Source organism: Pseudomonas sp. S3_B11, from assembly GCF_054667715.1.
The window spans coordinates 915,437-1,029,051 of record NZ_CP162749.1 but is presented as its reverse complement, the minus strand read 5'-3'; the positions used below and the strand labels follow the sequence as shown (position 1 = coordinate 1,029,051).

The following is a 113,615-nucleotide window of genomic DNA, read 5'->3' as shown; positions in this document are numbered from 1 at the left end:
TCACCGCGCAGCATCGCCAGGAACTCTGCCACTTCCCGTACGTATTGCGGAAGGTTCGGCTTGCCACGATAGGGAATGGGCGCCAGGTAAGGCGAGTCGGTCTCCACCAACAGCCGATCAGCCGGCACTTTGCTGGCAACGTCGCGCAATGCATCGGCATTGCGGAACGTGACAATCCCGGACAAGGAAATGTAATAGCCCATGTCCAGGGCGGCCTTGGCCATGTCCCAGTCTTCGGTGAAGCAATGCAGCACCCCGGCCTGGGGCAGCGCGGCGTCACGCAGCAAGGCCAGGGTGTCGGCCCGGGCGCCACGGGTGTGGATGATCACCGGCTTGCCGGTTTGTCGGGCGGCCTCCAGGTGCAGCCGGAATGACGCCTGCTGCACGTCAGCGGCTTCCGGTTCGTAGTGATAGTCCAGGCCGGTTTCGCCGATGGCGACCGCCCGTGGATGGTCCAGCTCACGCAACAGCCAATCGAGCGCCGGCGCAGCGTCGGGCTGGACATCCAGCGGATGAACACCGACCGAACAATCGACATCGGCATAACGTTCGGCCAGGGCCTTGACGTCGGCGGCGTTGTCGGCGCTGACACCGATGCACAGGAAATGACCGACACCCCGTTCACGGGCCGCGTCCAGCGCAGCATCCAGGGAGCCGCCATGGGCAGCGAGGTCGAGACGGTCAAGGTGACAATGGGAATCTACAAGCATAAAAGGCCGGGCTACATCGTATGGGTGGGACGGTCGGACTTCAGGGAGCCGGCCAAGTGGGTTTCGATCTGATTGCGGGCGGAATTGTCGCCGTCGCTGAATTGCACACCGACGCCGGCGGCCCGATTGCCCTGGGCGCCTTTGGGCGTCATCCAGATCACCTTGCCGGCGACCGGGATCTTTTCCGCTTCATCCATCAGGCTCAAGAGCATGAACACTTCATCGCCCAAGCGATAATTCTTGTTGGTCGGAATGAACAGGCCGCCGTTCTTGATGAAGGGCATGTAGGCGGCGTAGAGCACCGACTTGTCCTTGATGGTCAGGGACAGGATACCGTTGCGTGGCCCGGGACTGACAGGTTCGTTCATGCTGATCTCCGCTGCGATTGAGCTGAGTTTAGTGTCCTGTATCACAGGACACTAGGCCGTGTCTGTCAGTTTCGACCAGGCAAACTCGCCCACTGCACCAACAGCGCCTCGAGCAACAGCACCCGATTGAGGTTCGCTTTGCCCAGCACCTTCTGACGTTGGGCAAGAATCCAGTCCTGAATGTTCAAGATTTTATCCTGGCTGCTTTTTTGCGCCAGGTACTGGATCACCTTGCGCATGTCCGCCAACCCCAGGCCAGCCTCATCCTCGGTCAATTGGTAACGCAGGATCAGGCTCGACCAGTCGCAGAACCAGTCAAACAGCAAGAGCAACGGGATCGCGCTCCAACCCTCGGCCAGTTGCGTGGGGGATTGCTGCTGCTTGAGCAGTTTCTTGACCCCGTCCACCACCAAGGCCCGCTGCTCCCGCACGCCCTGGGCCTGAAGGCTGACAGCCGCCAGGGGCGAGCCGGCCGCCAGGGTCAGCAACTCGACACGCTCTTCGTCGCTGCTGTCGGGCAAGGCCTGGGCCAGCCACTGCAAGCTCATCGCCTCGCTCGGCAGCGGGCAGGCCTGTTGCACGCAGCGACTCTTGATGGTCGGCAGCAAGCGACTCGGCTGGTGGCTGACCAGCAACAGCACGGTGTCGCCGGAAGGCTCTTCAAGACTTTTGAGCAAGGCGTTGGCGGCGTTGATGTTCATCGACTCGACCGGCTCGATCAGCACCACCTTGCGCCCGCCCATCTGCGAGGTCTGGACCACGAAGCTGACCAGGTCCCGAACCTGGTCGACCTTGATCGCCTTGTCCGCCTCTTCCGGTTCCAGCACGTAATTATCGGGATGGCTGCCCGCCTTGAGCAGCAGGCAGGACTTGCACTCGCCGCAGGCATTCGAGACACCCGGGCGCTGGCACAGCAGGCTGGCCATCAGGCGCTCGGCCAGTGCCCGCTTGCCGATGCCGCCCGGGCCGTGCAACAGATAGGCATGGGCATGCTGGGCACGACCGGCCAGTTGCTGCCAGAGGCCGTCTTGCCAGGGATAGGCTTCAGCCACGGACACGCTCCAGCAAACGCGGCAGCAAGCCGTCCAGGGACTGTTGGACCTGGGTCAGCGGTTGCGCGGCATCGATCAGCAGGTAACGCGCCGGATCGGCCTTGGCGCGACTCAGGAAGGCATTGCGCACGGCATTGAAGAAAGCCTGGCCCTCAAGCTCGAAACGATCCAGGCGGCCACGGGCACTGGCGCGGGCCAGGCCGATTTCCACCGGCAGGTCGAACACCAGGGTCAGGTCTGGCCGCAGGTCACCCTGGACGAAGGCTTCCAACGCGGCGATGCGCTCCACGGACAAGCCCCGGCCGCCGCCCTGGTAGGCATAGGTCGAATCGGTAAAACGATCGCAGAGCACCACCGCGCCACGGGCCAGCGCCGGGCGAATCACCTCGGCCAGATGCTGTGCCCTGGCGGCGAACACCAGCAACAGCTCGGTGTCGGGGTTCATGACCTCTTCAATGGGCGCCAGCAGCACCTCGCGAATTCGCTCGGCCAGCGGCGTACCGCCCGGCTCACGGGTCAACACCACCTCGATGCCAGCGGCCCGCAGGCGTTCGGCCAGGTATTCGCGATTAGTGCTCTTGCCGGCGCCTTCCGGGCCTTCCAGCGTTATAAACAAGCCAGTCACAGGCGATCCTTAATCAAAGTCATTGCGGGCTCGGCGGCTCGCTGGCATCCGGTTCGGGAGCAGGTACTTGAGGCGGCACCTGGGGTACAGCGTCGGGCGCCGTGTCGGGTGATGCCGCGGGAATCGGTGCCTGCTCGTCCGATGTTGCCGGAGCCGGGCTGGAGCGGTAATCGGCACGGCGCTTGAGTTGGAATTCGCGCACCGCGTTGTTGTGCGACTCCAGGTCATCGGAAAACACGTGGCTGCCGTCACCACGCGCGACGAAGTAAAGGCTATTGCCCGACGCCGGGTTCAATGCCGCATGAATCGCTTCGCGCCCCACCATCGCAATCGGCGTCGGCGGCAAGCCCGGGATCAGGTAGGTGTTATAGGGGTTTTCTTCTTTCAGATGGGCGCGGGTGAGTTTGCCGGTGTAGCGCTCGCCCAGACCATAGATCACCGTGGGGTCGGTCTGCAGCAGCATGCCCAGGCGCATGCGCCGCACAAAGACGCCGGCAATCTGCCCGCGCTCCTGGGGCACACCGGTTTCCTTCTCCACCAGGGACGCCATGATCAGCGCTTGATACGGCTGAGTGTAAGGCACATCGGCGGCACGCTGTGCCCACTCCTTGGCGAGCACGTCTTCCAGGCGGTCGTAGGCTTTTTTCAGCAGGTCGACATCCGAGGTGCCACGCACGAAGCGATAGGTATCCGGGAAGAACCGGCCTTCGGGAAATATCCCGGAGTGACCAAGACGGTCCATGACCTGGGCGTCGCTCAGGCCGCTGAGAGTCTGCTGGAGTTTTTCATCCTTGGTCAGCGCCGCGCGCACCTGACGGAAATTCCAGCCCTCAACCAGCGTCACGCTGTACTGCACCACTTCGCCGCGCTTCCAGACACCGATCAGGCCTTCCATGGTCATGCCCGGCACCATCCGATATTCACCGGAATGCAGTGGCTGGTCGGCGAGATTGAAGCGCCAATAGATCCGCAGCCAGAAGGCGTCCTTGATCAGACCATCGGCTTCGAGGCGCTTGAGGGTTCCGGTCGGGGTGGTCCCGTTGGGCACGTCCAGCAATTCTTCCTGGGTGATGTTCAGCGGCTGTTGCAGCGCCGAATGAATCTTCCAGGCCGAAGCGCCCAACAACAGCCCTGCCAGAACCAGTCCGGTCTCCAGCAGCAGCAAGAATTTACGTCTCACGAATCAAACATCCAATAGCGCACGGGCAAGGGTTTGCAGTTTACGGGTGAGCGGGCCAACCGACCAGCGCGCCGAACCGCATCCGCGTACCGGCCACACGCCATAAACGCTGTTGCAGACGAAGACTTCATCAGCCTGGTGCAACTGTTCGAGACTGATATCCGTGATTTGCGTGGCGATGCCTTGGGACTTGGCTTGAAACAATAATTCTGCGCGCATCACGCCGGCCACGCCGCAACGGCTCAGGTCGGCCGAGAACAACACGCCATCGCGCACCAGGAACAGGTTGCTGAACACACCTTCGATCACCCGCCCGGACGTATCCAGCATCAAGCCCTCGGCATACTGCCCGTCGCTCCATTCGGCACGAGCCAGCACTTGTTCCAGGCGATTGAGGTGCTTGAGACCAGCGAGCAAGGGCTGCTCGGACAACCGCACGCTGCAGGGAAACAGAAGAACGCCTTGTTCGGCATGGGCGGCAGGATAAGCGGCTGGCGGGTTCCCTTGCAGGATGCGTCGGGCCGGGGCCAAGGGATCTGCGGCATAACCGCGCAGACTGTCGCCACGGGTCACGATCAACTTCAGCACGCCGTTGCCCAGGCACCGGGCATAGGCATTCAGCTCGGTGCTCAACGCGCTCATGTCAACGTTGAGCGCCAACCGCCGGCAACCGGCTTCCAGGCGTTGCAGGTGACGGTCCAGCAACACTGGCCCGCCAGCGTGCACGGCGAGGGTTTCGAACAACCCATCGCCGTAAGCCAGGCCACGATCTTTCAGCGACAGGACGTCGGCCGGCTGACCGTCGACCCAGCTTTCCATCAACCAGCGAACCGGCGGAACACCAGCGAACCGTTGGTCCCGCCAAAGCCGAAGGAGTTGGACAGCACCACATCGATGTCCATGCCGCGGGCAGTGTGCGGCACGAAGTCCAGGTCGCAACCTTCGTCCGGCTCATCGAGGTTGATGGTCGGCGGCGCTGTCTGGCTGTTGATCGCCAGGACGCTGAAGATCGCTTCCACCGCCCCTGCCGCACCCAGCAGGTGACCGGTCATGGACTTGGTCGAGCTGACCGCCAGCTTGTAGGCGTGCTCGCCGAACACGGTCTTGATCGCCTGGGCTTCGGCCAGGTCGCCGGCCGGGGTCGAAGTGCCGTGGGCGTTGATGTACTGCACCTGCTCGCCGTTGAGCTTCGCATCACGCAAGGCGTTGGCGATGCACCGGGCAGCACCGGCGCCATCGGCCGGTGGCGACGTCATGTGGTACGCATCGCCACTGGTGCCAAAGCCGATCAGTTCGGCGTAGATGGTCGCGCCGCGCGCCTTGGCGTGTTCCAGTTCTTCGAGCACCAGCGCACCGGCACCGTCGGACAGCACGAAGCCATCGCGGCCCTTGTCCCACGGCCGGCTCGCACGGGCGGGCTCGTCGTTGCGGGTCGACAGCGCACGGGAAGCGCCAAAGCCACCCATGCCCAGGCCGCAAGCCGCCATCTCGGCGCCGCCGGCGATCATTACGTCGGCTTCGTCGTACATGATGTTGCGCGCGGCCATGCCGATGCAGTGGGTACCGGTGGTGCACGCCGTGGCAATGGCGTAGTTGGGTCCCTGGGCACCCAGGTGGATGGACAGGAAACCGGAAATCATGTTGATGATCGAGCCCGGCACGAAGAACGGAGAAATCCGTCGCGGCCCCGATTCGTGCAGCGTGCGGCTGGTTTCTTCGATATTGGTCAAGCCGCCAATACCCGAACCCATGGCCACGCCGATGCGTTCACGGTTGGCGTCGGTGACTTCCAGCCCGGCGTTGCGCACTGCCTGGAAACCGGCTGCCAAGCCGTATTGAATGAACAGGTCAAGCTTGCGAGCTTCCTTGACCGACAGGTATTCCTCGACATTGAAGCCCTTTACCGAGCCGCCAAAACGGGTGGAATAGGCAGAAAGGTCGGTGTGTTCGATCAGACCAATGCCACTGCGGCCAGCCAGAATGCCCTGCCAACTGCTCGGCACATCCGTGCCCAGTGGCGACAACATACCCATACCGGTGACTACGACGCGTCTACGCGACACAGCACTCTCCTTTTTCTAATGACGACTTTGCATCAGGCCTAAAGAAAAAACCGCACGCCGTGATGGCAGTGCGGTTTTTCCATGACAGCTAGCGACGACTAAAAACGATTACGCCTGGTGGCTGGTAACGTAGTCGATAGCAGCTTGTACAGTAGTGATCTTCTCAGCTTCTTCGTCAGGAATCTCGGTCTCGAATTCCTCTTCCAGAGCCATCACCAGCTCAACAGTGTCAAGGGAGTCGGCACCCAGGTCTTCAACGAAGGAAGCGGTGTTCACAACTTCTTCTTCTTTAACGCCCAGTTGCTCGGCAACGATTTTCTTGACGCGCTCTTCGATGGTGCTCATACCTTGTTTTCACTCCTAATGGACAAATTCAGGCAGCTGGCCGGTGGGTAAGTGTATAGAAGAACTTTTCGGTTTTTCAACCGAAAGCTTCACTCCTCAAACCCTGCGGCCCGCCGTCTATAAATTGATTGCAGCTTTATAACGGATTTTAGACAGCTCGTATGACATTTTTTTGAAGCAATCCGTCACATTTAACTCATGTACATCCCGCCGTTTACCGGGATTGTAGCCCCGGTCACGTATGCCGCACCGTCCGACGCAAGAAAAGCGACCACGGACGCGATTTCTTGAGCTTGCCCCAGACGACCCAGCGGAATCTGCGCCAACAAGGCTTCACGCTGTGCTTCTGGCAGTTCACGGGTCATGTCGGTGTCGATGAAACCCGGTGCAACCGAGTTTACCGTAATCGAGCGCGAACCCACTTCACGCGCCAGCGCACGGCTGAAACCTTCCAGACCGGCCTTCGCCGCAGCATAGTTTACTTGGCCTGCGTTGCCCATGGCACCCACAACCGAACCGATACTGATAATTCGACCCCAGCGAGCCTTGGTCATGCCACGCAAAACGCCCTTGGACAGCCGGTACAGACTGTTCAGGTTGGTGTCGATCACGTCGAACCATTCGTCATCTTTCATGCGCATCATCAGGTTATCGCGGGTGATACCGGCATTATTGACCAGGATCGCCGGCGCACCGAACTGCTCCTGAATGCTTGCCAACACCGCCGCAACGGATTCGTCGCTGGTGACGTTCAGCTCCAGGCCGGTGCCTTGGATGCCGTTTTCCTTCAGGGTCGCAGCGATACGCTCGGCGCCCGAAGCGGAAGTCGCAGTGCCGATAACGATGGCGCCTTGACGACCCAGTTCCAGGGCGATGGCCTGGCCGATGCCACGGCTTGCACCGGTCACCAGTGCAACTTTACCTTGCAGACTCATGCAAGCTTCTCCTGTTCAGGCCTGCGCTGCACGGGCGGCAGCGAAGGCGTCTGGGGTGTTGAGGTTGGAAGTCGACACGCCTTCGGCGCAGCGTTTGTTCAGGCCTGCCAGCACTTTGCCAGGGCCGCATTCGACCAGCTCGGTCGCGCCCTTGGCCGCCAGGGTCTGCACCGATTCGACCCAGCGAACCGGCTTGTAGAGTTGCTCCAGCAGATCACGCTTGAGGGTCTCGAGATCCGGCGCCACGTTGGCGCTGACGTTCTGCACCACGGGAATCTGCGGGGCCTGCCAGTCGATGGCGGCGATGGATTCGGCAAAGCGCTCGGCAGCCGGACGCATCAGTTCGCAGTGCGACGGCACGCTGACCGGCAGTGGCATGGCGCGCTTGGCACCACGGGCCTTGCAACCCTCGATGGCGCGCTCGACAGCGGCCTTGGCACCGGCGATAACCACTTGGCCCGGGGAGTTGAAGTTCACCGCACTGACTACATCGCCTTGCGCCGCTTCGGCACAGGCGGCCAGCACATCGGCGTCTTCCAGGCCGAGGATCGCGGCCATGCCGCCCTGCCCGGCCGGAACCGCTTCCTGCATCAACTGGCCACGACGCTCCACCAGCTTCACCGCGTCGCCCAGGCTCAGGCTGCCAGCGGCTACGAGGGCGCTGTATTCGCCCAGGCTGTGACCGGCGACGAATGCCGGACGCGCGCCGCCTTCAGCCAGCCACAGGCGCCACAACGCGATCGAGGCAGTCAGGATGGCTGGTTGGGTTTTATCGGTTTGATTGAGGCGCTCTTCCGGCCCTTGCTGGGTCAGTGCCCAGAGGTCATAGCCGAGCGCATCGGAAGCTTCTTTGAATGTTTCGAGGATCAGCGGGTATTGCGCGCCCAGCTCGGCCAGCATGCCGAGGGACTGCGAGCCCTGTCCTGGAAAGACGAATGCGAGGGAAGCAGACATGAAAACAAAGCCCCTAATGATCTTGTCGTCAAAAATTGACGCCCCTGGGGGCGCTAGGAAACTGAGAGTTGGATGGCGGCTTGAACCGACCGGTCACATTTAAGCATTGTCGGACGAAAACGCCTAAGTTAACAAATCCTCGAGGCGACCATGCAGGCGCTCCGGCAGGTTTTCCTGGATCTCGATCACTGCCCGGTTGATCGCGCTCTGGAAACCCTGCACGCCCGCCGAACCATGGCTCTTGATCACGATCCCCTGCAACCCGAGGAAACTCGCACCGTTGTGCCGCGCCGGCGCCAGGTCAGCCTGCAACCGACGCATCAACGGCAGCGCCAGGGCGCCGACTACCCGCGAGGCCAGACTTTGCTTGAACAAGGTCTCGATGCGCTGGCCGATCATGGTGGCCAGGCCTTCGCTGGACTTGAGCAGGATATTGCCGACGAAGCCATCGCACACCACCACATCGGCCTCGCCACGGTACAAGCCATCGCCTTCGACGAAGCCGATGTAGTTGATGCCGCGCGCGCCCTGTAGCAGCGTGGCCGCCAGTTTGACCTGCTGGTTACCCTTGATGTCTTCAGTGCCGATGTTCAGCAACGCCACACGCGGGCGCACGATGCCCAGGGTTTCCGCCGCGACCGAGCCCATCACCGCAAATTGCAGCAAATGCTCGGCACTGCAATCGACGTTGGCCCCCAGGTCGAGCAACTGACAGAACCCACGCTGGGTCGGGATCGCCGCCACCATCGCAGGCCGGTCGATACCCGGCAAGGTCTTGAGCACGTAGCGAGACAGCGCCATCAGCGCACCGGTATTGCCAGCGCTGACGCATGCCTGGACCTTGCCATCGCGCAGCAGCTCAAGGGCCACCCTCATCGAGGCGTCGGGCTTGCCGCGCAGGGCCTGGGCCGGCTTTTCGTCCATAGTGATGATTTCGGACGCTGGGGCAATAGTCAGGCGCGCGCGATCGACAGCCGATTGGCCGCTGAGCATTTCTTCCAGGAGGGAGGGTTGACCGACGAGGGTCAGGTGCAGCGAGGGTGTAGCATTCAGACAAGCGAGGCTGGCCTGAACAATGCTGCGGGGACCGAAGTCCCCGCCCATTGCGTCAATCGCGATGACTTGAGCGGACAAGTGATTACTCGTCAGCGCCCTTGTCGATCACTTTACGACCACGGTATACGCCTTCTGGCGATACGTGGTGACGCAGGTGAACTTCACCAGTGGTTTTTTCTACGGACAGGGTGCTAGCCTCGAGAGCGTCGTGCGAACGGCGCATGTCACGGGCAGAGCGGGATTTTTTGTTCTGCTGAACAGCCATAATTGATTAACTCCTAAACGTTTGGGTCACGCTTTAACTGCGCCAATACACTGAACGGGTTGGACCGCGTTACCTCGTCCTCGCTCGGTTCGGGCTCATCTGCTCCCGCCGGCTGCTGGCATTCTTCCGGATGATGAGCAGGCACAATGGGCAAGGCGAGCAGAAGCTCCTCCTCGATCAGTGACTGCAGATCCAATGGATCTTCGCCCAGTTCCAGCACGTCATAACCTTTCGGCAACGACTGGGTATTCGCACCCTCCTTCACCACGGCGTAACTGCACTCGCTGTGGATCGGCAGGGTGACCAGCTCAAGACAACGCTGGCAAACCATTTTGACTTCAGTGTCGATAAAGCTGTGGATAACCACAGATTTACGTTCATCTCGTTCAAAAACGAATTTGGCCTGGACCGTACCGACATCGTCGGAAAGCGGGTCGCAGAGTCTCTTCAAATCGGCCAGCAGCAGTTCACCTTGAAGGGTGGTGCCACGGTCAGCCAATTTGCGCGGGTCAACGTGAGGTGGAATCGGGTCATTCAACATAGGCGCAGCATTATAGGGATGCCCCCGGCCATGTCAAAGGAAATTCAGCCCTGTCCGTCACTTGCGCGCCTCGCTAGAATTCAGCCCTGCCTTTTGGAGCCGCCCATGCTGCCTTTATTACTTGCCTCAAGCTCGGTCTATCGCCGGGAATTGCTTGCCCGCCTGGGACTGCCGTTCGTCTGCTGCTCACCCGACATCGATGAAAGCCATCGCCCCGGCGAGCCCGCCCTTGAACTGGTCAAGCGCCTGGCCCGGGAAAAAGCCCTGGCACTGGCCGACAGCCACCCGGCGCACCTGATCATCGGTTCAGACCAGGTCGCCGTGCTCGGCGAACGCATCCTGGGCAAGCCTCACACCTTCGAGAACGCTCGCGAGCAACTGCTGGCTGCCAGCGGCACCAAGGTCACGTTCCTGACCGGCCTGGCACTGCTCAACAGCCAGACCGGCACCTGCCAGGTCGACTGCATTCCGTTTACCGTCACCATGCGCACCCTGGACCCAGAGCGCGTCGAACGCTACCTGCGGGCCGAGCAGCCTTACGACTGCGCCGGCAGCTTCAAGGCCGAAGGACTTGGCGTGAGCCTGTTCCAGAGCACCGAAGGGCCAGACGCCACCAGCCTGATCGGCCTGCCACTGATTCGTCTTGTGGATATGTTGCTGGCCGAGGGCGTGCAGGTTCCCTGACTTGGGAATCATCCGTGGCGAGGGAGCTTGCTCCCTCGCCACAAGGGCCAGCACCAGCAACCCGCTGCACTGAAGCTCCCAGGACAATCAGCGCAACGTCGGCCCCTGGAAGCCCATCCACATCGCCAGATGCTCGGCGATGCTTGCCCCCAGCTTTTTCGAGAAGCGATCGAACGGTGACTCTTCGATCGTGAAGTCCACCAGGTCCTTCTGACCGATCACATCCCGCGCCACCGAACTGGCACTGCCCAAGCCGTCGATCAGGCCCAGCGGCAATGCCTGCTCCCCCGACCAGACCAGCCCGGAGAACAGCTCCGGATGCTCCTTGTCCTTCAGGCGCTCGCCTCGGCCCTTCTTGACGCTGGCAATGAATTGCTTGTGAGTGGTGTCGAGCACGCTCTGCCAAAAAGCGGTTTCTTCAGGCTTTTGCGGCTGGAACGGATCAAGGAAGGATTTATGCTCGCCGGAGGTATACACACGACGCTCCACGCCCAGTTTCTCCATGGTCCCGACAAAGCCATAGCCGGCCGCTGTCACACCAATGGAGCCCACCAGGCTGGCCTTGTCGGCATAGATCTGGTCCGCCGCACTGGCAATGTAATAGGCACCGGAAGCACCGAGATCGGAAATGACCGCATACACCTTGATCTCCGGGTGCAATGCGCGCAACCGCACGATCTCGTCGTAGACGTATCCCGATTGCACCGGACTACCGCCGGGACTGTTGATGCGCAGCACCACGCCCTTGACCTTCGAGTCCTCGAAGGCGGCCCGCAGGCTACCGACGATGTTGTCGGCGCTGGCAGGCTCTTTGTCGGCGATCATGCCCTCGATATTGATCAAAGCGGTATACGCCGGGCCGGCGACAGCGCTTTTCTCCATGTCCATCAGCGGCGTGAACAGCGCCAATGCAACAAAGAGATAAGTAAAGGTCAGCAATTTGAAGAAAATACCCCAGCGACGGGAGCGACGCTGTTCCTGCACGCTGGCGAGCAAGGTTGTTTCCAACAGCTTCCAGCTTTTGTCATCCCCGCTCTCGGCGCTCGCCTTGACAGGTGCTTTCCATTCATCGGTCATGCGTGAATCCCCAGCAAAACTTAAAGAGCCCGCTGGCTCAGCCAGGCGTGCAACTCAGGAAAATGATCAATGGCCAGTCGCGGCTCGAATGCCCGCAGTGCCTCGATCGTTTGAGCGCCGTAGCTGACCGCCACCGAGCCCATGCCGGCGTTGCGCGCCATCTGCAGGTCGAATGACGAATCCCCCACCATCAGCGCCTCATCCGGCCGCACGTTGCAATGCGCCAGGATCTGCTCGAGCATCAGCGGATGCGGCTTGCTGGCGGTTTCATCCGCGGCACGGGTGATATCGAAATAATCCTCCCAGCCATGGGACTTGAGCACTCGATCCAGCCCGCGACGAGCCTTGCCGGTCGCGACAGCCAGGTGATAGCCCTCGGTACGCAGAGCCTCCAGCGTACCCGCCACGCCATCGAACAATGGTGAAGGCTCGGCGTCCAGCGCGATATAGTGATCGGCGTAATGCTGGCGAAAAACCACCAGCTCATTGTCGTCAATTTCCGGATACAGGCTGCGAATGGCTTCTGGCAACCCGAGACCGATGATGCCTTTCACCGCCAAGTCGTCGCATCGGGCAAACGCCATACGGTCCGAGGCGACATGCATCGCCTCCACGATCCGACCAATGGAGTTGGCCAGAGTGCCGTCCCAATCGAAGATCAGCAGTTTGTAGTCAGGATGCACTCAACCGCTCCACGGTCTTGGCCCACATGTCATCCACCGGGGCCTGCAATTTCAGCTCGCCACCATCGGGCAGCGGCACGGTCAGCATGTAAGCATGGAGAAACAGGCGCTTGCCGCCCAGATCGCGAATTTCCTTGGTGAAATCGTCATCGCCGTATTTGCTGTCGCCAGCAATGCAATGCCCGGCATGCAAGGTGTGGACACGGATCTGGTGAGTACGCCCGGTCACGGGCTTGGCCTCGATCAGGGTGGCAAAGTCGTCGAAGCGGCGCAGCACCTTGAACACCGTCAGCGCCTCCTTGCCCTCCTCATTGACTTCGACCATGCGCTCGCCGGAACGCAGGTTGCTCTTGAGCAACGGCGCACGGACCTGCTTGATGGAGGTTTCCCAGCGGCCACGCACCAGCGCCATGTAGCGCTTGTCGACGCCGTCGCCGCGCAACTGCTCGTGCAGGTGGCGCAACATGCTGCGTTTCTTGGCGATCATCAGCAAGCCGGAGGTGTCGCGGTCGAGGCGATGGACCAGTTCCAGCTCCTTGGCGTCCGGACGCAACTGACGAAAGGCTTCGATCACACCGAAATTCAGGCCGCTGCCGCCGTGAACCGCAATGCCCGCGGGCTTGTTGATCACGATCAGGGCTTTGTCTTCAAAGATAATCGAGGCTTCAAGGCGCTGCAGCAGCCCCTGGGCCAGGGGCACCGGCTCATCGCGCTCGGGCACGCGAACCGGCGGCACGCGCACGATGTCACCAGCCTGGAGCTTGTACTCGGGCTTGATCCGACCTTTGTTCACCCGCACTTCGCCTTTGCGCAATATGCGGTAGATCAAGGTCTTGGGCACGCCTTTGAGCCGGGCCAGCAGGAAGTTATCGATTCGTTGGCCGGCATATTCCGGCGAGACCTCGAGCAGTTGAACGCCAGGGGTCGAAGGGGCAGTAGTTGTCATGGCGGCGATCATAACAATTTTTTATGGAATTGAAGCACTTAATCATTGCTGCTATAGTCGCGAACGCCGCCAAAAGTGGCTGGACAGTGGACTAACGGTCAAAAACCGGCCCTGACCAACGCAATTCACGAGGACGAGAGGCCGTCCTACGGGGCTTTCGCTACGTAACGGTAGAGTTTTCAGGTGTAACGAGCGCAGGTGACATGAGGCCTGAAATACGCCGCAAAGCAGAGTTTTGACTCGCCTTGCGCGCCACATTCACGGCCAGTTCACAAAGTGCAGTCAGCTGCGGACGACCCCGAGCGAATGCTTCGGAAACAACGCCTAAATTAGCCATGATGCGTGACCTCCCCTTCCGGAGCTCACGGTAAATGCCAACCCGCTGCGGATTCTGCGCGCGGCCGCACCCGAATTATCAGGGATACGTGTAGGGTGGAGATGTACAACCGTCGGACTGTGTAGCACTAGGCTTATATTTAGACGCTTCATCTCGTCCACAGGCGCCGGTTGATTCCTCCTCCTGACTGAGTGCTTGAGTACCAGCAAGCAGGACGCGTCCGTCGCGACTTCGCCATCATTGGGTCGAACTCGCTGGACACTGGAGTGGCCTTGCCATCTCCAGGACGCACCTGACACCGACCGTGAGAAGTCGTGTGTGCCGAACGCCGTTTCCGGCAGCCCGGAAACCGACGGTACTACATGAAAAGAATGCTGATTAACGCAACTCAACCCGAAGAGTTGCGTGTTGCACTGGTAGACGGCCAGCGCCTCTACGACCTGGATATCGAATCCGGTGCACGCGAGCAGAAGAAGGCCAACATCTATAAAGGCCGGATTACTCGCATCGAACCAAGCCTTGAGGCTGCCTTTGTCGATTTCGGCTCCGAGCGCCACGGCTTCCTGCCCCTCAAAGAAATCTCCCGCGAATACTTCAAGAAGGCCCCTGAAGGCCGCGTCAACATCAAGGACGTCCTGAGCGAAGGCCAGGAAGTCATCGTCCAGGTCGAAAAAGAAGAACGTGGCAACAAGGGCGCCGCCCTGACCACCTTCATCAGCCTGGCCGGCCGTTACCTGGTCCTGATGCCGAACAACCCTCGCGCCGGTGGCATCTCCCGCCGCATCGAAGGCGAAGAGCGCAACGAACTGCGTGAAGCCCTGAACGGCCTGGTTGCCCCGGCGGACATGGGCCTGATCGTGCGCACTGCCGGCCTGGGCCGCAGCAGCGAAGAAATGCAGTGGGACCTCGACTACCTGCTGCAACTGTGGACCGCCATCAAAGAAGCCTCGCTGGATCGCTCCGCGCCGTTCCTGATCTACCAGGAAAGCAACGTGATCATCCGCGCCATCCGCGATTACCTGCGCCAGGACATCGGCGAAGTGCTGATCGACAGCGTCGAAGCCCAGGACGAAGCCCTGACCTTCATTCGCCAGGTGATGCCGCAGTACGCCAGCAAGATCAAGCTCTACGAAGACAGCGTTCCGCTGTTCAACCGTTTCCAGATCGAAAGCCAGATCGAGACCGCCTTCCAGCGCGTCGTCGAACTGCCGTCCGGCGGCTCCATCGTCATCGACCCGACCGAAGCCCTGGTGTCCATCGACATCAACTCGGCCCGCGCCACCAAAGGCAGCGACATCGAAGAAACCGCCCTGCAGACCAACCTTGAAGCGGCCGAGGAAATCGCCCGTCAGTTGCGCCTGCGCGACATCGGCGGCCTGATCGTCATCGACTTCATCGACATGACCCCGGCCAAGAACCAGCGCGCCGTGGAAGAAAAGGTCCGTGAATGCCTGGAAGCCGACCGCGCCCGCGTACAGGTCGGTCGCATCTCGCGCTTCGGCCTGCTGGAAATGTCCCGTCAGCGCCTGCGTCCGTCCCTGGGCGAAAGCAGCGGCATCGTTTGCCCGCGTTGCAACGGCACTGGCATCATCCGTGACGTCGAGTCGCTGTCCCTGGCGATCCTGCGCCTGATCGAAGAAGAAGCCCTGAAAGACCGCACCGCCGAAGTTCGCGCCCAGGTGCCGATCCCGGTGGCCGCGTTCCTGCTCAACGAAAAACGCAACTCGATCACCAAGATCGAACTGCGTACCCGCGCCCGTATCGTCATCCTGCCGAACGATCACCTCGAGACGCCGCACTTCGAAGTGCAGCGCCTGCGCGATGACAGCCCGGAAGCCCACACCAACCAGTCCAGCTACGAAATCGCTGCTGCCGCTGCCGAAGTGGAAGAAGTCCAGCCGGCCGCCGCCACTCGCACCCTGGTTCGCCAGGAAGCCGCGGTCAAGACCGCTCCGGCCCGCGCCAACGCTCCGGTTCCGACCGAAGTGGCCGCTCCGGTTGCCGCCCCGGCCGCTGCACCAGAGCCAAGCCTGTTCAAAGGCCTGGTGAAGTCGCTGGTCAGCCTGTTCGCCACCAAGGAAGAACCTGCTGCCCCGGCCGTCGTCGCCAAGCCTGCCACGACCGAGCGTCCTGCCCGCAACGAAGAACGCCGTAACGGTCGCCAGCAGACCCGCAACCGCAACGGTCGTCGTGACGAAGAACGCAAGCCTCGCGAAGAGCGTGCACCGCGTGAAGAACGCGCGCCACGTGAGCCGCGTGAAGAGCGTCAGCCGCGCGAAGCCCGTGAGGAGGCGCCAGCCGTAGCCCGCGAAGAGCGTGCACCGCGTCCGCCGCGTGAAGAACGCCAGCCGCGCGCACCGCGTGAAGATCGCAAGCCACGTGGCGAGCGTGAAGAACGTGTTCGCGAATTGCGCGAGCCACTGGATGCCACCCCGGTCGCTGCCGCCGCCACCGCTGAAGAGCGTCCGGCCCGCCAGCCTCGTGAAGAACGTGCACCGCGTCCGCCACGTGAAGAGCGCCAGCCACGCGCCGAGCAGGCAGCCGCCGCTGCCAGCGAAGAAGAAGTACTGAACACCGAAGAGCAGTTGCAGGAAGACGGCCAGGACACCGCCGAAGGCGATCGTCCACGCCGCCGCTCCCGTGGCCAGCGTCGTCGCAGCAACCGTCGTGAACGTCAGCGTGACGCCAACGGCAACGTGATCGAAGGTTCGGAAGAGTCCGAGGCTACCGAGAACGCTGAAGCGCCAAGCGCTGCCGACCTGGCCGCCGGCCTGGCCGTGACTGCCGCCGTTGCCAGCAGCGCAATCAGCGCCCCGGCCGAAGCCGAGGCTAACGAACAAGCCGAACGCGCTACCGCTGCCGTGGAAAGCGCGCCAGTTGCTGAAGCTCCGGCAGTCGAAGCCACGACTCCGGTAGAAGCCACTGCTTCGCCAGAAGTGGAAGTCGCCCCGGCCCATGAAGCCCAGGTTGCTGAAACTGAAGTGGTCGCCGAGCCTGCACCGGTTGTCGAGCAGCCAGTGGTAGCCGCGGAGCCGGCCTTCGAAGCACCGGCCGAGGAAAAGGCCCCAGAGCCTGCCCGCGAGGAGCAGACTGCGTTCAACTGGACCGCCGAGCCAGCTGCACCGGCACCTGTTGTCGAGCCAGAACCGACACCAGAGCCCGTGAAAGCGGTCGAGCCGGAAGTGGTCGAGCCTGCTCCAGTGGTCGAAGCACCCGTGGTTGTCGAAGCACCGGCCCCGGTTGAAGAGCCAGCACCCGCCAGCGCCCTGACCGCAAATGGCCGCGCGCCGAACGATCCGCGTGAAGTGCGTCGTCGCAAGCGTGAAGCCGAGCGTCTGCAGAAGGAAGCCGAACAAGCTGCCGCTGCTGCCGCTCAAGCGCCTGCTGTCGAACCAGCTCCAGTCGTGGAAGAAGTCGCCGAGGCAGCCCCTGCCCCGGTCGCCGAGACCCCGGCTGAATCGGCTCCAACGTTCGACGAACCTCAGCACACTGCTGAAGAAGTCGTGCCGCGTCACACTGAAGCCCTGGAAAAAGAGCACGAGCCTAAACCTCACGCCTGATTCCACCGCCCAGTAAAAAGCCCCGCCTGGTCATGCCAGGCGGGGCTTTTTTATGCCTTCATACTTATCCACAGTGGGTCTGGGACCAGGCACAAGATTTATGCCCCCTGAAGATCCAATGTGGGAGCCGAGCCTGCTCGCGATGGCGCCGGGTCAGCTTGCATCAATGCTGAATGCCAGACCGCTTTCGCGAGCAAGCTCGCTCCCACAGGGGGTCAGGGGGCGGGCACAAGACTTATGCCCACTGAAGATCCAATGTGGGAGCCGAGCTTGCTCGCGATGGCGCCGGGTCAGCTTGCATCAATGCTGAATGCCAGACCGCTTTCGCGAGCAAGCTCGCACAAGGATCTGGGGGTCGGGCACAAGATTTATGCCCCCTGAAGATCCAATGTGGGAGCCGAGCCTGCTCGCGATGGCGCCGGGTCAGCTTGCATCAATGCTGAATGCCAGACCGCTTTCGCGAGCAAGCTCGCTCCCACAGGGATCTGGGGGCGGGCACAAGATTTATGCCCGTTGAAGATCCAATGTGGGAGCCGAGCTTGCTCGCGATGGCGCCGGGTCAGCTTGCATCAATACTGAATGTCAGCTCGCTTCCACAGGCTTCTGCGTCGTCTGTTATTTGAAGGCCAGTGCCTCTGGCACATCTACATCCCACGTTACGCCCGGGTCATCCACCGGCACTTCGACCACTTGCGCCCCGGCAAACAATACCTTGGCCCCCCGATCACCGGTCAATGCCATCAGTTTCGGCCCAAACCCACGACCGAATCCCACCGGATGCCCGTACTCACCTGCAAGAACCGGCACGCTGATGCCGTCCGCACGGATCCCTGCCACCACCTGTTCGATGCTCGACGGCAGGATGAAGGGCATGTCGCCCAGCACTATCAGCCAGCCATCAAGGTCCGGGCAGGCCTGGACGCCTGCGGCAATGCTGTCGCCCAGGCCGGGCGAGTCCAGCTCCACGAAATCGCAGCCATAGGCCTGGGCCATGCGAACGGCTTGCGGCCGATCCCTGCTCGTCACCAGCAGGCGCTTTTCCAGGGCGGCTGGCAGATTCACCAGCACCTGTTCGATCACCGACCGCACGGAGCCGTCACGCCCGGCGCAATCAGCCAGCAATTTATCCTTGTCCGGGCCGGCAATACGGCGGAAACGGCTGCCCGATCCGGCCGCCAGAATGATCACGCCAATCGACTCGCTCATACGCCCTCCTTGCCCACGGCTTACAGCGGCTTTTTCTGCCGCAGTTCAACGCCATTCTTGATGGCCACGATTTCGGCCAGCAGCGACAAGGCGATTTCCGCCGGGGTGTGGCTACCGATGTGCAAGCCGATGGGTCCATGCAAGCGTTCAATGGCCTCTGCTGACAAGCCTAGCTGAGCGAGGTTATCCCGGCGCTTCTGGCTGTTGACTCGCGAGCCCAGGGCGCCGACATAAAAAGCCTTGGAGTCCAGGGCCGTAAGCAGCGCCATGTCGTCCAGGCGTGGGTCATGGGTCAAGGCCACAATGGCGGTGCGTTCGTCGGTCTGGATGCTCAACACCGCTTCGTCGGGCATCCCCGAGACGAAGCGGCCATGCTGCTCTTCCCAACCATAGACAAACTCCTTGCGCGGATCGCAAATCAGCACTTCGAAGTCCAGCAGCCGGGCCATTTCCGCCACATAACGCGACAGTTGCCCGGCGCCGATCAGCAGCAGCCGCCAACGCGGACCGTATATGGCCCGCAGGACCTGCCCATCAAACACCAGGGCGTCGGTCTTGCTCGCCGGGCTCAGGACCACGTTGCCGCTGGCTATCGTCAGCTCACGGGCGACAATCTCATGGGCTTCACAACGTTCCAGCAACCGCGCGACCCAGTGTGGGTCGCCCACCCGCTCTTCGGTCAGGCGCAGGGTGCCGCCGCACGGCAGGCCGAAGCGCGCTGCTTCTTCGCGGGTGACGCCATAGGTGATCAGTTGCACCGGCGGACCGTCCGCCGGAATGCGACCGTCGTGCAACCGGGCGATCAGATCATCCTCGACACAACCGCCCGACACCGAACCAATCACTACGCCATCTTCGCGCAGGGCCAGCATCGCTCCCGGCGGCCTTGGCGCGGTACCCCAGGTCTGGACCACAGTGAACAGCACCACCCGCTGCCCGGCGCGGCGCCACTCAAGCACGCTGCGCAGGACGTTCAGATCAACGCTGTCCATCAGGCCTTCGCCTGCTGCCAGCCCTGCAGCTGATAGCGCACAGGCAGGCTACGAATACGCTTGCCAGTGGCAGCGAAAATCGCGTTGCACAGCGCAGGCGCAATCGGCGGCACACCCGGCTCGCCGACACCGCCCAACGGCACCTCGCCCGGCGGCGTGACCAGATGCACCGCCACTTCCTTGGGCGCCAGGGGCATGCGCGCCACTTCGTACATATGGAAATTGTCCTGCTGCACCTTGCCGTCCTTGAAGCTGATTTCCCCCACCATGGCATTGCCCAGGCCCATGACGCAGGCGCCCTCGAACTGGGAACGGATGCGCTCGGGGTTGATCTGCGGACCGCAATCCACGGCGATGTCCGCCTTGTGCACGATCACCGTGCCATCGTCCTTGACCTCCACCTCGATCACCGCCGCCACGTAAGTGACGAAGCTGTAATGCACCGCCAACCCCAGGCCACGGCCCTTCGGCAGCTCCCGGCCCCAACCGGCGGCCTTCGCAGCGGTTTCCAGCACCGTGCGAATCCGCGCGGTATCAATCGGATAACGCTCGGGGGATTCGCCATAGTTCCATTCTTCGCTCAAGGTACGCGGATCGATCTTGCGGTCCGGCCCGAGCAATTTGACCTGGTACTTCAGCGGATCCTGGCCGGCCTTGTGGGCCAATTCGTCGATGAAACTCTGGATCGCGAAACCATGGGGGATGTTCGACACCGAACGGTACCAGCCCACCCGGGTGTGAGCCGTGGCTTCGGGGTTCTCCAGGCGCAGGTTCGGGATGGCGTAGGCCATGTTGGTCACGCCCATGCCTATTTCGAACGGCGCCTCGTGGGTCATGCCCGGCGCAAACAGTGCGGTGATGCTCGGGGCCACAGTGCGGTGCAACCAGCCGGACGGCATACCGTCCTGGTTCAGGCCGGCCTTGAGGTATTCGGCCGATACCGTGTGGAAATACGAATGATGGATGTCGTCCTCGCGGGTCCATTGCACCCGTACTGCCTGGCCGGGAAACTCCTTGGCAAGCACCGCCGCTTCGACGACAAAGTCGGGTTTGGACTTGCGTCCGAAACCACCGCCCAGCAACGTGATGTTCACGGTGACCTTATCGAAAGGAATGCCCAGGCGTTCGGCGACACGTTCACGGGTCACCTGCGGCGCCTGGCTCGGCGCCCAGGCCTCGCAATGGCCGTCCTTGAACCGGGCAACGGCAACCATCGGTTCCATCGGTGATTGAGACAGGTGAGGCAGGTAATACGCCGCTTCCAGGGTCGAGTCAGCCTTGGCCAGCGCGTTGTCGAGATCGCCGCTGCTGCGCACGACTTTTCCGGGCTTGAGGGCCGCCGCTTCCAGCTCCTTGCGGTAGGCAATGGAGTCATAACCGGCATTCGGGCCATCGTCCCACTGGATTTTCAACGCTTCGCGGCCCTTGATCGCCGCCCAGGTGTTCTTCGCCACCACAGCCACGCCGCCCAACGGCTGGAATTCCGAGGGCAGAGGGCGCCCTTCGATCTGCACCACCTTGATCACGCCCGGTACTTTCAGCGCCTCGCTGCTGTCCACGCTCTTGACCTTGCCACCATAGACCGGCGGACGCGCGATGACGGCATAGAGCATGCCGTCGAAATGCACATCGGCACCAAACACGGCACGACCGTTGACGATGTCCGCACCATCAATGGCCCGGCTCGCCTCCTTGCCGATGTAGCGGAACTCCGATGGCTGCTTGAGGCGCAAGCTGTCACGCCCCGGCACCGGCAAGGCACTGGCCGCAGCGGCCAATTCGCCATAGCCCAGTTCACGCCCCGAAGGCTGGTGCAGCACTTTGTGCAGTTGGGCATGGCATTCACCCACCGGCACCTTCCACTGCGCAGCGGCGGCCTGTTCCAGCATGGTCCGGGCGGCAGCACCGCAACGGCGCATCGGCTCGTACCAATGACGCATGCTACGCGAGCCGTCGGTATCCTGGTTGCCGAAGCGCGCCTCATCGGCCGGCGCCTGCTGCACCTTCACACGCGCCCAGTCGGCCTCCAGCTCATCGGCCACGACCATGCTCAGGCTGGTACGCACACCCTGGCCCATTTCCGAACGGTTGCAGATCACGGTCACGCTGCCATCAGCGGCAATGCTGACGTACACCTTCGGGTCGTCGACCGCGCCATGGGGCATGCCCTCGGCACCGAATTTCTTTTCCTCGGCAAAGGCCTCCGGCAGGCCCCACGTGGCCGCCAGCACCAGCACACCGGTGGCGCTCGCGCCTTTGAGGAAGCCGCGACGGCTGAGGTTGCTCAGGACAAAATCATCGGGCAAGCGGCTCATGCCTTGGCCTCCTTCAGGTGAGTGGAGGCCTGGCGGATCGCGGTCTTGATCCGGTTGTAGGTGCCGCAGCGGCAGATGTTGCCGACCATGGCTTCTTCGATCTGCTCGTCACTCGGGTTGGGGTTGGTCTTGAGCAAGGCGGTCGCCGACATGATCTGCCCGCCCTGGCAGTAACCGCACTGGGCCACCGCCGTGTCGAGCCAGGCCTTCTGGACGATTTGCCCGACCGGATCGACATGAAGTTCGTCGATGGTGCTGACATTTTGCCCATTCACAGAACCGATTGGCGTAATGCAGCTGCGCGCCGGGGCGCCGTCGATGTGGATGGTGCACGCGCCGCACAGGCCCATGCCGCAGCCGAATTTGGTGCCGTTGTAACCGGCTACATCCCGAATAGCCCACAGCAGCGGCATGTCCTCGGTCACATCCAGTTGATGGTCTTTTCCATTGAGTTTCAGGGTAATCATGGGCACGCCCGCATAGTTATCGAGTTATGGGGTCGAGCAATCTGCCGCCGGGTTGACGGTTCGGTTGTCGCAGACTGGCTCAGGCTGATCGGGCTCTCTTATGCCGGCGCACGCAGGCGTCTGCATCGGGCCTTTAGGATGCGATGGTCGCATCGTTAGGAAGCCAAATTAACCCAGGATCACGCAAAACGCCCTGCACAATCCTGCACAAATGCTTGTGTGCGGGGTGTGCAGGGCGTTTTTTCAGGCGGTCGCAAAGCGCGGTTCAGTACCGATTGGGCTCCATTTCCAGCTCGACCTGGAAACGTTCGGCAATGTCTTTCTGGATGCGCAGGGCCAGGTCCAGAAGTTGCGGGCCCGTGGCGCTGCCGTAGTTGACCAGCACCAACGCCTGCAACTTGTGCACCCCGGCATCACCTTCGCGAAAGCCCTTCCAGCCGGCGCGCTCGATCAGCCAGCCGGCAGCGACTTTCATCTGCCCTTCAGGCTGTGGATAAGCCACCAGGTCAGGGTATTGCAGCTTTAAGTGCGCCACGTGCGCGGCCGGCACCAGTGGGTTCTTGAAGAAGCTGCCGGCATTGCCCAGCACCGCCGGGTCCGGGAGTTTTTCGCTGCGGATGCTGCAAATGGCCCGGCTCACATCGGTGGGTGTCGCCTGCTCGATGCCCTGCTCGGTCAATCGCTGGCGAACCGGACCGTACTCCAGATGCAAGTGCGCGGCGCGGCTGAGGGCGAAGCGCACCCGCAGGATCAACCAGCGACCCGCTTGCTGCTTGAACAGGCTGTCGCGATAAGCGAACCGACAGTCTTCAAGGCTGAAATCGCGCAGCTCGCCGGTCTGGCGATCGAGCGCGCTGAGGCCGGCGAAGACGTCCTTGATCTCCACACCGTAGGCGCCGATGTTTTGCATCGGTGCCGCACCCACGGTGCCGGGAATCAGGCTGAGGTTCTCCAATCCCGCCCAACCTTGCGCCAGGGTGTGCTGGACGAACGGGTGCCAGGGCTCCCCTGCTTCGGCCTCGACCACCACCCGTTCGCCGTCATCGCTGAGCAGGCGAATACCGTGGCTGGCCATGCGCAGCACCAATGCATCGATGTCACCGGTCAGCAGCAGGTTGCTGCCGCCGCCGATGACCAGCAATGGCACGGCATGCTCGGCGGCATAAGCCAACGCCTGGCGAACATCTTCATCGCTGTGGGCTTCGGCGAACAACCGGGCAGTGACGTCCACACCAAAACTGTTGAAGGGCTTGAGGCTGACGCCCGCCCGAACCTGCAAGGTCATAACCGCCCCTTCAATTCGATCACCAGGCGATCGGTAGCGCGCTCGATCAGGTCCAGCACTTGCTCGAAGCCCTGCTCGCCGTCGTAGTACGGGTCCGGCACATCATCGAGTTCAGCCTCGTAGCGACGCAGGAACAGATCCAGCTCGGCCTTGCCATTAGCCGGTTGCAGAGCCTTGAGATTACGCAGATTGCTGCTGTCCATCGCCAGGATCAGGTCGTAGGTGGCGAAGTCGGCGCGGGTCACCTGTTGCGCGCGCTGGGCCGACAAGTCGTAGCCACGCTTCAGGGCCGCCGCCTGGCTGCGCTTGTCCGGCGCTTTGCCGACATGCCAGTCACCGGTGCCGGCGGAAGCGACTTCCACCTGCCCGGCCAACCCGGCCTCACGCAACTTGTGGCGCAGGATGCCTTCGGCGGTGGGCGAGCGGCAGATATTGCCGAGACAGACGAACAGGACCCGCATCAAGCCTCCAGCAGGCGACGAACGCGCTCGAGGTCTTCGGCGGTGTCGACGCCGGTCGGCGGGGCGATCAGCGCATCGGCGACGTGGATCCGCACGCCGTGCCACAGGGCGCGCAGCTGTTCCAGGGATTCGGTGTTTTCCAGCCAGCACGGGCCCCAGGCGACGAAGTCCTGGAGGAAGCCGGCGCGGTAGGCATAGATGCCGATGTGGCGGCGGTATGGCACGCCTTCCGGCATGACGTCACGACCTTGGGCGAATGCGTCCCGCGCCCAGGGCAACGTCGCGCGGCTGAAGGTCAACGCCAGGCCATTGAGGTCACTGACCACCTTGACCACGTTGGGGTTGAACAGGGTCTGCACATCCTCGATCGGCTCGGCCAGGGTGGCCATGCGCGCTTCGGTGTGGGCCGCGAGGTTGGCGGCGACCTGATCGATCACGCTCGGCGGGATCAACGGCTCGTCACCTTGCACATTGACCACGATAGCGTCGGCGGCAAGACCGAGTTTCGCCGCGACCTCCGCCAGGCGGTCAGTGCCGGAATTATGGTCTTCACGGGTCAGCACGACTTCGGCGCCAAAGCCTTTGCAGGCCTCGACGATGCGCGCATCGTCAGTCGCCACCACCACACGCTGGGCGCTGCTTTTGCAAGCCTGCTCCCAGACATGCTGGATCATCGGCTTGCCGGCAATCGACAGCAACGGCTTGCCGGGCAGGCGCGTCGAAGCGAAACGCGACGGAATGACAACGGTAAAGGCTGCAGTCATTTATCCAGGCGCTCGTCGGTGCTCAGGGTGCGGGCTTCGCTTTCGAGCATCACCGGGATGCCGTCGCGAATCGGGTAGGCCAGGCCGGCGCCCTTGCTGATCAGTTCGGTCTTGTCGGCGCTGAGCTTGAGCGGGCCTTTGCAGACCGGGCAGGCCAGAATGTCGAGCAGTTTGGTGTCCATGGAATTCCCCTGGATAAAAGGTTTTAAGGCAAAAGCCGATCCGGCAACAGGCGCATCAACTGCGTATCGAACCAGGCCGCGAAGGCCGGCGACGGCGCGGCGTCTACCGCCAGGTACCACCAGTCGGGTGCGGCGAAGGCACGGCATTTGACTGCGTCCTTTTCCGTCATGACCACCGGCAGCGATGGCGTGAAACTCAAGGCCTGGGCGCTGTATTCGGCGTGGTCGGCAAACCCATGCGGTATTGGCCGCCAGTGTAGCGTTTCGAGGGTCTTGAAGAAACGCTGGGGATTGCCGATGCCGGCCACGGCATGCAGGGCCTGGCCGGGTGGAAAATGCTCAAGGGAGCACCGCTCGCCACTGGCCAGGTTCACCAGCGCGGTGGGACGCAATTGGAAGGCGAAACCGTCTTCGCGGTCGGCACTGGCGCCGTTGTACAACACGGCGTCGACCGATTGCAGGCGCTCGACCGGCTCGCGCAACGGCCCGGCAGGCAGGCAACGGCGGTTGCCCAGGCCACGGGCGTTGTCGATCAACACCAGCTCCAGGTCGCGGGCCATCCGATAATGCTGCATGCCGTCGTCGGACAGGATCAGGTCCAGCGGCTCAGCCTCCAGCAGCGCCTGGACGGCGCGACTGCGATCGGGGTCGATCATCAACGGCACACCGGTGCGCTGGACGATCAACAGCGGCTCATCACCCGCGACGTCGGCGCCCTGCTCGGCCGTGACCCGCCAAGGCAGTTGCGGCGGCTTGGCGCCGTAACCCCGGCTGACCACCCCGACCCGCAGGCCACTGCGCTGGCAGTGCTGGATCATCCACAGGATCAACGGCGTCTTGCCGGTGCCGCCAACGGTGATATTGCCCACCACGACCAACGGCACGGGGGGCTGGTAGATCTGGCCTTCACCCGCCAGGAAACGCTCGCGCTTGCCCACCACCACCCGTCGGTACAACCACTCCAGCGGCCGTAGCAGGGTCAGGGCCGGGTGACCTTCATACCACGCGGCAAGCAATCGATCGGACATGGCCATCAGGGTGCGGGGGCCGCCTCGACCGTGGTCATGCGCAGATGGCTGAAACCGAGCTTGCCAGCCGCGTCCATGGCGGTGATCACCGATTGGTGAGGGGTCTTGCCGTCGGCGCTGATGGACAGCGGCAGGTTGGTGTCGCCGCCAGACTCTTTCTGCAGGGCCTCGATCAGGCTCGCCAGGTCGCTCTTGGGCAGCAATTGGTTGTTCACCGAGAACGCCCCTTCGGCGCTGATGGTGATTTCCAGATTCTTCAGTTGCTGGTCTTCGGCCGGCGAGCCGCTGACGGCCTGCGGCAATTCAACCTTGAGCTGGGTTTCCCGGGTGAATGTGGTGGTCACGACGAAAAACAGCAGTAGGATGAACACCACGTCGATCAGCGACGCGAGGTTGATCTCGATGTTTTCCCGTGGCTTGCGGCGGAATTTCACTTCTTGCCCCCAGCCAGGTCCACGTCACGGTCCCCCTGCACCACCTCGACCAGCTTGATGGCTTCCTGCTCCATGCCCACCACCAACTCGTCGACGCGGCGTTGCAGGAACCTGTGGAAGAACACCGAAGGGATACCGACCATCAGGCCAGCAGCGGTGGTGATCAAAGCCTTGGAGATCCCCCCCGCCAGCACCGCGGCGTTAGTGGTCATGCCGGAACCGGTGAACGCACTGAAGATGTCGATCATGCCCAGTACCGTACCCAGCAGGCCCAGCAGCGGGGACATGGCGGCGATGGTGCCCAGCGTATTGATGTAGCGCTCCAGTTCATGGATGACCCGGGCGGCGGCTTCCTCGATGCACTCCTTCATGATCTCACGACCATGCTTGGAGTTCGCCAGGCCGGCGGCGAGGACTTCCCCCAAGGGCGAACTGGCTCGCAGCTCCTTGAGCTTGTCCTTGTTCAGCTGCTTGTCCTTGATCCAGACCCAGACCTGCCCGAGCAGATGCTCCGGGGTCACGCGGCTGGCCCGCAGGGTCCACAGGCGTTCGGCAACGATACCCAGTGCCGCGATGGAACTCAGAATGATCGGCAACATCATCCAGCCGCCGGATTTGACCAATTCCCACACAGTGACTGCCCCCTCGAAAAAGTGCGCCACTTTATCACACAGACTCGCCTTGCAGACCCGCCCCCACCGATAAGCGCGTCAGCCGATTGCGCTGGATCAATATTGCCCCGGTGGCCCGACTGCGGGCGGATCACGCCAGTAGCGGCGGTGCCCGGCCTCGGTGTGCGGCACCTCGAAAGCCCCCAGTAGCAGACGAATGGCGCCCTGCTCGGCACTGTCGTAGATCGCCAGGCCCGAGCGCCGATACCGGGCCATCACCTGGGGATGAGGGTGGCCGAACGCATTGCCCTGCCCTCGAGAGATCAATACCGAATGCGGCTTGAGACGCGACAGCAACGCCATCGACGACGAACTGCGACTGCCGTGATGCGGCGCGGCCAGCCACTGGATCGGCACGGCCAGGGCCTCGTCGAGCAAGGCGCGCTCGGCAGGGGTGTCGATATCGCCGGTCAGCAGCAGGCGTTCACCGCCGGCCTCCACCAGCAAGACGCAGGACTTCTGGTTGCTCTCGACGGCAGAGGCCCACCGCCACAGTTCGAACCCGACCCCGTCCCATTCCCAGCGCCTGCCACTGTCGCAAGGCCCGGCCAGCAGCTCGGCGGGCAGCGCGTCTGGATCGCCGCTGATCACTTCCAGCGTCGGCAGCCCATTGCGCACGGCGCGGGCACCGCCAGCGTGATCGGCGTCGGCATGGCTGAGCAACATCAGGTCCAAGCGGCGCACACCCAGTTTGCGCAAGGTCGGCAGGACGACCCGCTCGCCCGCGTCAGCCTCGCCAAAGCGCGGCCCGGCGTCGTAAAGCAGGGCGTGCCGCCGGGTCCGCACCAGCACCGCCAGCCCTTGGCCCACGTCCAGTTGCCAGATCTCGGCGTGCCCTTGCGGCAGGTGTTCTTGCGGTGGAAAAACCATCAGCAACACCATCGGCCACCCCAGTACACGTAGCGGCACACCTTTGGGCAACAGCAGCAAAAAAGCACCGACGGCGGCGATAGCCAAGGCCCACGGCGGGACTGCGGCAGGGACCCAGGCCGGCATTCGTCCGGCAACCAGTGCCAGCCCCTTGAACAGCAGATCGAGCAGCCCGCCGGCAATCCACAGCAGGCCTTCGCCCATGAGCGGCACCGGCAACAATGCCGTGCCAAGCAGCGCCAGCGGCAATACCAACAGGCTGATCCAGGGCACCGCGAGCAGGTTCACCAACGGCCCGCTGAGGCTGACCGGCAAGCCCACGATCAACAACAACGGACAAAGGCCAAGCGCGACCAGCCATTGGGCACGGGTCCAGGTTTGCCACCAGCGCCAGGGCCCCAGACGAGCGCCAAAGGTGAACATCAAGATGGCGACGGCCGCAAACGACAACCAGAACCCCGGCCGCAAGCTGGCAAGCGGGTCGAACACCAGCACCCCGACGAAGGCCAGCAGCCATGCCCACCACGGATCTGGCTGTTTGAAACGCAAGCGCCACAGCAACACCAGGCCGATCATCGCGCAGGCCCGCCGCACCGGCACCTCGAAGCCGGCGAGCAAGCCGTAGCCCAGGGCGGCACAAAAGGCCAGCCCACAGGCCCAAGGCAACCAGGCCAGCCCCACCGGCCACAGGCCATAACGCGCCGCACCGGCCACCAACAAGTACACCAGGCCCGCGAGCAGGCCAATGTGTTGCCCGGAGATCACCAGCAAGTGGACGGTGCCGGTGTCTTGCAGCATCTGCCAATCCTCGCGACTCAACCCGCCGCCGTCGCCCAGGACCAGAGCCGCCAGCGCACCGGAGCGGCCATGGGCATCGACCTGTGCCAGGGCCTGGCGCACCTCGTCGCGCCAGGCCCCCCGGGCCGCTTGCAGGAGATGGCCATCCTTGATGGTACCGGTCGCGCCGATGCCGCGGCTCAGCAACCAGGCGGCATAGTCGAAGCCGTGCGGGTTCAGCAGCCCACTGGGCCGCTTGAGCTTCACCGCCAATCGCCATCGTTCGCCGCTGTTGACCGGCGGACCACCGAACCAGGCGAGGCGCATCGCCGTCGGTAGACGGGTACGGCGTGAATGGACATCGGCCAGTTCGAAGCGCATCACGCCTTCGCCCTGTTGCGGCAAACCGACCACACGCCCCTCGACCCAGCGGGTTTCGCCGTCGAGCGCGATGGGTAACCGGTCATCCAGCGCACACTGCGCCGACAGACAGGCCCAGGCCAGCCCGAACAGGAAAAAACCCAGCGGGTAGGTTCGAAACGGCAACACCATCAGCGCCAGCACCGGCATGGCTGTAATCAGCCATATCGGCGGCAGTGCCGGCAAAAAAATCGGGGCCAACAGCCCCAGTGCGAGCGCGACTAACCCTGTGCGCATAACCCGTCCTTGAGAGTGCCCTCTTCAGGCATAGACGGTTCACGGCACCGCTGGCGTTATCAATTGTCACAAAGTCTGAATCTGTCAGCCGTAGAATCCGGACATACTTGCGGCCTTAATGCGTTGAACCGACCGAGAAGCCTTATGCCCCGGCGCCTTTTCAAACGTTACATGCCAGACCCAGAGAGCATTCGGGAACATAAATCCTTACGTTTTCTCGGCACCCTGCTGCACGACCCCAACCTTTGGCACCTCAATCGGCACTCTGTCGCCCGGGCGATGGCTGTAGGCCTGTTTGCCGCCTTCTTGCCGATCCCGTTGCAAATGTTGCTGGCCGCCGCACTGGCCATCACGGTGCGCGGCAACATGCCGATTGCGGTGAGCCTGGTGTGGCTGACCAATCCGATCACCATGCCGGCGGTGTTCTTCTGCACTTACCAGACCGGCGCCTGGCTGATGGACGTGCCCGCCCGGACGCTGCCCGAAGAGCTGACCTGGGAATGGATTAGCGGCCAGTTGTCCACCTTGTGGCAGCCGTTCCTGCTCGGCTCTGTGGTGACCGGACTGGTACTCGGCGCCCTCGCCTACTTCGTTACCATGAGTTACTGGCGCTGGTGGGTGGCCCGACAGTGGAAGCGGCGCAAGAAAAGCCGGATGTGAAATGCAAAAAAGGCCTCCTGGGAATGGAGGCCTTTTTTTGGCGTTCATACTGACGCCATCGCGAGCAAGCTCGCTCCCACAGGAAGGTTAGGTACGCATCCCGCGCCCGCTGACCAGCAACCGCGCACAACCGATGTAAAGCACCAAGGTCGCCACCAGCATGAAGGTAATGGCGATGCTGATCTTGATGTCCGATACCCCGAGGATGCCGTAGCGAAAGGCGTTGACCATGTGCAGCACCGGGTTGGCCAGGGACACGGTTTGCCAGAACGGTGGCAGCAGGGAAATCGAATAGAACACTCCGCCCAGGTAGGTCAGCGGCGTGAGCACGAACGTCGGGATGATGGAGATGTCATCGAAGTTGCGCGCAAACACGGCATTGATGAAACCCAGCAGCGAAAAGATCGTGGCCGTGAGCACCACCACCAATACCGTCACCCCCAGGTGATGCACCTGCAAATGGGTGAAGAACAACGACAGCAGGGTCACGATCAAGCCCACCGCCAGGCCGCGCAGCACACCGCCCAGGGTATAGCCGATGAGGATCGTATGGGGCGACACCGGCGAGACCATCAGCTCTTCGATCGAACGCTGGAACTTGCTGCCGAAGAAACTCGACACCACGTTGCCATAGGAGTTGGTGATCACCGACATCATGATCAGCCCCGGCACGATGTAGTCCATGTACGTGAAGCCGCCCATGTCGCCGATCTGCCGGCCGATCAGGTTACCGAAGATCACGAAGTACAAGACCATGGTGATGGCGGGCGGCAGCAGCGTCTGCGGCCAGATCCGCATGAAACGCCGAACCTCACGGTAAACGATGGTATTGAGGGCGATGAGGTTGGGGCGCAGTTCGGAACTCATGCTCATACCGCCACCTTCGCCAGATTTTTCTCCACCAGGGACACGAACAACTCCTCGAGGCGATTGGTTTTGTTGCGCAGGCTCTGCACTTCAATGTTTTGCAGGGCCAGTTGGGCGAACAGCCCGGTGATACCCACGGCTTTGTCCACCTGGACTTCCAGGGTGTGGCCGTCCACCAGACGGGCCGGATAACCCATGAGCCGGGGCGCCGTCGTCAGGTCGTTTTTCAGGTCCAGCAGGAAGGTTTCCACATGCAGTTGGCTGAGCAACTGGCGCATGCTGGTGTTCTCGACGATGGTGCCGTGGTCGATGATGCCGATGTTGCGGCACAACTGTTCAGCCTCTTCCAGGTAATGGGTGGTGAGGATGATGGTGATGCCTTTCTGGTTCAGCTCGGTGAGGAAGGTCCACATCGAACGACGCAGTTCGATGTCCACGCCGGCGGTCGGTTCGTCGAGGATCAGCAGACGCGGTTCATGCACCAGCGCGCGGGCAATCATCAGGCGCCGCTTCATGCCGCCGGACAATGAACGGGACGGCACGTCGCGCTTGTCCCACAGGCCTAGTTGGGTCAGGTACTGCTCGGCGCGCTCGTTGGCGATCTTCGGCGGAATGCCGTAGTAACCGGCCTGGGTCACGACGATGTCGAAGGTCTTCTCGAACTGGTTGAAATTGAATTCCTGGGGCACCACGCCGATGCAGCGCTTGAGGGCGGCGGGCTCGCGGTCCAGGTCATGACCAAAGACGTTCACCGTGCCGCTGGTCTTGTTCACCAACGTGGAAAGAATGCCGATGGTGGTGGATTTGCCAGCACCATTGGGGCCGAGCAAGGCGAAGAAATCACCTTCGGCGACATCCAGATCGATACCACTCAAGGCCTGGAAACCGTTGCCGTAGGTTTTGGTTAGCTGCCGGATGGACAGAGCGGAACTCATATCGGATTACGCACCAAGAAGGGAGGGAGGAAAAGAATAGATAAGGGCGGGCGGCGAGCAATGCAACCACGGCGCACGAAGGCAATGGTGCTCGGCGTCGCCGCACAAGTACAGTCAAGTGTGTCGATAGTAAGTATTAAGTCAACGCGGTCATGACAGCCTTGCGGTAGGCCGGACGCTGCTGCAACCGCGCATACCAGGCCTGCACGTTAGGTAGCGCAGCGCGCTGGATGGGCATCTCGAACCAGGCATAAATGAAACTGCCCAGGGGAATATCGCCCATGCCGATTTCAGCACCCGACAGGTAGGGCTGCTCACTCAAGGTCTGCTCGACCATCGCCAGCAAGTCGTCGCACTCTTTGATCGCCGCGTTGATGGCCACCCAGTCCTGTTGCTCGACCGGGGTGCGCAATACGCCCCAGAACACCGTGCGAAACGGTGCGGCAAAGCTGGAGGTGGTCCAGTCCATCCATTTTTCAGCCTGGGCCCGTGCCTGTATGTCAGCGGGGTACCAGGCCGAACCCGACGCATGGCGAGCAGCCAGGTAACGCACGATAGTGTTGGATTCCCAGAGCACGAAGCCGTCGTCTTCGATCATTGGCACCCGACCATTGGGGTTTTTCGCACGGTACTCGGGCGTGTCCACCACACCGAATGCCCCGCCCGCATCAATGGCCTCGTAGGCCAGCCCCAACTCTTCTGCGCACCACAACGCCTTGCGCACATTCGATGAATTCTTCCGGCCCCATATCTTCAGCATCACGGCGTCCCTCGATGGATAAATGCCGCAGCAGCATACGCCGGATCAGGCGCGACTCAAATCATCCTGCATGTCGCCGAGCAAGAGCGGCACCTGCGCGCCGAACAGGTGCGGGTAGCATTTTTCCAGGTGTTCGAAGAAGAACGCTTCGGGCACATCGGCGAACTGGCCGTGGTCGGTGACATATTCCATCAGCTTCGCCCCCCGCCGGTTGAACGGGTGGAAAACGCTGTCGTGGCGACCGTCGAATTCCAGCGGGGCCACGTCGAACAACTCGCACAGCCCTTGGTTGAATGCCGGCGTGGCCTTGACCCAGCGGTCGTTCAGGTACAGCTCGGTATAACCGTGCATGGCGAACACGTCGCTCCTGAGCAATTCCAGCAAGCGCGGCGTGGACAAGTGATTGCGGACATCCGCCAGGCCGATGCGCGCCGGGATGTCGCAATGCCGGGCGCAGCCGGCCAGCAAGGTAGCCTTGGGCACGCAATAGCTTTCGCCGGCAGCCAGCGCGTAACTGCCGCGCAGGGTCGCCGGGTCGCGACTGAAGGTGTAGGGGTTGTAGCGCACCGCCTCGCGCACGGCGTAATACAGGCTGACCGCTTGCGCCAGCGGGTCGCGATCGGCGCCGCGGTGGGCTTCGGTGAAGTCGATGACCGCGGGGTGATCGCTGTCGATGAAGGGGCCGGGGTTCAGGTATTGCTGCATAAAAGGAAGACCTCTCGAGAAACATCACCGCTTGCCTCGAGTTTATCCACAGCCCCCCGGCCAGCGATAACGGCATTCCGGCCAAACAATGGCGTTTTCTCACCTTGTTAACGAACGATTTCCCACGGCTGTTGCCAACCAGACTGGCGCCATGCACCCAGGGTTTCCCACGAAATCAATCACATTGCGCTGACCGCCGGTTTTGCAGATGCCGTCTAAGCTCTGAAGGTCGGTTTTGCCTTGGTTCACGGAGGATTACATATGCTGTTGTTGTGGATACTGGTCCTGGTCGTCGGGATCGCCTGGCTGGCGCACCGGCGCATCGCCCCGCTGCCCGCGCTGGGTATCGTCGCGGTCTACCTGTTGGCCATGGGCATTTTCAGCCATGCGCCCGGCTGGCTGCTGCTGATCCTCTGGGTGGTACTCGCAGCTGTCGCGGCCCCGCTGCTGCTACCGGACCTGCGCCGTCGGTATTTCAGTGCGCCGATGTTCGACTGGTTCCAGAAAACCCTGCCGCCCATGTCCGAGACCGAGCGCGACGCCATCGACGCCGGCACGGTGTGGTGGGACGGCGAACTGTTCAGCGGCCGCCCGGATTGGGACTTGCTGCTGGCCTACCCCGAGGTGCAACTGACCGAGGAGGAGCAAGCGTTCCTCGACGGCCCCACCGAAGCCCTCTGCGCAATGGTCAGCGACTGGCAGATCGGCCAGGCCATGGACCTGCCGCCTGAAGCCTGGGCCCATATCAAGGAGCACGGGTTCTTCGCACTGATCATCCCCAAGGAATACGGCGGCAAGGGGTTCTCCGCCTATGCCCACTCCCAGGTGGCGATGAAACTGGCCACGCGCAGCGGCGACCTGGCTTCCACCGTGATGGTCCCCAACTCCCTCGGCCCGGCGGAACTGCTGCTGCACTACGGCACCGATGAACAACGCGACCATTACCTGCCGCGACTGGCCCGTGGCGACGATATTCCCTGCTTCGCCCTGACTGGGCCACTGGCCGGCTCCGACGCCGGGGCGATGCCCGACACCGGCGTCATCTGCAAGGGTGAATGGGAAGGCCAGGAAACATTGGGCCTGCGCCTGAACTGGGAAAAGCGCTACATCACCCTCGGCCCGGTGGCCACCCTCCTGGGCCTGGCCTTCAAGGCGTATGACCCCGACCACCTGCTGGGTGACGAAGAAGACCTGGGCATCAGCCTCGCCTTGATTCCCACCGACACCCCTGGCGTGCATATCGGCCGACGTCACCTGCCCCTTGGCGCCGCGTTCATGAATGGGCCGAACTGGGGCAAGGACGTGTTCATCCCGCTGGACTTCCTCATTGGCGGCCAGGCCATGCTCGGCAAGGGCTGGATGATGCTGATGAACTGCCTGTCGGTCGGGCGCTCGATTTCCCTGCCGGCTGTGGGCACCGGTGCTGCAAAGTTCACCAGCCTGGTAACGGGCCAGTACGCACAGGTGCGCGAGCAATTCAACGTACCGTTGTCGGCGTTCGAAGGTATCCAGGAAGCCATGGCGCGCATCGGTGGCAACGCCTGGATGATGGATGCTGCACGCATGCTGACCGCCAACGCCGTGGACCTGGGGGAAAAGCCTTCGGTGCTGTCGGCCATTCTCAAGTACCACCTGACCGAACGCGGCCGCGAGTGCATCAGCCACGCCATGGACGTGCATGGTGGCAAGGGCATCATCATGGGCCCGAACAATTACCTGGGTCGCAGCTGGCAAGGTGCGCCGATCTTCATCACGGTCGAAGGCGCGAACATCCTGTCACGCAACCTGATGATCTTTGGCCAGGGCGCCATTCGCTGCCATCCGTTCGTGCTCAAGGAAATGGCCCTGGCAAGCCGTGAAGACAAGGACCAGGCGCTGGTCGAATTCGACGCCTTGCTGCTCAAGCACATTGGTTTTGCCGTGAGCAACGCCGCCAGCACGCTGGTGCTCAACCTCGGCCTGGGGCATTTCGAGAAGGCTCCCGGCAATGCCTTGAGCCAAGGTTATTTCCGCGCCCTCAACCGGCAGGCTGCGGCCTTCGCCCTGCTGGCGGACCTGAGCATGATGCTGCTGGGGGGTGAACTCAAACGCCGGGAACGCTTGTCGGCCCGCCTGGGCGACGTATTGAGCAACCTGTACCTGGCGTCCGCCGCACTCAAGCGCTATCACGACCTGGACTCGCCGGACCACATGACACCGCTGTTCACCTGGGCCATGGAGGAAAGCCTGGGCCAGTCGGAACGTGCGCTGGATGAACTGCTGAGCAACTTCCCGAACCGGGTGCTGGGTTGCCTGTTGCGCCTGGTGGTGTTCCCCTTCGGTCGTCGTCACAAGGGCCCGAGCGACAGGCTCGACGCCGAGGTGGCGGCGGTCATCGGTCGGCCCAAGGGTGACCCGACCCTCGAAGAGTTGCTGCAGGGCTGCTATCGCCCACAATCCGCCGATGATCCGGTGGGCGCCCTGCAACACGCCGCCGACCTGCTGGCCGCCGCCCATCCGCTGCACAAGAAACTGCACGTGGCGCTCAAGCAGGGTCAACTCAACCCAGCGCCGGGCGAACCCCTCATCGATGCGGCCCTGGAAGCGGGTGTGTTGCAAGCCGGTGAAGCGCAGACCTTGCGCGCGGCCGAGGCGGCGCGGCGCAAGGTCATCGATGTGGATGACTTCGATAAGGACGAGTTGAGGCTGGCGCAGGACAAGGTCCGTTGATCCTGACGGCCAGCTACGCTCCTCATCTATAAAAGCGGGCGCAAGGGCTTTATACTCCTGCGCCCGTTTTGCTCTTGAGGACTTATCTCGTGTCCAATGTCGTTGCCGATCACCTTGTCTTGCTTGACCACTTGCGCAGCATCCTGGTCGCCGTGGGTGAGGCCGAACAGGTGCCCGAAGAAAGCCATGCCCTGTTTCTGGAGCGCTTCGACGAGTTGCGCGCGCAACTGCCCGTCGACCCGATCGAAAGCCAGTACCTGGGCCAGGACCTCCTGTGCCAAGTGATCGTCCGTTACCCACAGATCGCCCACCTGGTGCCTCGCGACCTGCTCTGGTACTTCGCCGGTGACTGCCTGCACTACATGCCCGACGAAGAAATCGCCCTGTACCAGGCCCTGGAGGAGCGTCGTTTCGAAGCCGAGCAAAACGACGAGCCTTTCGACTGGAACCAGGAAAAGCAATTGCTGGCGATGTCGGACCAGGACAGCAAGCACTGATTGCGATCCGTCATGCAAATGCCCGCACGATTAACCCGGCGGGCTTTTTTTTGCCTTGCCAAAGTGTTTTGCCTGGACGGGCCCCATCGCGAGCAAGCTCGCTCCCACAGAAGCCGCAGCTCACCATCGCTCACCTGTGGGAGCTTGCTCGCGATGAGGCCGGTCAAAACAATCCATCACTCTCCGGCAACTCATAACCCGTCACGACCTTGCTAGGGCCACTCCCGCCGCCCACCGTGCTCAAGGTCGGCTCTTTCTCCAGGCACACCACCAGATAATCAATGAACACCCGCAGCTTGGGCGGCAGGTAGCGAGTCGGGGAATGCAGCAACCACAAGCCACCGTGATAGGAAGCCAGGAACGTCCAGTCGGCCAATACCTGCACGATCAAGCCTTGCTCCAAGGCATGGCGGGCGGTGAAGTACGGCAGGCTGCCAATGCCGATGTGCTGCAAGACGGCCCCCAACCGCACACCCGTGTGATTGGCCGCGTAGCGCCCGTGCACGCCGACGGTGACGGACTTGCTGCCTTTCTTGAATTTCCACCGCGCGTCGTTCGGGGTCACCCCCAGGTAAATGCAACTGTGTTCCAACAGGTCATGAGGATGTGTGGGCGTCCCATGTTCGGCCAGGTATTGCGGCGTGGCGCAAAGCAGGTGATCGATGGTCAGCAACTGACGCCCCACCAGCCCGACCGGAGGTTGATCGGTAATCCGGATGGCCAGGTCGACATGATCGTCGATCAGGTCAACCTGCCTATCCTCCAGGAACAGCTCCACATCGACCTTCGGATAACGACGCAAGAATTCGGGCATGTGCGGATGAATCACGAAACGCCCCACCGCCTTGGGTACGCTGACGCGGATGCGGCCTTCAGCCTCCTGGGTGAACTGCCCGCTGATTTCCATCACTGACCGAGCGGCGGCAACCATTTCCTGACAGCGCTTGAACACCTCTTCCCCGCCATCGCTCAAACGCAACTTGCGGGTGGTGCGTTGCAACAAACGGGTCGCCAGGGCTTTCTCCAGGCGAGAAATACTGCGGCTGATGGCCGACGGTGATGAACCTGACTGGCGGGCCGCCTCGGAGAAGCTGCCGGTCTCCACGACCTTGACGAAGATGGCCATTTCGGCCAGCAACGGCAACGGTAGATTTGTGCTCATGGCGCAACAGTCCATTGAAATTTGAACGGATTATCACCCTTTTACGCTCTATCTATAATCCCGTCACAATTTCTGATGTGGGTATGGCACATGACGCTTCGCCTCTTTTTCCATAGCGATGACCTCAAGGCCAACGCGGAAGTCCTGGATTGCAGCCCCCGGGACCATGAGTTTGCCGTGGTGCTGCACGCCACGCTGTTCCACCCCCAGGGTGGCGGTCAGCCCTGCGACACCGGATGGATCGGTGAAAGCCAGGTGCTGCGCGTGGTCCAGGAAGGGCCACAGATCGTCCATTACGTCGACCGTCCGGTGGCCTTGGGCACGGCTGCGATCAGCGTGGATGCGCAGCGTCGGCAGCTGAATGCGCGCCTGCACTCGGCTGGGCATCTGATCGGCCATTTCGCCGAAACCCGTGGCTGGACACCGATCAAGGCCCACCATTGGCCCGGTGAAAGCCGCGTGCAGTTCCAGCCGGGGGGAAATCCTCAGGAACTGGACATCTCGATCATTCAGCAAGGCATCGACGAATGGATTGCCAACGACCTGCCGCGCCTGATCACGTTACGCGAAGGCCTGCGCGAAGTCGGTTTCGGTGAGCTTGCCGCCTACGGTTGCGGCGGCACTCACGTGCAGCGCCTGCAAGACCTGGGAACAGTCACCATCGCCTCGCTTTCGCAGAAGAAAGGAACACTGTCAGTGCACTACCACTTGGCCTGATATCCGCCAGCCCCTGCGACCAGCAATGGCTCGCAGGCCTCGCCTCCCCCTGTCGGATCTGGCTCCTGCAAATCTCCTTCACAACACAAAAAGACAGATTATTGACGCACGCTTGCGCGAGTTTTTCCCTTCCGTCACTTTTTAGTCATTTTTTTTATTCAAGGCGTGGCGCTTTGCCATGCTTGAACTACCGTCAAACAGAAGCGATGACAGGGTCGGCAAAACGCTCCTGAAGCGATTTGATCGACACCGTCGTTGCCTTCGAAAATCCCGGAGCCCCCGGGTACCGAAAAGTCGTTTGCAAGCAGCCTGTCGTTCAGTCAGGCCGGTGAAATGCGCCCGTTTGCTGGTAGCAACGAGGCCTGAAACCGGACCCAATGGACCGTCAGGTGAGATGGAAAGGGGTAGCCCGGGCCTCTTAAGTGATCCGAGGCAAATAGTTAAGCCTAGGGATGGTCTCTTCATCGAGGATCACTTCATGACCCATCGTACTGCTCCCGTTCTAAAACATTTCATTCATGGCCTGTTCTGGATGGGTCTTGGCTTGGATGCGGCCCAGGCCGCAGCGGCAAATTGTTCGCAACTGGACAATTTGCCGGCAACCTTCGAGGTCGGCCAAGGGCTCCAGAGCGAACTGCGCATCCTCGCCCCCGTGACGAAGTTGGCAGTCGGCGACCCGAAAATTGCCGATGTGCAGCCCAGTGGCAACGATGCGTTTATTCTCACGGGCCTGGCGCCAGGCGCCACCAGCCTGATGGTCTGGACCGACTGTTCGAAGATACCGCGCCAGAGCATGGTCTTTGTCAAAGGCCGGGCCACCGAGGCGCTGACCGGCGCTGCGAGCATACCGTCCGAAGATCCGATGCTGCTCGCCCAGGTGCAGACCGACATTCGTTTCGTTGAAGTCAGCCGGACCAAACTCAAGGAAGCCTCGACTTCGATTTTCGGCACCCGTGGCAACTTCCTGTTCGGTTCGCCGAGGACCTTGCCCACCGTCGGCGGTATTGTCCGGCCTTCATTGCCGGTCAATAACGACATGTTCAACCTGTCTTTTGCCACCGGTAAAACGCTGTTGATGATCAACGCACTGGAAGGCAGCGGTTTCGCCTATACCCTGGCGCGGCCGAGCCTGGTGGCCCTCAGCGGGCAGAGCGCGAGCTTCCTGGCCGGCGGCGAAGTACCGATACCGGTGCCCAGTGCCGGCAGCGACAACGTGTCCATCGAGTACAAGGAATTCGGTATTCGCCTGACCCTGACCCCCACCGTCATCGGCAAGAATCGCATCGCACTGAAGGTGGCACCGGAAGTCAGTGAGCTGGACTTCACCAACGCGGTGAACATCGCCGGGACACTGGTGCCAGCGCTCACGGTACGTCGTACCGACACCAGCATCGCCCTGGCCGATGGAGAAAGCTTCGTCATCAGCGGCCTGATCAGCACCCGCAACAGCTCCCAGGTGAACAAGTTTCCAGGACTGGGCGATATACCGATTCTCGGCGCGTTCTTTCGCGACAACTCCATCAACCGCGAAGAGCGCGAGCTGCTGATGATCGTCACGCCGCACCTGGTCCAACCGTTGGCCGCCGACGCGCAACTGCCGACGTTGCCGGGCGAGCAACTGCGTAATTACGACCCGAATTTCTACCGTATGTACTTCCTCGAACATGGCGAGTTCGACAACCGCAGCGGGCTTTCCCAATGAGCCGGCGCCAGATGTGCGAAGCACCTATTGTCCAACGGCTTGCCAAGGGGCATTCAATGAAAGCAGTGATCGCAATAGCGGCGACCTTGATGCTCGCCGGTTGTGCCAGCAACGGCGTAGTGGCTTCACGCTCGACTCAGTGCGCCAAGCCCGAATCCGATCAGGAACTGGCTCTGAACATGGCTGAAGACATGGCCAACGAAGGTCGTTTGTACGCCAGCCTGGCGAACCTCGAACGCTTGCCCGAGGACTTGGTCCAGGTCCGCCTGCGCAAGGCTCGGGTGCTGCGCCTGATGGGCCGCAACGAGGCCGAACCGTTGTACAAAAGCCTGCTCGGGACATGCCTGGCCGCAGACGGCGAACATGGCCTTGGCCAGTTGGCGGCCGCAAGAAATGACAATGCGACCGCTACGCAATACCTCGAGCGCGCAGCGAAAATGGCTCCGACCGAAGGCAAGATCCGCAACGATCTGGGGGTCGTCTACCTCAATCAACGACGCATTTCAGAAGCCCGCTTCGAGTTCATGACCGCGATGGAGCTCCAGCAGTCAGACACGCTGGCAGCGCTCAACATGGTGACCCTGCTGATCTACCAGGACAACTGGAAGCAGGCCGCCGAGCTCGCGAACATGGCCAAGCTGAGCCCCCAACAAGTGGCAGATGCCCAAGCCCGTGCGGAAAAAATCAGGGGTTCGGCCGCTAACGCAGTGACGTCACAAGCCAACCGCCTGACCGAGGTTGTCGACGCCTCAACCGGCGCGGTCAAGTAGAGCGTTACGAGGAGTCCAAGAAATGATGACCAAACAATTGATGATCGCCTGCATGGTGAGCCTTTCCAGCAGCGCCTGGGCCATTGACCCAGGCCCCTCTTCGCCCGCACAGCAAGGCACCGAGAGCTGGATGCAACTGCAGATTCGCGGCGTGGTGGCCTCCACCAACCTGCAAACCGCCTCGGCCGCCGAACGCGAGATGGCCATGCAGCGTTGGCTCAACAGCTTCAACTATCCGATCCCGGAATTCTTTGACCAGGACTCGGCAGGAGAAATCACCAGCAGCAAATGAAGCATGCTGGAAACGCAAAGACCGCAGCCCTCGACAGCGCCTACATTTGATCCGATGTAGGAACTGCCGGGGGCTGCGGTCTTTTGGCTGACCGCCGGAAATACCTGGGGCCCCCAACACTCATGCAACTGACCCACTGCTATCGCGAGCAGGCTCGCTCCCACAATGGACCTGGGGTGAACACAAGACTCATGGACACCCAAGATCACCTGTGGGAGCGAGCTTGCTCGCGAAGCGGCCTTCATCTCCAACATCCATGCAAACTGACCCACCGCTTTCGCGAGCAGGCTCGCTCCCACAATGGGATCGGGGTACGACCGGGAGAGCCAGGTCGGCTGTCAGGCCGCCTCGCGAGCAAGCTTTGCTCCCACAGGTCCTGCTCAAACAGAGCTGATGGGTGTACGACCGGGAGAGCCAGGTCGGCTACTAGGCCGCCTCGGGGTGGACGTTGATCTCGGGCGCCCCGTTAACCACGATCGCCGAACGTAGGCATTGCGTAGTGGGCATCCCGGCATGGATGCCGGGATAGCCGCGGCCATGGATGGCCCTTCGCGGCGGCCCACGGAGCAATGCCGGAGAGAGGGCACACCGAGCCTAGGCGAGGTGCCGAGTGGTGGGGCAAGAGCGTTTTGCTTACTTTTGACTGGGCCGGCTTCCGGGCTTCTCAAAAGTGAGCCGCCGTCAGGGCGGAACCCTAAGCAGCCGTTACCGCAGGAATGGATATGTACCCGGCCCCCGGTCAACAAGAGCAAGGCCAGCCGTCAGGCCGCCATCGCGAGCAAGCTCGCTCCCACAATGGGACTGTGGTGAACATAAGACCACCGATCTACATATTCCCGAAAGCCCTGAACACACCGATCATGGCCGGACCAATGGCAACCAGGAAGAAGCTCGGCCACAGGCAGAAAATCAGCGGAAAGATCAGCTTGGTGCCAATCTTGGCCCCCATTTCTTCCGCAGCCTGGGTACGCCGGTCACGAAACTCATCGGCGTAGATCCGCAGGGTATCGGCCACGCTGGTACCGAAACGGATACTCTGCGCCAGCAGGCTGACCAAACCCTGGATATCCTCCAGTCCGGTACGCACGGCCAGTTGCTTGAGCGCTTCGGTGCTGGTGATGCCCGCCCGGATCTGCGCATTGACCAGCGCCAGCTCCTCGGCCAGTTCAACCTGGCTGACCGACATCTCTTCGGCCACCCGCTCGATCGTCGTGGGCAGGGCCAGGCCCGACTCGACGCAAACCACCATCAAGTCCAGTGCATCCGGGAACGCGGCACGCAGCCGGCCTTGCCGTGCCTGCTTGCGTTTGCCGACGTAGATCGCCGGCAGCAACCAGCCAATGCCCGCCACGAGGGTCACCGCCAGCAGGCCGATGGCCACTGAAACCTTGACCATCGGCAGCAGCAACAACGCAACGCCAACCATCAACAACGGCAACATCAGGCGCACCGCCCAATACATCTGCACCGCCGAGGCAGACCGGTAACCGGCATGGGTCAGCAAGGTCTGGGTGGCGGACGTGTGGGCCTGATCGGTCGAGGCAAAGCGCTGACCAACCCGTTCCAGCAAGAGCTGCAGGTTACTGGGCGCCTCCTGTCCCACAGTGTTGCCCGCGTAACCGCGCTTGATCAGCGCCAGGCGCCGCTGCACCGGATCCTGCAGGCCCAGCATCAATAGCATGAGCGCGACGACCGCCAACACCGTACTGACGCCGACCACGGTGACGAACAACAGGCGTGCCAGCTCTTCGTTGCCGGTAAACCGACTCAACAATCCGAGCAAAAAGTCCATGACTCAAACCTCTCGGCGCAACAGCGCTTATACCTGGATCCGGATGATTTTTTTTATCCAGAAAATCCCGATCAACATGGCGCAGAACGCGCCGATGATCAGCTTGTGCCCTATGGGGTCATTGATCAGCACCGGCATGTAGCTAGGGCTGGTGAGTACGATGGCGATCGCCAGCACGAACGGGATCGCCACCAGCACCCAGGCCGACATGCGCCCTTCCGCCGACAGCGTCCTGATCTTGCGCTGGAAACGGAAACGCCCGCGAATCAAGCGACTCAGGCGCTCCAGCACTTCGGTCAGGTTGCCGCCGGTCTCGCGGTGGATCAGGATCGAGGTCACCAGCATCATCACCGTCATGCTCGGCATGCGCTCCAGCAGGCCGAGCATGGCCCGGCGCACATCGTTGCCATAGTTGATGTCGGAAAACGTCATGCCGAACTCCTGGGCGACCGGCCCCTTGTGCTCCTCGGCGACCAGACGCAGGGTTTCGTTGAACGGATGCCCGGCACGCAAGGCCCGGCACATGGCGTCCAGTGCATCTGGCAAACCTTCCTCGAACGCGGCGAAACGCTTGTTGCGGTCACGCAGGATTTTCAGCACCGGCAGCCAGGTCAGCGCAAATGCCGCCAGCAGCGCCAGCCACCAGACCTGCGAGAGCATCAGTACCAAGGCACCGGCCGCCCCCCCCAGGATCAGACCGAGCAGCATCACCCGATAAGCCCGGTACTCGTGCCCGGCCTGCTCGATCAGTTGGGTCAGGTTGGCCATGAACGGCAGCTGTTCCAGGCGGGCTTCCAAGGGGGACAGGCGCGTCAGGTATTTCTGCCGCAACACGGTCTGCATGTTGGGCAAGTGGTTGGCCTTCTCCAGCACATGCAGGCGCCCGCGAATGCGCTTGCGCATTTTCCCGGCCTCGCCGAACACCGGCACTACCACGCCTTGGGACAGCAGGAACACGGCGATGAATACCATGCCAAGGAAAATCAGAATGAACTCACTGGGGATATTGCTCATGACGTGCGGCCCTCCATCCACTCAGGGCGAAACAGGGCCAGCGGTAATTCGATGCCGCGCTTGGCGAGCACATCGCGGAAGGCCGGGATCATGCCACTGGGCCGATACTCCCCAAGCACCTCGCCGTGCTCGCCGATGCCCTGGCGCACGAAGGAGAAAATCTCGGTCATGGTGATGATCTCCCCTTCCATCCCGTTGATCTCTTGCATGCTCACCACGCGTCGCTTGCCGTCTTCTTGACGCTCCAGTTGGATCACTACACCGATGGCCGAGGCAATTTGTTGACGCATGGCCTTGATCGGAAACGTCGCCCCGGTCATCGACACCATGTTCTCGATTCGCCCCAACGCATCCCGTGCGGTGTTGGCGTGAATGGTGGTCAGGGAGCCGTCGTGGCCGGTGTTCATCGCCGTGAGCATGTCCAGCGCCTCGGCGCCGCGCACCTCGCCAATGACAATGCGGTCCGGACGCATCCGCAGGCTGTTGCGCACCAACTCCCGCTGGCTCACCTCGCCGCGTCCCTCGATGTTCGAAGGGCGGGTTTCCAGGCGTACCACGTGGGGTTGCTGCAGTTGCAACTCGGCCGAATCCTCGATGGTGACGATGCGTTCGTTGTGGGGAATGAAACTGGACAGCACGTTGAGCATGGTGGTCTTGCCGCTGCCGGTCCCGCCGGAGATCAGCACGTTCAGGCGCCCGCGAACGATGGCCTTGAGCAGCAAGGCAATGGCCGGGGTCATGGTGCCGACCTGGATCAGGCTGTCGGTGTTGAGCAGGTCCACGGCGAAGCGCCGGATCGACATGCTCGGACCGTCGATGGCCAGCGGTGGAATGATCGCGTTGACCCGCGAACCGTCCTTGAGCCGGGCGTCCACCAAGGGCGAGGACTCGTCGATACGTCGCCCCAAGCTGGAAACGATGCGGTCGATGATGTTCAGCAAATGCTGGTCATCGCGAAAACGCACGTCGGTGCGCTGCAGCTTGCCGAAGCGCTCGACATAGACCGAGGCAAACCCGTTGACCAGGATGTCGGACACGCTATGGTCGGCCAACAGCGGTTCCAGCGGCCCGAGGCCGAGCACTTCGTCGGTGATCTGCTTGATGATCAGCTGACGGCTGACGGTACTCACCGGTGCCGAATGTTCCTCGAGCAGACGCTGGCAGATATCGCGTATCTGCCGCGCGGCCTCGACTTGTTCCAGGGCATCGAGCAACGACAGGTCCATGACCTTGAGCAATTGCTGGTAGATCTTTTCCCGCCACTCGGCCTCCACCGGCGTGACCTGGCTGCGGGTTTCGTACAGCACGTCAGGGATGGCCTGCTCCCAGGCCATCAACGCGGCTGTCGGGTCCGGCTGGCCGTCGCCGGGCTGGGCGTCGGCTGAAGCGCCAGGTTTGATGGGCTGTTTGCGCAAGCGGTTACGAAAGTCGCTGATCATGGGTCATCCCCCGAAAAAACGGTTGAAGGCACGTTTAAGCAGGCCCTTGTCTGTGGCCATCTGGTGACCGACCAGGTCTTCGGTCAAATCGCGCAGGGCGGCGGTGATTGCCGCCTTCGGCGCATGCAGCCCCAACGGCACGCCAGTGTTCTGACTCTGGCTGACCAGGTTGAAGTCATTGGGCAATTTCGACAGGTTCGTGCAACGCAGGGCCTCGCCGATGTCCTTGAGGCTGACGGCGGCGTTTTTGTCATAGCGGTTGATCACGATCTGCAACTGATCCCCGCGCACGCCCAGGTCTTCGCGAAGGATGCGCACCAGGGCACTGGCGTCGCGCAGGTGGCTGACACTCTGTTGCACCACCACGTACACCCGGTCCACCTGTTCCAGCACCGAACCGGTGAGGTGATCGATCTGCCGCGGCAGGTCCACCACCACCCAGTCATAACTGGCGCGGGCCAGTTGCAACAGGGCGTCGAGCTGTTCCGGTTGGGCGTCCTGGGGCAGGCACAATTCGCCAGCCCGGCCACCCAGTACGTGCAGGGTCGGGCTGAAGTGGCTGCAAAAACCCCGCAGCGCGACGCTGTCCATGTCATCGATCTGCTGCAGCACTTCCAGATGGCTGTGGGACTGCGCCACGTCCAGGTAATGGGTCACGCTGCCAAATTGCAGGTCCATGTCCAGCAGCAAGGTATTGCCTGCCCGGGCGCTGAGCTGCTGGGCCAGGTTGCAGGCCACCAGGGTTCCGCCGGAGCCGCCCTTGGCGCTGATCACGGCGACCAGCTTGCCCTCGTTGCCACTGCCCAGGCGCACATCCGCGACCAGGCGATTCAACGCCGCCACCAATTCGGTATCGGCAATGGGTTCGGGCAGCACGTCCCGGGCGCCGGCCTGCATTGCCAGGCGCATGCCCTCCTGCTCACCCAAAGGGCCACACACCAGCATCGGCGGACGTTCATGGGCCGGACGTTGCAGCAACGCCGACAGTTCTTCACGCCACAGGTGGCTGACGCGTAGCAGCAGCAGGTCGGGCATGCGGTCCAGGCCGTAGAGCGGGTCGACATGGCCGTTGCTGACCAGGCGCGTGCTCACTTCAAGGCCAGGCATGCGCTGGCAGACGCATTGCAGGTCGCGCAGGGACGTGGCATCGCGACTGCTGATCAGTATCCGCAGCCCGGCTCTGCCAGTCGCGGTCGAAAGCGGAGTTTCCCTGGTGTTCAGCATGGTGTGATCTCCCCGGAATCGGAATGACGCCCAAGGCTTTCGCGTGGCAAGGTTGCCCGGAACGTGGGCAAGGTGATGGGCACGCCTAAGCCGGGAATGAACAGGTTGAAAACGAAGTTCTGCACGCTCAGCCGGACATAGCGGATGGCACGAAACCCTGTGGCGCTGGACGTGTCGCCGGGGTTCGCCACCACGGCGCCATCGACGTCCAGGTAGGTCAGCGCCAGGTTCGTGGTCGCCAGGCTGCTGATCAGTTGACTGGTCCCGGCGTCCGTTGCGGCGTTGAAGATGGCCCGGCGCAACACCACCGGGTCGCTGATGTTGCACACCGCCGCCAGACGCGCACCGCGCCGTGCGGCTTCATCCAGGGCGTTGACGGTGAAATACAACCGGCCCATTTCCAGCACCCCGAACAGCAGGGTGAACACCAGCAGGCCAACGAAGGCGAACTCCACGACGTACGTGCCGCGCATGTGCTTATTGTTCATCAGAGCGCCCTCATGACGGTGGTCGCCACCAACTGGATGCCCAGCGGAATGGCGTTGCCAAAAAAACCGGGGATCGACCCATTGCAACTGCCCGCACCAATCACCGGGCAGAAGGTGTAGGTAATGGTGACGCGCACATGATCAATGCCCACGGCGGCGACCTGCACGTTAGCCGTGGTCAACCCGGACACCACGGCGGTTCCAGTAGCGCTGGGCACGCCATACACCGCGACGTTTTTCGTCTGGGTCAGGAGCGTGCCGCCCAAGGCGACGGCGCCGAGGGTGGAGTTCCACGCCTGGCTGGCGACGAAGCGGTCGGCATCGCGGCTGGCCTGCAACAGCACGTTGTACTGGTAGAGCATGCGACCGAACTCGCCGAAGGCCAGCAGCAACAACAGCAGCAACGGCAGCACCAGGGTGAACTCCACCAGCGCCACGCCTTGCTGGGCTTGCGCTGGTTTGAAATGAGAAAGTCCCATGACGCCTCCTACGAGTCGGTGCTCGGCGTGCCGCTGCCGTTGAGATAGGTTTTGTAGAGCTGGATGATTTGCGGGCCAGCGTCGTTGGACGGCGTCGGGCCAGGGACGTTGTCACCCTCGCATTCATGGACGAACTGGCCGAATATCTGCGCCTGGGTGCCACCGCCGCTCATGGGCTGCACGACGAAATAGCAGCCGAACCCCAGAACAGGAATAGAAGTCGAGCCCCCTTGTTTGCCGGTGCAGTTGCCCACTACGATTTTCAGCATCCGGCGCTCGAACACCCCGTTGCTCTGGCAGCCACTGCCGCTTCCCGCCACACACGCGGCGACCTGGGTCCGCCAGTCGTTGTAGTCCTGTATCTCCTCGCCGCCCGCCGAAAGATCGCCACTACTTGAAACAACCGGCTTGCCCTTGTATTGCGCCTGTGAGAGCGCATCGTTGTAGGTCATCGCCGGTGAGCTCGAAGCGGTGATCAGATCCGGCGGATAGTCGGACGCACTGACCGGGCCGTTGTAGATGCCGAAGCGTGTATTCAGTCCCTGGGACGCCGGGCCGACGGTATTACCTGGGGACGTCTGGACGTTGTCTCCAACGGCACGGCAGACCGAGCCGCCACCCGCCAGATCCTCACGAACCGAACTGCCGCCGGAGCCGAAATCGAGCAATTGAAAGTTGCCCGGTCCGATCGGTGAGGTATTGCCCGCCGCCGTCTTCAAGACCACCAGGTCGCCAAAGTGGTAGCTCCAGAAGTTACCCGCGGCGGGGTCATATTGGCTGGCGTCGCCACAGACCATCAGGGGTGCCACATCGCAAGGTGAAGTGGGACTGGGCCCGGCGGTGGCGATCGCCGCCACGGCTTTGCCACCCAAGCCGCCGCTGCCCATCGACTGGACGAAACTCCAGAAAAAACCGTTGAGTTGATAGTTGGCAACCGACACCCGCACGTACTTGGCGTCCGTGGGGCCGGGGTAAGAGAAAGGGCCATAGACACTGCTGGACAATTCCACCGCCGCAAAAGCACCCGGATTGCCGGCGACGGCGGTGGCCAGTTCGGCGTTGCCCACGGCGCTGGCATTTCTGCTCAAGGTATCCAAGGCTGCGGCGCGCGTCGTGCTGGCCATGTTCATGCCGCCCGTCACCTGGCTCAACGTCTTGGCGCCGCCCAGAGCCGCGGCATCCACGGCATTTTGCAAACGGGTCTTGTTCAGCAGCATGTGCCCGCCATCCAGGGCCAAGGCCGCCATCATGGCAATCGCCGCCAACGCTATCACCATCAAAACACTCACCGCCCCTCCCTGGCGCCGGATATTGGCATTCATCATCGAGCCCTCATTACAACGTTTGAGGATCGGCATCGCCACGACCTTTAACGGCCTGGCATGGAGGCATCACTCAGCGGACATTGATCACGCTGCTTTCAACCCCGCGGATCAACGTGATCGCCCCGCCTTGCGGCTTGGCACTGCGCTGCATCACAGGTTTTGGCATTGGGGCCGCCGCCATCGCCATGACCGGCGCAGGGGCTGGCGGCGCAACGGCCACGGCTTTTTTCTCCAGGTTCAACGGATTGCGCAAGGCCAATTGCAGCTTGCCTTCGGTCTGCGCGGTGACCAGCAATTCCGCTTCGGTGGCCGACATTTCCAGCGTCACGGCCCGCACCACTACCGGTTGGGTCTTGTCCGTGCCGGCGGTCTGGTCTACCGCCAGCACCCGCAGGTTTTCCAGGAGGGTCCGGGACGTCGCGCTGTTGCTGCCGGCGTTGGTGGTCTTGGTCGCCAACACGTCGACCCGGTTGCCTGGCAGCAGGAACCCGCCGACACCGACCACATCATCCACACGCACCGATATGGCCCGCTTGTCCGGTGCGATCAGCGAAGCCAGGGTGCTGCCGCCCAAGTGCTCGCTCAGACGCGCACCCCGCACGATGTCGCCGCGCAGGATGTCGAAGGTGGCGATCTTGCCCACGGCCTGCTCGCTGGAATCGAAGGCGTCGTCCGGGATCGTGTCCATGGGCATGCGCACGGTCGTGACTTGCTGGGCCTCGACCATTTGCCCAAAGGGGATTTCCACCGTAGCGACCACCACGCTTCGCAAGTGATCGTCGGGGGTCGCGTTGAGTCGCGCGCTCAACCAGGAGTCAGCCATCCATGCGGCACCAAGGCCCATTACCAGGGAAATGCCTATCAGCGGAAGCGTACGAGAGCTCATGTCGGTATCTCCAGATCAAAGGAAGTCGAGCTGAACGAAGTAGTTGTGCCAGGCCCATTCCAGCTCTTGCGGCGACAGGGGGCCGGAACCGCCCAGGTAACGCTGACGGTCGAGCGCCATGTTCAACAGGTCACGGGGATGGCAAGGCACCAGCGGCATGCCTTCGGCTGCATACAACCGCTGCAGGACATAGCGCACCAACAGCGGGTCATAAGGAATGCCCAGGCGTTCGCACTCCTGGCGCCAGATTTGTTCGTATTCCTCGGGCTTGAGGTAGCCGAACTGCACCTTGTAGCCAATGCGCCGCAGGAAGGCCTCGTCGGCCAATTCGAGGGGATTGAGGTTGGTGGAAAACACCAGCACCAGGTCGAACGGTAATTCGCAATGCCGGCCGCCGCCCAGGTTGATGAAGTCGCGCTTCTCCTCCATGGGCACGATCCAGCGATTGAGCAATTCGGCCGGGGCCATGCGCTGGCGGCCCATGTCATCGATGATGAACAGGCCATTGCTGGCCTTGAGCTGCAACGCCGCCTGGTATTGCCGGGTGAATGGGTCGTAGCGCACGTCCAGCTGTTCCATGTTCAGCTCGCCGCCGGTGATGACGATCGGGCGTTTGCAGCACAGCAGCCGGCGGTCGATGCCTTCGTTGAGCATCAGGTTGTTCGATTGGCCGTTGTCATCCAGGCGCTGGTGCACCTGCGGATCGTAGATCTCGATCACCGACTCGTTGATGACAATGGCATGGGGCACCCAGATCGCCTCGGCGAACAGCCGGATCAATCGGCTGCTGACGTAGGTTTTGCCCGTGCCCGCCGGGCCGTAGATCATAATTGCCCGCCCGGAATTCAGGGCGACGCCCAACTGGTCGAGCATGCCTTGGCTCAACACCATGCCTGCCAGGGCGTGATTCATGTCCTTGGCGGTAATGCGGCCATGGTGAATGGTCTGGATCTTGATCAGCGAGCGATAGGTGCTCACCGGGAACGGGGCCGCGCCGATGTAGCCGCTACGGGCCAGGGCGTCACGCGCCGAACTGCGGCCGCGCTCGGTCAGGCCATAACGCAGCGTCTGTCCACCCGATTGCCCCAACTGGCCCAGCACTTCGACGCGACCGTCCTTGCGCAGGAACGCCAGGACTTCTTCCAGCACCGCGCCGGTTAGCGCCAGGCGCTCCACCAGCCGCGACATGTCCAACACACCGGCATCGTGCAGATGTTTGCACACCAGCTCGCCGAGAAAACTGTCGGTCAGCCCCGTGTCGCGAATCGAGCTCGGCTGCGGCGCCAACCGCTGTACTGCTTCCCGTTCGCTGGGGTAGGCATCGCTATCGTTAATGACGTGCATGACTAGACTCCCCAGCCACCGGCAACCAGCTGCCAGTAAACGCTGTTCAAAGTGCCGATCAGGATCGCAATCGAGTAAGGAAAAGGTTTGCCGGCCACTTCATCCGACCCAGGCGCCAGATACGCCTGCGCACGGACGCTCAACCAGTAGCGCTGCAGGGTCTGGAGCAGTTGGCCGCGAGCCAGGACGATCAGGAAACCGCACACACCGCCGGCGATCAGGCTGAACAGCGCCGCCCACAGTGCGTAATGAAAGGGCAGGAAGCTGCCGACCATGGTCATCAGCTTGACGTCACCGGCAGCCATGCCACCGACGGCGTACATGGGCAGGAACAGCGCGAAACAGATCAGCATGCCCAACAGGCTGTCGCCGAGCCCGCCAATCCCGTCTGTATAAATCTGGCTGGCCAATCCCAAGGCCAGGCCCAACAGCACCAGCGTGTTGGGGATGCGGTGGCGAAGCAGATCGCTCACCACCGCCACACCCAGTAGTCCTAGCAGCAATACCGTCGACATCAGCAATTCCATGGACATGATGCGTCTCCATCGTGCGGTTGGAGTTAGCAGGCAGAGCCTTTTACCGCGGCGCAGAGCGCAGTGATCCGATCATTCACCGCACCGCCCAGCAGAACAAACATCGCGGCAACCGCCACCGTAATCAGCCCACCGGCCACGGCATATTCCACAATGGTCAGGCCGTCTTCATCATCGATAAACTTAACTATCGAAGTTCTGAGTCTTTGAACTTTCATGTCATTTACCTCACTTCAACGGTCATAAAACCGGCTGATAAAGAACAATGCGAAGCCCATTGAGCAAATACTTCGAAGCTTTATCAGGCAATGCTGAAACCGGCGCCTCGATGGGCTTCATCCCATTCCCGAAAGGGAGCGGTTGTCAGCAGGCAGAGCCCTTGACCGCGGCGCAGAGTGCGGTAATCCGGGTGTTCACGGCGCTGCCCAGCAAGACGAACATCGCCGCCACAGCCACCGTGATCAACCCACCGGCCACGGCGTATTCCACAATGGTCAGGCCGTCTTCATCTTTGGCGAACTTCAGTACCGAAGCCTTGATAGTTTGAAGAGTCATTTCGCACACCTCATCGGGGTTGTTTTTCAAAGAGGCAGTACATTGCGAACTGCCTGATGCAACCCTAGTCAGCAGGTGGTCATAGCCGTTAGGAGGATTTTGCACATCGCTAGGATTTTTTTGCGGGAATGGAAAATGACTCGAATCGGGGAAATCCATCCCGTGCGGCAGCACAAGCGGGTGCTTGCAAGCGGCGCATGGCGGGGACGGCGCTAAAAGATCGGTTTTTTATAAAAAATTATTCGGCGAAGTGATAGCACTGTGACAATACTGCTAGCTAAAGGGCAGAAAGAACCTCTGGGTAGTCGTCCTATGGCGCCAAGTCTGACTGAAAAACCAAAGCTGTTATGGTTCGATCTGACTCACGATCGGTCCACCAAGGAACTCGTCTCCCAGTTCCAGGACACCTGCGACTGCACGCTGGCAAAGAACGCCATGCTGCCCGGCGGGGAACAGGTCGACATGATCTGCATCCACTTCGATCGCCCGGACACGCCGGGCCTGCGGCGCCTGTTGGAGATCAAGCGGACCGTTCCTGCCACCCCCATCACCATGTTCACCGTGCAGCACTCCGAAGAACTGGCGGTGTGGGCCATGCGCTCCAGCGTCTGGGAATACATGGTGGTGCCCTTGTCTACCGCCGAGAGAAAGCGCTACCTGACGGCCGTGGTGCAACTGTGCGAACTGCGTCGCAATACCAATGGCCGGGGCAAGACCTCGCAGATCGACCACTCCCCGACCCTGCCGGACAGTATCCGCCTGACCTCCGGGCACCAGAAACACCAGGCTCTCAGCCACATCATGCTGTACATCGACCAGCATTTTCGCGAAAGCATCGATCAGCGCGATCTGGCCAAGCGCTGCGGCATGACCACATTTCGCTTCAGCCGGGTGTTCAAGGAAGCCAACGGGCTCGGCTTCACCGACTATGTGCTGAACAAACGCATGAGCTTTGCCAAGGAACTGCTCGATAACAGCCAGATGCCCATCACCAGCATCGGCTACGAGGCAGGCTTCAAGGACCCGTCCTACTTCGCCCGCGCCTTCAAGCAATACGCCAGTTGCACCCCCAGTGAGTACCGTCTTGCGTACCAGATGCGCAGCGCAAACCCTGCACCGCCACCTCCGGATGAGGCGGCTCTGGAAGCGATTGAAAACCTGGTGCACAGCCTTGAGAGGTGAGCCATGTTTGTTCAGCAAAGTACGTAGTCAGTGCGCAGCACCCAGGCTCATGGGGCGAGCTTTCTTCTCTCGATAGGAATGGACAGAACAATGCTGGTACGCGTCTCTCCGTACGCGTTGATTTTCGCAATGATGTCCTCGATCTCAGCCATGGATCTGGCGTAGATCCGGATCAGATAGGAGTCGTTTCCGGTGATGTGCAGGCACTCTACGACTTCGGGTATGTCGGTGAGCGTTGCTATTAATTTGGACTTCGCCGGCTTGAGAGTGGTGATGCCGACGACAGCTGATATGCCGTACCCCAGTTTGGTTGGATCTAACTGAGCGCAATAGCCCTTGATCACCCCTGAGTCTTCAAGTTTACGCAACCTGTCATTGGTGGCAGGAATAGAAAGACCTGCGTGCTTGGAAAGCTCTGTGATGGAAATGCGACCACAGTCCTGTACCTTACCCAGGATTTTGACGTCTATACGATCCATGTGCGTTTTCCCCGGTTAAAAGTATAAATTTTAATGAAAAGCCCGCGTTTTTCATTAAAAAAAGCATGCACCAAAATAAAGCATAGCGCTAGTCTATTTCCAGCCTGAAAGCCTGAGGGCAATCAATAGCCCTGCGCTTTAGCGTGACGCACTCATAATAAAATATTCTCTCCAGGGATGGTGTTCGCATGGAAGATGAAAAGATAAAGTGTGGAAAAAAGTCATACTCTTTCACCCAGCACATTGGCACGCAAGTGCTAAATCTGCGGCGCTTCAAGAAGGACCAGATCCTGATGTACTTGATGGGTGTCGGTCTCTTTTCGCTGGGCGCCAAGTGCTTCATCATCAGTCAACTGGGTACCGACCCACTAGACGTCTTGATCATCTCGATCGATAAAATACTTATGCTGGGCATGGGCATCTGTTCGGCTATCGTGTCCCTCTTCTTCCTGACATGGTGGATGCTCTGGAATAGAAAATACCCGCCGATAAGCCCCTTTATTACAACAACACTGACCGGTCTTTTGATTGATCTCTGGTCATGGCTGGGGCTCGGAGAGTATTTGATCGCGAGAATGAATGAGTACACGTTATTGGCGACAGGGCTGATGTTATGTGCCTATTCCTCCGCGTTGATCATCATGAGCGGTATTGGAATCAGAATCATGGACCTCGTGGTACTGACCATGGTTTCCAAGTGGGGCTGGTCATTCACCAAAGCCAAAATGATCATTGAAATCGGCATCTTTTCGAGCGGCTGGCTTTTAGGCGGCCCGTTCGGCGTGGGAACGATTGCATTCCTGTTAGTGATCGGCCCGCTTATCCAACCCTTCATGAACATGAATGCCAAGCGCTTTTCACTCAAGAACCATGGATTGATTCGCGCTTCATCCGCCTACTAATACCCATAAAGATGATTGCCATTCATGGCGGCAGGATTGTTTCGCCTCGACTTTTTCAACCGATGATATTGACAGCAACTTCCGTGATGAGGAGTGAGAAAGATGGACACTACAAAAAATAAAAACTGGACCTTGGAAAGCAGCCCGGCAAAACTGGAAGAAATACTCCCAGGGGGCGTCGTCAAGTGTCATCTTTCCCCGCGAAACTGTGTCATACAGGAGGGCAAGGTAGGTTTTTGCAAAGTGCGCGGAAACCGTGGCGGCAGACTCGTTACATTGAACTACGGCAAAGGCGTTCACAGTACGGAAGAAACGATTGAGACCGAAGCCGTTTTCCACTTTGCGCCTGGAGAGCGGATCCTGTCGCTGGGCAATATCGGCTGCATGCTCAACTGCGGTTATTGCCACAACTGGAAGACCTCGCAAGCCAAGTACGTCACCGACAAAGACGTTTACTACTACACCCCTGAACAAGTTGTGGAAACCGCACTCAAGCACGGAATACGCGTCATTTCCTGGACGTATAACGATCCCGTTGTCTGGCATGAATTCATCCTCGACACGGCAAAGCTGGCCAAGGAAGCGGGCCTGATCAACCTGTATAAATCGGCGTTCTTTATCAGTGAAGAAGCCATCGATGAATTATTGCCGGTCATCGATATTTTCTCGATTTCGTTGAAATCCATTTCCCCGGAATACTACCGCAAGGTCACGACCGGCTGGGTAGAACCGGTCCTCGCGGGCATCAAGAAGGTCTATGACGCCGGCAAATATGTCGAGGTCAGCACCTTGATGGTGACCGACATCAGCGACGACGAGGAAACGGCCCGGAAAATCAGCCAGTGGGTATTGGATGAGCTGGGCCCGAATGTGCCGCTGCACTTCGTCAGGTTCCACCCCGATTACAAAATGAGCAACAGCATCCGTACCCCTGTAGACCGGCTGCTGAAGGCTCGGGACGTTGCTCGCAGCATGGGCGTTGAGCATGTCTACCTGGGCAACGTGAATGATGTCGAGGGAACCAACACCAGTTGCAACAACTGTAACGCCCTGCTCGTCACCCGCTACGGCTTGAACGCTGAAATCATCGGGCTGGACAGCAAGGGTTGCTGCTCTCAATGCGGGCACGATGCGCATTTCAAATTACTGGGCGAACACCAGGCGAACGCTCCAGTCGAGCTGCGAGAGGACGCGCTGAGCGCTTACGAGAAACGCAAGTTCGAGTGGCATGGGGATATCGTGTCGCTGCACGCCCAAGTGCTGAATACCGAAGATTTCGAACAGACCGTCTACCTGCGGCGCAACTATACGGACGGGCACAACAGCGATTGGAAATCACTGACGCTGCGGCCGCATGAAAGCTATCGATTCATTATTGCCAAGGCACGCATCGATGAAACCGGTCCTGAGGTCTGGCTCCCCAACGGAGTGAACTCGAACCTTCATGAAGTATTCGACAGGGCTCACTTCCCCACGGAGTCGATTGAAGAGATTGGTATTTCGCAAAACGACATTACCCCGACCATTGGTTACGAGGGCAAGCAGAACATGTATGAACAGGTCATCAAACTGGTCAGCCAAGCATGAAAGTGTCCACTGAAATACTTCATATCAAGGTCGATGACCGGGACGCGCGTCCTTCGGTCACGCCTATTTATCAGTGCAGCGCCTTCAGCGCCGACTCGGCCTTCTTCTACTCAAGGAAGGCCAATCCCAATGTGACCGAATTGGAACAGGTTGTCGCGTCCCTGGAGGGCAGCGAATATGCCCTGGCCTACAGCACCGGGATGAGCGCCATCTACATGGTGTTGGAACTGTTGAAACCGGGTGCTTCGCTGGTCATCAACAAATACATCTATGGCTGCTCTTATAAATTGTTCCAACGCTATGCGGCACGCATCGGCGCACACCTGACGATTCTGGATCTCACCACACAAGATGGGTTGAATGCCTTGCCGGCGAACGTCGACATGGTCATTTTCGAAACACCGACCAACCCCTTCCTGAAAGACATCGATATTCATGCGGTCAGCCGGGCCGTCAAGCAAAACAACCCGCAAGCACTGGTGGTGGTTGACAACACCTGGGCCACGCCGATATTTCAGAAGCCGTTGAATTTTGGCGCCGACATTTCACTGTACAGCGCAACCAAATACTTCTCCGGGCATAGCGATGTCATGGGCGGCCTGGTTCTGGTCAACAGTGAAATGATTTACAACCGCCTGCTTGAGGGTCGCTTTTATTCAGGCACGATATTAACGCCCCATAGCGCATGGTTGCTTCGCAGAAGCATGCAGACGTTCAACCTGCGCATGGAAAAGCACAGCCAGACGACAGCAAGCATGCTCAACTATCTGCGCGAGCTGCCTTTTATTGAGCATGTCTATTACCCACGCGTCGATGGCAAACAACTGACCGGTTATGGCGGCATTGTGTTTGTTGATATTCGGCCCGACCTGGTTCCCTTCTACAAAACGTTCACCAGCACGCTCCAATGGTTTGGCACGGGCACTGGAATGGCCTGCGTGACGTCGATGGTTGCCCAGCCCTTCAGTGGCAGCCATGCCTCGATGACGGATCAGGAAAAAGCGGACATGGGCATCGAGAAAGGCCTGGTTCGATTGTGCTTCGGCCTGGAGGACCTGGATGACCTCAAGGACGACCTGCTGCAGGCATTCGAAGCCATGGAGAGGCAGGTCGATCAAGAACGCTCACTCGATCCTGCGTAGCGGGTGTTGATCATGAGCAACGGGCCTTCAATGGCTCGTTGCTTTTTATGGAGAAGCGAAAGTGTCCAGCGCATTCGAAAGCACAATATTCGACGACCCCATCCTGAACGTCATCCACCTACTGAACTCCATTGCCCAAGAGAACCCGGAGGCCATTTCACTGGCCTCCGGTCGACCCGATGATGAGCAGTGCGACCCTTCGCTCATCGACAGGGGCCTGGCCCAATACAAAGATCACGTTGCCGGCACCGAACAGTCACTTGCGACGCTGCTTTGCCAATATGGAAAAACCTCTGGAATCATCAATGAAATAATCGCCAGCCATTTGCAGGTGGATGAAGCGATCAACGTTTCCAACCCTGAAAGCATTGTGGTGTGCATGGGCTTTCAAGAAGCCTGCACCTTGACGCTCCTGTCCATTTTTGAAGGCAGTGGGGTTTTATTGGTACCTGACCCGGTGTTTTCCGGCATCACGGGTATCGCAAAACTGCTGGATATAAAAATAGTCCCCGTCCCCATGACGACCTTTCTTGATCCGATCGCCCTGCGCAGGCTCATTGAAGCGCTGGAATCCAGAGGTGAAAGAATCAAGGCGCTTTATGCGATTCCTGATTTCAGCAATCCTACCGCCGACAGCCTTTCCCATGACAACAGAAGAGCCATGCTCTCCCTGGCCGATGAAAAGAACTTTTTCATCCTCGAAGACACTGCCTACCGCTACTTCAGGTACGAAGGCGATGCCATTGCGTCCATGAAGTCCATCGATAGCCGCCGAGTGTTCTTGCTGGGCTCGTTTGCCAAATCGATTTTCCCGGGCTTGCGCATGGGCTATGTGGTCGCCCCAGAGGGCACTGGGGTCATGTCCTTCAGCAGCCGATTGTGCAAAGCCAAAAGCCTGATCACGGTGAACACCCCTGCCTTGTGCCAGGCGGTTGTCGCAGGCCTGCTGATCGAGAACGACTACTCGTTGAAAAGGCTGAACCAACCCAGGGTGCTGTCTTATACAAAGAAAAGAAATCACATGCTTGAATGCCTTGAGCGCGAATTTCCATTCAGGATCGGCGCTCAAAGAGCGGTCAGCTGGAATCATCCGGCAGGCGGCTTCTTCATCAATGTGCAGCTGCCTTTCGTCTTTGGATATTCTGAAATGCGCGAGTGCGCCAGGCTGTTCAAGGTGATTGTATTTCCCACCACCTTGTTTTCGCTGATGAATGAGGCCACCACCCAGGTCAGGCTGTCGTTCAGCAATGCAACCGCCTCGCAAATCACCCAGGCGATAGGCCGTTTCAGGGCGTACGTCGAGTTCAGACTGCAGTAAAACGTCCCCATGCAACGCAGGGGAGATACCAGGCTTATGCCTCGCTCAGCGAGGCATAAGCTCCAGGTCAGGTTCCCGTGGCGAGCATGACGCCAGTGGCGACCTGGTAGGCCCCCAGGATGGTGATGGTTGCCCCTGAAAAGTAGTTGATCAGCCTGAGCTTTGATTCGGCAATCCGCGCCTTGAAAATGGAGGAGAACCCACTCAACCCCAGCCACCAGGCCGCCGAACCCAGGAAGATACCGGTCACCATCGGCAGCAAGGCGTGCTGGCCGCCTTGGTCACTGGCCATGCCGTCACTCAATGCGGCAAATATCGCGATAAACGACAAGATGGTCATGGGGTTGGACAGCGTCAGGAACAGCGTGGTCGAGTAGGCTTTGAACATATTGGCCCGCTCGCCCGCCATGGCCGTCGAGCCGCCCTTCGATCGTATTGTCTGATAGCCAATGTAGGCGAGGAACAGCCCTCCAAAGATACACAACCAGGGTTTGAAGCTGATGAGCGTCGCAATGATGGCCGTGACACCCAGGGCACCGATGAATCCATAGATCGAGTCGGCTGTGGCCGCGCCCAATCCCGTCGCGAAACCGGCTCTCCACCCAAGCATCAGGCTTCGCTGTATGCACAACAGCCCAATGGGTCCTACAGGGGCTGCAATGCACAGCCCAATGACCATCGATTTAACGAAAATCAGCATAAATGCATCTCCAGAATGGGTACTGGAAGGTTAGGAGAAGTGCATTTCTTTAGGAATGAACTATTAATCTTCCTAAGCGTTTTCCCTTAAATTTTGCAGGAAGTACTCTCACCTTCCTTTCAATATTAAGGAAAATCGTTGCCAGCCCCCGCAGACAACGCAAATCGCTCGTTAAAGGCCCTTGAGCGCCGGATACATAACCTTGGGCATTTAAATGGCTTTTTTACGCGCATAAAAAAACGCCGCTCAAATGAGCGGCGTCTTTTTGAATTTGGAGCGGGAAACGAGACTCGAACTCGCGACCCCGACCTTGGCAAGGTCGTGCTCTACCAACTGAGCTATTCCCGCAAATGGCGTCCCCTAGGGGACTCGAACCCCTGTTACCGCCGTGAAAGGGCGGTGTCCTAGGCCACTAGACGAAGGGGACACGCTGCCCGGAACACATGGTGTGTGTTCCAGTGCCCAGACCCGCCTCCGAAGACTTGGTTCTGGTTTCACTCAGCCCTGCCCGAAAGCAACGCTGTTTAAAATTGGAGCGGGAAACGAGACTCGAACTCGCGACCCCGACCTTGGCAAGGTCGTGCTCTACCAACTGAGCTATTCCCGCATTGGCGTCCCCTAGGGGACTCGAACCCCTGTTACCGCCGTGAAAGGGCGGTGTCCTAGGCCACTAGACGAAGGGGACACACGTACAACATTCACTACTTATAGCGTTTGGCTGAGTGCTTTACGCTGTAAGTGGCGCGCATTCTATGGATGGATTGAAGGGTCGTCAACCCCCAGATATAAATTTATTTAAATCAATGACTTCGCCCGGTTTGGAGGCGATCCGGACATTTCGCCCGCCCGGTCTCTGACGCCTATATTCTGTCACCCGCCGAGACGCTATAGTCGCGCCCGGCAAATGATGGCAATGTGCGTCCACCCGGTTATGCTTCCTATAAACAGCACGACGCCCGTCTAATCGCGTCGCTCGGGCCTATGCGCTTAAAAGCCAAGCCACTACACTCATGACATGCGTACCACAATAAAGAGGTCTTACCGGTGACACCACTCATGATCACCCTGCTCGTCGTAGCCGGGATCGCCCTGTTGATCGCCATTGGCTACATGAACCACGTGGTGGAAAACAACAAGCTGGAAAAAGCCCGCACCAAGGTAGAACTCAACGACCGCATGCGTCGCTGTGGCGAGCTCACCGAAACCTTCCCCGGGCAGTTGATGACCCCAGCCCTGAAGTTGTTGATGACGCGCCTTGAGATGAATGTCTGCCAGCGCCTGCTGAACCTGGAGAAAACCAATTCCGCGGTCAAGGCACGCCTGGACGAATTGAGCGCACTCGCCGCCCAAGGTGAATCGATCCCGGTGAACAATCCACCGGCACCGATCCAGACCGAAGCCAAGGCCAAGGACGTACGTTTTCTGCTCGAGGCCTTGCACGGCCAGATCACCCGCGCTGCCCAGGACGGTTTCCTGCCGTCTAACGAAGCCAAGCGCTGGATTCGCGAAGTGCGGCACATCCTGGTGCTGCTGCACATCGAGTTCTTCAACAACCTCGGCCAGCAAGCCCTGCAGCAAGAACAACCCGGGCAGGCCCGCCTGGCCTTCGAGCGCGGCGTACAGTACCTGCGCAAGCAACAGGAACCCCAGGTCTACGCCGAACAACTGGCCTATCTGGAGAAACTCCTGGCCCGCGCCAATGCCCAGGTCCTGGCCAGCACCCAGCCGGTCGAAGGCGAGGTCAACCAGTTGACCGAAGGGCTGAAGGACGCCGAAGTCAACGACGAGTGGAAGAAGAAGAAGGTTTACGACTGAGGATTCATTGTCGGATACGAATCATTTGTGGCGAGGGGATTTATCCCCGCTGGGCTGAAGCAGCCCCAAGTCATCAAACTACTGCACCAACTTTTTAGATCTTAGGGCCGCTTTGCGCCCCAGCGGGGATAAATCCCCTCGCCACAAGGGTTTGCGTCGTCTTTGTCACAACCTGAAATGCCCCACCATCCCTTTCAGCTCAACCCCCAACTGCGCCAGCTCGATGCTGGAAGCGGCATTGCCGCGCATCGCCAGGGAGGATTGATCTGCACTGGCGCGAATGCTGGTGACACTGCGATTGATCTCCTCGGCCACCGAACTCTGCTGCTCGGCCGCCGCCGCGATCTGTTGGTTCATCTGTTGGATCAGTGATACAGCCGCCGCAATACTGCCCAAGGCGCTTTCGGTCTGCAGTGCATCGCTGACCGCCATCTTCACCAACTCGCCGCTGCTCTGAATCTGCTGCACGGACGCCTGGGCCGCTGACCGCAGGGCACTCACCAGTCGCTCGATCTCCTCGGTGGACTGTTGCGTGCGCCTGGCCAACGCCCGCACCTCATCGGCCACGACCGCAAAGCCCCGGCCCTGCTCCCCGGCCCGGGCCGCCTCGATAGCGGCATTGAGCGCCAACAGGTTGGTTTGCTCGGCCACGCTCTTGATCACACTCAGCACCGTGCCGATGTTCTGGATCTCGGCGCTGAGGCTTTCGATGCTGGAGCTGGCCGACGTGGCCGAATCGGCCAACTGCTCGATGCGCACCATGCTCTGACGCACCACTTGCTGGCCGCTTTCGACCTTGTCGTCGGCAGTCTGGGCCGCTTGTGCGGCTTCTTCGGCGTTGCGTGCCACATCATGCACGGTCGCCGTCATCTGGTTCATCGCCGTGGCGACCTGCTCGGTTTCCTCTTTCTGACTGCTGACTTCCAGGTTGGTCTGTTCAGTCACGGCCGACAGCGACTGGGCCGAATTGGCCAACTGCTCGATACCGGCCTGTAGACCGCTGACGATACTGCTCAGCCCCGCGCCCATCTGTTGCATCGCCTGCATCAACTGACCAATTTCGTCCCGGCGCGTCACTTCGACCGTGGCGCTCAAGTCACCCGCCGCAATCTGCTGGGCCACGCGAATGACACTGCGCAGCGGCGTCACGATCAGCCGGGTTATGACCCACGCCGCGATCAATCCCACCAGCAAGGCCAAGGCCGACGAACCGATGATCAGCAGCGAATTTTTCTTCAGTTCGGTCTGCATGGCCTGATCTTCGGCACTGAAGGCTTGGTCAACCCGCGCCACCACTTGGTCGGCCCGCTCGTGCAGTTGCAGGTAGACGACTTTTTCCTTCGCCAGCAGGCCGGTGTATTCGGCCAATTGTTCATTGAACCCGGCGATATGCCCGGCCACTTCATTCAGCACGGTCTGGTAACCTGGGTCCTTGACGGTGGTCTTGAGCACTTCGGCCTGTTTCATCGCCTGCTCGGCCTGTTCGATGCTGCCTTCTGCGGCGCCCTCGACATTGCCTTTGCGGCTCTGGTCCAGGCGGACCCGCGCTTCGTTCATGGCCTGCAACATCAAGCGTGATACTTCGCTGACCTGGTTGGCCTGCTCGATGAACTCGGCCCCCTCCTTGCCCTCGGAATCTTTCAAGGTATAGGCGCCGTCATCCGCCAGCCCGGCCTGCAACACATCCAGGTTATTGGCGACGCTGGACACCGACCAACTGGCCATTTCCAGCGCCAGGTCCTTGCTCTGGCTCAACCCGACAAATTCGTCGAACGCCTTGCGATACGCGGCCAGCGCCTGCTCCACGTCGTTCATCACCGGCACGTTGGCAGCCGACTGCACCTTGAGTTCGTTCGCCTGGGCCAGCAGCCCATCGACACCTTGGCGCAGGGCATCGGCCGTCTTGGGGTCGGAGCGCGAGGCGTATTCCTGCTCCAGCAGCCGAACCTTGAGCAACCCGCTGTTGAGCGAGGACATCTGTTTCAGGCCATCGAAGCGATAGCTGATGGTCTGCAGGGACCAGACACCGATGGCCGCGACCACTGCGGTCAGCAACAGCACCAGGACAAATCCGATACCCAGTTTCTTTGCCATACCCAGGTTGGCAAAACGTCCTTGCACGGCCGAAATCATTGCGCTCAGTCCTCTGCCAGTGTGTGTTGATTGCAGATTCGCAACGAGACGCCCTGCAACACAAGATGCTGGCGTCGGAATAATGGCAAAAAGCTACAGCCGCGTCGTTTTCAGGACACTAGAGGTCGATCCAGAGCCGCGGCCCGGAAGAACGCCAGCGCCCTGGGGTCACGGGCATACGCCACGTTGATCCGTAGCCAGTCGCTGTCGGCGCCCGAAGGGCTGAATGCGCTGCGCGAAGACAGCAGCACGCCGAAACGCCTGGCCAGGTCTTGTACTCCAGCGTAGTCACACAATGGCGGTCTTGCCCAGATGAAAAGCCCGCCGGCCGGTTTGCCGAAGACCTCCCAGTCGGCGTCTTCCAGTACCTGCAACAGCGCTGCCATATCGGCGCCCAGGCGCTGCCGTTGGCGCTGGACCAACTTGCGATAGGCACCATTGACCAGGAGGCAGGCAAGGACAGACTCACAGAACCGCGATCCACCCATGCTGGTAATGCCCTTGACCTCGCTCAGGCGCGCGATGATGGAGGGCCCGGCCACCACGAAACCGACGCGCAACGAACTGCTCAGGGTTTTCGAGAAGCTGCCCACGTAGACCACCTCGGGGTCCAGTGCCGCCAGCCGGGTCCGTGCCGAGCTCTGGAAATCGCCATAGGCATCGTCTTCGATCACCAGTACGCCGTGTTCCTTCGTCAATTGCAGCAGCCGTTGAGCGACGGCCGGAGCCAGGCTGCAGCCGGTTGGGTTATGGCAGGCGCTGTTGACGAACAGCGCAGTGGGCCGGTGCATCGCCAGCAGGTCTTGCAGCGCATCGACGTCCGGGCCGCGCGGGGTCCTGGGCAGTTCGAGCATGTCGATGTCGTGCAACCTGAGCAGGTCGAACAGGCTTGAATAGCCGGGGCTCTCCACGACCACGCAGGAACCCGGCGACAACAGCGTCCGTACGATCAGGTCCAGCCCGTGGGTCGCCCCGGTGGTGGTCAGGATCAGGTCTTTATCGGCCTCGATATTGAGTTGTTTCAGGCGCCTGGACAGTTGTTCACGCAGGGCGGGCAGCCCCAACGATGTGCTGTAGTTGAACAATCCCGCCATGTCGGTGCGAGTGACCTGACGGATCGCATAGCCCAGGTCATCGCTTTCGCGCCAGCTCTCGGGCAGCCCGCCACACCCCAGCTTCAATTCCCATTGCGAGCTGTCGCACCCGTCGGCGAACGTGTCCTGCTGTCGATTCTGATCGTTGGGCTCGGGCCCGGGCGACGGGGGTGGTGCGACAAAAAAGCTGGAACCATGGCGGGACGCCAACAGGCCTTGGGCGACCAGGCGTTCACACGCTTCATTGACGCTGGACTGGCTGAGCAGGTTTTCCCGCGCCAGTTGACGGACGGATGGCAGCCGAGTCCCCGGTTGCACCGCATCCTGTCGGATCCAGCCGGTCAGCGCGTCGACGATTTGCTGCACGACAGGCACCAGGGCCTGTCGGTCGATTCTCAACTCCATGAGTAACCAAGCTCCTAAGCGTTTGTTTTGTTTCCGGAAACAGTTAAGCACAGGCCGCTACGGGACGATGTACGACAACGTCGCCAAAACCGTCGATTCTCACCCTTTGAAACACATTGAGGGTCGTTCCGAGGTTTTTTCGGCCCTACACGAAAAAGCCCGCAACCAGTGCGGGCTTCGTCCTACAGGCTGAGTGATACGTCCTCAGAACGCCGTGACGCCACCGTCCACCGCCAGGGAATGGCCCGTGGTGAAAGCCGCCCCGTCGCTGCACAAATACAGCACGGCGCTGGCGATTTCCTCGACTTTGCCAATACGTCCCACCGGGTGCATGGCGTTGGCGAACTCGCCTTTTTTCGGGTCTGCTTCATAGGCACGACGGAACATGTCGGTGTCGATCACCGCCGGACAGACTGCATTGACGCGAATCTTCTTCTTGGCGTATTCGATGGCGGCCGATTTGGTCAGGCCGATCACGGCATGCTTGGACGCCGCATAGATGCTCATCTTCGGCGCCGCCCCCAGGCCCGCCACCGAGGCCGTGTTGACGATCGCCCCGCCGCCTTGGGCCAACAGCAATGGCAACTGGTACTTCATGCACAGCCAGACGCCCTTCACATTGACCCCCATGATCGCGTCGAACTCATCAAGGGTACCGTCGGCCAGCTTGCCCTTCTCGATCTCGATCCCGGCGTTGTTGAAGGCGTAGTCAAGGCGACCGTAGGTCTTGATCACCTCGTCCATCAGCTGCTGCACATCGGTTTCCAGCGTCACGTTGCAGCGCACGAACACCGCTTCGCCGCCCGAATCACGAATCGACTGTACCGTGCCCTCGCCGCCCGCCACGTCCAGGTCGGCCACCACCACCTTCAGGCCCTCTGCCGCGAACGCCAAGGCAGTGGCCCTGCCGATGCCAGCGGCGGCGCCGGTAACCACGGCGACCTGTCCGGAAAACGTCATGCTCATTGTCTGTTCCTCGAAGAATGCGGGAGATGCCGCCAGTCTAGTCACAGGTCCCGAGGACGCGGCAGCACTATCCAACTGCCGTTTGAGCACTCATGGGCGCCAGTGATAAGCCCCCCAGGCGAACTATCACTGTGTTGGATCGAACTGCATTCGCTGTACCAGCAAACCTTGCGACAAATGCTTCGAAGGTCTATCAACAAGGCTTCATTCATCTTGAGTGCCCGCCATGACTGCCCAGACCAATCGCCAGTTCCTGCTCGCCAAACGCCCGGTAGGCGCGGCGACCCGCGAGACTTTCACCTATCAGCAAGTACCGGTCGGCGAACCGGCAGCCGGACAGATCCTGGTGAAAAACGAATACCTGTCGCTGGACCCGGCCATGCGCGGCTGGATGAACGAGGGCAAGTCCTATATACCGCCGGTCGGCATCGGCGAGGTGATGCGCGCATTGGGTGTCGGCCAGGTAATTGCCTCGAACAACCCGGGGTTCGCGGTCGGGGACTACGTAAACGGTGCGTTGGGGGTGCAGGATTATTTCCTCGGCGAGCCAAGAGGTTTCTACAAGGTCGATCCGAAACTGGCTCCGCTGCCACGTTATTTATCCGCCCTGGGCATGACGGGCATGACTGCCTATTTCGCCCTGCTGGATGTCGGCGCGCCCAAGGCTGGCGAGACCGTGGTGCTCTCAGGGGCCGCCGGTGCGGTGGGCAGCATCGCCGGGCAGATCGCCAAGATCAAAGGCTGTCGCGTGGTGGGCATCGCCGGCGGCGCCGACAAATGCAAGTTCCTGGTCGATGAACTGGGTTTCGACGGCGCCATCGACTACAAGAACGAAGACGTCCACGCCGGCCTCAAGCGCGAATGCCCCAAGGGAGTGGACGTGTATTTCGATAACGTCGGGGGCGACATCCTGGATGCCGTGCTCAGCCGCTTGAACCTCAAGGCCCGCGTGGTGATTTGCGGCGCCATCAGCCAGTACAACAACAAGGAAGCGGTGAAAGGCCCCGCCAACTACCTGTCGCTGCTGGTCAACCGGGCGCGCATGGAGGGCTTCGTGGTCATGGACTACGCCGCGCAGTTCGCCGCCGCCGGGCAGGAAATGGCCGGCTGGATGGCCAAGGGGCAGCTCAAGAGCAAGGAAGACATTGTCGAAGGGCTGGAGACATTCCCCGAGACACTGACCAAATTGTTCAGTGGGGAGAACTTCGGGAAGTTGGTATTGAAGGTCTGACACAAAACAACTGTGGGAGCGAGCTTGCTCGCGATGGGGCCGTGTCAGTCAACATTGATATGACTGACATACCGCTATCGCGAGCAAGCTCGCTCCCACATTGGGGATCTTCGGTGTTTGGTCAGGCCAGTTCGGCCACGACCGCCGCCAGCGCCTTGGCCGGGTCGGCGGCCTGGCTGATCGGGCGACCGATCACCAGGTAATCGGCACCGGCGTCCAGCGCCTGGCGTGGGGTCAGGATGCGACGTTGGTCGTCCTGGGCACTGCCCGCCGGACGAATCCCCGGGGTCACCAGTTGCAGCGACGGGTGAGCCGCCTTCAGGGCGCTGGCCTCCAGGGCCGAACAGACCAGACCGTCCAGGCCGGCCTTCTGCGCCAGCGCCGCCAACCGCAGCACCTGCTCCTGGGGCTCGACGTCCAGGCCGATCCCGGCCAGATCCTCGCGCTCCATGCTGGTCAGCACGGTCACGCCGATCAGCAACGGTTTCGGGCCGCTGCGCTGATCCAGCACTTCACGGCAGGCCGCCATCATGCGCAGGCCACCGGAGCAATGCACGTTGACCATCCACACACCCATCTCCGCAGCCGCCTTGACGGCCATGGCGGTGGTGTTGGGAATGTCGTGGAACTTCAGGTCCAGGAACACTTCGAAACCCTTGTCGCGCAGGGTCCCGACAATTTCCGAAGCACAACTGGTGAACAGTTCCTTGCCGACTTTTACCCGGCAAAGCTTGGGGTCCAACTGGTCGGCCAGCTTCAGGGCGGCGTCACGGGTGGGGAAATCCAGGGCGACGATGATGGGCGTCTGGCAGGCGGACATGAGCGGGCTCTCAGGCAAGTCGAAATCGGCGCGCATTGTAGCGGAACGAGCGCCCGTGCGGGACCCGATGATCGGTAAATCTCATCGTCCCCCTGCAGCATGGACGATACCGGCCTTTGTGTCGAAGCCGATACACTCATGACATGCGTACAACACGTCCACACGCTACCGTCCGCCGCCGCAACCCGTCCTTTCAGCGCTTCACGCCTCACGGCACGAAGCCTATGCTGAGGGCTCAACCTTGCCGCCTACTTTGCGGTTGGCAGCCTACCTGGCAGATGATGCATCCATGCAGAACACCCCTGTTGCAAATTCTGACGATCAAAAAGTGCTCGACGATGACAAGCGCTGGAACACCCGCGCGCTGATCGTCGATGACGACGTGCCGATCCGCGAGCTGCTGATCGACTACCTGGCCCGCTTCAGCATAAGGGCTAGCGGCGTGACCGATGGCGCGGCCATGCGCCAGGCGATGCAGGCCGAACACTTCGACGTGATCGTGCTCGACCTGATGCTGCCGGGTGAAGATGGCTTGCAGTTGTGCCGCTGGCTGCGCGCCGAATCGGACATCCCGATCCTGATGCTCACAGCCCGCTGCGAGCCCACTGACCGCATCATCGGTCTGGAGCTGGGCGCCGATGACTACATGGCCAAGCCGTTCGAACCCAGGGAGCTGGTGGCGCGTATCCAGACCATCCTGCGCCGGGTGCGCGACGACCGCAGCGAGCAGAGGGCCAATATCCGTTTCGACAACTGGCGGCTCAACAGCGTACTGCGCCAACTGATCTCCGCCAATGGGCTGGTGGTGCCGCTGTCCAATGCCGAGTTCCGCCTGTTGTGGGTCTTCATCGAACGGCCGCGCCGAGTGCTCAGCCGCGAACAACTGCTGGATGCGGCTCGCGGGCGCTCCATCGAGGCCTTCGACCGCAGCATCGACCTGCTTGTATCACGCCTGCGCCAGAAGCTGGGCGACGACCCCAAGGCGCCGCAACTGATCAAGACCGTACGCGGTGAGGGCTACCTGTTCGACGCTCGGGACATCGGCTGATGCAACTGCGCCTCGACTCCCTGTTCGGCCGCCTGTTTGGTGTGCTGTTGCTGGCGATTGTCCTGGCGCATCTGTTGGCCTTTGCCTGGTTTTTCCACTACGACCAGCCCCCACCTCCCGGGCCGCCGCCTGAAATGGCCCGACAAGGCGAAGGCCCCCCGCGTTTCGGCCCGCCCCCTAACCACCCTCGGCGGCCCTGGTTCGGCGGCCCGGTGGTGCCGCTGACCTTTCAATTCGTGTTCCTGATCGTCGCGGCCTGGTACGGCGCCAAGCTGCTGACCCGACCCATCCAGCGCCTGAGCGATGCAGCCGAGCGCCTGAGCGAAAACCTCGACAGCCCGCCGCTGGATGAAGACGGCCCCCGTGAAGCACGACAGGCGGCCCATACGTTCAACCTGATGCAGCAACGGATTCGCGAGCAGGTGCAGCAGCGTTCGCGCATGCTCGGCGCGGTGTCCCATGACCTGCGCACGCCGCTTTCGCGGCTCAAGCTGCGCCTGGAGCAGATCGATGACATCAAGCTGCAAGGCCAGATGCGCCAGGACCTGGACGACATGATCGGCATGCTCGATGCCACCCTCACCTACTTGCACGAACAGCGCACCAGTGAAGCGCTGCAATGGATGGACGTGCAGGCCTTGGTGGAATCGTTGAGCGAAAACGCCCAGGACCAGGGCGCCGATGTGCAGGTCAGCGGCACCTGCGCGCCACTGCAGGTGCAACCGATGGCGCTGCGTTCGTGCCTCAACAACCTTATCGACAATGCCCTGCGCTACGCCGGCCATGCCTTGATCAGCCTGGAAGACCAACATAAGCAGGTGCTGATTCGAGTCATCGACCATGGTCCCGGTATCGCGGCGGACAAACGCGAGGCGGTGTTCGAACCGTTCTTTCGCCTGGAAGGCTCGCGCAACCGCAACTCCGGCGGCGTCGGCCTGGGCATGACCATCGCCCGCGAAGCCACCGAACGCCTGGGCGGGCAATTGACCCTGGAAGAGACGCCAGGGGGCGGGTTGACGGCGGTGATCAGCCTGCCTCGTCTCTAAGACTCTTATCTCACAGGGGCGAACACTGTGTATTTCTCTCGGTACAAACTCCACACACCCACGACAACTCCCCCGCCGAGGCTGCATAAGCCGGTGCACTCACCGGCTATCCCAGCCCAAGGAGAGCGCCCATGATCGGTAGCGTCAGCAGTTACTCGACCTATACCAGCACCAGCAGTACCGCAACCAGCAGTGCCCGCAGCCAGCAGTTTCAAAAGGAATTGCTGAGCAAACTCGACAGTGACGGCGACGGTTCGGTCAATCAGGAAGAGTTGAGCACCGCCCTGTCGCAAAAAAGCGACGACGGCATTCTGGTCAGCCTGAGCGACAACTTCAGTGACCTGGACAGTGACGGCAGTGGTGAGCTGAGCAGCGAAGAAATGGCTGCGATGGCGCCTCCGCCTCCGCCTCCACCGCCACGGGACCAGGCACCAAATACCGAACTGGCCGATGCGCTGCTCAGCGTCCTGGACACCGACGGTGATGGCGTGGTCAGCAGCGATGAGTTGAGCAACGGCCTGGCCAGCACGGACAGCGATGCCGACAGCCAGCAAGTGTTCTCGGCGTTGGACAAGAATGAAGACGGCACTGTCAGCCTCGACGAACTCGCCGCCAGCCTTGCGCCACCGCCACCACCGCAACAGGCCTCCAGTGAAGAGTTGTTCAGCCAGCTCGATGCCGATGGCGACGCCACCGTCACCGCCAGCGAACTGAGCAGCGCCTTGCAGGCCAGCAACGGTACATCCACGAGCACCGACACCAGCGCGATGCTGATGGAAGCACTCGACAGCGACAGCAGCGGTGGCGTCAGCAGCGACGAATTCAACAACGCCTTGCAGGCCGGTCGCCGCAGCGACAGCTCCACCGAACAGGCCAATGTCAGCGAGGCGTTGAACAGAATGATCGCCAACCTCAGCCGGCAATACTCGCTGGATAACGTCGCCACTGTAGGGAAACACCTGAACGTGGCGACCTGATTCACCGGCAAGCCTGGATTGAAACTCACTTGTGGCGAGGGGATTTATCCCCTCGCCACAAAGGTTTGTGCTTGCCTCTGGGGTGGGTTACCGCGCCTGGCTCTTGCTCCAGTCCGTCAACAGGCTATACGCCACCGCCAGCAGGGTCGGGCCGATGAACAGGCCGATGAAACCGAAGGCGATCAACCCGCCGAACACCCCCAGCAGCACGATGACCAGGGGCAGGTTTCCGCCACGGCTGATCAGGTACGGCTTGAGCACGTTGTCCACGCCACTGATGATGAACGTGCCCCAGATGCCAAGAAACACCGCCATCCCGTACTCACCCTTCCACGCCAGCCACGCCGTGGCAGGGATCCACACCAGCGGTGGCCCCATGGGGATCAGGCTCAACAGGAACGTGACGATACCCAGTACCAGCGCCCCCGGGACCCCGGCGATCAGGAAGCCGATCAGCGCCAGCACGGCCTGGGCTGCCGCAGTGCCAATCACGCCGTTGACCACCCGTTGCACCGTACCGGCCACCAGTTCGATGTAGTAACCGGCGCGGTCGCCGATCAGACGCTCCAGCAACCCGTGGACGAACACCGCCAGGCGCGGGCCATCGCGATAGAAAAAGAACACGAACACGATGCTCAGGGTCAGTTCGAGTATGCCGCCGCCGATCTGCGCACTGCGGGCCAGCAGCCAGTTGCCGACCTGTCCCAGGTAAGGCCTGGCGGACACCATCAGCGCGGCCCCCTGCTGGTCGATGCTGTTCCAGATGCCGACCAGCCGTTCGCCCACCAGCGGTACACCGGCCAACCAGGTCGGGGCTTCGGGCAGGCCGTCGACCTGTGCGTCCTTGATGAATGCGGTGGCATCGCGCACATGGTCGGCCAGGTTGAAACCCAGCCACACCAGCGGCACCGCCACCAGCAGCATCCAACCCACCGTCAGCAACGCCGCCGCCAGGGATTCGCGGCCATTGACCCAGCGGGTCAGCAGGCGCATCAGCGGCCAACTGGCGAACGCCAGCACCGCGCCCCAGAACAGCGCCGACCAGAACGGCGCCATGACCCAGAGGCTTGCACCGAACAACACCAGGAGCAGGATCTGCACCAACAGCCGATCGTTATTGATCATGTAGGGTCTCGAAAAAATGAACAGGAGCGAGGCAACGGCGTGAAAGCCGCCGCCCCGAAACAGCTTAGCGCAGCAACTCCAGGTGCAATCCCGCCGCCTCGCCGCTGGCGGCCTCCATGCGCGCCGCCCGGACACCCTGGCCCGCCAGAGCCTCAAGCCAATCCTCGGCCCGGGGCCCGGCGATACTGACCCGCAAGCCCGTGTCCAGGTTCAGCGCCCGGGACAACAGGCGCAACCAGGTGTCGTCCGGCTCACCGGCAAGACGCGGCAAATCCAGGACCCCTGTGTCCTTGAGCTGGCGCAGCAGCGTGGCCGACGTCGGCAACAGGTCCCCCAGCGCTGCACTCGCCTCGAACTGCTCGACATGCAGGTAGGCCTTGCGATTGCCGCGGGTGATGGCATACAGCGCAATCAGTGTGTTGTCCGTCGGTGGCGCCAGGCGCAGCAGCAGGAAGGCCTGGCCGTTGTCGGCGCCATAGAGCTTGGAGTTGCCGAAGACGTCGTTGGCCCACAGGCTGCTTTCGCCGCAATCGCGGGCCTGACACCAGAACAACAGCTCGGCGCCCTGTTTCTGCAACGCTTCGCGCGCTGCGGTAAAGGCCTGGGTGGCGGAATGTTCCGGCGGCAGTTCGTAGGTGACCGACGTGACGTTCCCACGGGCATCGACCTGGCCGTCGAAGCGCAGCTGGCCGCTGATCTTGCGGATCGAGCCCATGGGGTAGACGCGTTCCAGGTCGCTGGTCTGCCGGTAATCGACAATCTGCGCGTCGGGCATGCGCGGCACACGCTCCAGGTCGCGACTGCCTGGCACATCGGCGGCGAACGACGCCGGGCTGAAGCAGGCCAGCACCAGCAGGACGAGTGAGTGAACGGATAACTTCATCGGGTCGGCTTGGCCTGGGACGCGTGGACGCAACGGTCGTCGTCGATGCACCGCGAGGCTGATAAACAGAGGTCTGTCATGGTTGTCTCCCTTTCAACCCGCCCAGCCTCGACAGTTGCCCGCCGCAAGTCAAGGAACGGTGAAGAACCGATTGAAACAGTCTGCTACAAGTGTGGCACCGACCTCGTCGTTCAGGTGTAGATGATGGCCGCCGGGCAACTGCTCATGACTGAAGGGTAGACGCTCCAGCAACGCCGGGTGCTGGGCCAGCATGCCGTCGGCCGCCACCACCAGATGCGCCGGACAAGCGACCCGCGCCACGAACGCCATGGCTTGTTCATCGGTCAGGCGCAAAGGCGATGGCAAGGTCAGGCGGTTGTCGGTGCGCCAGGTATAGCCCCCGGGCACCGGCATCAGGCCACGCTGGGCCAACAGTTCAGCGGCCTCGCGGCTGACCGCCACCAGCCCCTTCATCCGCGCTTCGATGGCCCGCTCCAGGGTTTTGTAGACCGGCTTGCGTTTCTGCTGCAGATCCAACTGGGCTTGCAGGGCCATGCCCATGCGCTCGGCCGCGTTATCGCCTTTGGCTGTCGGAGGAATCACCCCGTCGATCAGCCCCAGGTGCGTCACCCGCTCCGGCAAGGAGCCGGCCAGCACCAGCGAGACAATGGCGCCCATGGAATGCCCCAACAGGGCGAAACGCTTCAAGCCCAGTTGTTCGGCGACTTGCAGCACATCGTGGGCATAGTCCCAGAGGGCATAACCGGCACCGGGCGGCCGATGCCCGGAGTGACCGTGGCCGGCCATGTCCAGGGCAATCACCCGCAGGCCCTCGAGCCTGGGCGCCAGGCGGGCGAAGCTGTTGGCGTTGTCCAGCCAACCATGCAGGGCAATTACCGGCAGTCCGTCTTCCGACCCGAACAGGTGGGCCGCCAGTTCGATGTGCGGCAAGCTCAGGCGGACTTCCTCGACCACACTCATGCGCTGCGCCCTTCCCAACGCTGGAACAGGTTCTTGAGCAGGTTGGCCGTGTCCTGTGGACGTTCGAGGGGAAACATATGGCCGCCGGGCATGCTCAGGGATTCGCCATGGAGCATGCGCCCCACCGAACGGGTGTGATGACGCATCACCACGCGACTCTGCCGGCCTCGCACCACGGCCAGCGGCACCTTGAGCTTGCGGGGCCGTCCGGGGCTGGTGTGCGGCACGCCGCGGTAAATGCTGATTTCGGTGGCAGGGTCAAAGCGCAGTCGCAGCCGGTCGCCGACTTGTTGCAGGCCGTGTTGCAGGTAGGCGTCGAAGCAATCCGGGTCAAAGCCGCGGAACAGGGTCTTGCCGGCAAAATACTGCCGGGCGGACTCCAGGTCAGCGAACTCCTCACGCCGACCCAGGGTCCGGCCCGCGGGTGTCAGGCGGTCGATGAAGCCCAGGCGCTTGGCGGCCAGGATCACCCACTGGTCGGTACGGGTCAGCACCGGCGAATCGAGCATGACCACGCCGCGATACAACTGGGGGCAGCGCAACGCCGCGTGCAGGTGCAGCACGCCGCCCAGGGAGTGACCAACGCCCCACACCGGCGCCGGTTGCTGCTCCAGGTGATGAATCAGTTCGTCCACCAGGTTGTGCCAGTTATCGTCAACCGGGAAACGCGGGTCATGACCGTGCAACTCCAGATGCGCGACCTGGTACTGCGGCGCCAGCGCGGCGAACAGTTTGCCGTAGGTGGCCGAGGGAAAACCGTTGGCGTGGGCGAAAAAAATCTGTTGCGACATGACAGCCGATCCATTGGGGGAACTGGGGCAGATTGTCCGCAGAACCCGACGGCACGGCAATGACCGTAACTGACAGGAATGATGACAGTCGGGCTTGGGCTATGGGGCTATCAAGCGGTAAGCACTGCCCCATGTGGCGAGGAGACTTGTGGGAGCAAGGCTTGCCCGCGATGCAGACGCTGGGGTGGATCAGGTGTTGCGCGTCGACGCCATCGCGGGCAAGCCTTCTCCCACAGGAAATCACCCCATGACAGGATTGCGTCCAGCTAGAACATCAACGCGCCGGCGGTTGCTCGCCCAGCGGCACCACGGCCATGGTCAGGCGCGACACGCAATTGACCTTGCCCTCGTCATTGACCAGGCGAATGTCCCAGACCTGGGTGGTGCGGCCCAGGTGGACCATCCGGGCCGTGGCGGTCACCCGTCCGCTGCGCACGCCGCGCAGATGGTTGGCGTTGATCTCCAGGCCCACGCAATAGAACTTGCTGGCATCGACACAGAGATAGGCCGCCATGGACCCGACCGTTTCGGCCAACACCACCGAAGCACCGCCATGCAGCAGGCCGAACGGCTGGTGAGTGCGATGATCGACCACCATGCTGGCGGTCAGGGATTCGTCGTCGAACGACTCGAAACGAATGTCCAGCACTTCACTGATGGTGTTTTTACCGGCGGCGTTCAGTTGCTCGATGTTGGGGGTGGTGCGCCACAGACTCATCGTTGCCCTTCCTGTGTGATTGTTGTTTTACCCAGTCCTGCAATCGATCTGCTCAGGGATGCCTGATCCCTTTGAGCTTCATCGCCCCGGCCAGCGGCATGTCGCCTTCCAGCTCGGCCAGGCCGGCGGTTTGCACTTGCTCGGGGTGTTGCAGATGGCCGTGCTGCAGAAAGCCCAGCAAGCTGCCCACCAAGGGGTTATGACTGACCAGCAGCACATTGTCCTGGTCCTCGAGGCGCTCCAGGACTTTTTGCGGCCGGGTGTCCGGCGTGAGCCAGTTCACCGTGATCAGCTCAGGCTGAAAACCCAGCGCTTCGCGCACCAGTTGTGCGGTCTGTTGGGCGCGCAAGTAGGGACTTGCGTAAATGGCGGCCAGGGGCTGGCCGATCAATTGCGCGGCACTGCGCAACACTTCCTCGCGACCGTGAGCCGTCAGGGCCCGCTCCGGATCCGGACGGGCACCGTACGGCTCCGCCTCACCATGACGCAACACCCACAACTTCATAGCTTCGGCTCCTCGTCCCGGGCGGGATGCGGGGCCGGCGCCACGGTGTGAGGTGCTTCACCTTCCGGGGTGCGCGGGGTCGGCCAGTCCGCGAACGGCCAGGGTTTCTGGTCGCTGTGAAAGGTGCCGAAACGACCGATCTGGGCCAGGAACTGGCTCAGGCTGTCGCCGAAATTCATCAGGCTGGCACTGGGTGCGCCGTAGATCAGCCGATAGATCAACTGCACCAGCACCACGGCGCCGAGGATGAATTGCGCCACCTGCCAGACCAGCAGGTAAATCACCATCCACAGCACACGCAGCAGGATGGATTCGTATTGGGGTTGCCCTTGCGGATCGTTCATGGCTCGCTCCTGCTTGCGGTCAATAAAGGTTCAGTTGAAACCGCTGGTGGAAATGAAATCGACATCGGTCTTCGGTTCGCCACGCATCAACAGCTCGATCACCTGTTCGAGCGTGCGCCCTTCAAACAGGATCGCGTGCAACCCGGCGACCAGTGGCATGTACACCCCCGCCTCCTGGGACTTGGCCTTGAGCACCTTGAGGGTATTGACCCCTTCGGCCACTTCACCCAGGCGCGACACGGCCTCGTCGAGGCTCAAGCCTTGGCCGAGGGCAAAACCGACCTGGTAGTTGCGGCTCTTGGGCGAGGAACAGGTGACGATCAGGTCGCCCACGCCGGCCAACCCCAGGAAGGTCATCGGATTGGCGCCCTGACTGACGGCAAAGCGGGTCATTTCCGCCAGCGCACGGGTGATCAGCATGCTCTTGGTGTTCTCGCCCATGCCCAGCGCCACCGCCATGCCGGCGATGATGGCATAGACGTTCTTCAACGCCCCGCCCAGCTCCACACCGAAACGGTCGGCACTGGCGTAGACCCGGAAGGTACGGCCATGCAGTGCCGCCTGGACCCGCTGGCACAGCTCCTCATCCTCACTGGCGACCACCGTAGCGGTCAGCGCATGCTCAGCGATTTCCCGCGCCAGGTTCGGCCCGGAGATCACACCGATCCGAGCCTTGGGCGCGATTTCTTCGAGAATCTCGCTCATCAGCTTGAAGGTCTTGGCTTCGATGCCCTTGGTCAGGCTCACCAACAGCTTGCCGCTCAAGCGTTCCGCGTAGGGCGCCAGCACCGAACGCAAGGCGCTGGACGGCAGGGCGACGAAGAACAGGTCGCTGCCCTCCAGGGTTGCCTGCAAGTCAGTCACCGGTTCCACTTCCGGGTGGATCTTGATGCCCTTGAGGTAACGCGGGTTCTCGCGATTGACCCGGATGGCCTCGGCCTGCTCCGGGTCACGCATCCACTGGCGCACCGGGTGACCATTCTCGGCCAGCAGGTTAGCCACGGCGGTGCCGAAACTCCCGCCTCCCAGGACAGCAATCGGGCGCTGTTCAGTCATATGCAATCCGTTCATCCATACCAAGTGGCAATGCGGGGCATTATACGGAGCGGCCAGAGCGCGACCAGCCCCGGCAACAATTACCACCAGCTGTAGGAAGCTGACCATCAATTCCTAGGAAAATGCTGTCAACGCGAATGGAAAAGTCGTTCAGCTCGGTTAACATGCCCGCCATCCACCCTATCTCAAAGGCTGTGCCGTGTCCGTTGGCCCTTCCCGTCCAGGTTCGTCCCTGCTATTGGCACTGATCATCAGCCCGCCAGTGCTGGGCGACGACCTGTTCGTGGACAGCCAGCCCATGCCCCAGGTGCTGACGGCCACGCGCCTCAAGCAATCACCAGCGGCAGTGCCAGGCAGCATGACCGTGCTCGACAGCGAGTTGATCAAGGCCAGCGGCGCTCGCGATATCAGCGAACTGCTGCGCCTGGTGCCGGGCATGATGGTCGGCAACATCAGCGGCAACCAGGCTGCCGTGAACTACCATGGCACCAACGCCAGCGAAGCCCGCCGCATGCAAGTGCTGATCGACGGCCGCTCGGTATACCGCGCCGGCCTGGCCACGGTGGACTGGAGCGATATTCCGGTGGCCATGGAGGACATCGAGCGGATCGAAGTCTTCCGCGGCCCCAACACCGTCAGCTACGGCGCCAATGCGCTGATGGCGGTGGTCAATATCATCACCCGCGCCCCGGCCGACAGCCATGGCACCCGGCTGAAAATCACCCGTGGCCAGCGTGGCATCAGCGACTGGTACGCCAGCCAGGGCAGCGGCTGGGACGGCGGCGACCTGCGGCTGTCGTTGTCCGGCCAGGAAGACGATGGCTTTGACAGCGACCGCAACGGCGCCGATTACCGCGACAGCCGCCGCCTGAACCGCTTCAACCTGTCCGTCAGCCAGACGTTGGACGAGCAGCAAAGTATCGATTGGCAATTGAACGCCAAGGACGGGACCAATCAGCGGCCCTATACCTACCATCCCGTGTTTGCCGGGATTACAGCCGCTGGGGATAACTCCGACGTCATCGCCAAGGACTACGCCGGCTCACTGCGCTGGAACCTGGACCTGGACCCCGACCACAGTCTTTATGTACAGGGTTCGATCCAGCACTGGGATCGCCAGCAGACCTGGCGCGCCTGCGACGCCGAGGTGTCCTTCAGCCCGCAACTGACCGACCTGTGGCAGCTCAACCCCAACTATGCCGAGAAGCTGGCACGCAATATCCCCAGCTACATCAACAGCGGCGCGCCAGCCGGCACGCCACAGGAACAAACGTTGGCCAATCAGGTGCTCGACCAGTGGCGCAACGGCGCCTCGCAAACCCTGTGCGGCGACATCGACCAAAGCGCCCGGGAATCGCGCTACGACCTGGAGATCCAGGACACCCTGAGCCTGTCCGACAGCCTGCGACTGGTCACCGGCGCCAACTATCGCTATGACCGGGCCGACTCGGAAACCTACTTCAACGGCACCCTGGACGACACCACGTGGCGCCTGTTCGGCCAGCTCGAATGGCGGGCCACCGAACATTGGTTGTTGCAGGGCGGCGCGATGTTCGAAGACACCCGCCTGACCGGCAGCTCGCTGACCCCACGGGTCGCGGTCAACTACCTGATCACCCCGCGCCACGGCCTGAGGGCGGTGTACTCCGAAGCCGTGCGCTCCCCGGACATGTTCGAGAACAACGTCAACTGGAGCTATCAGGTCACCAACCTGCAACCCGCCGCCTTCGGCCAGAACAGCGCCCGTTACTTCGTCCGGACCCGCGGCCCGGGCAACCTGGAGCAAGAGCACATGCGCTCCCGGGAACTGGGCTACAACGGTTATTTCGTGGATCTGGGGCTGGCGGTCGACGTGAAACTGTTCCATGACGAAATCACCGGCATGATCAGCGAACCGTTGCGCAACAATCAGTACATCGCCAGCAACAGCAACGAATCGCAATTCTCCGGGGCTGAAACCCAGTTCGACTGGCGCTTGACCAGCACCGACCGCCTGCGCCTGACCTATGCCTATGTCGACGCCCAGGCCAGCAACCCCCTCGACGAACAACTGACCGCCCGCAACAGCGGTTCGGCCGGCTGGCTACGGGACTGGGGCCAAGGCTGGAACAGTGCGTTGTTCTATTACGCCGCCGACGCCCTCAATGGCTATCGCTACGAACGGATGGACACCCGCCTCGCCCGGCGCATTCCCCTGGGCAAGGCCAGCCTGGAACTGGCGGGGGTCCTGCAGCAACGCCTGGACAACCAGCCCACCACCTTTATCGACAACCGCTACGACTCCCGCCATGTCGTGTACTTCAGCGCGGAGTTGTCCTTCTAGATGTCCCGACGCCCACCGCGCAAGACGCCATTTCATGGCCGCCTGACGCTAGCCCTATGCCTGGCGTTTGCCGGTTGGCTGGCGACCATCGAGGCCCGGGCCGCCGAGATCCTGCTGACCGGCGCCGAGGACAGCCCCGGCGTGCAATCTTTTACCCAGGCCCTGAAAACCCTGCGCCCCGAAGACAGCGTGCGGTTCACGCCGCTGGCCAACCTGCCAGCGCCAGACAAGTTGCCGGGCAATGTCCGCCTGGTCCTGCTTGACCTGCCCAGCCTCGACTGGCGCCTGCAAGACGCCCGGGGCCCGGCCACCCTGGTGCTGCGCATCAGCCGCCAGCAAGCCCGCGATCGCCTGGGCGAAGCAACGCCTGCGCACCTGAGCCTGCTGTGGAGCGATCCACCGATGGCGCGGCAATTGCGGCTGATTCGCACCATCCTGCCGCAGGTGCGACGGGTCGGTGTGCTTTACGACACCCACAGCGAATTCCTGCTCAAGGACATTCAACAGGCCGCGGCACCGCTGGGCCTGGCCATCGTCAGCGAACGCTGGGACGACACCAACGACAGCCGTCCCCTGCAAAACCTGCTGGGCCAGAGCGACGTGCTGCTGGGTCTCGATGACCCCGACTTGTACAACCCCAAGACCGTGAAGAACCTGTTGCTCAGCAGCTACGCCCGGCAACGCGCCCTGATCGGGCCCAGCGCCGCGTTCGTCAAGGCCGGCAGCCTGGCCAGCACCTATAGCGACCAACAAGACTGGCTGGCGATTCTCGACGAGCTGCTCGACCGGCCCGCCACCACCTGGCCGCGCACCCTCTATCCGGACCGTTTCAAGGTCCTGGGCAACCGGCAAGTCTCCCGCTCACTGGGGATCGAACCGATTGATGCCGAATCCGTCGCGGCAACGTTGGCCGAAGGAGAACACCGCCCATGACCTTGCGTCGCCGTTGGGACATCAACACCCGAACCCAGCTCATCGCCCTCGGCCCGGCATTGTTGCTGACCGTGCTGCTGATCAGTTTCTTTACCTTCGTGCGGATCCAGGACTTGCGCCAGGAACTCAATCACACCGGGCAACTGATCGCCAACCAACTGGCCCCTGCCACGGAATACGGGGTGATTTCCGGCAACAAAGAAGTGTTGGAAAGCCTGCTCACCGCCACCCTGGCGACCCCACACGTGCGCTTCCTGGAGATCCAGGACAGCACCGACAAGGTCCTGGTGTACGTCGAACAACCCGAGCAAACCCGCAGCCGTGCCCAGCAGGTCGAAGTCTTCCAGGCCCCGGTGCGCCTGCAGCGCATCGCCCTGAACAATGACTTCCTGCAGGGCAACAGCCCATCCGTGGAGGCCTCCGGCGAAGATTACCTGGGCCGCGTGATCGTCGGCATGTCCAGTGACGCCTTCAGTCAGCGGCAGCAGGAAATCCTGTTCAAGGCCGCGATCCTGGCGCTGTTCGCCCTGCTGTTCACCTTCCTGGTGGCACGCCGGCTGGCGACCAACCTGTCCCGGCCGATCCGCGATATCGGCAACGCGGTCAAGGCCATCCAGCAAGGCGACTACAGCACCCCGCTGCCCATCGTCGACGACGCCGAACTGGGGGCCTTGTCGCGGCACATCAACAACCTGGCCGATGGTTTGGGGCAAGCCAGCCGCGAACAGCACCAGGCCATGGCACAGTTGATCAAGACCCGCGAAGAAGCGGAAAAAGCCAACAGCGCCAAGTCCGAATTCCTGGCGATGATGAGCCATGAACTGCGCACGCCCATGAACGGTGTACTGGGCATGCTGCAGTTGTTGGAAACCACCCGCATGACCGACGAGCAGCACGAGTACACGGCGTTGGCCTCGGAATCCACCGAACACCTGCTGAAGGTGATCAACGATATCCTCGATTTCTCGCGCATCGAACGCTCGGCCCTGGAGCTGGAGCACATCCCGTTCAACCTGGCAGAGCTGGTGAGCAGTTGCGCGCAGTCGTTCCAGCACAGCGCCGCGCAGCGCAAGCTGGGCCTGGACCTGCTGGTCCCGGACGACATGCAGGCCTTGCAGGTCCAGGGCGATCCGACGCGGATACGGCAGATCCTGGTCAACCTGATCGGCAATGCACTGAAATTCACCGAGCAAGGCCGTGTCACCGTGCAATGCCAGTGGCAGGCCCTGGACCACGAACTGCTGTGGTTCACCTGCACAGTGCGCGACAGTGGCATCGGTATCCCGGCAGAGAGCCTGGAGCGCATGTTCGACGCCTTCCAGCAGGCCGACAATTCGATCTCCCGGCGCTACGGCGGCACCGGCCTGGGCCTACCGATCGCCCGTACCCTGGCCGAGCGCATGGGCGGGACGCTGCGGGCCCAGAGCGAAGAAGGCCAGGGCTCGGTGTTCACCCTCGAAATCCCGCTGGCCCTGTCGCGCCAGACACCACCGATCCTGGCGCCGCGCCTGCCGGTTGGCAGCGGCGATGGCGAAGGCCGCAACGTGTTGCTGGTGGAAGACAATCCGGTCAACCAGACGGTGGTCGAAGCCATGCTGCGCAGCCTCGGCTTCACCGTCAGCATCGCCACCGATGGCGCCCAAGCTGTACGCAGCGCCGAAAGCCTGATTTTCGAAGCGATCCTCATGGATTGCCGATTGCCCATCATCGATGGCTACGAAGCCACGCGGCAGATCCGTCAGTTGCCAGGCTGCGGCGAGGTGCCGATCATCGCCCTGACGGCCAACGCCTTGCAGGGTGACCGCGAAGCCTGCCTCGCGGCGGGCATGAACGATTACCTGGCCAAGCCGTTCAAAAGGAACGACCTGCAGCAGATTCTGCAGCGCTGGGTGAACTAGAACAGGTCACTGGACCATCTGTGACTGGCGTGAAAGGCGAAAGTGCGGCAGTCTTAGGCACCCGAACAAGCCTCGATTGGGGCTTGAATAAAAATTTCAGTGCACAGGTGTACATTCATTTCCCGTGTGCTGTGACTTTCACTACAACGCAATAGTCTATGAGTAGGCTGTCGACTCGAGGCATGAACGCTTCGATCGGCCGGGAAGATTTGCCCCACCCTGCCGCATGGGACTATTGAGGAGCTCGCATGACCAAACAAAACGCCTTTACCCGGGAAGATCTGCTGCGCTGCAGTCGCGGTGAGCTGTTCGGCCCAGGTAACGCGCAACTGCCCGCCCCGAACATGCTGATGGTGGATCGCATCACCCATATCAGCGAAGAGGGTGGCAAGTACGGCAAAGGTGAATTGGTCGCCGAGCTGGATATCACTCCGGACCTGTGGTTCTTCGCCTGCCATTTCGAAGGTGATCCGGTGATGCCGGGCTGCCTGGGCCTGGACGCCATGTGGCAACTGGTCGGTTTCTTCCTCGGCTGGCAAGGCCTGCCGGGTCGCGGTCGCGCCCTGGGTTCGGGCGAAGTGAAGTTCTTTGGTCAGGTCCTCCCGACCGCCAAGAAAATCACCTATAACATTCATATCAAACGCGTCCTCAAGGGCAAGCTGAACATGGCCATTGCCGATGGTTCGGTTGCCGTGGATGGTCGCGAGATCTACACCGCCGAAGGCCTTCGGGTCGGCGTTTTCACCTCCACTGACAACTTCTAAGGGTTATCCGCATGCGCCGCGTCGTTATCACTGGTCTGGGCATCGTTTCGTGCCTGGGCAATGACAAAGAGACCGTCTCCGCTAACCTGCGTGCAAGTCGCCCTGGCATCCGGTTCAACCCGGAATATGCCGAAATGGGTCTGCGTAGCCAGGTTTCCGGCTCCATTGACCTTCCCCTCGAAGAGCTGATCGATCGCAAGATCTACCGTTTCGTCGGCCACGCGGCGGCTTACGCCTACCTGGCCATGAAGGACGCCATCGCTGACTCCGGGCTGACCGAAGAGCAGGTTTCCAACCCGCGCACCGGCCTGATCGCCGGTTCCGGTGGCGCCTCCACCTTGAATCAGATGGAAGCGCTGGACATCCTGCGCGAGAAAGGCGTCAAGCGCGTTGGCCCATACCGCGTCACTCGGACCATGAGCAGCACGGTTTCCGCCTGCCTGGCCACGCCGTTCAAGATCAAGGGCCTGAACTACTCCATCGCCTCTGCCTGCGCCACCAGTGCCCACTGCATTGGCAACGCCATGGAACAGATCCAGATGGGCAAGCAGGACGTCGTGTTCGCTGGCGGCGGTGAAGAGGAACATTGGAGCCAATCGTTCCTGTTCGACGCCATGGGCGCCCTGTCCAGCAAGCGCAACGACACGCCGGAAAAAGCTTCCCGTGCCTACGATGCCGACCGTGACGGTTTCGTCATCGCCGGCGGCGGTGGCATGGTGGTGGTCGAGGAGCTGGAACACGCCCTGGCCCGTGGCGCCAAGATCTACGCGGAAATCGTCGGCTACGGCGCCACTTCCGACGGCTACGACATGGTCGCCCCAAGTGGCGAAGGCGCCATCCGTTGCATGCAGATGGCCATGTCCACCGTTGACGCACCGATCGACTACCTGAACACCCACGGCACCTCGACCCCGGTCGGCGACGTCGCGGAAATGAAAGGTGTGCGCGAAGTGTTCGGCGGCAATGCCCCGGCCATCAGCTCCACCAAGAGCCTGTCGGGTCACTCCCTGGGCGCCGCCGGCGTTCACGAAGCGATCTACTGCATGCTGATGATGGAAGGCAACTTCATGGCCGGTTCGGCCAACATCGACGAGCTGGACCCAGAAGTAGCCGATCTGCCAATCCTGACCAAGACTCGCGAAAACGCCACCATCAATACCGTGATGAGCAACAGCTTCGGCTTCGGCGGCACCAACGCCACCCTGGTACTGAAGCGCTGGCAGGGCAAGTAAGCCCCGCCGCTACGCCACACACAAAAACGCCCCGACTGGTTCGGGGCGTTTTTTTTGCCTGGCGAATATGCCTGAGTTCATTGTGGGAGCGAACTCGCTCCCACGTGTTCCCTCAATCAGCGCACGACAAACCGCTGCTGCGTCAGCAGCCGATCACCCTGGAACACCATGAACCGCCACTCCCCCGGCACCACTTCGTGGCTTTCGGTGAATTCATAGGCCATGACATCCTGGGGCGCGCCGGGCACCAGTTTCTGGATGACCTCGAACTTGTCGTGGCGCACGCCATCGGGGGTGCGGATGCCGGGGGTGAAGTACAACAGGGTCAACGGCTGGTCATCCGCGACCTTGCCGGCCAACTGGTAGCGCATGCCGAACTTGGTACCCAGCTTCGCCGGCACGCTCTCGGTCTGGCGGATCTGCTCGTTGCCGCGCCGCAGGACCCGCTCTCCCGATTGCAGCTCGGCTTGCGGCCCTTCGAAAACACCGTACTCCACCGGGCCTTCGACACGGACTTCGGCCTGTGCCAGGCCGCAGGTCAACAACAGCGCGACCAGTGCGCTTGAACGGGTGAGATGCATAGTGCGCTCCTTGATTGAGATGAGCGCGAGGGTATGACGCGGGAGTGACAGGCTGATGACAAAGCGATGTTGCTCTGTGGGAGCAAAGCTTGCTCGCGATGCAGGCACCTCGTTTCCCCGAGAACCGGCGTCGTCTTCATCGCGGGCAAGCCTTGCTCCCACACAACACCGCCAGAAAGTTATCCCGCGCCACCTTCCGCGCCACGTCTTCGGGCAAGGCATCGAGAAACGGACCGAAGCTGCGCAGCTCCTTGCCCAACTTGTTGAACCGCCCGACGACATCCGAGCCCACCATGAAGCGCTCGGGAAAGCGCTCCACCAGCGTTACCCACTCATCCCGGGGTTTGCCCGCCTCGTCCAGCAAGTACGGCGTGAGCACGCTCCAGGACAGGTCTATGTACAGATTGGGATAGGCCTCGAGCATGCGGATCAGGGTCGGCAACAGAAAATCCAAGCGGGTCTGGTGGCGATGGATTTCCATGCTGGTACCGGCATGGGCCCAGATGAAGCGCGTGTGCGGATGATTGCGCAACGGCTCCTCGATTTCTGCCAGGTACAGCGGATTTTTCTCACGCTTGGAAGTGATGTTGGAATGCAGCATCACCGGCAGGTCGTTCTCGGCCGCCAGGTGATAGATCCGCGTCATGGCTTCGTTGTTGGCCCGTGGGGTGTCGCCCGAGGTCAGCGCCGTCAGATCGTCATGGCGGGTGAAGACCTCGCCGATGCCTTGCCACAAACCCGGGTAGAGATCGAGCATGCGCTGGATATGGGCGGCGGAGTTCTTGTCGTTGGGATTGAAGCCCGACAGGAATGGATGAAAGTGCCGGCGCTGCTCATCGGTCAGCTTGCTCACCGCCGCGGCGACAATCACGTCGGTGGCGCTGTACCAGTAGGCATCCGCATCGTCACCGGCGTAATAGCGCGGACGCTTGGGCTCGTCCTCATGCCATTTCTTGGCCACCGGCACACCGGAAATCATCACATGCTCAATGCGATTGTCCGCCATCGCCTGGAGCAACTTGGGCATGCCGGCGGTTTCCTGGAAGAAATCGACGTAATGCAGGTGTGCATCGCTGTAGGCATACTCGCGAGCCACGGCGCCGTTGCTGGAAACGACCAGTAGCCAGGCGCAGATCAAACGGGTCAGGGGCACGGGCAGTCTCCAGAAGCCTTGAACAGCGTAGACCCCAACCGTCCCGCCGGGGTTCAAGGGGTATCTGCCGCGTCTGCCGGCGACGGGTTATGCTTCGTGCAACCGTTGTTCAACCTGGAAGACAACATGAGCACTCCCCTGACCGTTCGCCCCCGCGCCGAAGATGTCGAAGGCCAGCCGATTCTTCGCCCGCTGCCGTCCGCCAAATGCCGCAGCGTCGGGCCTTTCGTGTTCTTCGATCACATGCTGCAAACCACCTACCCGGCCGGGAGAGGCATGAATATCCGCCAGCATCCGCATATCGGCCTGTCCACCCTCACCTACCTGTTCGAAGGAAAACTCCAGCACAAGGACAGCCTGGGTTCCGACCAGGTGGTGGACGCCGGGGATGTCAGTTGGATGACCGCCGGCAGCGCCATCGCCCACGTCGAGCGCACCCCCGAGTCATTGCTGGGCAGCACGTTCGTCATGCACGGATTGCAAGTCTGGCTGGCCTCGCCCAAGGTCCATGAACAAGGCCCCGGGCACTACAGCCATCACCCGGCACAGAGCCTGCCGGTCAGCGAGAACCTGGGGGTCAGCATCCGGATGATCGCCGGGTCAGGCTTTTGCCTGGAATCGCCAGTGCCAGTGCTGTCGCCGACGCTGTATGCCGAATTGAACCTGCAGACCGCGACGACCTTGTTGATTCCCAACGAGCATGCAGAGCGAGCCCTGTATGTGCTGAGCGGCGAGGCCTTATTGGATGGCGAGCCGGTAGAAGCCCTTTCCCTGGTGATCTTGCCGACAGGGGAAGAAATGACGCTGTTTGCCGACAGTGACTGCCACGCCGTGCTATTCGGCGGTGCGCCCCTGGACGGGCCGCGACGGATCAACTGGAACTTCGTTTCCAGCGACCCGGCCCGGATCGATGAAGCCCGCCGGCGCTGGGCGGCTGGGGACTGGCCGACGGTGCCGGGGGAAAGTGAGCGGATCGAGTTGCCCTAGATTCAAGGTTGCCTGTCAGGCAGTCATCGCGAGCAAGCTCGCTCCCACACTGGATCGGTGTCGTTCGCAAGTGCTGCGACCCCCCCGGTCAAATGTGGGAGCGAGCTTGCTCGCGATGGTTTTGTATCAAACGCCCCAATCTCAGCCCCTGAACACTTCATCCAACAAGTTATGCATCGACCGGAACGCCCGCCCGGCGACCTTGGCGTCGTACATCATCTTGCCCGGCACATTGGCCTGCGGGTCGGTGAACGAATGCACTGCACCGCCGTAGCTCAGCAGTTGCCAATCCACCCCGGCGGCGTTCATTTCATCTTCGAAGGCCGGTAGCTGCTCTTTCGGCACCAGCGGGTCCGAGGCGCCATGCATGACCAACACCGCGCCCTTGATGTTCTGCGCATCGGCCGGGGTCGGTGTATCCAGGGTGCCGTGGAAGGAAATCGCCGCCTTCAGCGGTGCGCCGCTGCGGGCCAGTTCCAGGGCGCAGCAACCCCCGAAGCAAAAGCCGAACGTGGCCAGCCTGGAAGCGTCGACCTGCGCTTCGCCCTGGCTCTGCAGTTGCTCGAGCGCCGCCTGCATGCGCTTGCGCAACAACGCCCGGTCGTTCTTGAGGGGCATCATCGCCGCCCCCGCCTCATCAGCATTGCTCGGGCGGACCGTCTGCCCGTAGAGGTCGGCGATCAACACCACATAACCGTTGGCCGCCACCGATCTGGCGATGTCCTCGGCCCCCGCCCCTACGCCCATCCAATTCGGCGCCATCAGCAACCCCGGGCGCGAGCCCTGTTGGCTGACGTCGAAGGCCAGGCGGCCTTCATAGGTTTGACCTTCGATCTGATAGACCAGCGAACGAACCGTAACCTGACTCATGTCGGACTCCTTTTTGACTGAACACCAGAAATGAAAAAACCCGCCGAAGCGGGTTTTTCCTGCACTTGTTTAAGCTGACAGTTCAACCAGCAGCTTGTTCAGGCGACGCACATACGCCGCCGGGTCCTTCAGGCTGTCGCCAGCCGCCAGGGCCGCTTGGTCGAACAGGATGTGCGACAGATCGCCGAAACGCTCTTCGCTCTGCTCGTTGTCGAGTTTTTCCACCAGCGGGTGCGCCGGGTTGAATTCGAAGATCGGCTTGGAGTCCGGGACTTTCTGGCCGCTGGCTTCGAGGATCTGGCGCATTTGCAGGCCCAGGTCCTGCTCACCGATGGCCAGGATCGCCGGGGAATCGGTCAGGCGGTGCGAGACACGCACTTCGCTGACAGCATCGCCCAGGGCCGTCTTGATCCGCTCGACCAGGCCTTCCTTGCTCTTGGCGACTTCTTCGGCGGCTTTCTTGTCTTCTTCCGAATCCAGGTTGCCGAGGTCCAGGTCACCACGGGCCACGTCGACAAAGCTCTTGCCGTCGAACTCGTTGAGGTAGCTCATCAGCCACTCGTCGATGCGGTCGGTCAGCAGCAGCACTTCGATGCCTTTCTTGCGGAAGACTTCCAGGTGCGGGCTGTTCTTGACCTGTGCATAAGTTTCACCGGTCAGGTAGTAGATCTTGTCCTGACCTTCCTTGGCGCGAGCCAGGTAATCGGCCAGGCCAACGATCTGCTCGCCATCATCACCTTGGGTCGACGCAAAGCGCAGCAGGCCGGCGATCTTCTCTTTGTTGGCGAAGTCCTCGGCCGGACCTTCTTTCATCACCTGGCCGAAGTTTTTCCAGAAGCTCTTGTACTGCTCGGGCTCGTTCTTCGCCAGTTTTTCCAGCATGTCCAGCACGCGCTTGGTCAGTGCCGACTTCATGGAATCGATGATCGGATCTTTCTGCAGGATTTCCCGCGAAACGTTCAGCGACAAATCGTTGGAGTCCACCACACCCTTGATGAAGCGCAGGTACAGCGGCAGGAACGATTCGGCCTGGTCCATCACGAACACGCGCTGCACGTACAGCTTCAGGCCGCGTGGCGCTTCGCGCTGGTACAGGTCGAACGGTGCACGGGCCGGCACGTACAGCAGCGAGTTGTACTCCAGCTTGCCTTCGACCTTGTTATGGCTCCAGCTCAGCGGGTTCTCGAAGTCGTGGGCGATGTGCTTGTAGAACTCCTGGTATTCCTCGTCTTTCACCTCGGTGCGCGGACGGGTCCACAAGGCACTGGCGCGGTTGACGGTTTCCCATTCCACTTCAGGCTTTTCTTCGCCTTCGGCAGCGGTGACTTCCTTCGGCAGCTCGATCGGCAGCGCGATGTGGTCGGAGTACTTCTTGATGATGTTGCGCAAGCGCCAGCCATCGGCGAACTCGTCTTCACCGGACTTGAGGTGCAGCACGATGCGGGTACCGCGATCAGCCTTGTCGATGGTGGCGACTTCAAACTCGCCCTCGCCCTTGGACGACCAGTGCACGCCTTCGCTCGCAGCGAGGCCGGCACGGCGACTGAACACTTCGACCTGGTCGGCAACGATGAACGCGGAATAGAAACCGACGCCAAACTGGCCGATCAGGTGGGAATCTTTCTTCTGGTCGCCGGACAGGTTCTTCATGAAATCGGCAGTGCCAGACTTGGCGATAGTGCCCAGGTGCGTGATCACCTCTTCGCGGCTCATGCCGATGCCGTTGTCTTCGAGGGTGACGGTTTTCGCGTCCTTGTCGAAGCTCACACGGATTTTCAGCTCAGCGCCGCCTTCCAGCAATTCAGGCTTGGAAAGGGCTTCGAAACGTAATTTGTCGACAGCGTCAGAGGCGTTCGAAATCAACTCGCGAAGGAAAATTTCCTTATTGGAATACAGCGAGTGAATCATCAGGTGCAGCAGTTGCTTCACCTCGGTCTGGAAGCCCAGGGTTTCCTTTTGAGTTTCCACGCTCATGGTCATCAAACTCCAAGTGGATGGTGGTGTCCGCCTCGCTGAGATTGGCGGCGGGATGTCCTCAAGGTGGGGGCAACGCTGATGATTTCAAGGGCGATCCGGTTTTGACGGCTCCTGGATCTTGAAATGCGCCCGGGCAGTGGCGATGGGTTCGGCCTCGACGTCTTGCCAGGCGGTGATCGCGACGTTGGCGACCCGCCGGCCCTGGCGCCAGACCTGGCATTTGGCATAGGTGTCGCGAAACTGCCCGGTGCGCAGGTAATCCAGGGAAAAATCGATGATTTTCGGTATGCCTGGCGTGCCGGTGGCGATCAACAGATGCACGGCAGCGGCCAGTTCCATGAAACCGGCGATGACCCCACCATGGATGGCCGGCAGTAAAGGGTTACCAATGTTGTCTTTGTTGGCCGGCAGGCGAAACAACAAGTCGTCGCCCTGGCGCGTGCATTGGACGCCGATGAGTTGGGCATAGGGGATCGAAGCGAGCAGCAGCGCGTAGTCGCCCTGCTCGCAGGCGCGGCACAGTTGTTCCTGAGTGATATCGGTCATGGCTGGCCCACAGCGGTCATCGGGCCGCCCTTCCCTATTCCCCTGGCATGCTGGCCCAGGCGCATGAAGGTACCCACCACGTGGGCGATGGGTTGTTCGGGATCGTCCTGGTAGGCGAAACCCCGGGTGAAGATCACGTCCGGGGTGACTCGGTAGCATTGCGCGAAGCCGTAGACATCCTTATGGGGCTCGGCGGCGTGCATGTAGTCGATGCGCAGATCGAGGGTGGGACAGACTTCGAATTGCGGCAGCACACATAAGGTCGACATGCCGCACGCGGTGTCCATCAATGAGGTCAAGGCCCCGCCGTGGATGATGCCCGTCAGCGGATTGCCGACGATTTTCGGGCTGAACGGCAAGATGACCGTCAGCCCGTCACGACTGGCACTGTGCAACTTCAAGCCCAGCACCTGGCAATGCCTGAGTGCGGATAGAAAACGTGTCGCACGCTCAAAAACGGGGTCTTCGGCCATTCGATCAACGCTCCAGTGAGTGACGAGACCTGACAACAGGCGCAATCCACAAAGTTCCATCGCAGTGCAAAGTTATATATCTGTTACACAACAGGAACTTAATTCAAGGGGTGGCGTTCAAAAGGCCAGTAGTTATTTCCATAAGGAGAAACACCCCATGCGTAAGACTTTTGCTATTGCCTTGATGTTGGCCGCTTCCCTCGGCCTCGCTGCCTGCGATAAAAAATCCGAGGACAAAGCTCAAGATGCCAACCAACACGCTGAGCAAGCTCAGCAAGACATGAACAAAGCACAGGATAAAGTGAACGAGGCGGCGAAAGAAAACGCCGAAGCCGCCAAAGCTCAGTCTGAATCGAAAGACGCCGCCGCGCAGGAAGCACCTGCTACCGCGCCTAAAACCAACTGATACGGTTTTAGCAGCAAGAGAAAACCCGCCTGGTGCGGGTTTTCTTTTGCCTGCGATTTGGCGGCAACGCCTGTCAGGCCGCTTCCTTGCCCACCTCGGACACTGGCGCTTCGGTGGGGGTATAGACCATCACGTCCAGCACATCGGAGTGAAACTCGCGCTGATACAGCACGAACACCACACCAGCACTCATCAACATGAATAACCAGGGACTGACGAACCACGCCAACATGGTCATGCCGAAATAATAGGCACGCAGGCCGAAGTTGAACTGGTTGGCGGCCATGGAGATCACTCGCGCCGCCCTCAGCGCAAAGGCCTTGCGCTCCTGCTCCGACACATGGCGCTCGCCGATCATCGGCGCCGAGCCAATCAGCACTGCCGCAAAGTTGTATTGGCGCATGCACCAGCTGAACGTGAAGAACGCATATACGAACACCAGTGCCAGGCACAGCAACTTGACCTCCGCCATGCCCTGGGAAGCCTGCTGCACCATCGGTATGTCCGCAAGCAACGACACCGCCCGATCAGATGCCCCGAGTACCGTCAGGATACCGGCCAGGATGATCAGCGTGCTGGAGGCGAAGAAGGATGCATTGCGCTCCAGGTTGCCGATCACGCTGGCATCGGCGATACGGTTCTCACGCAGCAACATGCGGCGCATCCAGTCTTCGCGGTACAGGTGCATCACGCTGGCCAGGCACGCCGTGTCGCGCGCCCTCCAAGAGGCATAACGGGTGTAGCCCGCCCAGCAGATGATGAACCAGGCGGCGGCAAGCAGATGGATCAGGTTGGCTTGGATGAATGACATTCGATTTCCTGTGACGAAACAAAATCTGTGGCAATAGTATCAGCGAACCCTGTGGGAGCGAGCCTGCTCGCGATAGCGGTATAACTTTCACTTCGATGTCGGCAGTTCCAACGCTATCGCGAGCAGGCTCGCTCCCACAGTCCACGGAAAAAGACACTGCACTCAAAAAAAATGCCCCGTATCGATTGATACGGGGCATTTCAGTTCTTGCCGATGGATCTGCCTGTTGTCGCTTAAGCCAACGCTTCGCTGCGCTTGCCCAGCAGGCGATCGCACACCACCGCGACCACCAGGGTCATCACCGAAGGCACCAGCCAGGCCAGGCCTTGCTCGCTCAGCGGCAGGTGAGCCAGTTGCGCCGGCATCCAGTCCGCCAGGCCGGCGCCCTTGAGCGCATCGATCAGGCCAAACAGGAACGACACCAGCATCACCGGGCCAACGATACGCCCCTGCTCGTGCCAGAAGTCCTTGCAGAAGCTCAGGGCCACCAGGGCGATGCACGGCGGATAGATCGCGGTGAGGACCGGAATCGAGAACGCGATCAGCTTGGTCAGGCCCAGGTTGGACACCAGCAGCGAAAAAGCCGCCAGGATCACGACCAAGGTCTTGTAGGAAAGCGGCAGGACGCGGCTGAAGTACTCGGCGCAGGCGCAGGTCAGGCCGACCGCGGTCACCAGGCACGCCAGGGAGATCAACACTGCAAGGAAACCGCTGCCCAGGCTACCGAAGGTGTGTTGCACGTAGGCATGCAGCACAGCGGCGCCGTTGGTTGCGCCCACGGCCACTTCATGGCTGCCCGAACCCAGGCGGAACAGGCTGACGTAGACCAGCGCCAGGCCCACCCCGGCGATCAGCCCGGCGATGATCGCATAGCGGGTGATCAAGGCCGGTGACTCGACGCCCCGGGAACGGATCGCGTTGACGATGACAATGCCGAACACCAAGGCGCCCAGGGTATCCATGGTCAGGTAGCCATTGATGAACCCTTGGGAGAACGGTGCCGCGATGTACTCGGGGGTCGCCACGCCGATATCCCCCGCGGGCAAGGCAAACGCCGCGATGCCGAGCACGGCCAGGGCGATGATCTTCAGTGGCGCGAGGAAGCGCCCGACGGTGTCCAGCAGACGGCCCGGATAGAGCGAAATGAAAAACACCAGCAGGAAATACACTGCGCTATAGAGAAACAGCGCCAGCGGGCTTTCACCGGTCAACGGCGCCAGGCCGACTTCGAACGAAACGGTGGCGGTACGCGGCGTGGCGAACAATGGACCGACGGCCAGGTAGCACACTGCCGCCAGTACACCACCGGCGAGCTTGCCGATGGGGCTGCTCAAGGCATCCATCGCACCGCCCACCTTGGCCAGTGCAACGACCGTGATGACCGGCAGCCCGACCGCCGTGATCAAGAAGCCCAGCGCCGCCATCCAGACATGAGGTCCGGACTGCAAACCGACGATAGGCGGGAAGATGATGTTGCCGGCCCCGACGAACAGGGCAAATGTCATGAAACCAAGCGCCAGGATGTCCTGGCCTTTCAACACTTTCATTAAGGAAACCACACTACTGAATCGGAATTTAGAGAGGGATTTCCCTTATGGGTGAGGGAAATGCTGCCGATCCGTATGGGACCGACCCGTTTAGCGCGGCGCTTCCTTGTGGGCAGCGGTCGCAAAAATGGCTGCTAGCCTAACGAATTTAGCGAGAGAACGCACTGTTAAGGGGCGAACTATCCGATGCGCGACGTTCGCGTGTCGCGTTTTTGCATGTAAATGGTTGGCGACTGTCATTCCGTCATCGCGAGCAAGCTCGCTCCCACAGTTGTTTTGTGTTGACTGTAATATTCGAGACAGCCCCCTTCCCCTGTGGGAGCGAGCTTGCTCGCGATAAGGCCCTAACTGGCGCCATGAAGCCAGAAACGACAAAGGCCACCCGAAGGTGGCCTTTGTTGCTGGAACGAAAAGGTCAGCCGAAGCTTACTTCTTCATTTCCCAGCCAGTCAGCTCGGCCAGGGCCTTGCCGATGTCTGCCAGCGAACGCACGGTTTTCACGCCTGCGTCTTGCAGTGCAGCGAATTTCTCGTCTGCAGTGCCTTTGCCGCCAGAGATGATTGCGCCAGCATGGCCCATGCGCTTGCCCGGAGGAGCAGTCACACCAGCGATGTAGGAAACAACCGGCTTGGTCACGTTGGCCTTGATGTAGGCAGCCGCTTCTTCTTCAGCCGAACCGCCGATCTCACCGATCATGACGATAGCTTCGGTCTTCGGGTCTTCCTGGAACAGCTTCAGGATGTCGATGAAGTTCGAGCCTGGGATCGGGTCACCGCCGATGCCGACGCAAGTCGACTGACCGAAACCGGCGTCAGTGGTCTGCTTCACAGCTTCGTAGGTCAGGGTGCCGGAACGGGAAACGATACCGACCTTGCCTGGCAAGTGAATGTGACCTGGCATGATGCCGATCTTGCATTCGCCTGGAGTGATCACGCCTGGGCAGTTAGGGCCGATCAGGGTGATACCCAGCTCGTCGCACTTGACCTTGGCTTCCAGCATGTCGATGGTCGGGATGCCTTCGGTGATGCAGACGATCAGCTTGATGCCGCCGAACGCTGCTTCAAGGATGGAGTCCTTGCAGAAAGGAGCTGGAACGTAGATCACGCTGGCGGTGGCGCCAGTGGCAGCTACAGCGTCTTTCACGGTGTTGAACACTGGCAGGCCCAGGTGCTCGGTGCCGCCCTTGCCCGGTGTTACGCCGCCAACCATCTTGGTGCCGTATTCGATGGCTTGCTGGGTGTGGAAACTACCTTGCGAACCGGTAATACCCTGGCAGATAACCTTGGTGTCTTTATTGATCAGGACGCTCATTATTTGCCCTCCGCAGCTTTGACAACTTGTTGAGCAGCGTCGGTCAGGCTGGTAGCAGCGATGATGTTCAAACCGCTTTCTGCCAGTACTTTAGCGCCCAGCTCAGCGTTGTTGCCTTCAAGGCGAACAACAACCGGGATTTTCACGCCAACTTCTTTCACGGCGCCGATGATGCCTTCGGCAATCATGTCGCAGCGAACGATGCCGCCGAAGATGTTGACCAGTACTGCAGCGACGTTGGTGTCGGACAGGATGATCTTGAACGCTTCGGTTACGCGTTCCTTGGTAGCACCACCGCCCACGTCGAGGAAGTTGGCTGGCTTGCCGCCATGCAGGTTGACGATGTCCATGGTACCCATGGCCAGGCCAGCACCGTTGACCATGCAGCCGATGTTACCTTCCAGGGCCACGTAGTTCAGTTCGAACTTGGCAGCGTGCGCTTCGCGCGGATCGTCTTGCGACGGATCGTGGAAAGTCTTCAGCTTAGGCTGACGGTACATGGCGTTGGCGTCGATGTTGATCTTGGCATCGAGGCAGTGCAGATCTCCGTCGGCCTTGATCACCAGCGGGTTCACTTCCAGCAGTGCCAGGTCGTGGTCCTGGAACAGCTTGGCCAGACCTACGAAGATCTTGGCGAATTGAGTGACCTGCTTGCCTTCCAGGCCCAGCTGGAATGCCAGCTCGCGACCCTGGAATGGCTGTGCGCCAACCAGTGGATCGATGGTGGCCTTGAGGATTTTCTCAGGGGTATCGTGAGCGATTTTCTCGATGTCCACGCCACCTTCGGTGGAAGCCATGAACACGATGCGGCGGCTCGAACGGTCAACGACAGCGCCCAGGTACAGCTCTTTAGCGATATCAGTGCACGATTCAACCAGGATCTTGGTGACTGGCTGACCGTTGGCGTCAGTCTGGTAAGTCACCAGACGCTTGCCCAGCCACTGCTGTGCGAAGGCCTTGGCGTCTTCTTTGCTGCGAACCAGCTTGACGCCGCCCGCTTTACCGCGACCACCGGCGTGAACCTGGGCTTTGACAACCCATTCGCTGCCGCCGATTTTGTCGCAAGCTTCTGCTGCCGCTTCCGGGGTGTCTACCGCGTAACCGGTGGATACTGGCAGGCCGTACTCAGCGAACAGCTGCTTACCCTGATACTCGTGAAGATTCATGCTTATTACCGTCTTCGTTAGGTACTGCGCATTCGGTGCTGCACCGTTCTGGTGCCGCACCACCTGTGACTGCTGCTTGCGTAGCGTTCCGGTTAACCGGTTCGGCTACGCAAGGCTGCGTCCAGCGGATATTCCGCGGTGAGTCTTGCTCGCAAGGCTCACGACGGGCCAAACCGCCGTGGTTTCTTATTGTCTATTAACGCTTCTTGCGGTTGGCCACGTGGATGGCGCCGCCATTTACGGCCAGGGCCGCTTCGTGCAAGGCTTCGGACAGGGTCGGATGGGAGAAGACCATCATGCCCAGATCTTCAGCGCTGGTGCCGAATTCCATGCCGATCGCGCCTTGCTGTACCAGCTCGGCAGCGCTTGGGCCAATGACGTGAACGCCCAATACGCGATCCGTCTTGGCATCGGCGATGACTTTCACGAAACCACCGGTATCGTTGGCTGCCATGGCACGGCCACTGGCTGCGAACGGGAAGGTGCCGACGTTAACTTCAACGCCTTCGGCTTTCAAGGCCTGCTCGGTCTTGCCAACCCATGCGATTTCCGGGTGGGTGTAGATAACCGAAGGGATCAGGTCGTAGTTCATCTGGGCTTTGTGGCCCTTGATGCGCTCGACAACCATGATGCCTTCTTCGGATGCCTTGTGTGCCAGCATCATGCCGCGAACCACGTCACCGATGGCGAAGACGCCCGGTACCGCGGTTGCGCACTGGTCGTCAACGGCAATGAAGCCGCGCTCGTCGATTTCCACGCCGCTATCGGCAGCCAGCAGGTCAGTGGTCACAGGACGACGGCCGACCGCGACGATCAGCTTGTCGAAGGTGATGGTCTGTTCGCCGTTGGTGTCGGTGTAGGTCACCACGACTTCTTCGCCGTTGACCTTCGAACCGGTCACGCGAGCGCCCAGCTTGATGTCCAGGCCCTGTTTGGTCAGGGTTTTCAGCGCTTCCTTGGAAACCGCTGCGTCAGCGGCCATCAGGAAGGTATCGAGGGCTTCCAGTACGGTCACTTGCGCACCCAGGCGCGACCATACCGAACCCAGCTCGAGGCCGATCACGCCAGCGCCGATCACGCCCAGGCGTTTTGGCACGGTCTGGAATTCCAGGGCACCGGTGGAATCGACGATCACGTTCTGGTCGACCGGAGCCGGTGGAATGTCGATCGGACGCGAGCCTGGCGCCAGGATGACGTTCTCGGCTTCGATCACTTCAACCGAGCCGTCTGGCTTGGTCACTTCGACTTTCTTGCCCATCAGCAGCTTGCCGTGGCCCTGGATCGAAGTCACGCCGTTGGCCTTGAACAGGGTGGCAACACCGCTGGTCAGGTTCTTGACGATGTTGGCCTTGCGACCGACCATCGCCGGCACGTCCATCTTCACGTCGCCCGTGCTGATGCCGTGGATCGCGAAGCCGTCTTGGGCTTCGTGGAACTTCCAGGAGCTGTCCAGCAGCGCCTTGGAAGGAATGCAGCCGACGTTCAGGCAAGTACCGCCGAGGGCCAGCTTGCCCTCCTTGTCGGTGTATTTCTCGATGCAGGCAGTGGTAAGGCCCAGTTGCGCAGCCTTGATGGCCGCTACGTAGCCGCCAGGGCCCGCACCAATCACTACCACGTCGAATTTCTGAGTCATGAGTCATTCCTTTTCGAATCAAACCGGACGGTCACTTGTGATGACCGTCGAGGGACGAAACCGGTTGTTTCAGCAAGAGGCCGGTCAAAACAGACCGGCCCTCGCGGCGAAAATCAGATATCCAGCAGCAGACGAGCCGGATCTTCAAGCAGGTTCTTGATGGTTACCAGGAACGTCACGGCTTCTTTACCGTCGATCAGGCGGTGATCGTAGGACAGTGCCAGGTACATCATCGGACGAATCACGACTTGACCATTGATCGCCATAGGACGCTGCAGAATGTTGTGCATGCCCAGGATAGCCGCTTGCGGCGGGTTGACGATCGGGGTCGACATCATCGAACCGAATGTACCACCGTTGGTGATGGTGAACGTACCGCCGGTCATCTCTTCGATGGACAGTTTGCCGTCACGGGCCTTCTTGCCGAAGGTGGCGATGCCGCCTTCGATTTCGGCCAGGCTCATCAGTTCGGCGTTACGCAGTACCGGAACCACCAGGCCACGGTCGCTGGAAACAGCGACACCGATGTCGGCGTAGCCGTGGTAGACGATGTCGGAACCGTCGATCGACGCGTTGACGGCCGGGAAGCGTTTCAGCGCTTCGGTGGCAGCCTTGACGAAGAACGACATGAAGCCCAGGCGTACGCCATTGTGGGACTTCTCGAACAGATCCTTGTACTTCGAACGCAGGGCCATGACTTCGGTCATGTCGACTTCGTTGAAGGTGGTCAGCATCGCCATGTTCGACTGGGCTTCTACCAGACGCTTGGCCACGGTAGCGCGAACGCGGGTCATCGGAACGCGTTTTTCAACGCGGTCACCGGCAGCGAACACCGGAGCGGCAGCGGCAGGTGCGGCAGGCTTGGCTGGCGCGGCGGCTGGAGCGGCTTTCTTGGCGGCAACGGCTGCAACCACGTCTTCCTTGGTCACGCGACCACCCTTGCCGGTGCCGGCAACGGAAGCGATGTTGATGCCGTTCTCTTCAGCCAGCTTGCGCGCAGCAGGGGCAGCGACTGGATCGTCTTCGCCACCAGCGGCTGGCGCGGCGGCCTGGGCGGCAGCCGGTGCAGCAGCGGCTGGAGCGGCAGCAGCAGCGCCGCCCTCTTCGATCGAGCCCAGGACCTGGTTCGACAGAACGGTAGCGCCCTCCTCGGCAATGATTGCGCCCAGCACGCCGTCAGCTTCGGCCAATACCTCCAGCACGACCTTGTCGGTCTCGATGTCGACGATCAGGTCGTCACGCTTGACGGCCTCGCCTGGTTTCTTGTGCCAGGTGGCAACGGTGCCATCGGCAACCGATTCCGGGAATGACGGGGCTTTGATTTCGATAGCCATTATCTGTGGGTCCTTAAAATTCGGTTTCAGTCAGCGCGAAGGCGTTAAACAGTGAAGGCATCTTGCAGCAGTTTTTCCTGCTGCTCGGCGTGCATCGACGCATAACCACACGCAGGTGCAGCGGAAGCATCACGGCCGGCATACTCCAAGACCAGGGCCTTGTTATGGTTGCCGATGCTGCGACGCAGGTGATGCTGGCTGCTGTACCAAGCGCCTTGGTTCATCGGTTCTTCCTGACACCACACCACATGGGTGAGGTTGGTGTAAGGCGCGATGGCCTCCATCAGGTCTTCTTCCGGGAACGGGTAAAGCTGCTCGATACGCACGATGGCGATGTCTTCGCGGCCTTCGGCACGACGTTTTTCCAGCAGGTCGTAGTAGACCTTGCCGCTGCACAGGACCAGGCGAGTGACCTTCGCCGCGTCCAGGGTGTCGATTTCCGAAATAACGGTCTGGAACGAGCCTTCGGCCAGATCCTCGAGCGTGGAGATCGCCAGTTTGTGACGCAGCAGCGACTTGGGTGTCAGCACGATCAGCGGCTTGCGCAGCGGACGGATGACCTGACGACGCAGCAGGTGGTAGATCTGTGCCGGCGTGGTCGGTACGCAGACCTGGACGTTGTGCTCGGCACACAGTTGCAGGTAACGCTCCAGACGTGCCGAAGAGTGCTCCGGCCCCTGCCCTTCATAACCGTGCGGCAACAGCATGGTCAGACCGCAGAGACGGCCCCACTTGTGTTCGCCACTGGTGATGAACTGGTCGACAACCACCTGGGCACCGTTGGCGAAGTCGCCGAACTGGGCTTCCCAGATCACCAGCGCATTCGGCTCGGTGGTGGAGTAGCCATATTCGAACGCCAGGACGGCTTCTTCGGACAGCAGCGAATCGTACAGGTCGAAACGTGGCTGGCCTTTGTACAGGTGTTGCAGCGGGATGTAGGTGCTGGCGTCTTTCTGGTTGTGCAGCGCCGCGTGGCGGTGCGAGAAAGTGCCGCGGCCTACGTCCTGGCCGGTGATGCGCACCGGGTGACCTTCGAACGCCAGGGTCGCGTACGCCATGGTTTCGGCATAACCCCAGTTGATCGGCAGGCCGCCGGCTTGCATCTTCTGCCGGTCTTCGTAGATTTTCGCGACCTGGCGCTGAACCACGAAGCCGTCCGGGATTTCCAGCAGCTTGGCGGACAGTTCCTGCAGGGTCTTGAGGTCGAAACGGGTGTCGTGACGCGCGGTCCAGGCGTGGCCCAGGTAAGGACGCCAGTCCACGAACAGCTCTTTGTTCGGCTCTTTGACCAGGCTTTTTACAACGTGCAGGCCGTTATCCAGGGCATTGCGATATTCATCGACTTTTTCCTGGACGCGCGCTGCATCCAGCACACCGCTCTGGGTCAGGCGCTCGGCATACAGCTCACGGGTGGTGCGCTGTTTGGCGATCTGCTGGTACATCAGGGGCTGGGTGCCGCTTGGCTCGTCGGCCTCGTTGTGGCCGCGACGACGGTAGCAGACCAGGTCGATCACCACGTCGCGCTTGTACTGCATGCGGTAGTCGATGGCCAACTGGGTCACGAACAGCACGGCTTCCGGGTCATCGCCATTCACATGGAGAATCGGCGCCTGGATCATTTTCGCAACGTCGGTTGCGTACTCGGTAGAGCGCGAGTCTTCCGGGTTGCTGATGGTGAAACCGACCTGGTTGTTGATTACGATGTGCACGGTACCGCCGGTCTTGAAACCGCGGGTCTGCGACATCTGGAAGGTTTCCATGACCACGCCTTGACCGGCGAATGCCGCGTCACCGTGGATGGAGATCGGCAGTACCTTCTCGCCGGTCGGATCGTTGCGACGATCCTGGCGCGCACGGACCGAACCCTCGACCACCGGGGAAACGATTTCCAGGTGGGACGGGTTGAAGGCCATGGCCAGGTGGACTTCGCCACCTGTGGTCATTACGTTGGACGAGAAGCCCTGGTGGTACTTCACGTCACCGGAACCCAGTTCGACCTTCTTCTTGCCTTCGAACTCGTCGAACAGCTCGCGCGGGTTCTTGCCGAAGGTGTTGACCAGTACGTTCAGGCGGCCACGGTGGGCCATGCCGATGACAACTTCCTTGGTGCCGTAGGAACCGGAACGCTGGATCAGCTCATCGAGCATTGGAATCAGGCTCTCGCCGCCTTCCAGGCCGAAACGCTTGGTGCCCGGGTATTTGGTACCCAGGTATTTCTCCAGGCCTTCACCGGCGGTGACGCGCTCGAGCAAGTGGCTCTTGATGTCGGCGGAGTACGTCGGACGGCCACGAACGCTTTCCAGACGCTGCTGGAACCACTGGCGCTGCTCGGAATCGGTGATATGCGTAAATTCAGCGCCGATGGTGCGGCAATATGTCTGCTGCAACGCTTCGTGAATTTCGCGTAGGCTCGCTTCCTCTTTGCCGATGAACAGGTCGCCGGCACGGAAGGTCGTATCAAGGTCGGCATTGGTCAAGCCGTAGTGAGTGATCGACAGGTCTGCAGGTGCAGGACGCTGCCACAGTCCCAGCGGGTCAAGCTGGGCTGCCTGGTGGCCACGCATCCGGTAGGCCTGGATCAGTCGCAATACTTCAACTTGCTTCTTCTCGTGCTCGGAGCTCACGCTGCCGGCAGACACCGGTTGAGCGCGGCGCTGGTTCTTTGCCAGCAGCACGAAATGATCGCGAATCGTCGAGTGCGAAACATCAGTGGCAGAGTTACCGTCAGCCGGCAACTTCTGAAAGTAGGTGCGCCATTCTTCTGGCACAGCGTTAGGGTCGTGCAGGTAGAGCTCGTAGAGCTCTTCCACATAGGCAGCGTTACCACCGGAAAGGTGGGCACTGTTCCACATGCGCTGCATCACGCTTTCTTGCATGCTTGGTCACCCTCGATTAGGGGAACACCACCGGCGAAAACACCGAGCAAACTTGCAGAAGTCCGAGTGCAGCGACTAAAACAAGCCACTTAGGATCACGCTGATAGTCCGGGTACCAGCCCGGATGCCCCTGCTTGTCTCATTTCTTCAAAATAAGAACTGCCGCTTTGTGAGCGGCTGTTCTGGTTATAGCCATGACGCGGGTTGAAGCCCGCGCCCTGGCCTTTACGGGTACAACGGTCCTACGGGTACAGCAGCTGAATCAAACGCCGCTTTGCAGCAGCATGTTACGAATGTGACCGATGGCCTTAGTCGGGTTCAGGCCTTTTGGACAAACGTTGACGCAGTTCATGATCCCGCGGCAGCGGAATACGCTGAACGGGTCATCCAGCGAAGCCAGACGCTCGGACGTCTTGGTGTCACGGCTGTCTGCCAGGAAGCGGTACGCTTGCAGCAGGGCGGCCGGGCCCAGGAACTTGTCCGGATTCCACCAGAACGATGGGCACGAGGTCGAGCAGCAAGCGCACAGGATGCACTCGTACAGACCGTCGAGCTTCTCACGCTCTTCAGGAGTCTGCAGACGCTCGATGGCCGGAGCCGGCGTGTCGTTCTGCAGGAATGGCTTCACCTTCTCGTATTGCTTGTAGAAGATGCTCATATCGACGACCAGGTCACGGATAACCGGCAAACCTGGCAGCGGACGAACGATCAGCTTGTTGCCCTTGACCACGGCAGACAGCGGCGTGATGCACGCCAGGCCGTTCTTGCCGTTGATGTTCATGCCGTCGGAGCCGCAAACGCCCTCACGGCAAGAGCGACGATAGGAGAAACCCTCGTCCTGCTCTTTGATCAGGGCCAGCACGTCCAGCACCATCAGGTCTTTACCACCGGTATCGACCTGGAAGTCCTGCATGAACGGCGCAGCGTCCTGATCAGGGTTGTAGCGATAAACACTGACTTGCAACATAGCGGTCACCCTTAATAAGTCCGGACTTTTGGTTCGAAAGTCGGAACAGTCTTCGGCGAGAAGTTCACGGCACGCTTGGCGACGCGTTTTTCACCCGGGAAGTACAAGGTGTGGCACAGCCAGTTTTCGTCGTCACGGTCTTCGAAGTCTTCGCGGGCGTGGGCGCCACGGGACTCTTTACGCACTTCTGCGGCGATGGCGGTGGCTTCGGCCACTTCCAGCAGGTTCTGCAATTCCAGCGCTTCGATACGGGCAGTGTTGAACGCCTGCGACTTATCGTTGATCTTCACGTTGGCGATTCGTTCACGCAATTGCGCCAGCTGGGCAATACCCTTCTGCATGTATTCGCCGGTACGGAATACACCGAAGTAGTTCTGCATGCAGTTTTGCAACTCACGACGCAGGGTCGCCACGTCTTCGCCTTCGGTACGCTCGTTCAGAGCGGACAGACGCGCCAGGGCAGCTTCGATGTTGGCGTCGGTGGCATCGTCATATTCGATACCGTCGGACAGCGCTTTTTCCAGGTGCAGGCCGGCAGCGCGACCGAAGACCACCAGGTCGAGCAACGAGTTGCCGCCCAGACGGTTGGCACCGTGGACCGATACGCAAGCCACTTCACCCACTGCGAACAGGCCAGGGATGATTGCGTCCACACCTTCGGCGTTCTGGGTGATCGCCTGGCCATGAATGTTGGTGGCAACGCCACCCATCATATAGTGGCAGGTTGGAACTACTGGAACTGGCGCAACGACCGGGTCGACGTGAGCGAAGGTCTTGGACAGTTCGCAGATGCCTGGCAGGCGGCTGTGCAGCACTTCCTCGCCCAGGTGGTCGAGCTTGAGCATCACGTGGTCGCCATTCGGACCGCAACCGTTGCCAGCGATGATTTCTTTAACCATCGAACGGGCAACCACGTCACGACCGGCAAGGTCCTTGGCGTTCGGAGCATAACGCTCCATGAAACGCTCGCCGTGCTTGTTGATCAGGTAACCACCTTCACCACGGCAACCTTCGGTCACCAGTACACCGGCGCCGGCGATGCCGGTCGGGTGGAACTGCCACATTTCGATGTCTTGTACCGGCACGCCAGCACGCAGGGCCATGCCGACGCCGTCACCGGTGTTGATCAGGGCATTGGTGGTGGATGCGTAGATACGGCCTGCACCGCCGGTCGCCAGTACGGTGGCCTTGGCGCGGATGTAGGTGGTTTCGCCGGTTTCGATGCAGATCGCGATCACGCCGACGAAGGCGCCGTCCTGGTTTTTCACTAGGTCAACGGCGTAATACTCGTTCAGGAACGTGGTACCGGCTTTCAGGTTGCCCTGGTACAGGGTGTGCAGCAGCGCGTGACCGGTACGGTCGGACGCCGCGCAAGTACGTGCAGCCTGGCCGCCCTTGCCGTAGTCCTTGGACTGGCCACCGAACGGACGCTGATAGATACGACCTTGCTCGGTACGCGAGAATGGCATGCCCATGTGGTCCAGCTCGAACACCGCGGCCGGGCCTTCCTGACACATGTATTCGATAGCGTCCTGGTCACCGATGTAGTCGGAACCCTTGACGGTATCGTACATGTGCCAACGCCAGTCATCGTTCGGGTCGGCCGAAGCGATGGCGCAGGTGATGCCGCCCTGGGCGGAAACAGTGTGCGAACGGGTCGGGAAAACCTTGGTGATCACGGCAGTCTTGTGACCGCCCTGTGCCAGTTGCAGCGCTGCGCGCATGCCGGCACCGCCACCACCAATGATGATGGCGTCGAAAGAAATCGTTGGAATGTTAGCCATGGATCAGATACCCCAGAGAATCTGCACACCCCAGACGAAGTAAGCGAACATCGCAACGCCGCATACTGCCTGGAAGAGGAAACGTACGGCAGTCGCCGACTTGCCGAACGCCATTGGCGTCAGGTAGTCGGTCGCGATGGTCCACATGCCGACCCAGGCGTGAGCGCCCAGTGCGACAAGTGCCAGCAGACTGAAGATACGCATCCAGTTGTTTGCGAACAGTTCATGCCATTGGGCGTAGCCCAGGCCTGGGTTTGCTACGACATATCCGATCAGGAAGATGAAGTAAGCCGCGAGAACGACCGCAGACACACGCTGCGCCATCCAGTCATAGAGGCCCGAACGCGAAAGGTTCGTGACGTTGGTTACCATATCCAGACTCCTGCCAGAACGATCAGCACCGCAGACACGGCGATAATGATTTTCGAGCCCAGCTTGCCGCCTTCCAGCGTCTCACCGATGCCCATGTCCATGATCAAGTGGCGCACACCGGCAACCAAGTGATACAGCAAGGCGGACAGGATGCCCCAAATCACTAGCTTGGCTAGCGGACTGGTCAGACACGCTTTCACCTGACCGAAGCCTTCTTCCGAATCGAGCGACTTGTCCAGTGCATAAAGCATGATGGCCAGGCTGACGAAGAGGATGACACCGGAAATACGGTGAAGAATGGACGTGTAAGCAGTGACTGGGAGTTTGATGGTCCTTAGGTCTAGGTTTACAGGTCGTTGGCTTTTCACGGCTTTTTTTCACACTGAAGAGCCCCTAACAATCAGGGCAAAGTTGTTGGGGCGCGCACTGGTCAGGTACTCACCACCCAGGGAGTGACGACCCCCAAGAAAGCAGGCCCAAAAGCCCCTGGCGGTCGGTGGCCGAGTATAGACAGTTAGGCTACTAATGACAACGCGTTCACCTTCCCCTAATAGCGCATTGCACATACGACGCAAAAGGCGTAAACGGCAGGTAATTTCGCGGAAAAAGTCCGGTTAAAGCCTTCTGGAGCAAGACTTTAGGCAAATTGACTTTCGAATTTATCTCACTATAGTGGTGCGGGCCCTGCGTGGGGGGTCTGTCTGATGATTTCAAGCATTAATAGGAGGCCACATGGCTGACAAAAAAGCGCAGTTGATCATCGAGGGCGCAGCCCCCGTCGAGCTGCCCATTTTAACCGGCACCGTTGGTCCCGATGTAATCGACGTACGGGGCCTGACGGCCACGGGCCGTTTCACCTTTGACCCAGGTTTCATGTCGACCGCCTCGTGCGAATCGAAAATCACCTATATCGACGGCGACAACGGCATCCTGCTGCACCGCGGCTACCCGATCGAGCAACTGGCTGAAAAATCGGACTACCTGGAAACCTGCTACCTGCTGCTCAACGGCGAGCTGCCAACCGCAGAGCAAAAGGCCCAGTTCGTCAGCACCGTGAAGAACCACACCATGGTTCACGAGCAGTTGAAGACCTTCTTCAACGGCTTCCGTCGCGATGCCCACCCGATGGCCGTCATGTGCGGCGTTGTCGGCGCCCTCTCGGCCTTCTACCACGACTCCCTGGACATCAATAACCCCCAGCATCGCGAAATCTCCGCGATCCGCCTGGTGGCGAAGATGCCGACCCTGGCAGCCATGGTCTACAAGTACTCCATGGGCCAGCCCATGATGTACCCGCGCAACGACCTGACCTATGCAGAGAACTTCCTGCATATGATGTTCAACACCCCGTGCGAGATCAAACCGATCAGCCCGGTGCTCGCCAAGGCCATGGACCGGATCTTCATCCTCCATGCCGACCACGAGCAGAACGCCTCCACGTCCACCGTGCGCCTGGCCGGCTCCTCGGGTGCCAACCCGTTCGCCTGTATCGCCGCCGGTATCGCCGCACTCTGGGGCCCTGCCCACGGCGGTGCCAACGAAGCGGTACTGACCATGCTCGATGAAATCGGCGATGTCTCGAACATCGACAAGTTCATCGCCAAGGCCAAGGACAAGAACGATCCGTTCAAGCTGATGGGCTTTGGTCACCGGGTCTACAAGAACCGCGACCCGCGCGCCACCGTCATGAAGCAGACCTGCGACGAAGTGCTCAAGGAACTGGGGATCAAGAACGATCCGCAACTCGAACTGGCCATGCGCCTGGAAGAGATCGCCCTGACCGACCCGTACTTCATCGAGCGCTCGCTGTACCCGAACGTCGACTTCTACTCGGGGATCATCCTCAAGGCGATCGGCATTCCAACCAGCATGTTCACCGTGATCTTCGCCCTGGCGCGGACTGTCGGCTGGATCTCCCACTGGAAGGAAATGCTCTCCAGCCCGTACAAGATCGGCCGCCCGCGCCAGCTGTACACCGGCTACGAGTCGCGTGACATCACCCAGCTGGAAGACCGCAAGTAAGACCTGCCTTGCTATAGGTCCCAAGCTGCACCGAACAGCCCCTGCTTCTTATATAAGAGCAGGGGCTGTTTTGTTTGTGCCCTCTTTGTCTGATCCAGAAGCTGCGGTGACAGGCCCGGCGCATCGCGAGCAAGCTCGCTCCCACACTGGATCTATGTACGCTCCCACAGGGGGGGGGGAGCTTGCTCCGGGCGGCGTTCCGACAATGGCGGCAGATCTGCACCCCCTCATAAACCCGGCACAAAAAAATACCCCAGCCTCTCGACCGGGGTATTTCTTCAAACACAACGCTTGCAGCTTACTGGCGCATCAGTGGTTAACCGCCCCACTCGCCCCCAGGCCAGTCTGCGAACGCACGAACTGCGGGAAGAACAGCGCCCGCTCGTTTGCACCTTCAGCCGACTTGTCGGTAATGGAGAAGAACCAGATGCCGACGAAGGCAATGGCCATCGAGAACAGCGCAGGGTATTCATACGGGAAGATCGCCTTCTCGTGACCCATGATCTGCACCCAGATGGTCGGGCCGAGGATCATCAGGCCCACGGCACTGACCAGGCCCAGCCACCCGCCAATCATGGCGCCACGGGTGGTCAGCTTCTTCCAGTACATCGAAAGCAGCAGTACCGGGAAGTTGCAGCTCGCCGCGATGGAGAACGCCAGGCCCACCATGAACGCGATGTTCTGCTTCTCGAACAGGATGCCCAGGCCGATCGCCAGCACCGCCAGGGCGATGGTGGTGATTTTCGAGACACGAATCTCGTCCTTCTCGTTGGCCTTGCCTTTCTTGATCACGCTGGCATACAGGTCATGGGACACCGCCGAGGCACCGGCCAGGGTCAGGCCCGCGACGACCGCCAGGATGGTGGCAAAGGCTACCGCCGAGATGAAGCCCAGGAAGATACTGCCGCCCACAGCGTTGGCCAGGTGCACCGCCGCCATGTTGTTACCACCGAGCAAGGCACCTGCCGCGTCCTTGAAGACCGGGTTGGTGCTGACCAGCAGGATCGCGCCGAAGCCGATGATGAAGGTCAGGATGTAGAAGTAACCGATGAAGCCGGTGGCATACAGCACGCTCTTGCGCGCTTCCTTGGCGTCGCTCACGGTGAAGAAGCGCATCAGGATATGCGGCAGGCCAGCGGTACCGAACATCAGCGCCAGACCCAGGGAGAAGGCCGAGACCGGATCCTTCACCAGGCCGCCAGGGCTCATGATCGCCTCACCTTTAGGGTGAACCTTGACCGCTTCGGCAAACAGCATGTTGAAGTCGAAGTTGACGTGCTTCATGACCATCAGGGCCATGAACGAAGCACCCGACAGCAACAGCACCGCCTTGATGATCTGTACCCAGGTGGTGGCCAGCATGCCGCCGAACAACACGTAGAGGCACATCAGGATGCCCACCAGGATCACCGCAACGTGATAGTCCAGGCCGAACAGCAGCTGGATCAGCTTGCCGGCACCGACCATTTGCGCGATCAGGTAGAACGCCACCACGACCAGCGAGCCACAGGCGGACAGACTGCGGATCTGGGTTTGCCCAAGGCGATAGGACGCCACGTCGGCAAAGGTGTACTTACCCAGGTTACGCAGGCGTTCGGCGATCAGGAACAGGATGATCGGCCAACCCACCAGGAAGCCGATCGAGTAGATCAGACCGTCGTAGCCGGAGGCGAACACCAGTGCGGAGATCCCCAGGAAGGACGCCGCCGACATGTAGTCACCGGCAATGGCCAGGCCATTCTGGAAACCGGTGATACGCCCGCCCGCCGCATAGTAGTCAGCGGCCGACTTGTTGCGCTTGGAGGCCCAGTAGGTGATGCACAGGGTCGCACCGACGAAGACCACGAACATCACGATGGCCGAGACGTTGAGAGGCTGTTTCTGCACGGCACCGGTCAGGGCTTCTGCCGCCCAGGCGCCCGGGGCAAACGCTGCGATGCTCAATAGAGCCAGTAGACGCCGGATCATTGCTGAGCCTCCTTGAGAATCGCATTGTTCAGGTCGTCGAACTCGCCGTTGGCGCGCCGTACGTAGATAGCAGTCAGGACGAAGGCCGAGACAATCAGGCCGACACCGATGGGAATGCCCCAGGTGATGGTGGACTCAGGCGTGATCTTGGCCCCGAGAATGTGTGGCCCGTAGGCGATCAGAAGGATGAAGCCGGAATACAGCCCAAGCATGATCGCCGAGAGAATCCAGGCGAACTTTTCCCTTTTTCTCACCAGCTCCTTGAAGCGCGGGCTGTTTTGAATCGAGAGGTAAATGCTGTCGTTCATTGTTTTTATCCTCGCAGCACAGATTTAATTGGAACAGCCCTACTCTATGCGGCTCAAGGCCAGGTTCCAGACGACCTTAGTATTAGAACGACATGACGGCTTTGCCAGTTTTCCGCAAAAAAACCAAGCCCCTCCCCTGTGGGAGCGAGCTTGCTCGCGATGGCGGTAGCACAGTCAGTGTAGATGCAAGCTGACACACCGCTATCGCGAGCAAGCTCGCTCCCACAGGGGGTTGCGTTGCGCTCAGAATTGCGGGCACAAAAAAACCGCATGACACACGGCCATGCGGTTTTTCGGGACAGCTAAACCAGGCCGATTACTTGCCGGTCCACTCCTTCACGCGGTCCGGGTGCTTGGCAACCCAGTCCTTGGCGGCGGCTTCAGGCTTGGCGCCTTCCTGGATCGCCAGCATGACTTCGCCAATCTCGTCTTTCGAAGCCCATTGGAATTTCTTCAGGAACGCGACCACTTCCGGTGCCTTGGCCTCCAGTTCCTTGCTGCCGATGCTGTTCACGGTTTCAGCCGCGCCGTAGACGCCTTTCGGGTCTTCCAGGAAGCGCAGTTTCCACTTGGCGAACATCCAGTGCGGCACCCAACCGGTGACGGCGATGGATTCGTTTTTCTTCTCGGCACGGGTCAGCTCGGCAATCATGCCGGCGCCGGAACTGGCCTTGAGTTGATAACCGGTCAGGTCGTAATCCTTGATCGCCTGCTCGGTCTTGAGCATTACGCCTGAACCGGCGTCGATGCCGACAATGCGTTTCTTGAAGGAGTCGTCGGTTTTCAGATCCTCGAGCGACTTGGCCTTGACGTACTCCGGCACGATCAGGCCGATTTTGGCGTCCTTGAAGTTGGGGCCGTAGTCGACCACCTGGTCCTTGTTCTTCGTCCAATAGTCGCCGTGAGTCACCGGCAGCCAGGCCGAGAGCATCGCGTCGAGCTTACCGGTGGCCACGCCTTGCCACATGATCCCGGTCGCGACCGCTTGCAGCTTCACGTCATAACCGAGTTTCTGCTTGATCACTTCGGCGGCCACGTGGGTGGTCGCGACGCTGTCGGACCAGCCGTCAACGTAACCGATGCTCAGGGTTTTGGTTTCGGCGCTGGCCAAGGTGGAACTGATGGCCAGTACCAGTGCGGCACCTGCGCCCAAGAGTCGTCGCATCTTCATCGTTACTTCCCCGAAAGTGCTGCGCCCGACGGATGCCGGGCGGCGTCAACGTATAGTTATGATGCTCAGCGCCCCCATCACGCTCGCCCTCAAACCGGTCTGAACGCCAGTGGAGTACTGACTCGTTGATCATCAACCTGCTCCGATCCGGAACCTGCTCTGTCTGCGACGTCGAGGCAACGAGAAACGACATCAGAACGCCAGCTCTCAGTTCCAGGCATTTGTACCAGCGCCACACGTGAGATTTGCGGTCAAATCCGGCAAACGCCAGATAACTAGCCGCCAGCACGCACGACCGTGTATCTTCCCGCTACTATCGCGCCCCGTCCGTGCCTGTTTTGTGCCCATCATGGCACTTGGCTCCGCTTCGGTGGTCATAGCCTGCGAACCTCATTCGGCACCTTCCTCTAAGGGATCCAGTCATGCTCCGTTCCTTGCGCTTCGCTGCCCTTCTCGGCGGCCTTATCCTGAGTGCGTCCGCGCTGGCGGCAGATATTGACGCCGCCAGCTATGGCTACCCCTTGACCAACCCGTTCGAGGCGACCATCGCCACCACGCCACCGGACCTGCGTCCGGAGTTGCCGCTGATCGAAGACATCAACCAGGCAGACCACAGCCTGACCCTGCGCCCGGAACGCGAGTTCATCCTGCCGGACAACTTCTGGCCGGTGAAAAGCCTCACATACCGCATGGCCACCCAGGACAAACCCGCGCCGCTGATTTTCCTGATCGCCGGCACCGGTGCGCGCTTTGACAGTAGCATTAATGAATACCTCAAGCGCCTCTACTACAAGGCCGGCTACCACGTGGTGCAGTTGTCCTCGCCCACCAGCTTCGACTTCATGAGCGCCGCTTCGCGCTTCGCCACGCCAGGCATTTCCAAGGAAGACGCCGAAGACATGTACCGGGTGATGCAAGCCGTGCGCGCGCAGAACCCCAAGCTGCCCGTGACCGAGTACTACCTGACCGGCTACAGCCTCGGCGCCCTGGATGCGGCCTTCGTCGCACACCTGGACGAAACCCGGCGCAGCTTCAATTTCAAGAAGGTGCTGCTGCTGAACCCGCCGGTGAACCTCTACACCTCGATCACCAACCTGGACAAACTGGTCCAGACCGAGGTGAAGGGTATCAACAACACCACCACCTTCTATGAACTGGTGCTGAACAAGCTGACGCGCTACTTCCAGCAAAAAGGCTACATCGACCTCAACGATGCCCTGCTCTACGACTTCCAGCAGTCCAAGCAACACCTGAGCAACGAGCAGATGGCCATGTTGATCGGCACCTCGTTCCGTTTCTCGGCCGCCGACATCGCGTTTACCTCGGACCTGATCAACCGCCGCGGGCTGATCATCCCGCCCAAGTTCCCGATTACCGAAAGCACCAGCCTGACGCCGTTTCTCAAGCGTGCGCTGCAATGCGATTTCGACTGTTACCTCACCGAGCAGGTGATCCCGATGTGGCGCGCGCGCACTGACGGAGGCAGCCTGTTGCAACTGGTCGACCAGGTCAGCCTGTATGCGCTGAAAGATTACCTGCACGACAGCCCGAAGATTGCCGTCATGCACAATGCCGACGACGTCATCCTAGGCCCGGGCGACCTGGGCTTCCTGCGCAAGACCTTTGGCGATCGCCTCACGGTTTATCCACTGGGCGGCCACTGCGGCAACCTTAACTACCGCGTCAACAGCGACGCCATGCTGGAGTTCTTCCGTGGCTAAATATCTGCTGCTTATCGCTGCGTTAATGAGTACGGGCATGGTCCACGCCGACAACAGCAAGGCCAATGCGCCTGTGGTGGTGGATTCGGACGGCTTCAAGGAGCCGCTGAGCAAGCTCAAGTTCAACCCTGGCCTGGACCAGCGCGAATTCGAGCGCTCGACCCTCAACGCCCTGAACGTCTATGACCCGCTGGAGTCCTGGAACCGCCGCGTCTACCACTTCAACTACCGCTTCGACCAATGGGTATTCCTGCCCGTGGTCGATGGCTACCGCTACGTCACGCCAAGCTTCGTGCGCACCGGGGTCAGCAACTTCTTCAATAACCTGGGGGATGTGCCAAACCTGATGAACAGCCTGCTGCAATTCAAGGGCAAGCGTTCGATGGAAACCACGGCGCGTCTGCTGCTCAACACCACCGTCGGCATCGCCGGCCTGTGGGACCCAGCCACCGCCATGGGCCTGCCGCGCCAGAGCGAAGACTTCGGCCAGACCCTGGGCTTCTACGGCGTACCGGGCGGCGCCTACTTCGTGTTGCCGATCTTCGGCCCGTCGAACCTGCGCGACACCTCAGGCCTGCTGGTGGACTACACAGCCGAATCGGCGATCAACTACCTGAACGTCTCCGAAGTCAGTTCCAACCACCCGGAGCTGCTGCTTCTGCGCGGCATCGACAAGCGCTACCAGACCGGTTTCCGCTATGGGCAACTGAACTCGCCGTTCGAGTATGAGAAGGTGCGTTACGTGTACACCGAGTCGCGCAAGTTGCAGATTGCCGAATAACCTTCGGCCACCCCAAAACCCACTGTGGGAGCGAGCTTGCTCGCGATAGCAGTCTGTCAGGCAACATTAATGTTGGATGTCAGGCCCTCATCGCGAGCAAGCTCGCT

The 113,615-nt window shown here is 61.0% G+C and carries 108 protein-coding genes, 4 tRNA genes and 1 pseudogene (1 of these 113 cut by a window edge); 29 read left to right on the top strand and 84 right to left on the bottom strand.

The window, feature by feature from the left end:
• The 13 genes from AB4O22_RS04835 to AB4O22_RS04775 form a co-directional block, all read right to left on the bottom strand.
• Positions 1–710, bottom strand: partial view of a TatD family hydrolase gene (locus AB4O22_RS04835; protein ID WP_460095948.1) — the 5' portion only. The gene continues 85 nt to the left of window position 1, outside the view; 710 of the gene's 795 nt are visible here — the first part of the coding sequence; it begins with the start codon at positions 708–710; the stop codon falls past the left edge of the window.
• A gap of 11 nt (positions 711–721) precedes the next feature.
• Positions 722–1,078 (bottom strand): PilZ domain-containing protein, encoded by a 357-nt coding sequence (locus AB4O22_RS04830; RefSeq protein WP_003204243.1) that lies wholly within the window; start codon positions 1,076–1,078, stop codon positions 722–724.
• 65 nt (positions 1,079–1,143) lie between these two features.
• The gene (locus AB4O22_RS04825; RefSeq protein WP_460095947.1) at positions 1,144–2,130 is read right to left on the bottom strand and encodes a DNA polymerase III subunit delta'; all 987 of its coding nucleotides are present in this window, start codon (positions 2,128–2,130) and stop codon (positions 1,144–1,146) included.
• Positions 2,123–2,755, bottom strand: coding sequence for a dTMP kinase (tmk, locus tag AB4O22_RS04820; RefSeq protein ID WP_460095946.1), 633 nt, complete (start codon positions 2,753–2,755; stop codon positions 2,123–2,125). Before tmk ends, AB4O22_RS04825 begins: the two co-directional genes overlap by 8 nt.
• Before the next feature lie 19 nt (positions 2,756–2,774).
• Positions 2,775–3,935, bottom strand: coding sequence for an endolytic transglycosylase MltG (gene mltG, locus AB4O22_RS04815; protein WP_460095945.1), 1,161 nt, complete (start codon positions 3,933–3,935; stop codon positions 2,775–2,777).
• A gap of 3 nt (positions 3,936–3,938) precedes the next feature.
• A complete protein-coding gene (gene pabC / locus AB4O22_RS04810) occupies positions 3,939–4,754 on the bottom strand; it encodes an aminodeoxychorismate lyase (RefSeq protein ID WP_460095944.1) in 816 nt (271 codons plus the stop codon).
• Complete coding sequence (gene fabF, locus AB4O22_RS04805; RefSeq protein ID WP_003204255.1) at positions 4,754–5,998, bottom strand: beta-ketoacyl-ACP synthase II; 1,245 nt, start codon at positions 5,996–5,998, stop codon at positions 4,754–4,756. The genes pabC and fabF overlap by 1 nt, the downstream gene beginning before the upstream one ends.
• A gap of 108 nt (positions 5,999–6,106) precedes the next feature.
• On the bottom strand, positions 6,107–6,343 hold the full coding sequence (gene acpP / locus AB4O22_RS04800; protein ID WP_003175607.1) for an acyl carrier protein: 237 nt from the start codon (positions 6,341–6,343) through the stop codon (positions 6,107–6,109).
• 191 nt (positions 6,344–6,534) lie between these two features.
• Positions 6,535–7,278, bottom strand: a complete 744-nt coding sequence (gene fabG / locus AB4O22_RS04795) for a 3-oxoacyl-ACP reductase FabG (protein WP_367862488.1) — start codon at positions 7,276–7,278, stop codon at positions 6,535–6,537.
• 15 nt (positions 7,279–7,293) lie between these two features.
• The gene (fabD, locus tag AB4O22_RS04790; RefSeq protein WP_003204258.1) at positions 7,294–8,232 is read right to left on the bottom strand and encodes an ACP S-malonyltransferase; all 939 of its coding nucleotides are present in this window, start codon (positions 8,230–8,232) and stop codon (positions 7,294–7,296) included.
• A 123-nt stretch (positions 8,233–8,355) separates the two neighbouring features.
• A complete protein-coding gene (gene plsX / locus AB4O22_RS04785; protein WP_080560998.1) occupies positions 8,356–9,366 on the bottom strand; it encodes a phosphate acyltransferase PlsX in 1,011 nt (336 codons plus the stop codon).
• Between the two features lie 4 nt (positions 9,367–9,370).
• Complete coding sequence (rpmF, locus tag AB4O22_RS04780; RefSeq protein WP_003179396.1) at positions 9,371–9,553, bottom strand: 50S ribosomal protein L32; 183 nt, start codon at positions 9,551–9,553, stop codon at positions 9,371–9,373.
• Between the two features lie 13 nt (positions 9,554–9,566).
• Positions 9,567–10,094: a YceD family protein gene (locus AB4O22_RS04775; RefSeq protein ID WP_003204262.1), complete on the bottom strand. Its 528-nt coding sequence runs from the start codon at positions 10,092–10,094 to the stop codon at positions 9,567–9,569.
• A 105-nt stretch (positions 10,095–10,199) separates the two neighbouring features.
• On the opposite strand from AB4O22_RS04775, the gene AB4O22_RS04770 reads away from it, so the two are divergent.
• Positions 10,200–10,778: a Maf family protein gene (locus tag AB4O22_RS04770; RefSeq protein WP_003204264.1), complete on the top strand. Its 579-nt coding sequence runs from the start codon at positions 10,200–10,202 to the stop codon at positions 10,776–10,778.
• Positions 10,779–10,865: 87 nt separating this feature from the next.
• Here the strand turns inward: AB4O22_RS04770 and sppA are convergent, their stop codons facing one another.
• The 3 genes from sppA to rluC are packed head-to-tail and all read right to left on the bottom strand — an operon-like array spanning position 10,866 to position 13,484.
• Positions 10,866–11,855 carry a signal peptide peptidase SppA gene (sppA, locus tag AB4O22_RS04765; RefSeq protein ID WP_223470626.1) on the bottom strand — a complete coding sequence of 330 codons (990 nt, stop codon included), beginning with the start codon at positions 11,853–11,855 and terminating at the stop codon, positions 10,866–10,868.
• A gap of 20 nt (positions 11,856–11,875) precedes the next feature.
• Complete coding sequence (locus tag AB4O22_RS04760; RefSeq protein WP_028237408.1) at positions 11,876–12,538, bottom strand: HAD-IA family hydrolase; 663 nt, start codon at positions 12,536–12,538, stop codon at positions 11,876–11,878.
• Positions 12,528–13,484, bottom strand: coding sequence for a 23S rRNA pseudouridine(955/2504/2580) synthase RluC (gene rluC / locus AB4O22_RS04755; protein ID WP_223470627.1), 957 nt, complete (start codon positions 13,482–13,484; stop codon positions 12,528–12,530). The genes AB4O22_RS04760 and rluC overlap by 11 nt, the downstream gene beginning before the upstream one ends.
• 699 nt (positions 13,485–14,183) lie before the next feature.
• On the opposite strand from rluC, the gene rne reads away from it, so the two are divergent.
• Positions 14,184–17,381 (top strand): ribonuclease E, encoded by a 3,198-nt coding sequence (gene rne / locus AB4O22_RS04750; protein ID WP_460095943.1) that lies wholly within the window; start codon positions 14,184–14,186, stop codon positions 17,379–17,381.
• A 615-nt stretch (positions 17,382–17,996) separates the two neighbouring features.
• Here the strand turns inward: rne and AB4O22_RS04745 are convergent.
• The 12 genes from AB4O22_RS04745 to AB4O22_RS04690 all read right to left on the bottom strand — a co-directional run bounded on the left by AB4O22_RS04745 (position 17,997) and on the right by AB4O22_RS04690 (position 29,490).
• A complete protein-coding gene (locus AB4O22_RS04745) occupies positions 17,997–18,587 on the bottom strand; it encodes a nucleotidyltransferase family protein (RefSeq protein ID WP_460095942.1) in 591 nt (196 codons plus the stop codon).
• A gap of 20 nt (positions 18,588–18,607) precedes the next feature.
• Positions 18,608–19,579, bottom strand: coding sequence for an XdhC family protein (locus AB4O22_RS04740; protein WP_460095940.1), 972 nt, complete (start codon positions 19,577–19,579; stop codon positions 18,608–18,610).
• Positions 19,579–21,894 carry a xanthine dehydrogenase family protein molybdopterin-binding subunit gene (locus AB4O22_RS04735; RefSeq protein ID WP_460095939.1) on the bottom strand — a complete coding sequence of 772 codons (2,316 nt, stop codon included), beginning with the start codon at positions 21,892–21,894 and terminating at the stop codon, positions 19,579–19,581. The genes AB4O22_RS04740 and AB4O22_RS04735 overlap by 1 nt, the downstream gene beginning before the upstream one ends.
• Positions 21,891–22,361 (bottom strand): (2Fe-2S)-binding protein, encoded by a 471-nt coding sequence (locus AB4O22_RS04730; protein ID WP_003204280.1) that lies wholly within the window; start codon positions 22,359–22,361, stop codon positions 21,891–21,893. The genes AB4O22_RS04735 and AB4O22_RS04730 overlap by 4 nt, the downstream gene beginning before the upstream one ends.
• 265 nt (positions 22,362–22,626) lie before the next feature.
• A complete protein-coding gene (gene murB, locus AB4O22_RS04725; RefSeq protein WP_460095938.1) occupies positions 22,627–23,646 on the bottom strand; it encodes a UDP-N-acetylmuramate dehydrogenase in 1,020 nt (339 codons plus the stop codon).
• Entirely contained in the window at positions 23,643–24,107 is a 465-nt protein-coding gene (locus AB4O22_RS04720; protein ID WP_460095937.1) for a low molecular weight protein-tyrosine-phosphatase, read from the bottom strand. Before AB4O22_RS04720 ends, murB begins: the two co-directional genes overlap by 4 nt.
• On the bottom strand, positions 24,107–24,871 hold the full coding sequence (gene kdsB / locus AB4O22_RS04715; protein WP_460095936.1) for a 3-deoxy-manno-octulosonate cytidylyltransferase: 765 nt from the start codon (positions 24,869–24,871) through the stop codon (positions 24,107–24,109). The genes AB4O22_RS04720 and kdsB overlap by 1 nt, the downstream gene beginning before the upstream one ends.
• Positions 24,868–25,053: a Trm112 family protein gene (locus tag AB4O22_RS04710; protein WP_042728811.1), complete on the bottom strand. Its 186-nt coding sequence runs from the start codon at positions 25,051–25,053 to the stop codon at positions 24,868–24,870. Before AB4O22_RS04710 ends, kdsB begins: the two co-directional genes overlap by 4 nt.
• 23 nt (positions 25,054–25,076) lie before the next feature.
• Positions 25,077–26,087 (bottom strand): tetraacyldisaccharide 4'-kinase, encoded by a 1,011-nt coding sequence (lpxK, locus tag AB4O22_RS04705; RefSeq protein ID WP_460095935.1) that lies wholly within the window; start codon positions 26,085–26,087, stop codon positions 25,077–25,079.
• The gene (locus AB4O22_RS04700) at positions 26,087–26,515 is read right to left on the bottom strand and encodes an ExbD/TolR family protein (protein ID WP_013694002.1); all 429 of its coding nucleotides are present in this window, start codon (positions 26,513–26,515) and stop codon (positions 26,087–26,089) included. Before AB4O22_RS04700 ends, lpxK begins: the two co-directional genes overlap by 1 nt.
• Entirely contained in the window at positions 26,512–27,147 is a 636-nt protein-coding gene (locus tag AB4O22_RS04695) for a MotA/TolQ/ExbB proton channel family protein (RefSeq protein WP_003204294.1), read from the bottom strand. The genes AB4O22_RS04700 and AB4O22_RS04695 overlap by 4 nt, the downstream gene beginning before the upstream one ends.
• 96 nt (positions 27,148–27,243) lie before the next feature.
• Complete coding sequence (locus tag AB4O22_RS04690; RefSeq protein WP_223524664.1) at positions 27,244–29,490, bottom strand: DNA internalization-related competence protein ComEC/Rec2; 2,247 nt, start codon at positions 29,488–29,490, stop codon at positions 27,244–27,246.
• 144 nt (positions 29,491–29,634) lie between these two features.
• On the opposite strand from AB4O22_RS04690, the gene AB4O22_RS04685 reads away from it, so the two are divergent.
• Positions 29,635–30,150: a DUF2062 domain-containing protein gene (locus AB4O22_RS04685; protein ID WP_003204298.1), complete on the top strand. Its 516-nt coding sequence runs from the start codon at positions 29,635–29,637 to the stop codon at positions 30,148–30,150.
• A gap of 87 nt (positions 30,151–30,237) precedes the next feature.
• Here AB4O22_RS04685 and AB4O22_RS04680 read toward each other — a convergent pair whose 3' ends face one another.
• The 4 genes from AB4O22_RS04680 to AB4O22_RS04665 all read right to left on the bottom strand — a co-directional run bounded on the left by AB4O22_RS04680 (position 30,238) and on the right by AB4O22_RS04665 (position 33,417).
• Positions 30,238–31,017: an ABC transporter permease gene (locus AB4O22_RS04680; RefSeq protein ID WP_003204300.1), complete on the bottom strand. Its 780-nt coding sequence runs from the start codon at positions 31,015–31,017 to the stop codon at positions 30,238–30,240.
• A gap of 2 nt (positions 31,018–31,019) precedes the next feature.
• The gene (locus AB4O22_RS04675; protein WP_123351092.1) at positions 31,020–31,952 is read right to left on the bottom strand and encodes an ABC transporter ATP-binding protein; all 933 of its coding nucleotides are present in this window, start codon (positions 31,950–31,952) and stop codon (positions 31,020–31,022) included.
• 136 nt (positions 31,953–32,088) lie between these two features.
• Complete coding sequence (locus tag AB4O22_RS04670; RefSeq protein ID WP_223470637.1) at positions 32,089–32,712, bottom strand: glutathione S-transferase family protein; 624 nt, start codon at positions 32,710–32,712, stop codon at positions 32,089–32,091.
• Between the two features lie 45 nt (positions 32,713–32,757).
• The gene (locus AB4O22_RS04665; RefSeq protein ID WP_223470638.1) at positions 32,758–33,417 is read right to left on the bottom strand and encodes a transglutaminase-like domain-containing protein; all 660 of its coding nucleotides are present in this window, start codon (positions 33,415–33,417) and stop codon (positions 32,758–32,760) included.
• 261 nt (positions 33,418–33,678) lie between these two features.
• On the opposite strand from AB4O22_RS04665, the gene AB4O22_RS04660 reads away from it, so the two are divergent.
• Together AB4O22_RS04660 and AB4O22_RS04655 are read left to right on the top strand one after the other, a co-directional pair.
• Positions 33,679–36,126, top strand: coding sequence for an acyl-CoA dehydrogenase (locus AB4O22_RS04660; protein ID WP_223470639.1), 2,448 nt, complete (start codon positions 33,679–33,681; stop codon positions 36,124–36,126).
• A gap of 89 nt (positions 36,127–36,215) precedes the next feature.
• Complete coding sequence (locus tag AB4O22_RS04655; RefSeq protein ID WP_003204309.1) at positions 36,216–36,623, top strand: PA2817 family protein; 408 nt, start codon at positions 36,216–36,218, stop codon at positions 36,621–36,623.
• 163 nt (positions 36,624–36,786) lie between these two features.
• Here the strand turns inward: AB4O22_RS04655 and AB4O22_RS04650 are convergent, their stop codons facing one another.
• Positions 36,787–37,785, bottom strand: a complete 999-nt coding sequence (locus tag AB4O22_RS04650; RefSeq protein WP_223470640.1) for a LysR family transcriptional regulator — start codon at positions 37,783–37,785, stop codon at positions 36,787–36,789.
• Positions 37,786–37,875: 90 nt separating this feature from the next.
• Between AB4O22_RS04650 and AB4O22_RS04645 the strand changes: the two genes are divergently transcribed.
• The 4 genes from AB4O22_RS04645 (at position 37,876) to AB4O22_RS04630 (ending at position 41,266) form a co-directional block, all read left to right on the top strand.
• Positions 37,876–38,502 (top strand): alanyl-tRNA editing protein, encoded by a 627-nt coding sequence (locus AB4O22_RS04645; protein ID WP_415239608.1) that lies wholly within the window; start codon positions 37,876–37,878, stop codon positions 38,500–38,502.
• Positions 38,503–38,980: 478 nt separating this feature from the next.
• Positions 38,981–40,204 (top strand): type II and III secretion system protein family protein, encoded by a 1,224-nt coding sequence (locus tag AB4O22_RS04640; RefSeq protein WP_013694009.1) that lies wholly within the window; start codon positions 38,981–38,983, stop codon positions 40,202–40,204.
• Between the two features lie 56 nt (positions 40,205–40,260).
• Positions 40,261–40,974, top strand: a complete 714-nt coding sequence (locus AB4O22_RS04635) for a tetratricopeptide repeat protein (RefSeq protein ID WP_028237401.1) — start codon at positions 40,261–40,263, stop codon at positions 40,972–40,974.
• A gap of 22 nt (positions 40,975–40,996) precedes the next feature.
• A complete protein-coding gene (locus AB4O22_RS04630) occupies positions 40,997–41,266 on the top strand; it encodes a DUF3613 domain-containing protein (RefSeq protein WP_013694011.1) in 270 nt (89 codons plus the stop codon).
• A gap of 826 nt (positions 41,267–42,092) precedes the next feature.
• Here AB4O22_RS04630 and AB4O22_RS04625 read toward each other — a convergent pair.
• The 12 genes from AB4O22_RS04625 to AB4O22_RS04570 form a co-directional block, all read right to left on the bottom strand.
• Positions 42,093–43,058: a type II secretion system F family protein gene (locus AB4O22_RS04625; RefSeq protein WP_003204320.1), complete on the bottom strand. Its 966-nt coding sequence runs from the start codon at positions 43,056–43,058 to the stop codon at positions 42,093–42,095.
• A 27-nt stretch (positions 43,059–43,085) separates the two neighbouring features.
• Complete coding sequence (locus AB4O22_RS04620; protein ID WP_003204322.1) at positions 43,086–44,072, bottom strand: type II secretion system F family protein; 987 nt, start codon at positions 44,070–44,072, stop codon at positions 43,086–43,088.
• The gene (locus AB4O22_RS04615) at positions 44,069–45,511 is read right to left on the bottom strand and encodes a CpaF family protein (RefSeq protein ID WP_003204324.1); all 1,443 of its coding nucleotides are present in this window, start codon (positions 45,509–45,511) and stop codon (positions 44,069–44,071) included. The genes AB4O22_RS04620 and AB4O22_RS04615 overlap by 4 nt, the downstream gene beginning before the upstream one ends.
• Positions 45,512–45,514: 3 nt before the next feature.
• On the bottom strand, positions 45,515–46,735 hold the full coding sequence (locus AB4O22_RS04610) for an AAA family ATPase (RefSeq protein WP_003204325.1): 1,221 nt from the start codon (positions 46,733–46,735) through the stop codon (positions 45,515–45,517).
• Positions 46,729–47,223, bottom strand: coding sequence for a TadE family protein (locus AB4O22_RS04605; protein ID WP_013694016.1), 495 nt, complete (start codon positions 47,221–47,223; stop codon positions 46,729–46,731). The genes AB4O22_RS04610 and AB4O22_RS04605 overlap by 7 nt, the downstream gene beginning before the upstream one ends.
• Positions 47,223–47,702 (bottom strand): TadE/TadG family type IV pilus assembly protein, encoded by a 480-nt coding sequence (locus AB4O22_RS04600; RefSeq protein WP_003204330.1) that lies wholly within the window; start codon positions 47,700–47,702, stop codon positions 47,223–47,225. The genes AB4O22_RS04605 and AB4O22_RS04600 overlap by 1 nt, the downstream gene beginning before the upstream one ends.
• Positions 47,703–47,710: 8 nt before the next feature.
• A complete protein-coding gene (locus AB4O22_RS04595; RefSeq protein WP_027911502.1) occupies positions 47,711–49,027 on the bottom strand; it encodes a pilus assembly protein TadG-related protein in 1,317 nt (438 codons plus the stop codon).
• 70 nt (positions 49,028–49,097) lie between these two features.
• Positions 49,098–49,913: a Flp pilus assembly protein CpaB gene (cpaB, locus tag AB4O22_RS04590; protein WP_003204334.1), complete on the bottom strand. Its 816-nt coding sequence runs from the start codon at positions 49,911–49,913 to the stop codon at positions 49,098–49,100.
• 15 nt (positions 49,914–49,928) lie between these two features.
• On the bottom strand, positions 49,929–51,257 hold the full coding sequence (locus AB4O22_RS04585; protein ID WP_003204336.1) for a P-loop NTPase family protein: 1,329 nt from the start codon (positions 51,255–51,257) through the stop codon (positions 49,929–49,931).
• Positions 51,258–51,259: 2 nt separating this feature from the next.
• A complete protein-coding gene (locus tag AB4O22_RS04580) occupies positions 51,260–51,790 on the bottom strand; it encodes an A24 family peptidase (RefSeq protein WP_003204338.1) in 531 nt (176 codons plus the stop codon).
• Between the two features lie 26 nt (positions 51,791–51,816).
• On the bottom strand, positions 51,817–52,008 hold the full coding sequence (locus tag AB4O22_RS04575) for a Flp family type IVb pilin (protein ID WP_003204340.1): 192 nt from the start codon (positions 52,006–52,008) through the stop codon (positions 51,817–51,819).
• Positions 52,009–52,153: 145 nt separating this feature from the next.
• The gene (locus tag AB4O22_RS04570; RefSeq protein WP_003204342.1) at positions 52,154–52,345 is read right to left on the bottom strand and encodes a Flp family type IVb pilin; all 192 of its coding nucleotides are present in this window, start codon (positions 52,343–52,345) and stop codon (positions 52,154–52,156) included.
• 312 nt (positions 52,346–52,657) lie between these two features.
• Here AB4O22_RS04570 and AB4O22_RS04565 point away from each other — a divergent pair, with 312 nt between their 5' ends.
• Positions 52,658–53,527 (top strand): response regulator transcription factor, encoded by an 870-nt coding sequence (locus AB4O22_RS04565; protein WP_003204344.1) that lies wholly within the window; start codon positions 52,658–52,660, stop codon positions 53,525–53,527.
• A 47-nt stretch (positions 53,528–53,574) separates the two neighbouring features.
• Here the strand turns inward: AB4O22_RS04565 and AB4O22_RS04560 are convergent, their stop codons facing one another.
• Complete coding sequence (locus tag AB4O22_RS04560) at positions 53,575–54,006, bottom strand: Lrp/AsnC family transcriptional regulator (RefSeq protein WP_003204346.1); 432 nt, start codon at positions 54,004–54,006, stop codon at positions 53,575–53,577.
• A 188-nt stretch (positions 54,007–54,194) separates the two neighbouring features.
• On the opposite strand from AB4O22_RS04560, the gene AB4O22_RS04555 reads away from it, so the two are divergent.
• The 4 genes from AB4O22_RS04555 (at position 54,195) to AB4O22_RS04540 (ending at position 58,955) form a co-directional block, all read left to right on the top strand.
• On the top strand, positions 54,195–54,908 hold the full coding sequence (locus AB4O22_RS04555; RefSeq protein ID WP_013694020.1) for a YczE/YyaS/YitT family protein: 714 nt from the start codon (positions 54,195–54,197) through the stop codon (positions 54,906–54,908).
• 102 nt (positions 54,909–55,010) lie between these two features.
• Positions 55,011–56,495 carry an AmmeMemoRadiSam system radical SAM enzyme gene (amrS, locus tag AB4O22_RS04550; RefSeq protein WP_027911508.1) on the top strand — a complete coding sequence of 495 codons (1,485 nt, stop codon included), beginning with the start codon at positions 55,011–55,013 and terminating at the stop codon, positions 56,493–56,495.
• Positions 56,492–57,637, top strand: a complete 1,146-nt coding sequence (locus tag AB4O22_RS04545) for a PLP-dependent transferase (protein WP_027911509.1) — start codon at positions 56,492–56,494, stop codon at positions 57,635–57,637. Before amrS ends, AB4O22_RS04545 begins: the two co-directional genes overlap by 4 nt.
• Before the next feature lie 61 nt (positions 57,638–57,698).
• Positions 57,699–58,955 (top strand): aminotransferase-like domain-containing protein, encoded by a 1,257-nt coding sequence (locus tag AB4O22_RS04540; RefSeq protein ID WP_028237398.1) that lies wholly within the window; start codon positions 57,699–57,701, stop codon positions 58,953–58,955.
• Between the two features lie 67 nt (positions 58,956–59,022).
• Here the strand turns inward: AB4O22_RS04540 and AB4O22_RS04535 are convergent, their stop codons facing one another.
• From AB4O22_RS04535 to AB4O22_RS04515, 5 genes are all read right to left on the bottom strand, one after another.
• Positions 59,023–59,655: a LysE family translocator gene (locus tag AB4O22_RS04535; RefSeq protein WP_003204356.1), complete on the bottom strand. Its 633-nt coding sequence runs from the start codon at positions 59,653–59,655 to the stop codon at positions 59,023–59,025.
• A 272-nt stretch (positions 59,656–59,927) separates the two neighbouring features.
• Positions 59,928–60,003 (bottom strand) — tRNA-Gly (locus AB4O22_RS04530).
• Positions 60,004–60,006: 3 nt separating this feature from the next.
• A tRNA-Glu gene (locus AB4O22_RS04525) sits at positions 60,007–60,082 on the bottom strand.
• Between the two features lie 104 nt (positions 60,083–60,186).
• Positions 60,187–60,262 (bottom strand) — tRNA-Gly (locus tag AB4O22_RS04520).
• Between the two features lie 2 nt (positions 60,263–60,264).
• Positions 60,265–60,340 (bottom strand) — tRNA-Glu (locus AB4O22_RS04515).
• A 371-nt stretch (positions 60,341–60,711) separates the two neighbouring features.
• Between AB4O22_RS04515 and AB4O22_RS04510 the strand changes: the two genes are divergently transcribed.
• A complete protein-coding gene (locus AB4O22_RS04510; protein ID WP_223470648.1) occupies positions 60,712–61,470 on the top strand; it encodes a hypothetical protein in 759 nt (252 codons plus the stop codon).
• 165 nt (positions 61,471–61,635) lie between these two features.
• Here the strand turns inward: AB4O22_RS04510 and AB4O22_RS04505 are convergent, their stop codons facing one another.
• The 4 genes and pseudogenes from AB4O22_RS04505 to AB4O22_RS04490 all read right to left on the bottom strand — a co-directional run bounded on the left by AB4O22_RS04505 (position 61,636) and on the right by AB4O22_RS04490 (position 66,068).
• Positions 61,636–62,499 (bottom strand): methyl-accepting chemotaxis protein, encoded by an 864-nt coding sequence (locus AB4O22_RS04505; protein ID WP_411740638.1) that lies wholly within the window; start codon positions 62,497–62,499, stop codon positions 61,636–61,638.
• A pseudogene (locus AB4O22_RS04500) lies at positions 62,497–62,721 on the bottom strand (HAMP domain-containing protein); the annotation flags it as partial. The gene AB4O22_RS04505 and the pseudogene AB4O22_RS04500, both read right to left, overlap by 3 nt.
• A 992-nt stretch (positions 62,722–63,713) precedes the next feature.
• Complete coding sequence (locus AB4O22_RS04495; protein ID WP_013694022.1) at positions 63,714–65,102, bottom strand: aminotransferase-like domain-containing protein; 1,389 nt, start codon at positions 65,100–65,102, stop codon at positions 63,714–63,716.
• A 204-nt stretch (positions 65,103–65,306) separates the two neighbouring features.
• Positions 65,307–66,068 carry an SDR family oxidoreductase gene (locus AB4O22_RS04490; RefSeq protein ID WP_003204364.1) on the bottom strand — a complete coding sequence of 254 codons (762 nt, stop codon included), beginning with the start codon at positions 66,066–66,068 and terminating at the stop codon, positions 65,307–65,309.
• Between the two features lie 226 nt (positions 66,069–66,294).
• Here AB4O22_RS04490 and AB4O22_RS04485 point away from each other — a divergent pair, with 226 nt between their 5' ends.
• On the top strand, positions 66,295–67,299 hold the full coding sequence (locus AB4O22_RS04485) for an NADP-dependent oxidoreductase (RefSeq protein ID WP_003204366.1): 1,005 nt from the start codon (positions 66,295–66,297) through the stop codon (positions 67,297–67,299).
• Between the two features lie 121 nt (positions 67,300–67,420).
• On the opposite strand, the gene pyrF is transcribed toward AB4O22_RS04485, so the two are convergent.
• Entirely contained in the window at positions 67,421–68,119 is a 699-nt protein-coding gene (gene pyrF / locus AB4O22_RS04480) for an orotidine-5'-phosphate decarboxylase (RefSeq protein WP_013694023.1), read from the bottom strand.
• A gap of 289 nt (positions 68,120–68,408) precedes the next feature.
• Here pyrF and AB4O22_RS04475 point away from each other — a divergent pair, with 289 nt between their 5' ends.
• The 3 genes from AB4O22_RS04475 (at position 68,409) to xopAW (ending at position 71,190) form a co-directional block, all read left to right on the top strand.
• Positions 68,409–69,167: a response regulator gene (locus AB4O22_RS04475; protein ID WP_053163098.1), complete on the top strand. Its 759-nt coding sequence runs from the start codon at positions 68,409–68,411 to the stop codon at positions 69,165–69,167.
• The gene (locus AB4O22_RS04470) at positions 69,167–70,213 is read left to right on the top strand and encodes a sensor histidine kinase (RefSeq protein ID WP_223470654.1); all 1,047 of its coding nucleotides are present in this window, start codon (positions 69,167–69,169) and stop codon (positions 70,211–70,213) included. Before AB4O22_RS04475 ends, AB4O22_RS04470 begins: the two co-directional genes overlap by 1 nt.
• A 131-nt stretch (positions 70,214–70,344) precedes the next feature.
• Positions 70,345–71,190 carry a XopAW family type III secretion system calcium-binding effector gene (xopAW, locus tag AB4O22_RS04465; protein WP_460095934.1) on the top strand — a complete coding sequence of 282 codons (846 nt, stop codon included), beginning with the start codon at positions 70,345–70,347 and terminating at the stop codon, positions 71,188–71,190.
• Positions 71,191–71,277: 87 nt separating this feature from the next.
• Here the strand turns inward: xopAW and AB4O22_RS04460 are convergent, their stop codons facing one another.
• The 8 genes from AB4O22_RS04460 to AB4O22_RS04425 all read right to left on the bottom strand — a co-directional run bounded on the left by AB4O22_RS04460 (position 71,278) and on the right by AB4O22_RS04425 (position 77,593).
• Entirely contained in the window at positions 71,278–72,315 is a 1,038-nt protein-coding gene (locus AB4O22_RS04460; protein ID WP_003204378.1) for an AI-2E family transporter, read from the bottom strand.
• Positions 72,316–72,379: 64 nt separating this feature from the next.
• A complete protein-coding gene (locus AB4O22_RS04455) occupies positions 72,380–73,198 on the bottom strand; it encodes a DUF4892 domain-containing protein (RefSeq protein ID WP_003204380.1) in 819 nt (272 codons plus the stop codon).
• A 129-nt stretch (positions 73,199–73,327) separates the two neighbouring features.
• A complete protein-coding gene (locus AB4O22_RS04450; protein ID WP_223470660.1) occupies positions 73,328–74,179 on the bottom strand; it encodes an alpha/beta hydrolase in 852 nt (283 codons plus the stop codon).
• Positions 74,176–74,970 carry an alpha/beta fold hydrolase gene (locus AB4O22_RS04445; RefSeq protein WP_013694026.1) on the bottom strand — a complete coding sequence of 265 codons (795 nt, stop codon included), beginning with the start codon at positions 74,968–74,970 and terminating at the stop codon, positions 74,176–74,178. The genes AB4O22_RS04450 and AB4O22_RS04445 overlap by 4 nt, the downstream gene beginning before the upstream one ends.
• A 274-nt stretch (positions 74,971–75,244) precedes the next feature.
• Positions 75,245–75,688 (bottom strand): hotdog fold thioesterase, encoded by a 444-nt coding sequence (locus AB4O22_RS04440; RefSeq protein ID WP_003204388.1) that lies wholly within the window; start codon positions 75,686–75,688, stop codon positions 75,245–75,247.
• Positions 75,689–75,740: 52 nt separating this feature from the next.
• On the bottom strand, positions 75,741–76,193 hold the full coding sequence (sixA, locus tag AB4O22_RS04435; protein ID WP_003204390.1) for a phosphohistidine phosphatase SixA: 453 nt from the start codon (positions 76,191–76,193) through the stop codon (positions 75,741–75,743).
• The gene (locus AB4O22_RS04430) at positions 76,190–76,537 is read right to left on the bottom strand and encodes a DUF4389 domain-containing protein (RefSeq protein ID WP_003204392.1); all 348 of its coding nucleotides are present in this window, start codon (positions 76,535–76,537) and stop codon (positions 76,190–76,192) included. Before AB4O22_RS04430 ends, sixA begins: the two co-directional genes overlap by 4 nt.
• Before the next feature lie 30 nt (positions 76,538–76,567).
• Complete coding sequence (locus tag AB4O22_RS04425; protein WP_223470662.1) at positions 76,568–77,593, bottom strand: NAD(P)H-dependent glycerol-3-phosphate dehydrogenase; 1,026 nt, start codon at positions 77,591–77,593, stop codon at positions 76,568–76,570.
• Positions 77,594–77,792: 199 nt separating this feature from the next.
• Between AB4O22_RS04425 and AB4O22_RS04420 the strand changes: the two genes are divergently transcribed.
• The 5 genes from AB4O22_RS04420 (at position 77,793) to fabB (ending at position 84,743) form a co-directional block, all read left to right on the top strand.
• On the top strand, positions 77,793–79,916 hold the full coding sequence (locus AB4O22_RS04420) for a TonB-dependent receptor plug domain-containing protein (RefSeq protein WP_223470664.1): 2,124 nt from the start codon (positions 77,793–77,795) through the stop codon (positions 79,914–79,916).
• A complete protein-coding gene (locus tag AB4O22_RS04415) occupies positions 79,917–80,849 on the top strand; it encodes an ABC transporter substrate-binding protein (protein WP_003204397.1) in 933 nt (310 codons plus the stop codon).
• Positions 80,846–82,747: an ATP-binding protein gene (locus AB4O22_RS04410; protein WP_013694027.1), complete on the top strand. Its 1,902-nt coding sequence runs from the start codon at positions 80,846–80,848 to the stop codon at positions 82,745–82,747. Before AB4O22_RS04415 ends, AB4O22_RS04410 begins: the two co-directional genes overlap by 4 nt.
• A 248-nt stretch (positions 82,748–82,995) precedes the next feature.
• Entirely contained in the window at positions 82,996–83,511 is a 516-nt protein-coding gene (gene fabA, locus AB4O22_RS04405) for a 3-hydroxyacyl-[acyl-carrier-protein] dehydratase FabA (protein ID WP_003204400.1), read from the top strand.
• Positions 83,512–83,522: 11 nt separating this feature from the next.
• The gene (gene fabB, locus AB4O22_RS04400; RefSeq protein ID WP_013694028.1) at positions 83,523–84,743 is read left to right on the top strand and encodes a beta-ketoacyl-ACP synthase I; all 1,221 of its coding nucleotides are present in this window, start codon (positions 83,523–83,525) and stop codon (positions 84,741–84,743) included.
• A gap of 116 nt (positions 84,744–84,859) precedes the next feature.
• Here the strand turns inward: fabB and AB4O22_RS04395 are convergent, their stop codons facing one another.
• Complete coding sequence (locus AB4O22_RS04395) at positions 84,860–85,324, bottom strand: DUF3859 domain-containing protein (RefSeq protein WP_027911516.1); 465 nt, start codon at positions 85,322–85,324, stop codon at positions 84,860–84,862.
• Positions 85,325–85,460: 136 nt separating this feature from the next.
• Positions 85,461–86,477 carry an amidohydrolase family protein gene (locus AB4O22_RS04390; protein ID WP_027911517.1) on the bottom strand — a complete coding sequence of 339 codons (1,017 nt, stop codon included), beginning with the start codon at positions 86,475–86,477 and terminating at the stop codon, positions 85,461–85,463.
• Between the two features lie 126 nt (positions 86,478–86,603).
• Between AB4O22_RS04390 and AB4O22_RS04385 the strand changes: the two genes are divergently transcribed.
• A complete protein-coding gene (locus AB4O22_RS04385) occupies positions 86,604–87,464 on the top strand; it encodes a pirin family protein (protein WP_223470666.1) in 861 nt (286 codons plus the stop codon).
• Between the two features lie 141 nt (positions 87,465–87,605).
• Here AB4O22_RS04385 and AB4O22_RS04380 read toward each other — a convergent pair whose 3' ends face one another.
• From AB4O22_RS04380 to AB4O22_RS04365, 4 genes are all read right to left on the bottom strand, one after another.
• On the bottom strand, positions 87,606–88,334 hold the full coding sequence (locus AB4O22_RS04380; RefSeq protein ID WP_223470667.1) for a dienelactone hydrolase family protein: 729 nt from the start codon (positions 88,332–88,334) through the stop codon (positions 87,606–87,608).
• 69 nt (positions 88,335–88,403) lie between these two features.
• The gene (htpG, locus tag AB4O22_RS04375; RefSeq protein WP_003204412.1) at positions 88,404–90,308 is read right to left on the bottom strand and encodes a molecular chaperone HtpG; all 1,905 of its coding nucleotides are present in this window, start codon (positions 90,306–90,308) and stop codon (positions 88,404–88,406) included.
• 87 nt (positions 90,309–90,395) lie between these two features.
• Complete coding sequence (locus tag AB4O22_RS04370) at positions 90,396–90,857, bottom strand: PaaI family thioesterase (RefSeq protein WP_460095932.1); 462 nt, start codon at positions 90,855–90,857, stop codon at positions 90,396–90,398.
• Positions 90,854–91,330: a PaaI family thioesterase gene (locus tag AB4O22_RS04365; RefSeq protein WP_223470669.1), complete on the bottom strand. Its 477-nt coding sequence runs from the start codon at positions 91,328–91,330 to the stop codon at positions 90,854–90,856. Before AB4O22_RS04365 ends, AB4O22_RS04370 begins: the two co-directional genes overlap by 4 nt.
• Before the next feature lie 157 nt (positions 91,331–91,487).
• Here AB4O22_RS04365 and AB4O22_RS04360 point away from each other — a divergent pair, with 157 nt between their 5' ends.
• Positions 91,488–91,736 (top strand): hypothetical protein, encoded by a 249-nt coding sequence (locus AB4O22_RS04360; RefSeq protein WP_223470670.1) that lies wholly within the window; start codon positions 91,488–91,490, stop codon positions 91,734–91,736.
• 73 nt (positions 91,737–91,809) lie between these two features.
• On the opposite strand, the gene AB4O22_RS04355 is transcribed toward AB4O22_RS04360, so the two are convergent.
• The 11 genes from AB4O22_RS04355 to sdhC form a co-directional block, all read right to left on the bottom strand.
• The gene (locus AB4O22_RS04355; RefSeq protein WP_223470671.1) at positions 91,810–92,547 is read right to left on the bottom strand and encodes a DUF599 domain-containing protein; all 738 of its coding nucleotides are present in this window, start codon (positions 92,545–92,547) and stop codon (positions 91,810–91,812) included.
• A 233-nt stretch (positions 92,548–92,780) separates the two neighbouring features.
• On the bottom strand, positions 92,781–94,094 hold the full coding sequence (gene brnQ, locus AB4O22_RS04350; RefSeq protein WP_223470672.1) for a branched-chain amino acid transport system II carrier protein: 1,314 nt from the start codon (positions 94,092–94,094) through the stop codon (positions 92,781–92,783).
• Between the two features lie 426 nt (positions 94,095–94,520).
• Entirely contained in the window at positions 94,521–95,405 is an 885-nt protein-coding gene (sucD, locus tag AB4O22_RS04345) for a succinate--CoA ligase subunit alpha (RefSeq protein WP_003179236.1), read from the bottom strand.
• Positions 95,405–96,571 (bottom strand): ADP-forming succinate--CoA ligase subunit beta, encoded by a 1,167-nt coding sequence (sucC, locus tag AB4O22_RS04340; RefSeq protein ID WP_003179235.1) that lies wholly within the window; start codon positions 96,569–96,571, stop codon positions 95,405–95,407. The genes sucD and sucC overlap by 1 nt, the downstream gene beginning before the upstream one ends.
• Before the next feature lie 196 nt (positions 96,572–96,767).
• Entirely contained in the window at positions 96,768–98,204 is a 1,437-nt protein-coding gene (gene lpdA, locus AB4O22_RS04335) for a dihydrolipoyl dehydrogenase (RefSeq protein ID WP_003204429.1), read from the bottom strand.
• A gap of 113 nt (positions 98,205–98,317) precedes the next feature.
• The gene (odhB, locus tag AB4O22_RS04330) at positions 98,318–99,538 is read right to left on the bottom strand and encodes a 2-oxoglutarate dehydrogenase complex dihydrolipoyllysine-residue succinyltransferase (protein ID WP_014339583.1); all 1,221 of its coding nucleotides are present in this window, start codon (positions 99,536–99,538) and stop codon (positions 98,318–98,320) included.
• Between the two features lie 44 nt (positions 99,539–99,582).
• Positions 99,583–102,414: a 2-oxoglutarate dehydrogenase E1 component gene (locus tag AB4O22_RS04325; RefSeq protein ID WP_053163104.1), complete on the bottom strand. Its 2,832-nt coding sequence runs from the start codon at positions 102,412–102,414 to the stop codon at positions 99,583–99,585.
• A gap of 262 nt (positions 102,415–102,676) precedes the next feature.
• A complete protein-coding gene (locus AB4O22_RS04320) occupies positions 102,677–103,381 on the bottom strand; it encodes a succinate dehydrogenase iron-sulfur subunit (protein ID WP_003204434.1) in 705 nt (234 codons plus the stop codon).
• Between the two features lie 11 nt (positions 103,382–103,392).
• Positions 103,393–105,165, bottom strand: a complete 1,773-nt coding sequence (gene sdhA / locus AB4O22_RS04315; RefSeq protein ID WP_003204436.1) for a succinate dehydrogenase flavoprotein subunit — start codon at positions 105,163–105,165, stop codon at positions 103,393–103,395.
• Positions 105,166–105,168: 3 nt separating this feature from the next.
• Positions 105,169–105,537 (bottom strand): succinate dehydrogenase, hydrophobic membrane anchor protein, encoded by a 369-nt coding sequence (gene sdhD / locus AB4O22_RS04310; RefSeq protein ID WP_003204438.1) that lies wholly within the window; start codon positions 105,535–105,537, stop codon positions 105,169–105,171.
• Complete coding sequence (gene sdhC / locus AB4O22_RS04305; RefSeq protein ID WP_003179220.1) at positions 105,531–105,905, bottom strand: succinate dehydrogenase, cytochrome b556 subunit; 375 nt, start codon at positions 105,903–105,905, stop codon at positions 105,531–105,533. Before sdhC ends, sdhD begins: the two co-directional genes overlap by 7 nt.
• Before the next feature lie 364 nt (positions 105,906–106,269).
• Here sdhC and gltA point away from each other — a divergent pair, with 364 nt between their 5' ends.
• Positions 106,270–107,559, top strand: coding sequence for a citrate synthase (gltA, locus tag AB4O22_RS04300; RefSeq protein WP_003204440.1), 1,290 nt, complete (start codon positions 106,270–106,272; stop codon positions 107,557–107,559).
• Positions 107,560–107,868: 309 nt separating this feature from the next.
• Here the strand turns inward: gltA and AB4O22_RS04295 are convergent, their stop codons facing one another.
• The 3 genes from AB4O22_RS04295 to AB4O22_RS04285 all read right to left on the bottom strand — a co-directional run bounded on the left by AB4O22_RS04295 (position 107,869) and on the right by AB4O22_RS04285 (position 111,006).
• On the bottom strand, positions 107,869–109,527 hold the full coding sequence (locus AB4O22_RS04295; protein WP_100263934.1) for a cation acetate symporter: 1,659 nt from the start codon (positions 109,525–109,527) through the stop codon (positions 107,869–107,871).
• A complete protein-coding gene (locus tag AB4O22_RS04290) occupies positions 109,524–109,835 on the bottom strand; it encodes a DUF485 domain-containing protein (RefSeq protein ID WP_003204445.1) in 312 nt (103 codons plus the stop codon). Before AB4O22_RS04290 ends, AB4O22_RS04295 begins: the two co-directional genes overlap by 4 nt.
• Before the next feature lie 316 nt (positions 109,836–110,151).
• Complete coding sequence (locus AB4O22_RS04285) at positions 110,152–111,006, bottom strand: glycine betaine ABC transporter substrate-binding protein (protein WP_100263935.1); 855 nt, start codon at positions 111,004–111,006, stop codon at positions 110,152–110,154.
• A gap of 422 nt (positions 111,007–111,428) precedes the next feature.
• Between AB4O22_RS04285 and AB4O22_RS04280 the strand changes: the two genes are divergently transcribed.
• Both AB4O22_RS04280 and AB4O22_RS04275 read left to right on the top strand, forming a co-directional pair.
• A complete protein-coding gene (locus tag AB4O22_RS04280; protein ID WP_003204449.1) occupies positions 111,429–112,727 on the top strand; it encodes an alpha/beta fold hydrolase in 1,299 nt (432 codons plus the stop codon).
• Positions 112,720–113,508, top strand: a complete 789-nt coding sequence (locus AB4O22_RS04275) for an MlaA family lipoprotein (protein ID WP_223470673.1) — start codon at positions 112,720–112,722, stop codon at positions 113,506–113,508. The genes AB4O22_RS04280 and AB4O22_RS04275 overlap by 8 nt, the downstream gene beginning before the upstream one ends.
• Positions 113,509–113,615 lie beyond the last annotated feature (107 nt).

Coding starts and splice junctions, on each gene's coding strand:
- xopAW (WP_460095934.1), top strand. CDS start 70,345: ATGATCGGTAGCGTCAGCAGTTACTCGACCTATACCAGCACCAGCAGT.
- gltA (WP_003204440.1), top strand. CDS start 106,270: ATGGCTGACAAAAAAGCGCAGTTGATCATCGAGGGCGCAGCCCCCGTC.
- AB4O22_RS04410 (WP_013694027.1), top strand. CDS start 80,846: ATGACCTTGCGTCGCCGTTGGGACATCAACACCCGAACCCAGCTCATC.
- AB4O22_RS04365 (WP_223470669.1), bottom strand. CDS start 91,330: ATGGCCGAAGACCCCGTTTTTGAGCGTGCGACACGTTTTCTATCCGCA.
- AB4O22_RS04510 (WP_223470648.1), top strand. CDS start 60,712: ATGATCACCCTGCTCGTCGTAGCCGGGATCGCCCTGTTGATCGCCATT.
- sppA (WP_223470626.1), bottom strand. CDS start 11,855: ATGACCGATGAATGGAAAGCACCTGTCAAGGCGAGCGCCGAGAGCGGG.
- kdsB (WP_460095936.1), bottom strand. CDS start 24,871: ATGACTGCAGCCTTTACCGTTGTCATTCCGTCGCGTTTCGCTTCGACG.
- AB4O22_RS04690 (WP_223524664.1), bottom strand. CDS start 29,490: ATGCGCACAGGGTTAGTCGCGCTCGCACTGGGGCTGTTGGCCCCGATT.
- AB4O22_RS04285 (WP_100263935.1), bottom strand. CDS start 111,006: ATGAAGATGCGACGACTCTTGGGCGCAGGTGCCGCACTGGTACTGGCC.
- AB4O22_RS04385 (WP_223470666.1), top strand. CDS start 86,604: ATGAGCACTCCCCTGACCGTTCGCCCCCGCGCCGAAGATGTCGAAGGC.
- AB4O22_RS04395 (WP_027911516.1), bottom strand. CDS start 85,324: ATGCATCTCACCCGTTCAAGCGCACTGGTCGCGCTGTTGTTGACCTGC.
- AB4O22_RS04745 (WP_460095942.1), bottom strand. CDS start 18,587: ATGAGCGAGTCGATTGGCGTGATCATTCTGGCGGCCGGATCGGGCAGC.
- AB4O22_RS04670 (WP_223470637.1), bottom strand. CDS start 32,712: ATGCTGAAGATATGGGGCCGGAAGAATTCATCGAATGTGCGCAAGGCG.
- AB4O22_RS04570 (WP_003204342.1), bottom strand. CDS start 52,345: ATGACTCTTCAAACTATCAAGGCTTCGGTACTGAAGTTCGCCAAAGAT.
- AB4O22_RS04600 (WP_003204330.1), bottom strand. CDS start 47,702: ATGGGACTTTCTCATTTCAAACCAGCGCAAGCCCAGCAAGGCGTGGCG.
- AB4O22_RS04325 (WP_053163104.1), bottom strand. CDS start 102,414: ATGCAAGAAAGCGTGATGCAGCGCATGTGGAACAGTGCCCACCTTTCC.
- AB4O22_RS04620 (WP_003204322.1), bottom strand. CDS start 44,072: ATGAGCAATATCCCCAGTGAGTTCATTCTGATTTTCCTTGGCATGGTA.
- AB4O22_RS04320 (WP_003204434.1), bottom strand. CDS start 103,381: ATGTTGCAAGTCAGTGTTTATCGCTACAACCCTGATCAGGACGCTGCG.
- lpdA (WP_003204429.1), bottom strand. CDS start 98,204: ATGACTCAGAAATTCGACGTGGTAGTGATTGGTGCGGGCCCTGGCGGC.
- AB4O22_RS04615 (WP_003204324.1), bottom strand. CDS start 45,511: ATGATCAGCGACTTTCGTAACCGCTTGCGCAAACAGCCCATCAAACCT.
- AB4O22_RS04685 (WP_003204298.1), top strand. CDS start 29,635: ATGCCCCGGCGCCTTTTCAAACGTTACATGCCAGACCCAGAGAGCATT.
- murB (WP_460095938.1), bottom strand. CDS start 23,646: ATGACCTTGCAGGTTCGGGCGGGCGTCAGCCTCAAGCCCTTCAACAGT.
- AB4O22_RS04380 (WP_223470667.1), bottom strand. CDS start 88,334: ATGAGTCAGGTTACGGTTCGTTCGCTGGTCTATCAGATCGAAGGTCAA.
- AB4O22_RS04545 (WP_027911509.1), top strand. CDS start 56,492: ATGAAAGTGTCCACTGAAATACTTCATATCAAGGTCGATGACCGGGAC.
- AB4O22_RS04635 (WP_028237401.1), top strand. CDS start 40,261: ATGAAAGCAGTGATCGCAATAGCGGCGACCTTGATGCTCGCCGGTTGT.
- rluC (WP_223470627.1), bottom strand. CDS start 13,484: ATGACAACTACTGCCCCTTCGACCCCTGGCGTTCAACTGCTCGAGGTC.
- AB4O22_RS04355 (WP_223470671.1), bottom strand. CDS start 92,547: ATGTCATTCATCCAAGCCAACCTGATCCATCTGCTTGCCGCCGCCTGG.
- AB4O22_RS04555 (WP_013694020.1), top strand. CDS start 54,195: ATGGAAGATGAAAAGATAAAGTGTGGAAAAAAGTCATACTCTTTCACC.
- AB4O22_RS04830 (WP_003204243.1), bottom strand. CDS start 1,078: ATGAACGAACCTGTCAGTCCCGGGCCACGCAACGGTATCCTGTCCCTG.
- AB4O22_RS04295 (WP_100263934.1), bottom strand. CDS start 109,527: ATGATCCGGCGTCTACTGGCTCTATTGAGCATCGCAGCGTTTGCCCCG.
- AB4O22_RS04710 (WP_042728811.1), bottom strand. CDS start 25,053: ATGGACACCAAACTGCTCGACATTCTGGCCTGCCCGGTCTGCAAAGGC.
- AB4O22_RS04605 (WP_013694016.1), bottom strand. CDS start 47,223: ATGAACAATAAGCACATGCGCGGCACGTACGTCGTGGAGTTCGCCTTC.
- AB4O22_RS04645 (WP_415239608.1), top strand. CDS start 37,876: ATGACGCTTCGCCTCTTTTTCCATAGCGATGACCTCAAGGCCAACGCG.
- rpmF (WP_003179396.1), bottom strand. CDS start 9,553: ATGGCTGTTCAGCAGAACAAAAAATCCCGCTCTGCCCGTGACATGCGC.
- amrS (WP_027911508.1), top strand. CDS start 55,011: ATGGACACTACAAAAAATAAAAACTGGACCTTGGAAAGCAGCCCGGCA.
- AB4O22_RS04485 (WP_003204366.1), top strand. CDS start 66,295: ATGACTGCCCAGACCAATCGCCAGTTCCTGCTCGCCAAACGCCCGGTA.
- htpG (WP_003204412.1), bottom strand. CDS start 90,308: ATGAGCGTGGAAACTCAAAAGGAAACCCTGGGCTTCCAGACCGAGGTG.
- AB4O22_RS04720 (WP_460095937.1), bottom strand. CDS start 24,107: ATGCGGGTCCTGTTCGTCTGTCTCGGCAATATCTGCCGCTCGCCCACC.
- sdhA (WP_003204436.1), bottom strand. CDS start 105,165: ATGGCTAACATTCCAACGATTTCTTTCGACGCCATCATCATTGGTGGT.
- rne (WP_460095943.1), top strand. CDS start 14,184: ATGAAAAGAATGCTGATTAACGCAACTCAACCCGAAGAGTTGCGTGTT.
- AB4O22_RS04425 (WP_223470662.1), bottom strand. CDS start 77,593: ATGACTGAACAGCGCCCGATTGCTGTCCTGGGAGGCGGGAGTTTCGGC.
- AB4O22_RS04290 (WP_003204445.1), bottom strand. CDS start 109,835: ATGAACGACAGCATTTACCTCTCGATTCAAAACAGCCCGCGCTTCAAG.
- AB4O22_RS04360 (WP_223470670.1), top strand. CDS start 91,488: ATGCGTAAGACTTTTGCTATTGCCTTGATGTTGGCCGCTTCCCTCGGC.
- AB4O22_RS04440 (WP_003204388.1), bottom strand. CDS start 75,688: ATGAGTCTGTGGCGCACCACCCCCAACATCGAGCAACTGAACGCCGCC.
- fabD (WP_003204258.1), bottom strand. CDS start 8,232: ATGTCTGCTTCCCTCGCATTCGTCTTTCCAGGACAGGGCTCGCAGTCC.
- AB4O22_RS04490 (WP_003204364.1), bottom strand. CDS start 66,068: ATGAGCATGACGTTTTCCGGACAGGTCGCCGTGGTTACCGGCGCCGCC.
- AB4O22_RS04575 (WP_003204340.1), bottom strand. CDS start 52,008: ATGAAAGTTCAAAGACTCAGAACTTCGATAGTTAAGTTTATCGATGAT.
- fabB (WP_013694028.1), top strand. CDS start 83,523: ATGCGCCGCGTCGTTATCACTGGTCTGGGCATCGTTTCGTGCCTGGGC.
- AB4O22_RS04505 (WP_411740638.1), bottom strand. CDS start 62,499: ATGGGCGCGGGGCTGAGCAGTATCGTCAGCGGTCTACAGGCCGGTATC.
- sucD (WP_003179236.1), bottom strand. CDS start 95,405: ATGAGCGTCCTGATCAATAAAGACACCAAGGTTATCTGCCAGGGTATT.
- AB4O22_RS04660 (WP_223470639.1), top strand. CDS start 33,679: ATGCTGTTGTTGTGGATACTGGTCCTGGTCGTCGGGATCGCCTGGCTG.
- pabC (WP_460095944.1), bottom strand. CDS start 4,754: ATGGAAAGCTGGGTCGACGGTCAGCCGGCCGACGTCCTGTCGCTGAAA.
- acpP (WP_003175607.1), bottom strand. CDS start 6,343: ATGAGCACCATCGAAGAGCGCGTCAAGAAAATCGTTGCCGAGCAACTG.
- AB4O22_RS04665 (WP_223470638.1), bottom strand. CDS start 33,417: ATGCAGCAATACCTGAACCCCGGCCCCTTCATCGACAGCGATCACCCC.
- fabA (WP_003204400.1), top strand. CDS start 82,996: ATGACCAAACAAAACGCCTTTACCCGGGAAGATCTGCTGCGCTGCAGT.
- sixA (WP_003204390.1), bottom strand. CDS start 76,193: ATGAAGTTGTGGGTGTTGCGTCATGGTGAGGCGGAGCCGTACGGTGCC.
- AB4O22_RS04445 (WP_013694026.1), bottom strand. CDS start 74,970: ATGTCGCAACAGATTTTTTTCGCCCACGCCAACGGTTTTCCCTCGGCC.
- AB4O22_RS04680 (WP_003204300.1), bottom strand. CDS start 31,017: ATGAGTTCCGAACTGCGCCCCAACCTCATCGCCCTCAATACCATCGTT.
- brnQ (WP_223470672.1), bottom strand. CDS start 94,094: ATGAAAGTGTTGAAAGGCCAGGACATCCTGGCGCTTGGTTTCATGACA.
- AB4O22_RS04280 (WP_003204449.1), top strand. CDS start 111,429: ATGCTCCGTTCCTTGCGCTTCGCTGCCCTTCTCGGCGGCCTTATCCTG.
- AB4O22_RS04565 (WP_003204344.1), top strand. CDS start 52,658: ATGGCGCCAAGTCTGACTGAAAAACCAAAGCTGTTATGGTTCGATCTG.
- lpxK (WP_460095935.1), bottom strand. CDS start 26,087: ATGGCCATGTCCGATCGATTGCTTGCCGCGTGGTATGAAGGTCACCCG.
- AB4O22_RS04475 (WP_053163098.1), top strand. CDS start 68,409: ATGCAGAACACCCCTGTTGCAAATTCTGACGATCAAAAAGTGCTCGAC.
- AB4O22_RS04535 (WP_003204356.1), bottom strand. CDS start 59,655: ATGCTGATTTTCGTTAAATCGATGGTCATTGGGCTGTGCATTGCAGCC.
- AB4O22_RS04430 (WP_003204392.1), bottom strand. CDS start 76,537: ATGAACGATCCGCAAGGGCAACCCCAATACGAATCCATCCTGCTGCGT.
- AB4O22_RS04775 (WP_003204262.1), bottom strand. CDS start 10,094: ATGTTGAATGACCCGATTCCACCTCACGTTGACCCGCGCAAATTGGCT.
- AB4O22_RS04770 (WP_003204264.1), top strand. CDS start 10,200: ATGCTGCCTTTATTACTTGCCTCAAGCTCGGTCTATCGCCGGGAATTG.
- AB4O22_RS04640 (WP_013694009.1), top strand. CDS start 38,981: ATGACCCATCGTACTGCTCCCGTTCTAAAACATTTCATTCATGGCCTG.
- fabG (WP_367862488.1), bottom strand. CDS start 7,278: ATGAGTCTGCAAGGTAAAGTTGCACTGGTGACCGGTGCAAGCCGTGGC.
- AB4O22_RS04625 (WP_003204320.1), bottom strand. CDS start 43,058: ATGGACTTTTTGCTCGGATTGTTGAGTCGGTTTACCGGCAACGAAGAG.
- AB4O22_RS04415 (WP_003204397.1), top strand. CDS start 79,917: ATGTCCCGACGCCCACCGCGCAAGACGCCATTTCATGGCCGCCTGACG.
- sdhD (WP_003204438.1), bottom strand. CDS start 105,537: ATGGTAACCAACGTCACGAACCTTTCGCGTTCGGGCCTCTATGACTGG.
- AB4O22_RS04560 (WP_003204346.1), bottom strand. CDS start 54,006: ATGGATCGTATAGACGTCAAAATCCTGGGTAAGGTACAGGACTGTGGT.
- cpaB (WP_003204334.1), bottom strand. CDS start 49,913: ATGAGCTCTCGTACGCTTCCGCTGATAGGCATTTCCCTGGTAATGGGC.
- AB4O22_RS04585 (WP_003204336.1), bottom strand. CDS start 51,257: ATGCACGTCATTAACGATAGCGATGCCTACCCCAGCGAACGGGAAGCA.
- AB4O22_RS04580 (WP_003204338.1), bottom strand. CDS start 51,790: ATGTCCATGGAATTGCTGATGTCGACGGTATTGCTGCTAGGACTACTG.
- AB4O22_RS04470 (WP_223470654.1), top strand. CDS start 69,167: ATGCAACTGCGCCTCGACTCCCTGTTCGGCCGCCTGTTTGGTGTGCTG.
- AB4O22_RS04675 (WP_123351092.1), bottom strand. CDS start 31,952: ATGAGTTCCGCTCTGTCCATCCGGCAGCTAACCAAAACCTACGGCAAC.
- AB4O22_RS04735 (WP_460095939.1), bottom strand. CDS start 21,894: ATGAGCCGCTTGCCCGATGATTTTGTCCTGAGCAACCTCAGCCGTCGC.
- AB4O22_RS04370 (WP_460095932.1), bottom strand. CDS start 90,857: ATGACCGATATCACTCAGGAACAACTGTGCCGCGCCTGCGAGCAGGGC.
- odhB (WP_014339583.1), bottom strand. CDS start 99,538: ATGGCTATCGAAATCAAAGCCCCGTCATTCCCGGAATCGGTTGCCGAT.
- AB4O22_RS04630 (WP_013694011.1), top strand. CDS start 40,997: ATGATGACCAAACAATTGATGATCGCCTGCATGGTGAGCCTTTCCAGC.
- AB4O22_RS04455 (WP_003204380.1), bottom strand. CDS start 73,198: ATGAAGTTATCCGTTCACTCACTCGTCCTGCTGGTGCTGGCCTGCTTC.
- sucC (WP_003179235.1), bottom strand. CDS start 96,571: ATGAATCTTCACGAGTATCAGGGTAAGCAGCTGTTCGCTGAGTACGGC.
- AB4O22_RS04595 (WP_027911502.1), bottom strand. CDS start 49,027: ATGATGAATGCCAATATCCGGCGCCAGGGAGGGGCGGTGAGTGTTTTG.
- AB4O22_RS04650 (WP_223470640.1), bottom strand. CDS start 37,785: ATGAGCACAAATCTACCGTTGCCGTTGCTGGCCGAAATGGCCATCTTC.
- AB4O22_RS04610 (WP_003204325.1), bottom strand. CDS start 46,735: ATGCTGAACACCAGGGAAACTCCGCTTTCGACCGCGACTGGCAGAGCC.
- AB4O22_RS04740 (WP_460095940.1), bottom strand. CDS start 19,579: ATGGACAGCGTTGATCTGAACGTCCTGCGCAGCGTGCTTGAGTGGCGC.
- AB4O22_RS04730 (WP_003204280.1), bottom strand. CDS start 22,361: ATGATTACCCTGAAACTCAATGGAAAAGACCATCAACTGGATGTGACC.
- AB4O22_RS04495 (WP_013694022.1), bottom strand. CDS start 65,102: ATGGAGTTGAGAATCGACCGACAGGCCCTGGTGCCTGTCGTGCAGCAA.
- pyrF (WP_013694023.1), bottom strand. CDS start 68,119: ATGTCCGCCTGCCAGACGCCCATCATCGTCGCCCTGGATTTCCCCACC.
- AB4O22_RS04450 (WP_223470660.1), bottom strand. CDS start 74,179: ATGAGTGTGGTCGAGGAAGTCCGCCTGAGCTTGCCGCACATCGAACTG.
- AB4O22_RS04460 (WP_003204378.1), bottom strand. CDS start 72,315: ATGATCAATAACGATCGGCTGTTGGTGCAGATCCTGCTCCTGGTGTTG.